The following is a 106,352-nucleotide window of genomic DNA, read 5'->3' as shown; positions in this document are numbered from 1 at the left end:
TCATGCTCTTTGATCGCCTTAATGATCTGTTCTTCGGTGTAACGCTTCTTCATATCGAGATCTCCATCCCTTTAGGTTAAATGGAAATCTCATCGAGGTCATGGTCTAGTTTTTGGGGGAGAGGTCAGTATCAGATAGACCTCGATTATTAAGGTCGCTCGTAGTAAATTTTTCGAATGAAGAAGCCGAAAACACATCTCTGAGCTTTCCGCCCTCTTCATAATAAATACCGTTTCGATAGGTCAGGAAGACCGTCCCAATATTAGAGTCATGAATAACTCTATCAACAGCCTGCCCCAGCTGAGAAAAGCCGAGAGATAACTTTGCATCAAGATTCATATACCAAGCGGCATATTTGAACTGATTAAAGTTAGCAATGTGCAATATACGAAGCGGACCTAATCTCATGAAAACCCAACATTAAGTAAGAGAAAATATTGGTTTAAATGTTACACTAGCCTCTTATATACCTCACGGTAATTGACTCTTTTTTTTTTTGGGGGGGGGACTCGGTTCATGACCGACACTACTACTCTGTCTAAAGCAACATCAATAGTTCTTGGATTTTCTGCAGCTTGGTATCTAGCTACCTACCTCACTCTTAAAGGATCTATATCAGCCGGTCCTATCTTAATCTCATCTTTAATCGCTCTAATAATTTGGCTATTTACTAGAGATAAACACGGTTTCAAGCCACTTTCAAAGAATGAACAACTGTGGGCGTTACTTCTTTTCGGCTTTGGGGCTTGGAGTATTTTCACTGTATGGCTGAGTAGTGGGACGTCAAACTTATACGAAGTACCAGCGAAATTTATTATTGGTTCTCTTATAGCCATACCCTTGATGGCGAAAGGAATTAATTTTAGCTGGATCAAAGCGGGTGTAATTGGTGGGTGTCTAAGCCTTGCTTATTTGATCATCTCAAGTTACGACGGCGGCGGAAGATTTAGCCCAGTAATGAATGCAACCAAATGGGGCAATGCAGTAGCTTTCCAAACACTGCTGACCATTTGCATGGCTGTAATAGAAAAAAACCGTATCCAAAAAATTATGTTTTTCATACTTGGGATAGCAGGTATTTACGCAACTTTAATCACGGGGACTCGTGGCGCAATGCTGCCGCTGCTAATTGCTCCAGCAGCATTCGCGTTCGTTTACAGGAAATCATTAAACCTTAAATACATTGCAGGTGTTTTAGGTTCTCTTGTTATTGTTTTCACTCTAGCCAGTCAACTAACTATTGTTCAAAACAGATTGAACAATACCTTCTCCGATTTCAAACAAATGGAAAATGACAATCACTACACGTCAATCGGTATTCGTTTAACCATGTGGAGAGCAGGCCTACAAGCTACAATGCACTCACCACTCACAGGACACGGCTACGATTTTAATAGTGTGTTTACAAATTATGAGGCACCAACCCCTGGTTTAGCTGAGGCAGCTAAAAGAATTGGGCATGATTTCCGTTTGTTTCACAGTGCTTACATAGACACCCTGGTAAAAACCGGCTTAATAGGATTTTTCTTATTCCTAGGCCTACTAGCAACAGGGTTTTGGAGTCGAAGCAAACATAAAATGCTAATCTGCATGGCTCCAACAGTTGGACTTGCAGCCGCAGGATTAACCGATTCAGCTCTAGCGCTAGGCATTACCTCAACCTATCTGATTGTGGCTGGTACCATATTAAAAGCGACAAAATTGGATTGATAAGCAGCGATTATCAGACACAAAAAAGCGCCTAATTTTAAGCGCTTAGTCACTTGGAATAATGCTCAGAGAAGACGTTCTTTTAGAAACTCGGGGGCAAAGTCAGCACCGTTGGGCCAAACAACAGTCTCTAGCTCAGGATCTACTGAAACGCGTGAAAAGTAATTTTCATCACGCAGTGGTTCAAACATCATGCCTTTTAAGGCACTAGATAGATCAACTTGACCCTCAGTACCATCGTCAAAAGAGACCCAAAGACGATGATTTTTTAAGTATTTGGCAGACTTTACATGCAACATAACTATTCCAGTGGCGCAATATAATCTAAAGATACACCCTGCTGAGCCTTATTCCAATTAGACTCTAGCTCATCCTGATGAAGCGAAATCCAGTCTTTAACCATGATCGAAGCGCGATTTGGCAATTCACCTTCGATCAGGTTTCCGGAGAAGTCATACAAAGCTTCAAAACCAGCATATTTAGCGTGCAAATGTGGAGGATTATGGTCCATAAAATACATGGCTATCATAATTCCATAAAAGCGGCTAATAACTGGCATTTTATGCCCCAACTCTCGCTTTACGATTACGCACCGCCGAGCGAATAAGAACAAACATAACACCAACCATGCCGCCAAGCACCAGCGCTAGTGCAACAATTAAAGAGCGCTTACTCTTACTTTCTATATCAGTAGCGTAGACATCAAACTCCGCAGCAATAAATGGTTCTGCAGATTTAATAGGCGTAGATTCTAAAAGGGCTTTAGCTCGCTCTAGAGTTCGATCTTGCTCAAGGGAACGCTTCTCCTGTTCAAGCTTTAATAACCCATCGACAAACGCGCTGACTTCCTCACGCGACTCAATCAACTCAATCTCTTTTTCAATGGCTTCATAACCACGTAGGTAGAATGGTGTATCTGACTTAACATTAGCGACAACACCGGTATTCGCCACAAAGGTTTGCGCTTCCAACGTGTTTTTAGCAACACCTAATTTTCGAGCAATTGCTGCTTGCTCCCGTAAAAAAGCCAAACGATCAGAAGTTTTTCGAGTGTAATCTGCTGTGGCATTAGAAATAGCAATATCTAAGTCTTCTAACTTAAAACGCTTAGACTGCTCAGCAACAGTAAGTGCCGTATCAAATCGTTCGATGAGGTTTTGCTGAACACTATTGGTAGCAGCATCAGTAACATCACGCAAAATAGCCAACCACTTCTTAGAGTCATTCCCTTCATAACTAATCGTCCAGTAACGACGAGAATCACCTTTGGCCGCACCATCTTCATTGACAGGAGGAAGTAGCTCAATCGCAGCAGCTAACTCAATAACTGCATTTTCGTAATCTTGATCAGATTCATAGTTCGAACGTTCAAGCAGTTCATGTTTTCGAATTGCAGTCTCGAAAAGTGAGCGCTCATCTAAATACTCTATAAATGAGTTAAGAAGTGAATCGCGTGTCACATTGAAAAACCCTAAAGCATTTGAAGGACTATAGAGTTGTGCATTAACCGAAGTTATAGGCTTTATCTCGGTATTAGCCACGAAAACAGAAGGCTTCAAAAATGCAAAAGCCCCACCAAAAGCAACAGCGATAGCGGCAAAAGCTGCGATCAACCACTTACCATCCCAAATAGTTTGGAGAAGCTCGACAAGATCAATCTCATCATCTTGGTAAGTAGGCTTTAACTCTTCTGACATCCTGACGTTCCTTATGGGAGGCTCTTAAATTTAAGGGTATAGATATGGTTCGTAGTGTAACAACTCTAACCAAGCTTTATGACATTATTTGTCTGCTTCGCTTGGCTATTTTGAAGTAAGTCCACGTTTGAGCTGGAAGGAGCAAAGTCCTTCACTATATCAATCAATAGCTGGCGAGCAGTTTGACTGTCGTTGGTCTCAATCGCTTTGCGAATGCCGGTCAGAACTCGATCCAGCTCTTCACGCGAAGCAAACTCTTCATCTGCGGTCAAAATCTTAGGGTGCTCTGTGCCTGAGGCATTATTACCGATCAGCAACTCTTCATAGAGCTTTTCACCGGGACGCAAACCGGAGAAAACCACTTCGATATCACCCGTTGGATTTGAGGTACCTCTAATTGTGCGACCACTCAAGCGAATCATCTGCTTCGCTAAATCAGCGATCTTAACCGGCTCGCCCATGTCCAACACAAAGACATCGCCACCTCTTGCCATACTGCCAGCCTGAATTACCAATGAGGCAGCTTCAGGTATAGTCATAAAGAAACGATTAATCTCTGGGTGTGTCACCGTTATAGGGCCACCCTGTTCTATCTGCTTTTTAAATAGCGGAACTACAGAGCCCGACGAGCCCAGCACGTTACCAAAACGAACCATCGAGAAAATAGTATTAGTATGATTTTCGGCTGCTAATCGCTGAACCACGATCTCAGCTAAACGTTTAGTTGCGCCCATGACATTGGTAGGCCTAACTGCTTTATCGGTAGAGATAAGAATAAAACGCTCGATGTTTAACTTTTTAGCAACCGAAGCCACAACTGCTGTACCCAAGGAGTTATTCTGCACGCCTTGAAGAACATTATGCTCAACCAAGGGCACATGCTTATAGGCTGCAGCATGATAAACCGTTTGAACGCTATATCGCTGCAGCACTTGAGTAACACGGTCTTCGTCCAGAACTGAGCCAAGAATCGGAAGTAACTGACACTCTGTATTCACATTACGAATCAGTAATGAAAGCTCAGCCTCAATTGCATAAAGCGCATACTCGGATTGCTCATAAAGAACGACTTTAGCAGCACCATAAGTCACTGCTTGGCGAGCAAGTTCCGAACCGATAGAACCACCCGCACCCGTAATACAAACGGACTTACCTTCAATACTTCTAGCGATCAGTGTCTGATCTGGCGCCACCTGGTCACGACCTAATAGATCTTCGATCTCAATCTCACGCAAATCATCTACGGCTTTACCGGAGATCAACTCACCCATGGTCGGCATAGTAAGTATGTGAACGGATAGCTTAGAAAGCCTTTCCAAAATCAAACGACGCTGCGCTGCCGTTACATTGAGCATCGCCAGCATGATGCTATCGACACCATGACGTTCAACCAGCTTCTCTAATTCGCTTGGCGAATGAACTCGCAACCCACAGACAATGTTTTTTTGTAATTTACGGTCATCATCAATAAAGGCAATCGGCTTAACCTCGCCCCCTGCTTGCAAAGAGAGCGCCAGCTGCGCCCCCGCACTCCCAGCACCGTAAATGATGGCAACATGACGACTAGAGACTTTGCCAGACAACCAATGGTAGTAACTTCGCAGAATAAGGCGACTACCACCTAAGTAGAGCCACGCCGCAAGACCAAAAATAATAGGAACTGAGCGCGGAACCCTCCATATATCAAAAACAACAGCAGAAGAATAAAGCACCAATACAAGTAAGAAGACGCCAAGCGCGACAGACTGAAGCAACTTAACGTTCATGTAACGCAACACAGCGCGGTACATGCCCAGCTTCATGAAGATAAGCACACCAAGAACAGGCGTAACCAAGAACAGCGTCCAAGCATCAGCTAAATACGACGCAGGCCACCATTCAGAAATACGCAGAGCAAAAGCAGACCATAGAGCAAAGAGCAGAGCCAGAGCATCAGCCACAACCAGAATCACCCGCTTAACCGAACGGGGCATATTCAGAAACTTTTGATGTAAGCCAGAGCTTTTAAGATGCATAAAACGACCAACCAAAACACTAGTCTCCAATTATAGATGAGATTGACGGATACACAAAGAGCTCATATCAAAAGTACTAATTACCACCATGGTATATAGAGTATCAGGCTTATTTTGCAATATGCACTTTTTGCATATTGCTCCACAAGATTCAGCACAAACTCAAATTAAATTATCTGAAGTCAAATCTTAAGTTTTACAATTGTAAAACAAAATCAAGAGTTTTATCATAGTATAACTAAAGAGGAGAAAAGCTTAATGACTTCAGTAGCAGTTCGACAGTCAGGAGGGGCTAATATTATTAGCATCCCCAAAGCAATTGTAAAAACACTCGGATTACACGTTGGATCAAAACTTGAGCTTTCTATTGTCGAGCAAAACATTGTGCTAACACCGATTGAAGAGGAGCTCACCTTAGAAGAATTGCTTGCCAATAGCCCACAGGAGACGTTTTCACCATTAGATGAAGATAGAGAGTGGCTGGACATGAAACCCTCTGGTAAGGAATTCTGATGTACGTTCCAGAAAAAGGCGACATCGTACTACTGAGCTTTGACCCAAGTTCGGGAAAAGAGATCATTAAAAGAAGGCCAGCCTTAGTGATTTCCCGAAGAGCGTTCAATAAACATACTGGATTCGTAATTGTCGCACCGATCACCAGTACTGTTAGAGGCAATGCCTTAGAAGTTGAACTGGAAGATACATCCACTAAAGGCGTCATCCTTGTACATCAGTTACGTTCACTCGATGGTAAAAGTCGAGATATCAAGTTCATAGAAAAAGCATCAAAATCGGTTACCGCAAAGGTCACAAAAATTGCCTCCACCATTATAAGCTAAATAGCTGTACCACTTAACAAACCCCTGATCTCTAGATCTCAATTGTGTTCTATAACTGCATCTTATCGCACCCTACCCCACCGCACCGGTGTCCGGCTTCAGCCTGACACCGGCCTCCGAAGAGTTTTCACGAACCGTAAAAAGGGAGTTTTCTTACTCGATAAAAACGAGTTTTCCGACTTGGTAAAATGCAAGGTTAAATGGTGTCTGGCCTTCAGCCTGACATCCGCTTTTGTTGCGTTTTCGGAAACCGTAAAAATAGGAAAAAAAGAGCTACCCCATAACTCAAAACATGAAATCTAGCCAAAGGCGCAGCGAAAATAGAAAGCTGAATTGATGACAGATCTAAAACAGATAATACTCTGTTTAGATATATATTATAAAAGGAGCATTTCATGTTCAGCTCAAAAGATATACACACCATTACCGAGTTTAGTCGCAGACCTGCAGAGCATCTAAAGAGACTCACTAACTCGAAGCGACCTGAAATGTACACACATAATGGCAAACCTAATGTTGTGATTCAGGATGCTGAGTCATATGAACGCATGGCAGAACTAGCAGACTATGCAGATAGCATATTAAAAATAAGAAAAGCCTTATCCGAAAATGGACGATCCCTAGACAGCTTCACTGCGGAGTTTGAGACGCAGATGGGTATTAGCGATTGAAAACCTACGAGATCAACATACGTCCAACAGCAGAGCTGGATACTCGGAACCGTTACGTACAAATCTATTCGGAATCGCCTGAAAATGCGAAACACTGGTATAGGGAACTTATCAGCGCGATAAGAACTCTTGAGCATCTGGCATTACGCTGTCCCATTGCAGAGGAAGATGCAGAGTTTAAGTTGGGGATACGGCATTTGGTTGCTGGACGGTACAGGGTAATCTATCTAACAACAGATGATTCTGTGGAAGTTTTGGATATTCGCCACAGCAGACACACCAGAAGACTATAATTATCTAGCACTCAGCGAAGGGGCCAGCCAACTGCGAAACGATAATTGCTGAAACGATCTTAATAAAAGCGCAAGGGATTGAAAAAGATACCTGTTCAACTTAATGTACAAGTAAATCGATAGCCTATATATTTGCACCATTGAATGCACATGAAGAGGCCTTTTATGAGAATTGTATCTTTTACAGAAGCAAGAAATGGCTTAAAAGCCGTTTTGGACAGCGTAGTCAACGATGCTGATACAACCGTTATTACACGCCGAGACTCAGAAGACGCAGTCGTTATGTCTTTAGATTACTACAACAGCCTCATGGAAACGGTCCATTTACTTCGATCACCAAACAATGCAGCGCACTTAAACCGCTCAATTGCACAGTACCGTGCTGGTAAGGCCACAGCACGAGAAGTCATTGATGAGTAGTCGCCTGCTTTCGTGGACTGATGAAGCATGGAGCGACTATCTGCATTGGCAAACCCACGACAGAAAAACACTCAAACGCATTAATAAACTCATCAATGATGTAAAGCGCTCTCCATTTGAGGGGATAGGCAAACCAGAGCCCTTAAAGGAAAATTTATCGGACCTTTGGTCCCGTCGAATTGATGATACGAATAGGCTTGTTTACGCAATTGATGACGATGCCGTAACAATCATCTCGTGTCGTTACCACTACTGAGTTAATTTTTTCAAAACCCCTAATGCTACGAAAACACCCGATCTAAAGTAAGAGCCAGCCAAAGGCGAAGCGATTTTTGTAGGAGCTAATTCCAGCTTTGCTGGAAACAGCGACCTCACTTCAAATGCAACATAACGCCTGGATTCACTAAAGGATCTCCAAGAAACTCCACACCCGCTTCCTCAAAGGTACTTTTTATAGCCTGTAACGTTTTGACGTTTGCATTAGGTATACCACAACCCATTTCATAACGACGAAGTGTAGTAGCGCCCACACCACTTTTCTCCGCCAAATCGGCTGCGCTCCACCCAAGAATCGCTCTTGCAGATTTTATTTGACAAACGCTTAACAATTATTATCCTTATGTGGAATATTTTATTCCATTTATAGGTGATTAATCATGATCGATAAAATACTAGCATCATTCGACGGAGCTTTCGCGGAAAATACTATCCGCGCCTACCGAGCCGACTTCAACCACTACGAAAAGTGGTGCAAAACACACAACTTCGACCCCATCCCTGCAAAAGCCAACAACCTAGCACTATACGTAGAGGAAATGTCCGAGAGCTACAAAAGCGCCACAATTCGTCGACGCTTAAACTCACTAAGTTCAATCTTCCACTTATCGCGAAATCCAAACCCAACTAGAGATCCAGAAGTACTATTAGCCCTAAAACGTATGCACCGTAAAATCGGACGTGCACAAAAACAGGCTTCACCACTTACACGTGAATACTTAGATCAAATGATGAAAAAGTGCGACAACTCAGTAATCGGACTTCGCAACAAAGTACTACTCCAACTCGGCTACGAAAGCATGCGTAGAAGAAGCGAGATTTGCCAGTTCCGATTCGAAGACCTTAAGAAAATGCCTAACAACAAATACGCTTTACTTCTACGCCAATCAAAAACAGATCAACTGGGTAATGGGCGATTGATACCCATATCAGAAAAGTTGGCCAATCTAATTACAAAATGGCAAAAGCGAATCGAAATTAACACGGGAGTGATTTTAAGAAGCATCCGAAAAAACGGAGCCGTTAATGGCCCACTCTCACCTGCTGCAATGACGAACATCCTAGTCGACTTGCAATACAGATCTCGACTTCGCCACTTACCTCACTTCAGTGGACACTCCTTCAGAGTGGGCTCCGCATTGGATCTTCTAGATAGAGGCGTACCATTAGAAAAGATTATGTTACGAGGTGGGTGGAGTTCCAAATCAACTGCACTGAAGTATTTAGCTAGTTGGGTAGGAAGCGATTTAGATGTATTCGAGGAAGTTTGCTAGATACAAACTTCCTTTATTACATTGCAAGTTAAATCAATCTCTTTCTGAGTCAACGTCGGATGGCAGAGAAACATCAAACTCGTCTCCCCTAACTCCTTAGCAACAGGGAGGCGGTGTTCAGGGCGGAAGCCCGTACCATCAAATGCTTTCTCTAAATACACTTCAGAACATGAACCCGAAAAGCACGGCACACCGCGTGCATTGATTTCGGTCATGTACTGATCGCGCTTTCCGTTCTCCACAAATACATAACACTTGTAGGCAGCGTGGGTGCAGCCAACTGACGCATCACAATTATCGCATCCCAAACACCTTAATTCTGGCGCTCTCAGAACCGCTGTTTTTCTCGCAGCATCCCATATCTGCTCGGCATACCGCAGGCGCGTTTCAGACCACTCAGGCATTCGCTTCAGTTGAATACGCCCGATCGCCGCCTGCATCTCCATCATTCGCCAGTTAGTACCGAACGACTCATGCAGCCATCTAAAACCGGGAGGGTGCTCGCGATTGTAAATCGCATCCCAGCTCTTTCCATGATCCTTAAATGACCACATTTTCGACCACAGTACGCGATCATTGGTAGTAACCATGCCGCCTTCACCACCTGTGGTCATGATTTTATCCTGACAAAATGACCAAGCGGCTACATGGCCAATCGAACCAACAGATCGACCTTTATAGCGTGCTCCGTGAGCCTGAGCGCAATCTTCTATCACATAGAGATTATGCTCGGCTGCCAAAGCCATAATCGGATCCATATCACACGGCCAGCCTGCTAAGTGAACACAAACAATCGCTTTGCTACGGGGTGTGAGAACAACCTTAATCGTCTCAACTGAAATATTTTGAGTATCAGGATCGACATCGGCAAAAACCGGTTTCGCACCTGCGTTCACAATACTGGACACCGACGCAAGAAAAGTACGTGATGTAACAATTACTTCATCGCCAGCACCCAAACCAAGCGCATTGAAAGCGAGATCAAGCGCTACCGTTCCATTTGCAACTGCAATGGCGTACTCGGTTTCAGAAAAACGAGCGAACTCCCGCTCAAATCCTCGGCACTCTTGACCCGTCCAATAGTTAACTTTGTTAGACAGTAATACATTCTGAACGGCAGAGGCCTCCTCTTCAGAAAAGGATGGCCAAGGAGAAAACGGTCCGTTTAACATTTACAAAAAAACCTTGAGACAATTAAGAAATAGATTTTGCAGGAACACCAGCAACGCGTATCCCATCAGGAAGGTTCGATAAAACAACTGAGCCAGCACCGACTAAGACATCGGAGCCAATAGAGATACATTGAATGATAGTGGCGCCTATCCCAATCCAACTTAGCCGGCCTATGCTGACTCCACCGGCAACATTAGCGCCCGGAGAGACGTGAACACCCTCTGCCAAAGTACAGTCATGATCAATGGTACTTCCAGTGTTCAAAATACAGGCACTGGAAATGGTGGTATCTGCATTAACAACAGAGCCCGCCATAACAACCGTTCCGTCGCCCAACGATGAGAATTGACTTATTACAGATTTAGGATGCACCAGGGATGGCAAGGTAGCGCCATGTGAACGGAAAAATTCGAACTTTTCTAGCCTCACACGGTTGTTGCCGATGGCAACATGGATTCCATCGAATTCTCGAATCTGCTCAACAAGTGCTGCAGTATCACCAACCACTTCGAACGGGCCATTACGAGATAGTGTCGGCCAAGCATCGTCAAAAAATGCAACATCGCTCCACCCACAATCAAGAGCGATTTCGGCTACCACTATACCGTGTCCGCTAGCTCCAAGTATCGCAAGTTTCTTCAAAACTATTTTTCCTATTCTATGGTTCGAATTACCATAAAGGCTTCTGCCGCATCCACTCCTATAGTGGCACCTCGAAAGGCCGATAGGGCTTTAATACCGTCAATCGAACGCGGGTTGGGGAAGTCCTTCAGTTGAGACGCGAAAAAATTCATAGCCGAGAGCTTGGATTCAACATAGGTACCGCTGATATCTACAAACTTGTTAGGCACGAACGCCATTTCCGGCGTAGGATGCCCCCACTCGGTTTCACTTAACGTTTCATACGCAAAGATATGCCTGACAACTTGTCCAGGTAAAGGTCTCGCAGCGACTAAAGCGGCGTTGTAGATTGCACCGTGGTCCAGATGCAAGTCACCTTTGTGTGGGATGTAAAGATGTGTGGGTTGCACCGTCTTGATCAACTGACTGATCACGGTAGCGATCTTGTACTGCGGATATTGCTCCAACTGAGGTGCAGGCAGCTCTTCAAAGAAGGTTTCCTTGACTCCCATCTGAAGATGCGCCCCTCGGCACTCTTCCCGCAACGCTTGGATAAAGTCAGGACTGAACAGCTCGGGCGCTCCTTCAGAAGCATTGGTCATTACTGCCACATAGACGTTGTCGCCCTGGCGGATATGTTTGGCCATTGTCCCACCACAGCCGAGGATCTCGTCGTCTGCGTGAGGTGCCAGCACCAGAATATTTGCCATAACTTATTCCATCCCCAAATGTTGTTTGACAGCCTCAAGCTGTTGATAAAGGTTGTGTATTTCCATCTGTGGCAAATAGCCCAAACGCTCACCCACGCGCACCTTGGCTTGGCCTTGCGCCGGCTTGAGCCAGATCAGGCCCGCACCGGTTTGCACCAACAACTGTTCACCTTCGACTTTGAGAACCCGGCCCACACAACCTTGAATGTTGAGTTCGGTTTCCACCCGGCTGCCCAGCACCCAAAACGTCCTGTGTTTGTGGTAAGTGAAAGCGCCCGGATGTGGCGGAGCGGCTGCTTTGATCAGACGGTCAACCATATCGGCATCAGCAGCAAAATCCAACAGGCCGTCATCAGGCTTGCGCACCCCGTACTCAGTGGCCTGGCTGTGATCTTGTTCAACCGGATCCCACTTTCCCGCTTTAAGCTCCGGCAACCAGCGATCAAGCGCTACCACCATAGCGTCAAGCAGCTTGGCTTCAACACTGGCAGCGTCATCTTCAGCGGTAACCACAAAGCGTTCTTTGACAAAAATCGGCCCTGAGTCGGCAATTTCATTTATCACAAAAAAGTTGGCCGCACCGGTTTCACGGTTGGCGACCAGCCAGGCGATGGGGGCACGGCCTCGACCTTTGGGCAAATCCGTCGGGTGAAAGCCTACCACGCCGATTTTGGGGGCTTTGATGATGTCATCAGATACCAGTTGTGAAAGGCCCACCACAAACAACACATCCAAGTCCGCATCACGGACATCCGCGACGTGGTCATTGATCTTCTTGAAGCCTTGGTAAGGCAAGTTGTGCTTGTGACTAAGCGCCGACAAATCGCTGTGACCGCTGACATTGGTGGCATCTTGTGGTTCAAAACCCATCACTAAGGCGATGTCGAATTGATGTTTGATTAGTGCTTCGAGGGTCACCCGGGTGCTGTTGACAGCGCCGATAAGTCCAACTTTCATGATTTGCGGCCTTTCTTGCCCCACTGCTCACCCAAAACCACAATCAACACGGTTCTGAGTATAATTTTGATGTCCAGCATCAGAGAGACATTTTCCACGTATTCACGGTCAAGCGCCCAGCGCTCGGGCCAGTCGAGGAAGATATTGCCATTGACCTGGGCCAGACCGGTAAGACCCGGACGCACCAGCAAGCGCTTGTGACCGTCTTCATTAAAATCTAACTTGGTCGCTTCCATACAGGGGCGCGGGCCAACTAATGACATATCTCCTACCAGCACATTGAGCAATTGCGGCAGCTCGTCGATTTTGAGACGGCGAATGATGTTGCCAATCCAGGTGATCTCAGCGGTGTTCTGGTGAACTTGCTCCAACGCGTCACGTTTGGCGTCGGTCATTGAGCGGAATTTATAGAGTTTGAACACATTGCCGTTGAATCCCAATCGCTCCTGGGTAAAGAGCAAAGGCCCTTTGGAACCGAGCTTGATAAGCAAGGCAACCACAATGAACATTGGCATCAACAGCAGCAATAACAAAACGCTGGCAAAGATGTCCATCAATCGCTTGATAAAAGGATACATGTCGGCCTCCGTTAGCCTTGTTTGACGTTGATGGTGCTCTCATCAGCCGCGCTGCCTTCGAGCCACTGTACGAATTGACCCGCCAGCAACTGGCGGTCAAATTCTCGCTCGGCCAACGCACGGCCATTTTTGCCCATCTGTGGCAGTTGCCGAGGCAGTCATATCGAAAAGGCGTTTAATCACTTTCAACCTCACAGAGCAGCATCAACCTATCAACAAAGGTCGATATCTCAAGCCGCTTAAGCAGCGCAGAATTAGCTCTAAATGTTTGCACATCTAACCGCTCGATGTAACGAAAGCATTGCACTAGCTTTTCATTTTCGGGCTCGCAGGTGATGCCTAAATTTTCCTGAGCGACCCAACGCGCAACGCTGGTATCACTACTACAGATGGCCATTATTCCGCAACCAGACAACACATAAGAGGAAGACTTACTAGGGAAGGCATACTGCGTCACCTCATCGTCAATTGGAAGTAGCGCCCACCGGTGCTGTTTGACAATAGCTGCGGCCTCGGCAGCTGGGAGGTAACCAAGATACTCAACGTTATCGTATGCCTGTGCCAATTCCACAATCTGAGGTAAATAAAGTCCACCGCCGACAAAAGTAAAACGTAGCTTCCCTCCTTGCTGAGAGTAGGCGCGTATCGCCGTCATCAACAACGGTATGCGCTGTAAACGCCCTGCATTACCGCAGAAAACAATGTCGCCTGTTTTAACATCGTTACCAGCCGAGTCGACATAAAGAGCAGCGTTATCCAGCAGATGGATAGGTGCCTTAGTACCGCTTCGCTGTAAGATAAAGTCACGCATGTCTGTTGATAGTGTAATAAGGGCAGTAGCGTTGCGTATAGTAATATTGTCCATCCACCGCAGTACTCTCAAAACTTGCCTGTTAAGTGGAATTACAATATTCGCTGTTTCCGGATGAATATCCTGCAGATGATAGTAATAATCAGCTCGAAAAGTCTTGCAATAGAGGAAAGCAATAAAAGGCACCAATACGGGTGGATCTGTAGCCACATACACTTTCCGGGGACGCTCACGTAATAAACTGAACAAAACCCAGACCATAAAATACAGAGACTCTAAAGCACGCTGGATAAAACCGCTAGCCGAGTCGGTGCGTGCTCGACAGGCGCGCATCCTTACATTTCCGCCACGCCCTGAATTTTTCCCAATCTGTTTCAGATTTTCTCGCGACTGAGTAATTACGCATACCTTATGCGTCTGCGCAACTTTTTCTGCAAATTGCAGCAAAGCTTCACCAATCATCTGATTGTCCGGCCAAAACGTGCGGTTTACGATAGCAAGATCCGTCTTTCCTACCGCCATTAATACTGCCTCCAAACCGTCCGCATCACGTAATCACGGTAACTGTGTACGATGCGCAACACTTTGTCCGCCACATTCGGCATACTGTAGTCGAACACAAGCCTTAGGCTGCGGTCACCACCTCGACTTTGCGATTCCAGAATAGCCAGGCCCTGCAGTACTCGCTCCGCTTCTAACCCGACCATCATAGCAGCAGCTTCTTCCATGCCTTCAGGGCGCTCGTGGGCTTCGCGCAGGTTCAACGCTGGGAAATTAAGGATTGATGACTCCTCATTGATGGTGCCGCTGTCCGACAACACCGCACGGGCGCAGAGCTGAAGCTTGTTGTAATCCTTGAAGCCCAGAGGTTTGAGTAGTTGCACATTACCATGAAACTTAACCCCTAGTGCATCTACGCGCTTTTGTGTGCGTGGATGGGTCGATACAATTACAGGGAGGTTGTACTGATCGGCCACCGTATTCAACACATCCACCAACTTGAGAAAGTTCTTGTCGGAATCGACATTTTCTTCACGGTGAGCGCTGACTACAAAGAACTGATGCGCTGTTAGCCCCAGTCTATCCAACACGTTCGACGCTTCAATACCTTCGCGGTAATGATTAAGCACCTCAAACATGGGGCTACCGGTTTTTATCACTCGATCAGGAGGCAGTCCTTCTGCAAGAAGATAGTCGCGCGCAATAGTACTGTATGTCAGGTTGATATCCGCTGTGTGGTCAACGATACGACGGTTAATCTCTTCCGGTACGCGCATATCGAAGCAGCGGTTACCAGCTTCCATATGAAAGGTCGGGATCTTACGGCGTTTGGCAGGCAGCACGGCCATACAGCTGTTGGTGTCTCCCAGTACAAGTACCACTTCCGGTTGAACTTCGGCCAGCACACGATCAACAGCAATGATCACATTACCGATGGTTTCGGCCCCGCTGGCACCTGCAGCACTAAGGAAATAGTCCGGCTGGCGAATGCCCAAGTCACTAAAGAAAATTTCATTTAATTCGTAATCGTAATTCTGGCCGGTGTGGACCAGCACATGCTCACAGTACTCATCTAGTTTGGCCATCACTCGTGACAGGCGAATAATCTCGGGGCGAGTCCCGACCACGGTCATAACCGTAAGTTTTTTCATAATAATCCTTGAATAGGGTCTTTATGTAGCAATTTTCAGGCTTCGGTGATCAGTACTCTTAACAAATTGGACAGGCAAAGGTATCCGGCTTGTCGCGATCAAAAATCTCATTGGCCCAGAGCAGACAGATCAACTCATCATCACCCACGTTGGTCACATCATGGGTCCAGCCCGGCACGGTTTCAACAATTTTAGACTGCTCACCTGACGTGTGCAGCTCGTAAAACTCTCCGGTCAACATATGACGGAAACGGAAGCAGGCAGTCCCCTTGATCACCAGAAACTTCTCGGTTTTGGAATGATGGTAGTGCCCGCCACGGGTAATACCGGGGTGTGCGGTGAAAAACGAAAACTGTCCGGCATCCGGAGTTTTTAGCATCTCGACAAAGACACCACGGGAATCGCCGTGCTGTTGCACCGGGTAGGTAAAGCGCTCCGGCGGCAAATAGCTGACATAGGTGGAATACAAGGCGCGTACCAGCCCCTTGCCCACGGGCTCAGTAATAAGATTATCCCGTGTCGTCTTGAAGCGGTTAAGCTGATCAGCCAACTCACCAACGCTGATCCTGTATTCGGGGGCGACTTCTACATAGGCGTTATCAATACGGGGGCTGATTAATTCACTACCGGCCAATAGTGCCATGAAGTTATCAACCACATCATCGATATACACCAAGCGAATAACCGCAGATGGATCGTTGATCTGGATCGGCAGATCGCATGCGACATTATGGCAAAAGGTCGCCACTGCAGAGTTGTAATTCGGCCGTGCCCACTTTCCAAACACATTAGGCAAACGGTAGATAAACACCGGGTTGCCGGTATCCTGCTGCAGTGCGAGTAAAGCGTCCTCGGCGGCTCGCTTGCTGCTGCCGTAGTCGTTATCACGCTCAGCCTGAATGGACGAGGTATATACTACCGGCACCTCTCTGCCGCAGGCCTTGATCGCAGTGCAAAGCTGTTCGGTCAGACCGTAGTTACCGGTCACAAACTCCTCCGAGTTTTGCGGGCGGTTGATGCCTGCCAAATGAAAAACCCAATCGACGCCGTCTAGCAGAGTGGACAGGTCATCGACGCTATGTTCTCGGGTGAAGGGAACGACTTCAACACCTCCTTTCTCTTGGAAGTGCAGAAGCAGGTTTTTGCCAATAAACCCGTTGGCTCCGGTTACGAGTACCCGCACGGGTTAGTCCTCCGGGTTAATGTACTCACCCCGTTCCAGGGCACGAATAAAGTCCAGCTTGCGCAGCAATGCTTGCATGCCGGCCACATCCAGTCGCTCGGTGTTGTGAGAGTTGTAATCTTCGGTATGGGTGATTTTCTCTTCGCCCTGCTCGACAAACTTGCTGTAATTCAAATCCCGTAGATCCGGCGGTACACGGTAATAGCCACCCAGGTCTTGCGCGCAAGCCATCTCTTCACGGCTGAGCAGCGCTTCAAACAGCTTTTCACCATGGCGGGTACCAATCACATTGATCGGGTGAGCCGGCTTGCCCATAAGGCCCGTCAGCGCTTTGGCCAGTGTTTCAACCGTGGCCGCCGGGGCTTTCTGCACGAACATATCACCGTTACTGCCATGCTCGAAGGCATACAACACCAAGTCTACTGCATCACCCAGAGTCATCATGAACCGGGTCATTTTAGGGTCGGTGATCGTCAGCGCCTTGCCAGCACGAATCTGATCCACAAACAACGGAATCACGGAACCACGTGAAGCCATGACGTTACCGTAGCGCGTGCCGCATATCACGGTTCTCTCGGGATTTACGTTGCGTGACTTGGCGACCATCACCTTTTCCATCATCGCCTTGGAGATGCCCATGGCATTGATGGGGTACACCGCCTTATCGGTGCTCAAACAGACAACTCGTTTGACCTCGTTCTGAATGGCGGCTTCCAGCACATTTTCGGTGCCGAGTACGTTGGTTTTCACCGCTTCCATCGGATGGAACTCACAAGACGGCACCTGCTTGAGCGCCGCCGCATGAAATATGTAATCAACCCCACGGGAAGCGTTAAGGACGCTGTTATAGTCACGAACATCCCCGATGTAGAACTTGAGTTTGGGGTTGCAGAAACGCTTGCGCATATCGTCCTGCTTCTTCTCGTCACGACTAAAAATGCGGATCTCTGAAATTGGTGACTCAAGGAATAGCTTAAGAACGGCGTTACCAAAGGAACCAGTACCCCCAGTAATCAGCAAAGAACCTTTCATTGGATTTCCTCAAAAATTGACACGAAAGATAGGAACTGTTGATCAACAGTGGCGATACTCCAACTCAGTTGATGAGCACCAAAAGACAACTGCCGAAGCAACGCGTCATCTCCTATAACGTGCTGGAGCTTTTGGGCGAGAAATTCAGCAGAAGCATCAGTCAGATACAAACCGGTTTTATAATCAATTACAAGGTCTAGCTCAGTACCATCTGCGGGACCGGATACCACCGGTAGACCATGGTGCATCGCAGTGTTAATTGCCAAACCACCGCGCCCTGGAAGTATGCACAATCTCGAATTTAATAGCGCAGTTGATAAATTTTGACCACGTAGATCGCCCGTAAAACAAACGCTGCCGGAGAAAACATCGCCATAGCCCTCAACAACATCATGAAGACTTCCAGCCTGTGGGCCAGTTCCAATAATCTTTAATACATAGCCATACCTGAAAAGCCCGGACAAATAAAATGCGTGAATTAACATGCCAACATTTTTGGCCTCAGCTAGTTGCCCGACATAAATCAAATGTTTTTCCCTTGAAAGAATACAAGGTACAGAATCAAAACTTGAATATGACTTTAATGAGTCCGTATCGATTGCGTTTTGAGCACGACGAATTTTTTTCTGCGAAATACCAAGACTTCGAAAATAAGACTCTGCATGGCTACTATAACAAGCGACATACTCTGAATTACTGGCATAAAAGTAATTTAACGCGTCCCCGAATTGACTTCTCGCTGTCCTCTTTCGGTGCGGTACGGAACCCAGCGACCATAAAACCAAACGAAAACCAATAAAAATACGAGAAAGAACAAGACATATACTAAAAGGAAAAGAGCTGTTACCGTCAAAGACAACAACATCTGGCTTTGATTTCTGAAGAAAGCTCAAAATTTTGAAATATCCCATAAAAGATCTTGATGTAGAAATTTTCGAAAATAAGAACCTATCAGTGTCCCGGTCAAAGGTATTGGACAGAATGGTAAATTTGTATTCGCTTGCAAGACGCTCGAAAAGCCTAGCATTATATATCGCGCATTTATTTTGAATAAAAAAAACTTTCATAGAATAGTACGCAGCATAGCCCAAGTAACCTTTGTGGTAAGACAGCGATCATAAATATCACTAGAGATTGACGTTACATCAAAGGTACCATGTAAAAAATTGCTTTGATCTAAACATGTAGCGTCATAGCTGCTCAGGCATTGCTTGAACTGATCTAACGAAATAGTCTTTTTTGGCATGTAAGAAACGTCTCCTAAATACGCATCTGCACAAGACGAAAACAAATAAATATTTGTAAAAGGGAAAACGCCTCTAAACCGAATTAAATCAATAGTAAACGTCAACACGTTTAATTTGACTAACTCCAAGACGGAAGTTCCCATAGCGAAACCAACATATAATCCAGTTTTTAAATAATCATCCAGTGCTGCACCAGAAAGTGTACCGGGATAACGCATTTCAACACCTTCAAAGCTTTGTTTTTTAAGCCGCGACAAACTGTCACCTTCACCAATAACGTGCAATACTAAATCACGACCAAAATGGTCCGCTAAAAACGACAATGTATTGCCTACATGCAAGATCGAACGATATTTGTCTTTATCAATCCGTCCTAACCAAACAAATTCAATCGGGCCACATCTAGAGAAGTTTTCACCACTACAAGGCTGGTTCAACTCAATCCCTATTGGGATGATCGGCATGGCAAAATCACATGTAAAAAAAGATGACATCGAGGATGAATTAGCGGCGTCCATGGAAATAAGACCACCGTTAATGGTCAGCGAACCTATCATCTCGCGCAATTGCCGAAAACGAAAAAATTCTAAAACTCTTGCGATACCACCGGAAAATCTAACGGGGAACTTTGTATATACTGACCTGTACCTAAAAAAGGATAGAAAACCACTCGGGTGTATCGCCCAAGTCAATATCTTTATACTTGAAGGCAAAAAATCATAATTAAAGTTAGACAGTTCACTTAGAGGTGTAAGAAAAACACAGTCACCATCAATTCTTAATTGAGATAATTCGTCATATTCAAAGAAATCGAACTCAATTGAATTTTCTTCGAGAACTGATTTGACATAGCCATCAACAAAATCGCAAACAATTAGCTGAACCGGAAAACTTCGGGCAAGCTGAGTAGATACGCGTGCGATCAAATTCTGTGCACCACCAGTATGCCTGACAGGGTAACAAACAAGAATTCTCAAAACCCGCTCCGCTTAAAAACATATCTTGCAAGAAACAGATCACCCCCAAAACGCCGAAAAGTTCGTGATTTTTGAGCTGTCGATTCTAGCAACAACATGCTCCGTGAAGAAAATGGTACAAGAAACTCATCACATTCATGAAAGAAAATAGGGGTTATCATAAATTTGTCAAAAAAGCCAAGTTCTAAAATACCACAATCAACATGAGCCGACAGTAAACTTAACTGAACACATGACCGTTTCGTAGAAACAGCAAGGGGAACTCTATCAATTACGACAATATCAGGATCAATATCCGCCATTAACTGTTCTAACAGGTCAACTGCGTTTTCTAAGTACTGAAAACAACTGTCAGAGAACAGAATAACAAGATCCGAACTACGTGTAACTGGTTTGAACCTCACATCAAAACAGCACCAATTGATTGAATCACCTGAACAAATAAACGAAGTATCCGCTGAAGCTGAAGAGTCAACCATATTCTTAGTTTCAAATACAGTATAATTCAACTGATAAGAGCTAGGAAAATATTTACGAAATCTTAAATACCCCTTTCCGACTCCCCCGCCAAAATCATAAATAGTTACTCTCCTTTCTTTACCCTCATACTCATTTAAAAAATCAGTTATAAAGACATCTCGAGGGGGCTCACCAGATACTTCGAATCTAGTAGCACTAAATCTATTATCAGAAATTACTTTCGATCGGTAGGAGCTTAAACTCAGAAGCCTTCTTTCAATATTAAAATATGGAATAAAAAGATAGATGTAAAAAATACTTCGAATAAAAAAATTATATAATATCCGCATTTAATACCCTCTCATAGTCACCAACGAGTTTTGCTACGACGGCATTACAGCAGTATTTCTCATCAAACAAGCGCGCAGCGGAAGCCCTCATATCGACGATTTCGATATCAGACAAATCACATGACTTATTAATGATATGCTTCAAATCAAAGCTAGACCTTGAAACAAAACCTGCCTTATACTCTTCTAGAAACGGAAGATCGACCTTTTCATTAACTATCGCAGGCAAGCCAACTGAAATTGCCTCTACTGAGGCTAATGAAGTCTCTTCATAAATGTTAGAGTTTATAATATAAAAATCATTATTAGCATATAAACCATAGCGAGACTCGTCATAAATAGGATCAATTACGCAAATTAACTCTTCAATTTGATACTTTTGAATTAAAGAAAGAATTAAAGCTTTGTCATCGCCATCGCCTACAATCGTAAGGAACCAGTCTTTTCTTGTTTTTGATATTTCCCCAAAACACTTGACCAACTCAGGAACACCTTTGCTTCTGTGGAGTCGACCTAAATAAAGGAACCTAGTACACCCCTCCACATTCCTTCCACCGAGAAAGCGATTGAAACTTGAACCTTGTGTTGTGAGTAGCCCCAAAGAAACATCTTTACATCCGTAAGACTTCAAGAGTTCTAGCTCATGATTAGTTTGACCAAAACCTAGATTACAACGCCGTACAAAGGGCTTCGTAACGAAAAAGTCATAGATTTTATTTAAAAGCCGATCCTGATTTGGGAGTGATCCAAAGGGACTAAAGACCAGCCTTACCCCGGGGAAAAACGAAAAAAACAATGCTAGCAAATTAAATATAGAACGAGACTGCGACAGATGAATTACTAAATATTTTGAAGCTGTATAGACCTTATATATTTTTCGGAAAGACCGGAATAATGAGATACCATAATAAAAGCTCGAAAGTATGCCCGAATTGCGGAAATAAAAAACATTTTTGTTCGGTAGAAATTTTTCGTCTTGTTTCTCATACGAAGCCAAAACATAAATTCCCATAGAATCCAAACTACTAATGTGATCAAAATAAGTCTTCATTATCCGCGGCGGACCACCGTGCCGCCAATGAGGCGCAAAAGCATAAGAAAGAAAAATGACATTTGTTTTCTCTGGAATCATTAACTAAGATTTCCGAACCAGTTGAGTTATGAACGAAAACAAGAAGATAGACTCAGTCCATATTAAGCCTGAAAATATCAACATGCAAAAAGAATATATATAAAGAACAGAAGTAAGTCGCATTTTAGATCTTACTGAAGTGTAGAATGCATAAAGGACTAATAAGGAAAAAAACAGTCCAAATATATATCCAAAATTAATTATAAGTTGTTGAAAAAGGCCGTGGGGAACAGCACCAAAATTTTCCAAATTACCAATACCCAATCCCATAAGAGGAAATGAATCCAACCAACCAAATAGGATAGAGTTAACTGAAATTCGACCATTCAACAACAAATCGAGATTGTAATTCTCAAAGAATCTTATAAAAATACTTAAAATTCTCATTATACCGTAGGAATCAAGACTTATATAAATTAAAAAAGAAACAATACTAGCCACAAGCAGAATCAACCTTATCGGCAAGTAGAGCAATATAAAAATTGACAATACAAACAGCGGGCCTCGCGCGCCTGTCCCAAGAAGAGGTAGTATCAATAGCAAGGATAATGTAGCATGTAAATATCCGCACCTTTCGGCATTTAAAAATAAGTAGTAATTTAAAATAATGATCAAAAGAATAAAATAACCCGATTCTTGATAATTTCCTGCCCCTACTGTAGTTAACGATTCCTTACTTTGCAGGAAGAATATTATTATTATAAAAAAAGACGTCAACATGATAAGTGGCGATATGTAATAAATACTTTCGTATTTATCGCGCCAGATAATGGCTAGAAGTACACCGGGCATGCCTATCAAAATAAACTTAAACAACTCATAGATAACATTAGAACCACCATGATACATGTAGATTATCAACGCATAAAAATAAGAGGCTGACAATAGAAATCCAAACAAAATTGATTTAGATCCAGCTGTATCCCGAAATAGTAAGTAGGCAAAAGCACATACGAATAAAATGAAAGACAGTGCGTAGAACATACCGAGTTCAACAGCCGAATCCGGGAATAAAATAAAATAAATCGGGCGCTGCATCAAACAAACAACAAACAACAAAGAGGGAATCATGTAAACATATCCCTGCCATAGAATAACGCCGCTATGCACAACATCACTACCATATAAAAAAGCGACCCGAAAACATAGGGAAGACCGAGGGCCAAAACAACGTCCCAGCTAACAAAATTTAAATATAGTATTCCAAAAACTACTAAGGCCGCAAATTCAGAGACAATATATATTTTCCACTTTCCCTTCACCAATATATAATAAGTAATACACAGACCTATTGAGCGAAAAAAATCACCAATAATGTAATAACCAATTATGCTTTCTATAAATTGAAAGGACTCACCTAATATCAGTTTGACAAAAAAGTATTTTAGCGAATACAGAATGGTGCCACCAATTAGAAAACATAAACCCATAAATGATATTGAATAAATCATCTCATTTAAGAAATTTTCCTTAGTTCGAACTCTAGAAAATCTTGGCATGAAATACACACTTAATATGGAGGCAGCTATCGCGGTATATAAAACAGATATGCGAACCATTGCCTCTTGATAACCGGCATATTCCACCCCGAAATTGTCTGAAACATATAATCTTATGTAGATATTAAACAACGGCAAAAGTGTTATTGAAAATAGTCCAATTAGCACATAATTCTTGTAATTTAACATCCAACTCAAAGTTGGCAGCCTCGGCAGTTGCAATAAGTATCTTCTCTCATCTACTCCCAATTGAAGATAATTAACAACTAGATACATAGCACTTGAGAAGCTAAAGCCGATCATGGCGCCATCCTTTCCATACATAATTGCTCCAAACGACACCGAAACTAATATTGACAAGCTGTTTACCAAGCTCATTCTATAGACTGTTTTAGAATGACCTAGACCGGTAACAAGTGAATTTAAAACCATCGCAAGCGCATATGTTAATGACATTGCTGCACACCAATATAGCGTGACTAAACCCTCATTCTCAAGTGATGACATTTCAAGGAACACATCTGAAATTGAAATCCCAATACATATGATCAAGAAGAAAAACAACATAATCGTGTAAGCTTGTGAAATATGACGCTCTATATTGTCTTTATTCTGTAATGCTACTTCGTGCACAGTAAAGTTTTGTAGGCCTAAAACTGAAAGCCCATTTACAATTTGGGATATATATATGTACACGCCATATAAGAGAATACCGGCGGCCCCTAAATATTGGGCTACTATTTTAAGGGTCAGCAACGCAGCCAGGGATTTTATTACGAATATTATTGACGGATATGCTAAGATATTATAATAGTCTTTTATTTTGTCACTTGATATCAAAATTGTCTCTTCTAAAAATTATTACATACTTCTATTATTTTTTCTACTTCATATTCCTTCAGGGCTGGTCCAATCGGTAGGCTAAGTACCTGATCGTGTATCTTTTCAGTTATCGGATATTTCAATTCATTAAAATCTTCGTATGCAATTTGTTTATGAGGGGGAACTGGATAATGTATTACAGTCTGGATACCCCGCGATGTTAAGTATTCTTGAAATGCATATCTGTTCTCAGTTCGTATTACATATAAATGAAAGACATGCCTGCTTGAATAATTTATAATCGCTTTTTTATCTACTGGTAGAATCAAATTTTTATTATTTATTTCTGATGTATATCTTGCAGCTATTGATTTACGTATTATTGTTTCATCATCGAGATATTTAAGCTTTACATTTAACATTGAGGCCTGTATTTCATCTAGGCGACTATTAACACCCTGATAAAGGTTTTCGTATTTTTTGTGGCTACCGTAATTTGCTAAGGCGCGGATAGTGGTTGCTAATTCATCATTATTCGTCGTAACGGCACCTGCGTCGCCCAGCGCACCGAGGTTTTTGCCAGGGTAGAAACTAAAACCCGATGCGTGACCCCAACTGCCAGCTTTTGTACCGTTGATCGCCGCACCATGCGCCTGAGCAGAATCTTCTAACACCAACAAACCATGCGCTTCAGCTAATGCCATTAGCTCAGGCATTGGTGCTAACTGGCCATATAAGTGAACAGCAAGAATAGCTTTGGTGTTAGAGGTAATGGCAGCCGCTGTTTTAGTCGGGCAAAGGTTGTAGGTCCACTCGTCTGGTTCAACTAAAACCGGCTTCAGTCGATTTTCGGTGATGGCAAGTACGCTGGCAATGTAGGTATTGGCTGGAACAATGACCTCATCACCTTCCTTCAATTTGCCGAGTTCTTTCCAGGCCCGTAATGTGAGTGTCAATGCGTCCAGGCCGTTTGCAACACCGATACAGTGCCGAGTACCGCAGTAGGCCGAAAACCCTGACTCAAACCTCTTGAGCTCTGCTCCTTGAATGTACCAACCGGAATCGATTACACGGGTACAAGCCTGCACTATCTCATCACGGTACTTTGAATTTATTTCTCTCAAATCTAAAAATTTAATCATTGTCAACTATTATTAAATTACAAAAAGTTAGTTTTAGTAATATCATATAAAATCAAGTCGGGACTATACTCTTTTAAACGTTCCTCTGACATGAAACCACTAAGAACAGCGCAGGTCTTGATACCTATTCTTTTACCCGCTATAACATCATGTCCAGTATCACCGAACATCCAGTCATCCTCACTAAATAATATATTACTTTTTTGAAGCAGTTCGGCTTTGGTATGTTTTTGTTCGGTTACCAAGACATCTTGAAAAAAGCTTAAAACTGACAACTGAGCTAACTGCTTTTTAACTTGATATTTCGATTGCCTTGCGGTACATATAAATAGAGAGTGTTCCTTACTGCTTTTCTCCAAAAAACCTGAAACACCACTTATCAAAGTATCCATACTTAAGTAGTGATCACTTTCAATCAAATTCATCCACTCGTATACAAATTTTTGTACAATCGGCTCAGCAAAACCAAATTGTTCTTTTAGGATATATTGATTGCTTTTTCCGCTAAACTTTAAGGCCCAATAGTCGGAGTAGGATATGTTTTTTATTCTACTAAGATCACAGAAAAGCTCATAAAGTCTTCTCTTTGAACAAATCAGAGTACCGTCAAGATCAAATACTAGATTCATATTTTTCTTTCATATATTGATATTCAATCTTGAGACCTTTAATCAATTCAGTTTCTTTATCTAGAAGAGTAGATAGCAATAAGCCGTTATCAAATACTAAATCTCGCTTTTGATGACTCGAATTCCTTCGGTTGATTTTTACTTTTTTTCCGCTTATTTCAATCGCTTTTTCTAAGATATCTTTTATTGAAACAGCAACGCCAGAAACAATATTTATATCTATATTCCTAACGCATGAATTTAGGGAGTTGGCTACCGCTTGAACTACATCTTGAATAAAAATATAACTACGTAGCTCGCAACCGTCACCCCAAAGCTCTAGCGGCTTATTTTCTAATAAATTTTGAATAGCATTAGGCAGAACCTTTTTATATTTCTCTTCACCTGGCCCATAAACGTGACCAATACGTAGATTCAAAAAATCTAAATCTCTCTGCCTAGAAAAGGATTTTATCATTGATTCACAATATAGTTTAGAAGACCCATATAAACTTACTGGATCAATTTTAGATTGCTCAGATAAAGACTTAGTTGTAACAGCATAAATATCTATGGTACTTAAATTTATAACTTTCTCTAAATTTATAAAATCATAGGAAAGAAGTTCGGTTGTGAAACCTATATTGCCAAAACATTTTTCTATATCGTTTGCTTGGCTTGCATCTTTTGGTATAAAAGCACCAGCATGAATGATATGAGTGATATCATCGAACCGACCTTTATCTAGCCCAAAGTTTATTTCATTATCATAAGTAATACTGTTTATACTGGGAATTTTATTCGAGGTTAAAGCCACAACTGAATCATGACCCAATTTTTTAAGAAGATACATCAGAAGATGAGTCCCTATAAAACCCGATGCACCTGTCAGTAAGACCTTCATTCAAAACTGACCTCTTGGTCTATTCTCTCATTTATTAAGAGCCTCGGTTCAGTGTCCATACCTCTCACCCACATCAATCCATTTTGTAAAGGGTTTACAGTGCCTATTTTAATACCCGCACTCTTACCCAAAGCTAAATTTTTAAATATTTCAGGGAAGTTAACTCCTGCTTCTGTAAAGAATCTTACTGTCGTAAAAAATCGAGAAATATTAATTTCCGTTGGATTAGGAATTCCGTTTACATCGTAAGCCATATCTACCCCAAAAATGCCATGAGGCTTTGCGCTCACTGCTTTAACAGAATTGATTGCAACCTTACTTACCTGTTCGTTAGAAACGGTTATACCCACCTTTGTAACACCAGTGACGCCCGAAATAGCTCTATTGCCGTGCGTCCACCCTTCCCTTGCCCGGGTCTGCGCAACAACTAATTCTCCGTGATGCCATATAGAAAGCCATGTTACTGTCCTGGCTGTTAACATTTCTGCTGCAATAAAATCACCCCAACCTTTGTAATGATCTATCCATGCTTTTGCTAAACTGTAGTCGCCGGTTGGTAGCGCACCTTTACCGCCACCTCCAATACCACTATTCCTTAACCAGATCCTCCCTTGAGAATCGCCTAAATCTTTAAATGCTCTTTTAAGGTCATCTTCAGTATCTATAGTGACGTTAACTGGTACAGTAACACCCGCATTTCTAAAAGCTTGGTAAGACTTGTCTTTGTGCACACACGTATCAATTACTGAGTGCTCTGGCATAAATATCTTAGTCCCAGTCGCCTCTATATCTTCTCTAATCAAGGATGCGTGAAAAATCTCTAGATCGTTTTGAAAATGCACAAGATCTGGCTTTTCTTTCCTTAATATTTCTAACAATCTTTCGTTATATCCGGGAGTATTTGCATATGGAACGTAGTACTTCTTATGTGACCGAGAAAGGATAAGGTCTGTTGGCTCTGAACCAATTCCAATTATATAATTATTTGGATTTTTTAATAATGAATAGATGACGCCCTCTGACGGAGCCCCTCCTGCACCCGCTATTATAATTTTATTCATGCTGTCTCAATCACATTTTGGCAAACTATAAATATTTCAGCACAATGATCTGGGAATTGCTTACCTAAGCTGTAGAATGCATCCATCATTTCATCCGTCCAATTTTTCTCAATTTGTCCATTTGATAATGGCTTAAAAAATACCCCTCCCTTATATTTAACGTCCATACCAGCTGACACAATATCATAAACAAATGATTCCATCGTATATACACGCTGATGACCTAGCTTATGATCCCGATCGTTTAGCTGAGTTTTAGATTCAAGCAATCCCATTTCTACTGCAGCTAAGCGATGAATGGAGTCACCATTTGGAACTCCAGCTATGATAACTCCTTCCGGCGACAGCCATTTTTTTGCCCTTTTCAGCAGCGCTACAGGGTCATCAACATGTTCGAGAATATGCTCCATTATAATTGTGTCAAACTTTTCATTTGGCTCGTAATTTTCAAAATATGAACATATTTTTTTTAGGTTCGGGATTTCAGGAATTTCATTTATTAAGTCCTGTGATCCATCCACAGCCACGACACTTTTGAAATCTTTTACCAGTAATCTAGTCATGACTCCCTCAGCAGGACCCAATTCAAGTAAATTACCGCCTTTGAACCAGTTTTTAATTGATCGATAACGATATTCAATAAGCCTACGGTCAAAATCTAATTGTTCATTTAAGTACCAAGTGCCCTTCATAGCATTCCTTTCGATATTTAAATTTAATTACTTATATTTTTGCTAATTCATGTTTAAAGTCTTCGTAATCAAGTATGTAGTCTGCTTCGTCATAGTGCTCGCTGGCTAGGACAAGCAACACACAATCAGCTGTTAAGTCGTGCATAGTTCCCCAAACCAAAGCGTCTTGCAGTAAACCGATATTGGGCCGATTCAACTCATACGTAATTTTCTGTTTGCCGTCATCCAGCGTGACTTTACAGGATCCATTCACTGCAATTAGATATTGTTGAGTTCGATGATGGGAATGCTTACCACGTGGTATATCTGGCTGGGTTCCATAGATGTAAAAAACCCGTTTCACGTCAAATGGAACATCTTTCTGGCCTTCAATGGCAACCAACTTTCCACGGTGGTCACCCAATATACGATGTTCGGTAATACTCATACCTGCTCGCCCGCCAGCCTAAGTAGATATTGACCATAACCATTTTTGCTTAATGCCTGCCCCTGTTCTTTCAGCGCTTCTTTACTAAGCCAGCCGTTGTTGTATGCTATCTCCTCCAGAGCAGCCACTTTCAAACCTTGGCGATGCTCAATAGTCTGCACGAAGCTACTCGCTTCGAGTAGGCTTTCATGGGTGCCAGTATCCAGCCATGCGAAACCACGCCCTAGCAGTTCTACGTTAAGATCACCGCGCTCGAGGTAAGCTTGGTTCACACTTGTAATTTCCAGCTCGCCACGGTGCGAGGGTTTCACTTGCTTAGCGATCTCCACCACCTCGTTGTCGTAGAAGTAGAGTCCGGTCACGGCGTAGTTGGACTTGGGCTGGTCGGGCTTTTCTTCAATGGAGATAGCTTTATTGTTCTCGTCAAAGGCAACCACACCGAAGCGTTCTGGATCTTTTACTTGATAGCCGAACACGGTTGCACCAGAGGTGAGGGCAGCGGCCTTTTTCAGTTTGGGCGAGAAGCCCTGGCCGTAGAAAATATTATCTCCCAGCACCAGACAAACACTATCAGACCCAATAAATTCCTCACCTATAATGAAGGCCTGCGCCAGGCCATCCGGGCTAGGCTGTGCAGAGTAACTGAGCTGAATGCCGAAATTGCTGCCATTGCCTAATAGCTTTGAAAAGTTAGGTAAGTCTTCAGGGGTGGAAATGATCAAAATTTCACTGATACCAGCCAGCATTAGCACCGAAAGTGGGTAGTAGATCATTGGCTTGTCATAGATGGGTATAAGCTGCTTGGAAACACCTTTCGTAATCGGATACAAACGCGTTCCGGTACCACCGGCGAGGATAATTCCTTTCATTTAATACTTCCTTAAATGGACTTGAGCCGCATCTGTATTTTCACCGATACGTGTTAAACGGTAATTTCCATCCAAGACTCGTTGCCACCAGCCACGGTTCTCGAGGAACCAAAGCACAGTTTTCCTTAGACCGGACTCGAAAGTCTCCTGTGGCTTCCAGCCAAGTTCACGCTCAATCTTGCTTGCATCAATGGCGTAACGCAAATCATGTCCTGGACGATCTTTGACGAAGGTGATGAGATCTTTGTAGTTCGCAATACCCGCTGGTTTCTCGTGGTGAAGCTCTTCCAGCAACTCGCAAAGGGTGTACACAACTTCAATGTTCTGTTTCTCGTTATGACCACCGATGTTGTAAGTCTCACCTACCGCAGCAGTAGTTGCAACCAAGACTAGTGCACGCGCATGGTCTTCGACGAACAGCCAATCGCGGATCTGATTACCATTGCCATAGACAGGCAGATCCTTGCCCGCCAGAGCGTTAAGAATCATGTGCGGAATCAGCTTCTCTGGGAAGTGATACGGACCATAATTGTTGGAACAGTTGGTGAGCACTACTGGGAGCCCAAAGGTACGGTGCCACGCACGGACCAAATGGTCTGAGCTAGCTTTGGAGGCAGAATATGGAGAACTTGGCGCGTAAGGCGTGGTCTCGCTAAACAGATCGTCAGTCCCTTCAAGATCGCCATACACCTCATCGGTTGAGATATGATGGAAACGGAATCTCACTTTTTTGTCAGTTGAAAGCTGCGACCAGTATGCACGAGCAGCTTCCAGCAACTGGTAGGTGCCGACGATATTGGTCTCGATAAAGTCAGCCGGTCCCTCAATCGAACGATCTACGTGGCTCTCAGCGGCGAGGTGCATAATGATATCGGGCTGAAACTCTGAAAAAACAGCATCTAGGGCTGCCCGATCACAGATATCTGTGTGGCTGAATTGGTAACGCTCAGAATAAGAGACCGGTGCTAATGACTCTATATTGCCCGCGTAGGTAAGCTTATCGAGGTTTAAAACCTGATGATCAGTATCGTTTATCAGATGACGCACAACGGCCGAACCTATAAAGCCGGCGCCACCCGTTACAAGAATTCTCATTTCGACCATATCCCTTTAGTGTCTATAACAATTGAGCTTCCGCGTGGTGACACATTTTTGAACTCTTTATGATCAACGAGCAGCACTACGATATCAGCCTCATCCAGCCCTTTTTCGATCGGTACCAGTTCTAATTTTTTAGAAACAGGTAACACTTTGATATTTGGCTCCACTGCTAGCACTTTTCCGTGATGCAGTTTTGCGATGCTTGAAGCTATACTCATAGCGGGACTTTCCCGCAAATCATCAATATCGGCCTTAAAAGCTAACCCAAAGCAGGCTATGGTAATCTCTTTAGAAGTTTTGTTAGGGTTTTTTTGAAGAATATTAAAGATAGCGTCTTTTACCTTATTTACTACCCAGTTCGGCTTTGAATCGTTTACGGTTCTAGCAGTGTGAATTAACTTTGAGAGCTCAGGAGTTTTACTCACTATAAACCAGGGATCTACAGCAATACAGTGGCCACCGACACCCGGGCCAGGCTGCAGGATATTGATACGCGGATGCCTGTTGGCAAGTGAGATAAGCTCCCACACATCTATTTGCAGCTCATCACAAATTAGCGATAACTCGTTAGCGAAGGCAATCTGAACGTCTCTGCATGAGTTCTCTGTAAGCTTAGCCATCTCAGCCGTGCGAGCATTCGTTTTTACACACACACCTTCAACAAAAGTTTTGTAGAGTTCAATCGCTCGATCGGAGCATCTATTAGACATACCTCCAATCACACGATCATTCTGAACTAATTCACGAACAACGTGTCCTGGAAGTACTCTTTCAGGACAGTGTGCGACTGAAATATCTGCACTTTCGCCAATCTGTTGCGGAAAACTCAAATCAGGGCGAGCAGTAGCTAACCACACAGCCAGTTGCTCAGTGGCACCGACCGGTGACGTGGATTCAAGAATCACCAAGTCGCCTTTTTTTAGAACCGGAGCTATCGCCTTCGATGCTTTCTCTATGTACCCAAGATCCGGTTCTGGGATTTCTGAGCAATTCAATTTGAAGGGTGTAGGAACAGCAATAAGAAATGCATCAGCTGGCTCCGGAACTGTAACTGCCTTTAGATACCCATCTTTAACAACAGAGCGAACAATGATGTCTAATTCTGGCTCAACAATGTGAATTTCGCCGCGGTTAATCGTATCGACTGCTCTCTGGTTGACGTCTACACCAATTACCTTTTTCTTTCTCGAGGCAAACATAGCCGCTGTTGGCAGACCAATATAGCCTAGACCAATAACGGAGATCGTTTCAAAGTTCATTTACCTTCCCTACATAGTCATAAAATCTAAGATACGCTTACAAGCCTGGCCGTCACCATAAGGGTTGTGGGCGCGAGACATGGTTGCGTATGCGCTTTCGCTCAACAACAGGTTTCTAACTTCACTCACGATAAGTTCTACATCAGTACCGACCAGTTTTACCGTGCCGGCATCCAAAGCCTCGGGGCGCTCAGTTGTGTCGCGCATGACAAGAACCGGCTTACCCAGCGAGGGAGCCTCCTCCTGTATTCCACCGGAGTCCGTCAATATCATGTAGGACTGCGTCATAAGATAAACAAATGGCAAATAGTCTTGCGGGGGTATCAGATGAACGTTACTGCAATCCGCAAGAAGGCGATTCACTGGCTCCTGCACATTCGGATTGAGATGCACCGGGTAGACTATCTGGCAGCTAGGGTGCTCATTCGAGATTTTGCGTAGAGCTTTGCAAATACGAACAAACCCACCGCCAAAACTTTCTCGCCGATGGCCGGTTACGAGGATCAACTTTTTGAACGAATTTAGCATCGGAAACAGTGAAGCCAACTCTTCACGCAACTGACTATCGTTGTCTAATTTATCCTTTACCCACAGAAGCGCGTCGATGACCGTATTGCCTGTAACCGAAATGTCGGAGGGTAGCACGTTCTCGTTCAGCAAATTCTGTTTCGAAGTGTCAGTTGGCGCAAAATGGTAACGCGTCAGTACGCCCGTCAGTTTTCTATTACCTTCTTCCGGCCATGGCGAGTAGATATTCCCAGTGCGCAGACCAGCTTCAACATGGCCCACGGGTATCTGCTTGTAGTAGGCCGCCAGAGCTGTCGCGAAGGTCGTTGCAGTATCGCCATGAACAAGGACTATATCTGGCTTGAACTCATTCAGAACAGTCTCTAAGCCCTTCAAAATACCGGATGTGATATCACTTAGGCTTTGACCTTGCTTCATCAAGTTCAAATCGTACTCGGGGGTAATTTCAAACAAACCGAGCACTTGATCTAACATTTCACGGTGTTGTGCGGTTACGCACACCCGCGACTCGAATCGCTGATCTGCATCCAGCGCATGAACAAGAGGAGCCATTTTGATAGCTTCAGGACGGGTACCAAAAACCACAAGTACTTTCTTCACTTTTTTATTTAGCAACCACGTATGTCCTATCTCAAAAGACTTACTTTGTCTGTTTGCTCCCATGGGAAGGCAGTAAAGGTGTCGTTATCGACTGTCATCTCAAACGGGTTGCGGCCGAAATGACCGTATGCCGCTGTCTGGCGGTACATTGGGTGCAGAAGGTCTAGCATATTGGTGATCGCGTATGGGCGAAGATCGAAGTTGTCGCGAACAAGCTGGATGATCTTCTCATCAGAGATCTTGCCCGTACCGAAGGTGTTGATTGATACCGAAGTAGGTTCCGCCACACCGATTGCGTAAGAGACCTGAATCTCACAACGATCCGCAAGACCCGCTGCAACAATGTTCTTAGCTACGTAACGACCAGCGTATGCAGCAGAACGGTCCACTTTTGATGGATCTTTACCCGAGAACGCACCACCACCGTGACGAGCCATGCCACCGTATGTATCTACAATGATTTTACGGCCCGTTAGGCCACAGTCACCTACAGGGCCGCCTATGACGAACTTTCCAGTCGGGTTGATATGATACTGAGTACCTTTGTGAAGTAGTTCAGGTGGCAATACATGCTTGATTATGAGTTCATGCACGGCTTCTTGCAGGTCGCTTTGAGAGATCTCAGGGTTGTGCTGAGTTGATAGAACAACTGCATCTATAGCTACTGGCTTACCGTTTTCGTAACGGCAAGTAACCTGAGACTTAGCATCTGGACGCAACCAGCCAAGCAGGCCAGATTTGCGCGCTTCAGCCTGACGCTCTACAAGACGGTGCGCGAAGGTGATTGGGGCAGGCATTAGCACGTCAGTTTCGTTTGATGCGTAACCGAACATCAATCCCTGGTCGCCTGCGCCTTGATCTTCAGGACGTGAACGGTCAACACCCTGAGCGATATCAACAGATTGTTTACCGATGATGTTGATCACGCCACAAGTATTACCGTCGTAACCTACGTCAGAAGAGGTGTAGCCGATATCGTTGATAACGTTACGTACTAGATCTTCAAGATCGATCCAAGATGACGTGGTAATCTCACCAGAGACAATAGCAACACCCGTCTTAACCATCGTTTCACACGCAACACGTGCGTATTTATCTTCAGCAATTATTGCATCAAGAATTGCATCTGAAATTTGATCAGCAATCTTATCTGGATGCCCTTCTGAAACCGATTCAGAGGTAAAGATCGAATACTCACTCATTTTTAATATAACCTATTGATATTAATGATGATTTATAAAATTTTAACTTTTTCTAGTTGCAACACCCTTAGTGTAACCTTAGGGTGATTTTAGGGTTGATCGAAAAACTAAATCCTTCTATTTCAATCTACTTTAGATAGCGATAAGGGCCACGTATCGCGCACTCATTAGGGGCTTAGCGACAAAACTTTTCAACCAATCGGTTAAAACTATCTAACACTAGGTCGCCAATAATCTCTTTGACCATGTCGCACATGGAGAACGTAAACCTTGGAATTTATAACAGTAAAAAGAACTCTCCAACGGCTTGCTTTTCCATACAGTAATTGTCGGATTTCTTCTTCGAACTCGGAGTTTTCAGGCGCCAAAGGATGCGATTCAGGAAATATCTCCAGGCTTAGAATTTTTTCCTCAAGGCCACTTTTCCATTTCGCGGCATAAACAGGATTTTCAAGCTGATACCACCTGAAAGCCTCAAGAATGTTTTCCCCAGCAAATGGCGTAATAACGACAGCGTAATGCTTCATTTTAACGTCGCAAAAAAGTCACTCGCCTCAAGTCCGTCACCATCTAGGGCTTGAGATAGGCCTTTACGAATTCCTGCCACACTTTGCGCGTATTCAAGTTGATCCTGTGCTTCTTGCCAAGCATCTGCATCCATAACCACAAGGGCAGGCTTTCCATTCACGGTTAAGATGGAAGGTCGACCGCTATCTTTTAAATGACTTACAAAGTTAGCCGTATCTCGCTTAAATTCAGTTAGCGGTCGAATATCTTTAGTTATATCCATAATAGACACCATATAAACACTTAATATGCGTCATTATAGATGCGAAAGCGATGTTTTGTCGAATGTGCATCTCATGGTTTTGCCCAGGGAAAAACCACTCTAAAGCAACACCTCGTACCCAATTTTGATTTTTAGTTCTCAACACTCACTCTTCGATTCTTGATTGAATGTCCGCTATTTCAGCCTTTAAACGCTCGTACTCTTCCACCTTCCGTTTTAAGAATCGCGCAGTAATAACCCCTTTATCTGAAATGCCTTTGGGAGTCAGAAGGTACAAGTAACCGGATTTGTTATTTGAACGCTTGAAGTTTTCCGCTTTAACCAGGCCACGCTCTATTAGTGCAGACAATACGTAGTTGGTTTTACCCACACTCACCCCCAGCTGCGAAGCCAGTTCGCGCTGTGAAATATCTGGGCGCTCTTCTATTAACTGAAGAACCCGGTAATCGTATTCAAGGGTATCGCTGTTTTGGGTCATTTAGGCACGCTACCGCCCCTGCTTGCCACAGTGCGGTTACATTTAAAACGTTAGTTCAATCTATGAACATAGACTAACATTGTTGCAATACCTTTACAAAGCATTGTTAGTTATATCGATCTAATATGCAGACTTTAATAAGGCACTCAGGAACCGAATTACCTATAAGATGTTACAAACAATTAGCGGAATCTCGCTCTAACTTTTTCAATTTTTGCCATAGCACAGCTCTAGGGAGATCGATACTCATTGCCTCCATACATTGATCGAGTCGTTTCGGTGTTTCAGTTAGGTAGGTAAGTGACTTTTTCAAATCTTGCATAATTGAGGATCCATAGGCTGTTTCAGCTTTGGAGATGGCCTGACCAAGCTCTTTCTTTGATAGTCCCAACATCGATAAATCAATAATATCCCTAGAATAAACCGCGCGATCCGCCCAACGATCTGAATTAGCAAGTAATTTTGTAGTCGCCATATCAAGCCTACTCAATATGGATACTCCACATATCCTCGAGACTACACCAGGCTTTTGAATCTCTACTCTACCCTCATTCACTATTTCAAATTTAATCAATGCACTTTCGTTAATACTCACCACCATACGTATTCCATACTGATCCATACGCATTCGATCTATAGCTAACCCTTCTTGGTGCTCTTTAAACAGACCCAATCCCACTTGGTGTCCTTTCGCTACCTCTCGCAATGCGCGATAACCTTCCTTGCTAGAGACCACAAAATCTATATCAATAGATTCTCGGTATTCCCCATAAGCAAGGGCGATTGCCGTTCCTCCACCAAAAAAGCACTCACTCATATCAAAGAGATCTGTATTAATCGCCTCAAGCACCTTAGCAATAAGTTGATGGTGGGGTCTTTTAAAATTGTAATCGCAAGTCTTCATGAAAACGCTCTATTTAAATTTGCCATCAATAACTTTTCTGATTCTGCCATTTCATTTTCATCAAAGTGACGGGAGTTCCTTTCGTAAATGGCATGTGCTTCGAAAGGTTTTAGGTAGTCTCTACCCGTTATATGCCAAGAGAGCTTTTTAAGTTCTGGATAGTCTTTAAGTCGAATGATGACAGGGATAAAGTCATCTGGATTGAGCTGGCGAGACCCCTCTTTTACTTTCTCGGCTAACGTTAGCTCAAGATTTAACGCATCGACTACAGCGAGATAGCTATTCAAGCTTGATGCTCCCTCACCTTTCTCAATTCGATGCAATGTAACTCTTGAAATACCCGAAGCACCTGACAATGCTTCAGCGGTTACGTTCAAGCGTTTTCGTTCTTGCTTTATTGCTATCCCAATATTTTCAGCGTCCACTTAAAACACCATTTTTGTTTCATATTTTTTACAATATAGTGTTTTTGATAAATTTTTGATACATTTTTATCTATGAACTTTTTAAAACAGTATCCACACTTTGCGTCTACACTTAAAACATCACGATACAGGGAGGTAAGTGATGGACGTAAAACAATTTTTAGATGATTTGATGGCACAACTCGATGGTGCCTTTGCTGAAAACACCCTCAAAGCGTATCGCAGTGACTTTAAGCACTTTGCTAACTGGGCAATATCCAATGGTTTAGATCCTCTACCCCCTAAAGCTTCAGATCTAGCAGCCTACATCGCCGATATGTCCGAACGTCAGAAGAGTGCAACGATTCGACGCCGTATAGACACGTTGGGATCCATCTGCTTTTTCTCTGGCTTTGGTAGTCCTACCAAAACACCAGAAGTTAAAATTGCTCTGAAAAAGATGCATCGAAAAATCGGTAGGCAGCAGAAACAGGCGCACCCGCTGACACTCGATCTTTTAGAGCAACTTTTAAAAAAATGTGACTCCTCTCTAGCCGGTCGGCGCAATGAACTTCTGCTTAGAATCGGTTATGAGACCATGCGCCGCTCCTCAGAGATCTGTTCATTCTGTTTCGAGGACTTAAAGACACTTCCAAACGGTCACTTTGCGTTAAACCTTAAACGCTCTAAAACCGATCAGTTGGGCGATGGCAAACTCATCCCTATAAGCGATCTACTAGCAACCAAGATAAATAAATGGAAGCGTCGAATCGGTGCTACAGAGGGGCGTATTCTGCGATCCATCCGCAAAGACAACAAAACCTTGGGTGACAAACTCAACCCGGCATCCATTAATATTATTCTGGTCGATCTGCAATATAGGGCTAGGCGTAGAGATCTGCCACACTTAAGCGGCCACTCGTTTCGAGTAGGCGCTGCTCTGGATATGTTGAATGCAGGCGTGCCGTTAGAGAAGATTATGCTGCGTGGCGGATGGCGAAAAGAGACAACGACATTAAGGTATCTGCAGAGTTGGGTCGATAACGTAAACCCAGCCGAACTTCAAATTGAGGAGTGTACGCCGGTTTGGGAAGTGACCCGCTCGAAAAATTAAGAAGCCTGATTTAGCCTCAGCATCAGCACCAATGGATCGGCTGGTGACTCTTTAAAACCATAATACTCGTAAAAGCGTTTAGCAGATTCGCTCAACGCATGCACAAGCAAAGCACGGACACCTGTATTCTCAGCAACATTAATAGCTCTATTAAATGCATCTTGAAGAAGCGAACCGCCAAGTTTGATACCTTGAGCGCGACGATCAACGGCAAGCCTTCCTAGCACCAACACTGGCACTGGATCTGGCATATTTCTTCTTATGTTACCAGTTGCTAGTTGATGTGATACGGCGCCAGCGGCCATCGCATAATAACCCCATACACGCTGATCACTTTCAGTAGCAACAAATGTACGGCTGGCCCCACTTGCCTGATTAACCAACGCTTTTCGTTTTAACCAGTCATCAAGGATACGCTCAACACAGCAAAAATCTGCATAGGTGTGATGGGATGCCAACGGCTGGGGAGCAAGCAGATCAAGCTTCACTTGTGTTCCACACGGGATCTAAAGCCAACAAACGCTTCAGGCCCGCATTGGGTTTAGGAGGTGTATCCAGAAGATCTGTAAACTGTTTAAATTTTTCCGCATCCAAGGAGAAATGAACCTGGTCCAGAAGAACGGACTGTGCACGCTCACAAGCAGCTTCAAGCATAAAGTCAGACCGGTTTTTACCCAACATATTGGCAGCATGATCAATCAAGTCGCGCTGCTCAGGCAGTGCACGAAGATTTATAGCGGCAGCACGCATAACAAGACCTCTTTGTATGTACAAACGATACACAAAGAATAAATACCTCGTATATCGATTGTCAACACGAATGATTTGGCAGAATTATCCAAATTAACTACTTTTTGAAAATCCAAACCTCCAAAAAGCGAAATTAGAAATGATGAATTTTATTTAAGTACTGACAGCTCTACGGACATCTTCTGCCAACGCCCCAATAACTCGAGCAAGACAAACGCTCTTTGTTCACCGTCGTATTCTAAAAACACTGCTTGCAGGTCTTTGAATGGCCCATCATTGATAGAAACCTTATCGTCTTTGGTGAACTGCTTTTCAGAATCGATGTGCCTTAACTGAGCTCGAATGGCATTGACGGCAGCTGTTGGCACGATAGCCGGTTCATTTCCAAAGCTAATCAGCTTAGCCACTCGGCGTGTTGATCGAATAGGGCGCCAATTACTCTCTTCTTTGGAGAGGTAAATGAATAGATAACCTGGAAAAAGCGGTGTCTCTATTTCAGTTCGCTTTCCTTGTTTGATTTGCTCAGTTTTAAGCAGCGGCAGGTAGGTTTCAAAACCTTGCTGTTCAAGCTCAAATTGGGCTTTAAACAGTTGACCAGGCTTTGATTGAATAACGAACCAGTTATACATGACTTTGTCTCAAAAACTAATCTTAAAAGCATTATAAACAAAAAAGAACGCGCCTTGAGAAATTCCATCTTCTCGCGGCGCGTAAGATTTTTGGCATTTGCCTGAGATCCCTCTCATCACTTCAATCCTTTGAAGTGTTTGTAAAGCTCACAACAATCCATTGCAGTTCACTTTACTGGGATCACTCCCATGTGAGCCATTCCTTTGGCTCCTTTAGCTACCTAGGTAACTAAATCAAAAATAGGGTGCGCTTTGAAAAATTCCCTCTTCTCGCCACGCATCGGATATTAGTCGAAACTTGAGATCCCTCTCCAAACCTCACTCCGTTGAGGTTTGCGTGTAATGCATCATTGCCATCCTTAGCCGATCACATCACTGGACATTAAACGACAGACTCAATCGAAGGGACTCATTCCTGTAAAACTGTAGTGCCTGCTAGGGAACACTACAGAGTCAGAGTCTATCGTTCAGGGATCCCTCCCTGCTGTGCCCATCCTGCGGCACCCTTAACCGCCCTCATAACACGGTTAAATTTATGGTTGATGCGCATTGAAAAACTCCCTCTTTTCGCGGCGCATCAGATTTTGGCAATTGCCGAAGATCCCTCTCCAAACCCAAATCCCTTTGGGTATTTGCATGCATCGGATCATCCTTGATCGATCAACATGTCGATTTCAATCAGCTCTCAGGAGCGAAGGGGGAGCTCACTAACTAATCCACTATGCTGGATGGATTGGTTAGGTGGAAAACCGATTCGAGATCTCTCTCGTTATCCCCATTCCGTCGGGGATGTATATAGGTATAGAACAAGATTTAAATTTTTGCGTAATAAAAAATGAAAAAAAGTTTAAAAAAGTTCGATTTTTTAACAAAAACCCAGAGCAACATCTCTCTCAAACCCCTATGGATATTGACTTTCAGGTAGATTTTAAAAAACTAAAAAAATTTGTCGTTTTTTTCTAAAAAATGATGGCCATCGCAAATCTAAGACTAACTAGTGGAATAAAAAACAAAAAAATTACGCACATTTTCAAATCCTCTGCTAAACCTTAATGAGGTGTCCACGGAGGGATAGTTATTGTGAATCCATTTGAATCAGCCATATACAGCATTACGACATTAGCCAAGCTTAGACATAAAGCTTGTGATACAGAGCAGTTGCGCCATCAATGGCAAACATCCAAATCCACACTGACAGAAACGGATTTCATAAGAGCGCTAAACTCACTTAACCTAAAAGCAGGGATAAGAAACTGTAAAATCAGTGACTTACACAATGAATTTATGCCCGTTGCAGCACCTATGTCCGATGGGCAATACCTCACCCTTCTTCGCGTTAATCAAAATGGACAGGATTGGTTCTGCTTAGTCATCAAGCCCGGCGAGACCACACCCAGAAAACTCAATTTGGCAGAGTTTGATCAGCTCTGGGATAACAGAATTATTTTCATTAAAGAGCGAGAAACCCTAGGTTCTGATCGCCGATTTGATCTGAAATGGTTTATCCCTTCCCTGATTAAACACAAAGGGATTTTTACCGAAGTCATCATAATTTCTGTATTCCTTCAGCTATTTGCCCTAGCCACGCCCTTTTTCTTTCAAATCGTTATGGACAAAGTGCTGGTGCATAGAGGCTTCACTACGCTGGATATTCTGGCCATCGGATTTGCTGCACTGCTGATGTTTGAATTGGTGATGGGCATCGTTCGCAACTACCTGATGGTTCATACCACCAGCAGAATTGACGTGGAGCTTGGCGCTAAGCTTTTTAACCATGTCATGCGCTTACCTGCAGCCTATTTCGATTCACGCCAAGTAGGGCATACCGTGGCGAGAATCAAAGAGCTAGACACACTAAGGGAGTTCATCACTGGGGGTGCATTGACCCTGATGATTGATCTTAGCTTTCTTCTGCTCTTCATCGCTGTGCTTTGGATGTTTAGCCCTACGCTCACGTGGATCGTTCTTGGGTCACTTCCGTGCTACTTGCTGTTATCTATACTCATCACACCCACTTTGCGCCATCGCTTAAATGAGAGTTTCAAACGCAGTGCCGAAAACCAAGCGTTTCTGGTTGAATCGATCACGGGCATCGATACCGTTAAATCAATGGCGCTTGAGCCAAAGATGCAGCAACGCTGGGAAAAGCAGATTGCCCAAGCGACCAGCATCGGCTTCAAAGCTAAAAACCTCGGTAATATCGCGACTCAAATTGCTCAGTTTATTAGCAAGTTCACCACGGTGTTAATTATCTGGTTTGGTGCCCTTCTGGTCATGGACAATCAGTTAACCATCGGTGAATTGATCGCATTTAATATGATCGCGGGTCGAGTCAGTGCACCCATTTTGAAACTGGTTCAACTCTGGCAAGACGTCCAACAAGCGGGTATATCCTTGAAACGTCTCGGCGATATACTCAATACGCCCTCTGAGTCTGACGCTCAGACAAGCCAAGCGTCTCTCCCTAGCTTGCAAGGCTCCATTGCCTTTCAACACGTCAGTTTTCGCTACAGTCTGAATAGCCCCACGGTTCTGAATAGGATCAACCTTGAGATCAACGCCGGAGAATCGATCGGTATTGTCGGCGCTTCAGGCTCTGGCAAAAGCACACTGACCAAGCTGATTCAACGGACTTACCTACCCAACTTAGGAAAGGTGCTCATTGATGGTGTTGATTTAGCACAGGTCAACACTGATTGGCTTAGATCCAATATCAGCGTCGTTCCACAAGAGAGCTTTTTATTCAATAAAAGTGTGCGCGACAACATTGCGATACGCACACCCGGTGAATCGCTAGAAACCATTGTCAAAGCCGCCAAACTGGCCGGTGCGCACGAGTTTATCACTGAGCTTCCAGCTGCTTATGACACCTTGGCGGGTGAGCGTGGCAGCAACCTCTCAGGGGGGCAGCGCCAGCGAATCGCGATAGCGAGAGCCCTGATCAGCAATCCAAAAATTCTGATTTTTGACGAAGCAACGAGCGCGCTCGATTACATTTCAGAAGAGAAAATCCGTCAGCAGATGCACTTGATCTGCAAAGGGCGCACCGTCATCACCGTCGCTCACCGCCTCAACACAGTAAGACACTGCGATCGAATTCTTGTACTTGATCAAGGCGAGTTAGCTGAGTCTGGCACCCATCAAGAGCTGATGACATTAAACGGCCGCTACGCCGAAATGATTCGTCTTCAATCGGCCGATCAACCATCAGAATTTAAGGAGGCCATCGCATGAGGCTGACATCAAAAGAGCTGCACGATTTTTTACCTGGTGCGCTACTGATTCAAGAGCGACCACCCAAGAAATGGCCGAGGGTAACTGCCTACTTAATCGCCCTGCTGATGATGTCAGGCCTCACCTGGGCGTCTATTGGTGAGGTAGACATTGTGGCAAGGGCATCTGGAAAAGTCATACCAACCGGACAAACAAAACGAGTTCAATCGTCTATCACAGGGAAAATCGATTCGATCAACATCACCAATGGTGATGCGGTTCATGCCGGTGAAACCCTAATTGAACTGGATGCCACAGAACCTTTTAATCAACTCCAGCAGAAACTGGAGCAACAGAAGTTTAAGCAACATGAGATAGAGCGAACCCGGCTCTTTGCTGAGTATTTAGAGAAAGGCAACGTCAAGCTGCTGTCATCCTCTAACCCTCAACAGGCGCTCTTTTCAGAACAGATAGAGAGCTATAACAAGAAACTTGAACAGTTAAACGCGCAACTGCGCAGCTCAGAATTGAGTCATTCACAGGCTAAAACGCAACTTGATTCAATGTCACAGCTCTACTCAATTGTAGAGGCAGAGACAGAAGCGATTGAGTCATTGGTTAACAACGGTGCTGCATCAAAGAGTGCTCTTCTTACCCAACGCCAACGGCTTATTGAAGTGGAGGGTAGCCTAAGGGCTTTACAACTGGACGTAGCTTCAACCTTGAGCCAGGCCGTTTCAATTCAAAAGCAGATCCAAGCATTTAAAGCAGAGAGCAAAGCGCAGACGTTGAACGAGCTGCTTCGACTGCAAGAGGCAGCCAGAGTTCTTAACGGCGATATCACCCAATTAGAGTGGTTTATTGAGCAGCATAACATTCGCGCACCGATTGACGGGATAGTCAGTGATCTCAACGCATTTACAGTTGGCGCTATCGCTACCAGCGCTGAGACCCTAATGAATCTTGTGCCACTGAATCAATCATTAAGAGTCGAAGCCTGGTTGCAAAACAGCGATGTAGGTTTTGTACAAACAGGCCAACGCGCCGAAATTAAAGTGGATGCATTCTCGTTCACAAAATACGGCGTAATCGATGCTGAGATCGTTCACCTTGGCGCCGATGCACAACAAAATGAACAAGGCGTTTTACTCTTTCCTGCAGAACTTAAACTCTTCTCAGAAACCTTAGAAATCGACGGCAATTCCCACCCCCTGCAACCCGGGATGAGCGTCAGCGCGGAATTAAAAACAGGCAAAAGGAGGATCATCGAATATCTACTTTCACCGTTACTAAGAATGAAAACAGACTCAATAGAGGAGCGATAGATGAAAAAATTGTTATCCATTCTGAAATGGACCACCTCAATCATTATGGGTTTTCTGATCTTATTAGTATTCATAAGACCCGATAACTTCAACCTCTACGCTGCCGCAACAGCATCTGCTGTCGGATTGTGTAGCTACATCAAATATAAAAAAATCAAAGTAGGACGATGGGTGGATTTCGCCAATCCATTTTTCATTGGCCTGTTGATACCTGTATTGATGGTGCGTGTTTTGAAGGTGATGGTATGAATACAGAAAACATAACGGTTAAAGATGTTGTGATATGGAAGCTAACGTTTGTCATAACCCTTATATCTATGTTTTTTGTACCTCCAGAGCACAATACAAAGGTGTTTTTTATGACCCTTTTTGTGATGCTGATATCTATCTACTTAACTAAGTGGAAGGTAATTGGAATCAATACTTTAGGGAAAATTCTTTTCTTCTTACTACAAATCTTAGTGGCTACCTGGGTATTTCTAGTAGTACACAATTTATAAAAAACTAAACAAAGTAAAAAAGGACTTTTACTATGAGCAATCTTCGCGAGGAACTACTGGATGTTTTTGAGCTAGCTAAATCAATTAAAAGTTTTGATGATGCTATAGGTATTTTTGAGAGCAAGGACAGTACACCGCTACAAGCTGCTGCGGCTGGTATAGCCCTTATCGGCGCAACGATAGATACAATTCCAGACAACAACAAATCCACCCTTCTTAAGGTTATACAACACCATTTCGCCAGCTTAACTTTTGCATCTTCCATAGCGGATACATTAGATAAACACAAAGAAGGAACAGCAAATTTATCAGACTATATATCTACACTTGGCTCAATACTGTATGCAATCCCTACTCCACAGACGCGTCTTTTGGGTTCTATTTTAACCAGTTACCCATTAGCTACTGATTTAGGAGAGCACTTAGCTGAACAAGGGGCTCTTGATCCTATCTTTGACATGATTTTGCATCAGCCTGATGTGGAACTCACCTGGAACGATTGGGAGTTTTCAGCGAACGATCAATATGTTGAGGCACCCAGTTTCGCTAACGCAGAATCGATCACCTCACCGCTCGTTTTAGATCTGGACGGTGACGGCATAGAAACTATTGGCATTGATCAAGGCGTCTATTTCGATCACGCTGGCGATGGTTTTGCCGAAAAAACAGGATGGGTATCACCGGATGATGGGGTTTTGGCCATCGACCTGAATAATAATGGCAAAATCGATGACGGCTCCGAGCTGTTTGGTAATAACACCCAGCTATCTAACGGCGACAAGGCCGCCAATGGGTTTGAGGCTCTAAAAGAGTACGACTCCAATTCCGATGAGGTGATCGATGAGTTCGATCGAGATTTCCAAGCGCTTAAAGTCTGGCAAGACCTCAATTTAGATGGAAAAACGCAAGAACTTGAGCTTAAAACTCTAGAAGAGCTCGGAATCACATCGATCAACCTGGACTACTCTGAAGATTCACAGCAACAACAAGGCAACCACTTCATTCAAACGGGCTCGTTTGCAGATGTAGATAGCCCTTCCAATGAGCTGGTCGATGTCTGGTTTCAAACTGATGAAACGCAATCCATCTATCAAGATTCCACTCAAACAGCTGATGACCTAATCAACTACCCTGATATTAAAGGCTGGGGTTATGTGGCCAACCTACAACAGGTGATGGCACACAATACAGAGCTCAAATCGATGGTTGACCAGTTCATTCAAGAGTCCGACCCTGCTGCACGATCTGCGTTGGTTAATGAGATCATCTACCAGTGGACGGGGGTAGCCGACGTCGACCCCTACAGTCGCGACCCAAGCCGCATTTATGGGCACGTCATGGATGCTCGACAGCTTGAGGCGTTAGAAGAGTTAACGGCTAAAGACTATGTCGGTACCTGGTGCTGGGGCGAACATGACCCAAACCCACATGGCCGCGCGGCACCGGTTCTGATCGCACAATTCAAAGCGTTTAGCGACTATGTCGAAGGGCAGCTCAACGCCCAAACCCACTATGCTGAGGTTTTTGATTTGATTGGGGTTAAATTTGATTCAAGCACCGGTCAGTTCGCTCCAGATACCGCGGATTTCGAGGCCCATCTGCAAAGCCTTATCGATCAAAACGACCTGTCACAAGCCAATCTACTCTTCAAAACAGTGCAGCAGCTATCGAGCCTGTCACCGGCTTATGACGATGTAATGGATGATCTGAAAGAGAACCCAGCTCTTGCCCCGTGGCTTATTGATTCACAGATCACAGGTACAGATGCTTCTGAGACACTGACAGGCTCAAATGATGATGATCTGATCACCGGTGGTTTAGGCGACGACCAACTCTTTGGCGGCGTGGGTAATGATATTTACCACTACAGCATTGGAGACGGCTCTGATCAAATCTATGACAGCCAAGGAAACGATGTACTTCTATTTGGCGAGGGTATTTCAGTCAGCAACCTTCTGTTTGAGCGAGGCATCAGTCACATCGATATTCATCTGCTGAATGAAGATGGCGCAAAAAGTGGCGCTGCTATTCGGTTAGAAAACGTATTTGACTTTGATGGCAGCCTTCAGGAGGGCACCATTGAAACCCTACGTTTTTATGATGGCAAAGCTCTTAATCTATCAGAAGTGATCACTCACTTTTCGACGAAAGGCGGCAACAGCGACGATTATTTATTCGGTTCCGATCTGGCGGATACACTTCAAGGCAATCAAGGTAATGACACAGTTTACGGTGGTTCCGGGGATGATCTTTACCTATTTACTCAAGGGGATGGGCAAGACACCTACATTGAACATTCCGGCAGAGACACAATTCGCATCGTTGGAATAGAGCAATCTGATCAGCTAACTCTTCGACGCATTGGAACTTCTGGAGAGGATCTACTGATCCAATTCTCAGACCAAAACGGTCAATTGACGGGAGATCAGATCACCATCAAACAGGTCTATGACAAAGGTATTATCACACCCAATCTGATTGAAACAATTGAACTAGTGAATGCGGAGGGGGTTTCAACACAGCACTCTATTTTTGAGCTTAACAGCCTCTACCAATCACTCGACTCCAATAGGCTCTATGGACTTGAGGGGGATGATAGGTTGCAGGGAGCCGATGCCAATGAATACCTAGAGGGCGCCGGTGGTGACGACCATTTAATAGGTAACCGTGGAGATGATCACTTATCTGGAGGTGAAGGAGGTGACCTGTTAGTAGGTGGTGAAGGGGCTGACGTTTTGCAAGGAGGTAAAGGCAAAGACACCTACCTCTTTAGCCGAGGTCACGGTCAAGATGTGATCAACAACCGCGACCGTGACTCCATCGATAGGGTGTTGTTTGATTCCACTATTAGCAAAAAGCAAGTTGATATCAGCCGGATCAACGATGATCTCTTAATCGAAACAGGGCAGCCGGGGGATCTAATTACCGTCAAATCCTTCTTTAATGGCGATCTTATATCACTCGACACCATCAAATTGATTGAGTTCAGTAACGGTGAACAGATGAATCTATCGGACATTGCCCAGCAGACGCTTGCGACCAGCAACGGCGATGATCATATCCAAGGCTTAGCCTCTGCTGATGTCATCAGTGGTCATGGTGGTGACGATACTATATCCGGAGGTGGCGGTGATGATCTTATCCACGGAGATCAGAACAACGATCTCATCTATGGCGATTCCGGCGATGACGAACTCTTTGGTGATCAGGGAGAAGATCGTCTGCATGGCGGTAGCGGTTCGGACCACCTGTTTGGCGGCAACGAGTCGGATCAACTTTATGGTGGATCCGGAAACGATAAGCTATCAGGCGACAACGGCACGGATCATCTCTTTGGGGGCAGTGGCCAAGACAGGCTTATGGGCGGCAATGGCGATGACCAGTTAACCGGCGGTAAAGGGGATGACCTGCTGGAGGGCGGAAAAGGCGATGATACTTACATTATTCGAGCGAATGATGGATCTGACCAAATAGTGGATAGCAGTGGGAGTGATACGATTGTATTGGAAGGCATCAATTGGGAGCGTCTTCAGTTGGAGATGCTGAATGATTCGCTACTGATAAAAGACCGTGATTCCAGCACCGAGGTGACTATTCAATCGGCTAATAAAGATGGCATTGAGAGGATAGAAACTGAAGATGGCTGGGCTGACATGGCTGATATCTACGCCATCATTCATGCAATTGCCCAGTTTGATGCACTCGATGAAGAGGAGGTGACTCTGGAGGATAGAAACACTCTCAACAACGTCTTAGCAACTGCCTGGCATAGTGAGTGATATTGATACTCGATAAGGGGGTCAGACCGAAAGGTCAGCCCCCTTAAGTTACCCCTGAGATGAATTCCATTTAGATAAAGTGATACAATTGTATCACTTAAAACTCAGGGGTTATCTATGAAAACAGAGTTAGTAACCAACCTTAAAAGGCACGCGACTAAAATTCTTAGTGAGTTGCACGTCAACAAGGAGCCTATCTTGATTACAGAACATGGACAGCCTTCGGCCTACCTAGTAGACGTAGAAGATTACGAGTACATGCAAAACCGATTGGCTTTGCTTGAAGCGATTGCGCTTGGTGAAAAAGACGTTGCTGAAGGCAAAGTTCATACTCAAGCTGAAGTAGAAGCCAAGTTGGACAAATGGCTAAGCTAATCTGGACAGAAAAAGCGATCGATGACCTTTCAGAATTAGCAGAGTATGTTGCTATTAGTGACAGAGCCGCAGCAAAGCAGTTAGTGCAGAGAATACTGTCTAGCGTCAGGCGACTGGAACAATATCCTGAATCAGGTCGCCGCTTACCTGAGCTTCCATTACAAAACTACAGGGAAGTGATCATCCCACCCTCACGCATCGTCTACAGAATCGAGAAAGAAAATGTCTTCGTAATTAGGGTGATACGACAAGAACGCGATTTAAGGCGGTTAATGCTAGGGCTTAACACTCATAACCGATAAGTCATTCAAATAAAATCGCGGCCTTAATAAGACCGCTCCAACTTATCGAGTAGCTTCTGCGCGTGCAGCAGCGGCGCCAGCTGCATCCCCTGCCTGTTCGCGAATCAATGCCAGTTCACGCCAGAGTTTGCGCTGATAATCGGGAAGTCCCGTTGCAACGGCAACACCTCTTAGCGCAACCTGCTCTGCCTGAATCAGATTCAACTGGCGGCGTTTAATAGACGCTAAATGCAAATAGACCTGTGGATCGCGCGGTGAGATACGCAGTGCGCGTTCAACTTGGGATTCAGCAGCTGCCAGATCACCTCTATCCGCAGCCTGTTTTGCTTCAGCGAGCAACGACACTGTTGCTGAGTTGGAACTTTCATCAATCGCGAGCGGCTCAGAGGGAGCAATTTGAGCGGGTTGTTGTGAAGGTTGAGTTGGTGCGAAGTTCGGCACATCGTAGATGGGGGCAACATTCACATCACCGCGGGGTTCCACCGGAACAACCGCGCCGGGTGCAACCTTTGCATTGCGTGGCGACACATCACGCTCCTCTACCGGAGTGAGGTAAGGGCTTGGGCCTGCACAACCGACCAGCAAGGTCAGCACAGCTGAAGTGGATAAAGATTGGTACAGATTCATGAACCGACTCGATGTTCTCAAGATTAAGACGCACTAAGAATAATCAGTTGATTGCAGAAAATCTAATTAAACCAACCTTTGAACCAGTCTAATGGCGATTTAATCGCCTCCCCAGGTTTGCGTTTGCCACCACAGCTGACTCGCTGTACAGGTTCTGTGCCTTGAATGTAGGGAACTGAACGAGCCCCCTCACACTGCTGTTCGGTTTGAACATTTTGCGCTGCATCGACCCAAACATACTCCACCTCTCTCGGTTTTAAAGCTAAATAGGGTTCGGGCTGCTCTCTCTTCATCAGATCCGTCCACACCTTTAATGCGCCGCCTGATCCAGTAAAAGGTAAGGTCGCATTATCATCACGGCCAACCCAAACAACGGCTAAACGGCTGCCGGTAAATCCTGCAAACCAACTATCTCGCTGCTGATCGGATGTCCCTGTTTTACCCGCCACATTTAAGTTGGCGGGCAAGGTTCTGTAGAGCGATCTAGCCGTACCCTCACGAGCCACTGATTGCATTGCGTAATGAATCAAGTGAACCTGTTTAGGATCAACGACTTGATTGAGCTTAAAGGGGTAGCGAGAGAGCTCTTGCCCATAGGCATCGGTCACTCGACGAATGGCGCGAAGCGGCATTCTAAACCCATTCGCGGCTAGCGTTTGATAGACCTGCGCTACTTCAATAGGTGCCAAGTTGAGCGCTCCCAATAGCAGCGATGGGTAGGGTTTGATCTCTGAATCAACGCCTAGTCGCTTCAACATATCGATGACCGAATCGACTCCTATATCCAGACCTAAACGTGCTGAGGAGAGATTGTAGGAGCGCGAAATGGCCTCATACAGGGGCACCATACCCTTCTCTTTGCCGTCAAAGTTCTCAGGTGACCAGACCGACCCGTCCGGCTGCTGCATCTGAAAGGCGCTGTCTTCGATCAGTGTCGTTAGGGTGTACCCCTTCTCTAACGCGGCCAAGAAGGTGGCCGGTTTAACTAAGGAACCAATCGGGCGGCGAGCATCCAAGGCCCGGTTAAATCCAGCAAATCGGGCATTACGTCCACCAATAACCGCTAACAACTCTCCTGTTTGCGGATCGGTAACCACCGTTGCGCCCTGCAGAGGCTGTGCTTTTTTGCCGTACTGTTTTTCTAACAACGCGATACATTCACTTAACGCAGAAGCCGCATTCTGCTGCACTAAAGGATCCAGTGCTGTAAAAATACGAATCCCCTCAGAATTCAAATCCTCTTCGCGATACTCCTGTCGAAGCTGACGTTTAACCACATCGAGGTAGGCTGGGTAAGCCCCTTTTAAACGGGTGCCTCGTTTAATGACATCAAGCGGTTGTTGTATCGCACGTTGATACTGATTGGAGCTGATCATCGCTTGATCCAACAGCAGTTTCAGTACCAGATCACGGCGTTTTAGAGCTCTCTCTGGGTGACGCCGAGGATCATAATAAGAAGGCCCTTTAACCAACCCAGCTAGCAATGCAATGTGATGCAGCTCGAGTTCAGCGGCGGGACGGCCGAAGTAGAAGAGGCTACCTTGACCAAAACCGTGGATCGCACGCGCGCCATCCTGTCCCAGATAGACCTCATTAAGATAGGCCTCAAGAATCTCATCTTTCTCGTAGTGAAGATCCAACAGAACCGCCATCGGCAGTTCAAGCAATTTACGCGAGAGGGTTCTCTCAGAGGTCAGGTAGAAGTTCTTGATCAACTGCTGAGTGAGGGTACTCCCCCCCTGAACAAATCGACCCGCACGAAGATTGACCCACATCGCACGGGCAATGCCTTTCAAAGAGATGCCGAAATGATCGTAAAAGGCCCGATCTTCAACGGCAACTAGGGCCTGGGGCAGTAGACTGGGCACATCTTGAATACGCACCAGTTCACGATCTTCATTATCACCGGGGTAGATCCCCCCTATCAGCACTGGCTCTAAACGCGCCAGCGTCATGGAGCGATTATTAGCATCCATCAGGCGGGCTATCTGGCCTTGCTGAAAGCTAAGGGTGACGCGTTTTGATCGTTCAGCGCCCTCAGGAAAATCAAAGCCACGAGTGTAGATGTCGGCTCGATTGGCACTGACTCGCGCTGTGCCAGGGCGATTGACCTGATTACCAATACTGTAACCCAGCGCTTTTAGTTCAAGCTGCAAAGCAGCAGAGTCCAAGCGTTGGCCTGGGTAGAGTTCTAATGGGCGTGCATAGACCTTAGCCGGCAGTGACCAGCGTTTGCCTTCAAACTTTTCACGCACCTGCGCATCGAGGTAGACCAGACCCACCGCAGCAACAACGGTAGCGACCAAGCCCAGTTTAAAAAGAAACCAAAACAGCGATTTAGCCCAATTGCGGCTCGATTTTGCTTTGGTTTGCTTAGATTGATGTCTCTTTTTTGTCATCTTCTCAGTATAATCTTCGACCCGCTGGCGCGTATCTCGTTAGGCCAGCTTATGTTTAGTAAGGGCAGTTTAGTCGAACTATGGAATCCACGCTGGTAAACAATCTACTCAATCCAGCTTGCTACCCGCATGAGGTGAGCGAGTTTGAAGTGATTGAGACGCACATCGCGTGGCTTATCAGAACCGGCGAGTTCGTCTACAAAATCAAAAAGCCGGTCAACTTTGGATTTTTAGATTTTACTACACTTGAGAAGCGAAAGTACTTTTGTGAGGAGGAACTTCGCCTCAATCAACGTCTTTCTGAAAATACCTATATTGAAGTTGTGGCTATCGGCGGTACTGAGAGCGATCCAGTGATTGGAGCGACAGGTGAGCCGATCGAATACGCCGTCAAAATGCGTGAGTTTGCTTCAGGGCTACTGCTCTCCGAGCTACTAAACGTCTACAAATTCGACCCCAACTGGATCGATAAACTGGCTGATAAAATTGCTGACTTCCATCAGCGCGCACCCATTGTTGCCCCCGGAAGTCCATGGGGTGAACCCGATAGCATTGCCGCCATTTCCGAAGATAACTACAGGGACATCGATCGTTCGCTTATTCCCGAAGAGGATGCCAAAGAGCTCGACCGTCTTTGGCAGCACATTAAAGATCGTTACCAACTGCTTGAACCCTTAATGCGTCGTCGCAAGCTCGATGGCTCGATTCGTGAGTGTCACGGTGATCTTCACCTGGGCAACATCACCTTAGATGGTGATTCACTCCTCGTGTTTGACTGCATTGAGTTCAACCTAGAGTTCCGTTGGATCGATAAGATGTCGGACCTTGGCTTCCTGTTGATGGACCTAGAGGCTAACGGCCACCCTCGTTGGGCGAACCGTTGTCTTAACCGCTATATGGAGATCACCGGCGATTACGAAGGGTTAATTCTACTGCCCTACTACAAAGCGCACCGCGCGATGGTACGAGCGAAAGTCGCCATGTTGGGCGAGAAACCCAATCTTGCTGAGTTCCAACACTACCTTAAACTGACCGCCGAATACGCGGCTGCGCCACTACCGATGTTGGTGATGATGCAGGGGATTAGCGGCTCCGGTAAATCACATATCTCTAGCAAATTAGCCGAGCTGATCTCCGGTGTTCGTGTACGATCAAGTGCTGAGCGTAAAAAGATCTATCGCAAAGCGTCTCGCGAAGGTGAAAGCCTTGAGATGTACGGTGCAGACATGAATATGCGCACTTTCCTAGAGATGAAGCGCGTCTCTGGCATTCTGTTAGAAGCGGGCCAGACTCTGATTCTGGATGCCGCATACATTCGCCAACGTTCACGTCGACAGTTTCTGCAACTGGCCGAAGAGCTGGGCTGCCCAGCACGAATCATCGCTTGTGAACCCCCAGAAAAGGTCATCGAGGCGCGCCTGGCTAAACGATCTGAAGAGCGTGAAGACCCAACAGATGCAACTATAGAAGTGATGCAAGCGCAAAAACGCGTCGCTGAGCCATTAAGTGAAGAGGAAGAGAAGATCGCCCTTCACATCGATACCAGCGAAGAGAATGCGCACCTTAAGATCATTCAATACTTGATTGATCAGAAGCTGCTACCAGAGACGGTAAACTGCGGATAACCCTCCTCAGTGGGCTCTGCACTCTCGACTTCCACCTCGAACAGTTGCCTTAAGTGAGCGACCGTTAGAACAGAGTGGTCACCCTCGACAACAGAGTCTTGGGTGCCAAGTAAGTAAAAGTAATCCCCCATTCGTGAAGCCAAACTCGCCTCTTGAAGGGTCACAACAACCGCATAGCCCTCCTCTTTAAATGATCTAAGCAGCTCCACTGTCCGGCGTTTAAACTCCGCATCCATGGCAGTGCAAGGCTCTTCAATTAATATTAGGCTGGGCTCATTGGGGCGACTCACCAAATCACAGGCCAGCTGCACACGCTGCCTCTCGCCTCTCGAGAGCGTTTTAAAGGGGCGCTGCAATATTGATTCGAGTAACAACTGAGTTTTTACCCTTTCACTGCGCGATTCGAATAAGACTTCATCAGCACCCGAAGAGTGACCGGCCTGCAGAAGCAGAGACGAAACATTCATATCAGGATCAAGATTAAACTTTGAGAGAGACTGGCTTAACTCAGAAAAATGGCCAAACAGATCCACGTCATAGGCCTGTAAAATGACACTGACTTTGTGACGTTTAAAGGGATGAACAGGCATACCGTTTCTCTCTGTAAAGCATTAAAATTTGGAAAAATTTTAGGTGTAACCCATGATTCTCTGCAGTGTATCGGATTTAGTCGACGGTGAAAGCCGTGGTTTTGAACGGGAGGGCCTATCCCTTTTTGTTGTAAAACAGGGCGACCAAATCTCAATTTTCAAAAACAGCTGCCCCCATCGCGGTATTCGCCTAGAGTGGCAACCAGACACTTTCTTGGATGTCGAAAAGCAGTTCATCCAATGCGCCACGCACGGCGCGCTATTCACGATAAACGAGGGCGAGTGCATCGCGGGCCCTTGCCCAGGTGAACGGTTAGAGGCGATCCCCTTTGAAATTATCGATGGGAATATTAGGTTAACGATCTAACACCTAGTGTCGCTGACAAACTGTTCAATTCGGTTAAGTGCTTCATCAATATTTGCCAACGAAGTAGTGTAAGCGAAGCGAACAAATTTGTGCGCCTGATACTCACCAAAATCGGCACCAGGCGTCGCGACCACGCCCGCCCTCTCTAGTAACTCCCAGCACCAACTAAAACTGTCATCACACAGATCAGAAGCATCGGCATAAATATAGAAGGCACCTTCTGGCGTTCTAGGGACTTTAAAACCAATTCGCTTGAGCCCTTCTAACAGGCGATCACGTCGCTGCTGCAACTCCTCTCTTCGCAACTCGAACAGTTCAATCGCATCAGGTTCGAATGCTCTGAGCGCAGCATACTGAGACAAGGTCGTGGGAGAGATGTAGAGATTTTGTGCCATCTTCTCCATTTCAGCCACCGCTGATGCATCCGCTACCAACCAACCCAAGCGCCAGCCCGTCATGCCGAAATATTTTGAAAACGAGTTGATCACGATGCAGTTTGTATCGATGCTAAAGGCACTGGGAGTCTCTGCACCGTAGGTTAGGCCGTGGTAGATCTCATCAACAACCAAGGTGCCACCTAAACGAGAGACCGTTGCTGCAATATTGGCAAGCTCTTGTGGATCGATGACCGCTCCGGTTGGGTTAGCTGGCGAGGCAATAAGAACGCCTGCAGTCTGTTCATCCCAATGCTGCTCAACCAATTCAGCGGTTAATTGGTAGTTCTGTTCATGATCCACGGGAATAGAGACCGCTTGGGCCTCCACTATGCGCAAAAATTGACGATTACAGGGGTAGCCTGGATCGGCCATCAATATCTTTTGATCACGATTGGCTAACAGGGCAAAGGTCAATTGCAGTGCAGCTGAAGCACCTGCTGTGACTAACACATTGTCTGCGGCGATCTTCTGCCCGTAACGCTGTTGGTGAAAGGCTGCAATTTTTTCACGAAGAGCCGAAATACCTGCTGCCGGTGTGTAGGTCATAGGGGTAGTGTCCAGCAGACGTTTTGCCTCCTCGATCACCTGGGGTGCCGCACCAAAATCGGGTTCGCCCGCCCCTAAATGGATGATAGAGCGCCCCTGATCGGCTAACGCATGAGCGTGTTTAAGCAGATCCATCACTTTAAAGGATTCAATTAACTGCGAACGCTGACTCCAACTCTTAGACATATCACCTCCCGATCGAATCGACACAGTATACTTGTTACACCAACAGAGACTAGCCATCTTTATACTGTTCTGGTAACTTCGCTGACTTACTAAAAAACGGACTCTCTCGATCCAACGTATTACCCAATAATCGAGAGCAATAATACAATCACAGGGTACGAGGCAGACACTATGCCAAGCAGTAATACTGAATCTTTTACTCACATTGCGCCATACGACATCAAAGACTCAGAAGAGTACATGAACGATGCGCAGAAGGATCACTTCCGACTTATTCTTAAAGAGTGGAAGCGCGAACTGATGGAAGAGGTCGATATGACCATCAACCACCTTAAGGAAGAGGCTAGCAACTTTGCTGACCCTGCCGATCGTGCCAGCCAGGAAGAGGAGTTCAGCCTTGAACTTCGCACACGAGATCGTGAGCGCAAGCTGATTCGCAAGATCGATAAAGCACTCGAGTCAATCGATGAAGACGATTTCGGCTATTGTGAAGCCTGCGGTGTAGAGATCGGTATTCGCCGACTCGAAGCTCGACCAACGGCAACTCTCTGTATCGACTGCAAGACGCTTGCAGAGATAAAAGAAAAGCAGACAGGCAAATAATAGAAGCGCGGTTTGTACCGCGCTTTTTTATGTCCTTTATATTCATACAATGAACTACATTGGTCGATTCGCCCCCTCTCCAACAGGCCCTCTTCACGAAGGCTCACTGCTAACCGCGCTGGCCAGTTACCTAGAAGCTAAAAAGCATCATGGACTTTGGCTAGTCCGAATAGAGGATCTTGATCAACCACGCTGTCAGCAGGCGCATGAAAAGGCGATTCTTGAAGCGCTAGAAGCCTACGGTCTCCATTGGGATAAAACGGTCATGCGTCAAACTGACCGAATCGATCGCTACACTGATCTCTTTCAGTCGCTCATCGCTCAAGGGCAGGCATATCGCTGTGGTTGTAGCCGAACGGACTTAAAGAGTCGGCACGCCTTACCGCATTACGATCGGTACTGTTTGCTGCACCCTGCCAATAAAGAGCCAACCGCAGTCCGATTTAAAGTGGAGCAATGTTCAGGGTTTGATGACCTCCTTCAAGGCTCTCAGCCGACTCCTTCAGAAGGGGTTGGTGATTTCATTCTCTACCGTCGTGATGGCATTGTTGCTTATCAGCTTGCAGTCGTACTGGATGACTATGAACAGGGAGTGACTGACATTGTTAGAGGGTCAGATCTGCTTGATGAAACGCATAAACAGCGAGCACTGCAGCTCACACAGGACTACCCTCTGCTGAAATATGCTCATTTGCCGTTGGTGTTAGCCGCTGATGGACAAAAACTATCGAAACAGACCTTTGCGTGCGCCTTGCCAACAGAACCATTGGAAATCATTAAACAACTTAAAAAGGCGATGGTTAGGCTTGGGCAGATTGATGAAAAGTGCGATATACCGAGCGATGTAGAGACTTTTATTCAGTTCGCACTAGACGTTTGGGATATACAAAAAGTTCCAAAAGTTATTAAAAACAGCTAGTTATTTAGACTTTGGTATGAAGTGTTAAATTTTTTTCACTTTAGGGTTGAATAGAGCTAATGGATTACCTATAGTCGCTCCACAACAACAAGAAAGGACGGCGCAATACTTAGCTCAAATAAAAATAACAAGAGCAAAAGGTGCCGACGAAATACCTGCTCCGAATAAAAATAAAAATGGAGCATTACTCGATCGTGAGGACTGTCACCGCAAGGGACAATAAAAATAACACCAAATTATTGGTGGCAGCCTCACGCTCGAACCCCCAAACGCAAATCCTACCCCTCTAAAATTCATTTTATATAAGACATTTTCAGACCGGTTATTAATTCTTACTAACTACTGGTAGACTAGCGCCTTTGTATTAGACTCGAACTGTTTTTAAATGACCTCTCAAATTGTTCTATTCCTTCTAGGCATTGCCGCTATTGCTGGCCTCTACTTTGCGCTTCGTACTAAAGCGGCACCGATCACTGAAGCCAATATTGAAAACACCCAAGCGGATGATCTAGTCACAGCCATTCTGCCAGAAGGTGAACGTCGCGTTGTTCCCGAGTCGATCCATAACATTCCTCGCCACGCTCTGGATGACAATGCCATGCGTGTCGTCTACCGTTTGCTTGATAACGGCTACGATGGCTATCTAGTCGGCGGCTGTGTACGCGATCTTTTGGTCGGAAAAAACCCTAAAGATTTTGACGTTGCTACCTCCGCAACGCCTGAACAAGCAGAACCCCTATTCAACCGTGCTCGACTCATTGGTCGCCGCTTCAAGATCGTCCACGTCCGTTTTGGCCGCGAAGTTATCGAAGTCACCACCTTCCGTGCCGGACACGACAGCGTTTCAACCTCTAAGGATCAGTCACGACAGGCCGCCTCTGGCATGCTGCTTCGTGATAATGTCTACGGCACCATCGAAGAGGATGCAAAGCGCCGCGACTTCTCGATTAACGCGCTCTACTACAACGTTGAAGATAACTCCGTTTATGACTTCGCTAATGGCTACCCAGATCTTCTTGAGAAGCGTATTCGCATCATCGGCGATGCAGAGGAGCGCTACCGCGAAGATCCCGTTCGTATGTTACGTGCAGCTCGCTTTGCCGCAAAACTGAGTTTTGATATCGACTCCGACACCGCCCAACCGATTCATAAACTGGGTGGTTTGATCAGCAAAGTCGCTCCTGCTCGCATGTTTGATGAGGTACTTAAGCTACTCCAGACCGGTTACGGCGAAGCCTGCCTTCGCCAACTGCTCCGTTTTGACCTATTTAAGTACCTTCTACCGGCCACTGATCGCATGTTAGGTAGCGATGAGTACCCAGTCGAGCAGCTCGTTAACAATGCGTTACGAAATACTGATCGCCGTCTTGCTCAGGATAAGAGCGTCAACCCCGCTTTTCTATTTGCAGCGATGCTTTGGTACCCGCTGGTGGATCGCATGCGTGATCTTGAAGGACACAAAGACCTACCGCCTCTACAGCGACTTCACGAGGCCGCTAATCAGATCCTAGGTGAACAGGTCCGAGCGACTGCCATTCCAAGACGTTTCTCCACGACGATTCGTGAAATCTGGGAGATGCAGCACCGTCTAATGCGCCGCGATCGTGCCGATCAACTAATGGAGCACCCTCGCTTCCGTGCTGGCTACGATCTATTAGTGTTGCGTGAAGAGAGTGGTGAAGATCTTAACGGAATCAGTGGTTGGTGGACCGAATACCAGAACAGCCAACCCAATGCTCGTCCTCAGATACCCGCTGAAGAGCGCCGCAAACGCTCGCGCCGTCGCCGTCCTAATCGTAAGCCAAAAGAGCAGTCATAAGATGATTCGCGCCTACGTCGGTTTGGGCAGCAATTTAGAGAATCCTCTACAGCAGGTGACTGACGCTCTGCGAGAACTGCAGGCGATTCCCAACTCTAAGCTAGTAGAGCACTCCAGACTCTATCGCTCCGACCCAGTGGGCCCACCTGGACAACCCGACTACATCAATGCGGTTGCTTGCCTTGAGACAAGCCTAGAAGCCGAACAACTATTGGATGAACTGCAAGCGATAGAGCAGTCCCATGATCGTGTTCGAGTGCAACACTGGGGGCCGAGAACCTTAGATCTGGATATTTTACTCTTTGGTGATCAAGCCATTAACACCGAGCGACTCACCGTCCCTCATGCATTTATGTGTGAGAGAAGCTTTGTCCTCTACCCTCTCGCTGAAATTGAACCCAATTTAGTGCTACCAAATGGTGATCACCTAAGCGAAATTTTGCTGGAATGTCCTATGGGCACACTGGAACCAATCGCACTATAATAGTGCGCATCTTATCGAATAGAGAGACTGATTAAATGAGCACACCAAGCCTGCACCGTTTAATTGAGAAAAAACAGGCGGGAGAGAAGTTTGCGGTTCTAACTGCTTACGATGCAACCTTCGCCCATGTCGCCAGCAGTGCTGGCGTAGACCTGATACTGGTCGGTGATTCATTGGGCATGGTTCTGCAAGGTGAATCCAGCACACTGCCGGTAACGGTTGACGATATGGCCTACCACACTCGCGCGGTGGCTATGGGCAACCAAGGGTCGCTGATCGTGTCTGACCTGCCCTTTATGAGCTACTCAAACACTCAGCAAGCGGAAGAGAGTGCCGCAAAACTGATGCGCGCTGGTGCCCACATAGTCAAACTGGAAGGCGGCGCTTGGTTAACTGACACCATTTCAGCACTCAGCCGCCAAGGCGTACCTGTCTGCGCACACCTAGGTTTAACACCACAATCGGTCAATAAATTGGGTGGATACAAGGTACAGGGACGCGACAATCATGCTGCGACGTTGATGCTTGAGGACGCTCAGCGCTTACAGGACGCAGGCGCAGATATGCTGGTGTTAGAGTGTGTGCCAACCCTACTGGCCTGTGAAATCACTAAAAACCTCGACATCCCAGTGATTGGCATCGGTGCAGGTAATCTTACCGATGCTCAAGTGCTTGTAATGCATGATCTGCTAGGTATTACACCTGGACGGCGTCCCAAATTCGTTAAAAACTTTATGGAAGGTGCTGGCTCGATCCAAGAGGCGATTGAACAGTACGTTGCCGACGTTAAAAGCGGCACATTCCCTGGCCCAGAGCACAGTTTCGAATAATCTATGAAAACCGTTACGACCATTGCCGAGCTTCGAGCTGCGGTCACTGCAGCACGTGCTGCAGGTAAAAAGATCGGCTTCGTGCCGACCATGGGCAACCTTCATCAAGGTCACTTAAATCTTTTGATTCGGGCTCGCGAGCTTTCAGACTTTGTTGTCTCATCGATCTTCGTTAACCCGTTACAGTTTAATAACGCTGACGACTTGGAACGATACCCTCGAACCCTTGAAGAGGATCAGGCGAGTCTGAAGGAGTTTGGTTGCGATCTGCTGTTTGCGCCAGCTGAGGCAGAGGTCTACCCCAAGGGTCGTGATTCACAGACCTTTGTTGAAGTACCAGAAGTCTCTAATCTTTACTGCGGTGCTAGCCGCCCCGGACACTTCCGCGGTGTCACGACCATCGTCAACAAACTGTTTAATTTGGTCCAACCTGACCTAGCGGTATTTGGACGAAAAGACTTTCAACAGCTGCACGTAATTCGCCGTATGGTCGATGATCTATCGATGCCCATTGAGATTGTTGGGGAAGAGACAGCCCGTGCTGACTCAGGTTTAGCACTCAGCTCTCGTAACGGTTATCTGACCGACAGCGAACTGGCTGCAGCGCCAGCGCTCTACCAACAACTGAGCCAAATCCGTGATCAGGTTCAAGCGGGTAGCAACGAGTTTGCAGTGCTACAGGTCAAAGCGAGTGAAGCATTAGAAGAGGCGGGGTTCCGTCGTGATTATGTGCATATCGTTAATCGCAATACGCTTCAGCCGGCGACACCGGATGACACTCAACTGGTGATCTTAGCGGCCGCCTATTTAGGTCACGCTCGTCTAATTGATAATCTTGAGTTCGATCGCTAAGCCGTTGCGATCGAACCCTTACCAATTCCCTCAAACGCACGCACTTCAATCTGTTTGCCAGGTAGGGTTGCAGCAATGGTTTGTGCCAGATGATTGGCGATCAACTCAACGGTAGATTCAGTGTCGATCATGTAGACCACTGAGGTAGGAAGCGTCAGGCTGAATGCCCCCTGGGGTGCTTGGTAGGCAAAATTGACAGACTGTTCGGTACGACTGACGACATGATCTTCTGTCCCTATGTAGATATCTTCAAAGCGCTTTGCCCACTGCGCTTCAAGTGCTAGATCACGCTCACCATCAACTAGAATGTGGATTCTTGAGCGGTGTCCATGAGCGATACGTTGGCAGTTACCGTCATGCTTCTGTAGACCGTGTGTGTAATGGTAGTAGGCACCATCAATCACTTCCGGGTATAGGGTCACTTTGATACCACTGACCGTTGGGAAGATCGCAGCCAACTCCTGTTCACACCAACGAGCGACGGGTTCAGGCTCTATCGCATCCACGGGAAGGATCTCAAACGCTTGATGTGGCGCGCTGCAACGAAGGGGCTCACCCGATGGGTAGTGCCACTCCACAGTCGTGTTCTGTTCTGCTGTAGTCACCTTTAGGTTAGGTGTCTTATCGGCAATCACTAACGAGTGATCTAAGCCAGCATCAAACCACTGTTTCACGCGCTTTTTAACGATGCCAAAATCGACAATCATCCCCTCATCGTTTAATTGGCCGTCCAGCTCTAAACGGACAGCCCAGGATTCACCCACAAGACCGCGTTGCGCGTCCAGATAGGTAAAATCAACATGGGTAAGATCATCAACAAATAGCTTCACACACGACTCCTAACAGTTTGTGCTGCTATTTTAGCGAATCGAGATAAGAAATCACCTGATTGTTCGCAGCCACTGGCTGCTCCGGTATAATGCAAAAATCTTAATTCAGGTGAACCCTTCCTATGCGACTCGATAAGTACCTTGCTCAATCCACCGGTTTCTCTCGTAAAGAGGTGAAGCGTATGCTGCACGCCGAAGAGGTACGAGTGAATGGCGAACTTGAAAAGAACCCCGCACGCAAAGTGGCTGATGAGGATGAAGTCATTCTGGACGGCTACGAAATTGAAGCCCCGCGTGATCGCTACATCATGCTTAATAAGCCCCTGGGTTATGTCTGCTCACACGATGAGGGTGATCATGCGTCCGTGCTGGGCCTTATCGAACTTCCACGTGTCGATAACCTCACGATTGCCGGTCGGTTAGATGTTGATACAACAGGGTTAGTACTGCTCAGTGATAACGGGCAGTGGTGTCACCGTATCACCTCGCCACGTCATAAGCTGGGTAAGATCTATGAAGCGACCTTGGCAGACCCGATTGATGAGAGCTACATCGAGAAATTCGAGCGCGGTATTCAGCTTAATGGTGAGAAAGAGCTCACTAAACCGGCAAAATTAGAGATTCTCTCTGAGCAGGTAGCCAGAGTGGAGCTGTTCGAAGGACGCTACCACCAAGTAAAGCGCATGTTCGCAGCACTGGGTAACAAAGTAGAAGAGCTGCATCGCGAATCGATTGGACCGATCGCACTGGATGATGATCTCTATGAGGGTGAGTGGCGAGAGCTCACTGACGACGAGGTAGCCAGCATCTTTAATGGCTAACTTCGAATCGCTCATCAATCAGGAGGTTCAGGCTAGTCCAAACGGACTTCTGATTGTTGATGAAAACCTCAACCCCAAATCACTTCAAGCCGCCTCCGGTTGGCAGGCTCTGACCAATCGCTTTGATCAGCAGCAAGCACTTTGCGCTCAAGGCTGGCAATGCAGGCTCTCTGACTTTGAGTGGCCTACAGACTTAACCACTGATTTTATTCTGTTTCGCATTAGCAAAGAGAAGGCGGTTGTTAATCATCTCATCAATTTGGCGGCAGAGCAGTTAAAGCCCGGTGCTCGCCTTATCTTATTAGGTGATAAATCCGAGGGGATCAAAAGCTACGCCAAAAATGGCCAAAAATGCCTAAACGGTGATCGCTCTGAGGTTAAATTGGGCGGCGATAGCTGGAGGGTCGAACTCACAGTAGGCCAGGCAACAGGCACACCGTTAGATGATCAAGACTATCATCAAGTCCGAGAGGTTATAAAAGTAAGTGAATACTCACTACTATCAAAGCCCGGTGTATATGGTTGGAAAAAAATCGACCAAGGTAGCCAGCAGCTGATTGAGCGCCTACCTTATATCCTCAATCGTCCGCTACCGATTGGAGCCGATCGTGTGTTAGACCTGGGCTGTGGATCAGGTTATCTTACTCTCGCTTCCTGTAGCCAAGCATCTTTCATCACAGCGACTGACAATAACGCAGCAGCAATCAAAGCGACGCAAGCAACCTTGGCAGCAGCGAACTTTCAGGCTGAAGTTTGCTTAACCAATGCCGGTGAAGAGTTGGCCTCTGAGTACGATCTGATACTATGTAACCCGCCCTTTCATAGTGGTTTTGGGATCGATTACGATTTAACTGACCGCTTTTCGAGAAATGCCGCTAGACTGTTAGCAGCAGAGGGGAAAGCCTGTTTCGTCGTGAACCAGCATGTACCACTGAAACGTATCGCATCAAGCTACTTCGAGTCTGTCGAGCTTGACCAAGATACAGGACATTTTTGCACCTATTTACTGACTAAGCCTAAGCGCTAGAGTTTTATGACTAAAGATTATCTACAACAATCGTTTTTCTTCTTCCGTTCCAACTTCAGTGCTCTATTGAGCATTCAACTGCCGTTTCTGATCATTCTGATGATCATCCAGATGAGCACTATTTCCGGAGTGGATGAGTCGAGCAACATGCAGGCACAGCTGATTCTGCTAACCGGTATGGACATGCTGTTTGTTCCTATCTACCTAGCGGCGACCATCTTCTATATGCAAGCCGTCATCGATGGAGGTTCGATCACAACCACGCAAAGCTGGTTTATGGCATTCCGCTGCTGGGGCAGACTATTTTTAACCTTCGTGCTTTCGGCATTGGTAACAGCACTGGGACTCATGTTGCTGATCGCCCCCGGTATCTATATAGCCGTTCGCTTAGCCCTGGCTAACGCCATCTGTGTCATTGAAGGTAAAGGGCCAATCGACTCGATGAAAGAGAGCTGGGAAGGCACTGACGGCCTGTTCTGGACCATGTTCAAAGGTCTGGCTCTGATCTTTGGTGGCCTGTTCATTCTAGAGGTGATCCTATCGCCGATGGTCGATCCAAGCAGCATGATCTCGATGCTGATCTCCGTCACCCTAGACTTCCTAAATGTCCTAGGCACCATCTACGCCTATCGCGTCTACCGCGCATGGCGTGACAAAGAACCGGTTGAGGATGAACCTTCGGTTCTTTAATGGTGTTGGAGCATCTTTTCGCGGTTTGCCCTTCGGGGCAATTCGCTCCTACAGTAGGACTCCGTTGCGGGCTTATCGCGAAGTCCTATTGTAGGAGGGAATTCAGCTCTGCTGAAACCCCGATCGATTTCAACAGCGGGTAACAGGCTGAAGGCCAGTCACCATACTTCGTAGGAAGATCAGCGCTCCAGTGACTGGCTTTAGCCTGTCATCTGCTTTCTTAGCGTTTTCCAGAAAAGGAGTAAAGCCTACCTGCGGATGACAGGCTGAAGGCCAGTCACCGCAAAGATCGCCACATCTTCGATATGGAACCAACAAAAAACCGCCATAAAGGCGGTTTTTTTAGTGCGAATCAGCAGTGATTAGTTCTCTGCAGTTTCGTCCTCTTCAAGATCTTTCATTGAAAGCTTGATACGGCCGCGGTTATCGACGTCCAGTACCTTAACTTTAATGACGTCATCCATGTTGATGTAGTCAGTTACTGCGTTCACGCGCTCTTTAGCGATCTGTGAAATGTGTACTAGACCATCTTTACCAGGAAGAATGTTAACGAATGCGCCGAACTCTTCGATGCGAACAACCTTACCTTCGTAGATCTTGCCGATCTCTGCTTCTGCAGTGATCGCAACAACACGGTCAACAGCTGCTTGTGAAGCTGCTTTGTTGTCTGCGTAGATACGAACAGTACCGTCGTCATCTAGATCGATTGAAGCGCCTGTCTCTTCAGTAATAGAGCGGATAGTTGCACCACCTTTACCGATAACGTCGCGGATCTTCTCTGGGTTCACTTTAAGCTGAGTCATGGCAGGAGCGTGGTCAGCCAGTTCTGGACGAGCGTAACCGATCACTTTCGCCATCTCACGTAGGATGTGAACACGAGCGTCCAGTGCCTGTTCTAGAGCGATCTCCATGATCTCTTCAGTGATACCCGTGATCTTGATATCCATCTGCAGTGCTGTAACACCGGCTTCGGTACCTGCTACTTTAAAGTCCATATCACCTAGGTGGTCTTCGTCACCCAGAATATCGGTTAGGACAGCGAAACGATCGCCCTCTTTAACCAGACCCATTGCGATACCGGCAACTGCTGAACTGACTGGTACACCCGCATCCATCATGGCAAGTGAAGAGCCACAGACAGAGGCCATTGATGATGAACCGTTTGATTCAGTGATCTCAGAAACAAGACGCATGGTGTATGGGAAGGCTTCCTGAGTTGGAAGTACCGCAGAGACACCACGACGAGCCAGACGACCGTGACCGATTTCACGACGACCTGCACCACCCATACGGCCAGCTTCACCAACAGAGTATGGAGGGAAGTTGTACTGAAGCATGAATGGATCACGACGCTCGCCTTCAAGCGCATCGATGATCTGTACGTCACGGCTTGTACCCAGTGTACAAGTAACGATTGCCTGAGTTTCACCACGAGTGAACAGAGCTGAACCGTGTACGTTTTTAAGAACACCCACTTCCACTTCGATTGGACGAACGGTTTTACCGTCACGACCGTCAATACGTGGCTGACCGCTAAGGATACGTTCACGTACAGTTGCTTTCTCGATAGACGCGAATACTTTAGAGACTTCACCAGCGCCTGGTGCGCCCTCTTCACCTGTTGCAAACTGCTCTACAGCGGCATCGCGAAGTGCTTTAAGCGTGTCTTGACGCTCCATCTTGTCTGCTACTTGGAAGGCTGCTTCAACCTGTGCACCGAATGCAGCAGTAATCGCATCAGTCAGCGCTTCGTTTTTAGCAGCTGGCTGCCAATCCCACTTAGGTTTAGCGGCTTCAGCGGCAAATTCGTTAACGGCGTTGATAACCACTTGCATCTCTTGGTGAGCAAATAGAACCGCACCTAGCATCTCATCTTCGCTAAGCTCTTTCGCTTCTGACTCAACCATCAGTACCGCTTCGTTGGTACCCGCTACGACCATGTCTAGTTCAGAGTTTGCTAGCGCTTCGTAGGTTGGGTTAAGGATATAACCTTCATCTTCCGTGAAGCCCACACGTGCTGCACCGATTGGGCCAACAAATGGGATACCAGAGATGGTGAGTGCTGCAGAGGTACCGATCATTGCAGCGATATCTGGATCAACATTCTTATCAGAAGAGACCACAGTACACACCACCTGAACTTCGTTCATGAACCCTTTAGGGAACAGTGGACGAATTGGGCGGTCGATTAGACGAGACGTTAGTGTCTCTTTCTCAGTTGGACGGCCTTCACGTTTGAAGAAGCCACCAGGGATACGGCCAACTGCGTAGTATTTCTCTTGGTAGTGCACTGAAAGTGGGAAGAAGTCTTGTCCCTCTTTCGCTGTTTTTGCGCCAACGACAGTACACAGAACCTGTGTCTTTTCATTAACAGTAACCATAACTGCACCAGTCGCCTGACGAGCGACCTTACCAGTTTCGATCGTTACGGTGTCATTACCGAACTGGAACGTTTTAGTAACCGTGTTAAACATCGATTAACTCCTAGTAATTAACTATGTTCCGCGTCCCCTGATCTTCACTCTTTTAAAGCCAGTACTCAGTTGAATTCAGTAAACTCAAGTGAGTACAGGCTGTCAGATCATTTGGTTTTGCGGAGGGTTTAAAGTAGAAAGGGCCATACTAAGTATGGCCCTAACTGGGTATCTAGCTCTTAGCGACGAAGACCTAGACGACCGATCAACTCAACGTAGCGAGTAGCATCTTTCTTCTTAAGGTAGTCCAGCAGCTTACGACGCTGGTTAACCATACGAATTAGACCACGACGTGAGTGGTGATCCTGCTTGTTCGCTTTGAAGTGACCCTGAAGGCCTTCAATGTTTGCAGTTAGAAGGGCAACTTGAACTTCTGGTGAACCAGTATCGTTCTGACCACGACCGTACGCTGCAACGATTTCAGCTTTCTTTTCAACAGACAATGCCATTGTTTTATCTCCTATTAGCAATATGCACACAGCCTAGGCTGCGGGTTAAGTCGCGCAACACCGAGCATATTTTCAGTGAAGCGTCATACCCTTGAGGGTAAATCAGTTTTCAGAGGTATCGAGTAGTCGACGAGCGCGTAATCGCCCCTCATCATCCACTTCAGCCATACCTAAGAATCGCTCTTCAGCAAAGAGTCTGACGAGGCCGCGCTCTGAGAATAACTCCCCTAAACGTTGCCCCTGCAGAAGACGATTTGCTAAATCTGCGGGTAATTCGATTGAAGGCAATGACTCCACTGCACTCCAGGGCGGCAATAATAGCGCATCTAAACGCATTTGTATGCACTCTAACGACTGATCTGACTCACGATGTTGTGCAATCTCATTCAACTGTTCGAGTGTCAGCATTGCGCTTCGATCGTAGGTAGCCACGGCAAGCCGTCGCAACATACTGACATGCGCACCACAGCCAAGTGCCAGACCTAGGTCTTCGACGATGGAGCGAATATAGGTGCCTTTAGAACAGTGCACCTCAAGATCAATCTCATCAGCACGCAGATCCAGCAGTTTGATCTCGTAAATGCATACCTGACGCAGCTTAACTTCGACCTTTTCACCTTTGCGCGCCAGCTTGTAAAGCGGCTGGCCATTGTGCTTTAAGGCCGAGAACATCGATGGAACCTGTTCGATTTCGCCAGAGAATTTGGCTTGAATCAGATCGTTTAACGCGTCTCGATCTAACTCAGGAACAGGCTTAGTTTCGATCACTTCGCCATCAGCATCACTGCTGTCAGTGCGAACCCCTAGCTTTGCCGTTGTGATATAGCGCTTATCAGAATCGAGAAGAAACTGTGAAAACTTAGTCGCTTCACCCAAACAGATGGGCAACATACCGGTAGCTAGAGGGTCTAGTGCGCCTGTGTGACCCGCTTTCGCTGCGTCATACAGACGTTTTACCTTCTGCAGGGCAGCATTCGAGCTGATGCCCTGAGGCTTATCAAGCAAAAAGACGCCGTCAATGCGGCGTCCTTTTTTACGTCGAGCCATGTTAGCCCTCGTTATCTTCGAGACGGCGAGCCTTCTCGATCAAGCTCGTTAGGTGACGACCGCGATGAATGCTCTCGTCATAATGGAAACGTAACGCCGGCATGACTCGCAGTGAGATGCCTTTTGCCAGTTCAGCACGAAGGAAACCTGCAGCCTGCTTAAGCACCTCTAGGCTCTGCTTGGTCGCTTCCGCCTCATCCTGTTCACCCAGTGGGAGAACGGTAATGTAGACATCCGCATAGCCTAAGTCTTTCGCTACTTTGACGTGGTTAATCGTCACCATTCCAATGCGTGGATCTTTAATCTCACGCTGAATAAGGGTCGCCAAATCACGCTGGATCTGGTCCCCTACTCGGTCTGTGCGTTTAAAATCGCGAGCCATACAACCTCTTAGATGGTACGTTGAACTTCAACTGTGTCGTAAACCTCAATCTGGTCGCCGACTTTAACATCGTTGTAGTTCTTCACGCCGATACCACACTCCATATTCTGACGAACTTCGTTGACGTTGTCTTTAAAGCGACGCAGTGACTCAAGCTCACCTTCGTAGATAACAACGTTATCACGTAGGACACGGATGCGTTTGTTACGGAAAATTGTACCTTCGATAACCATACAACCGGCAACTGCACCGATCTTAGGCGCACGGAAGACATCACGAACTTCAGCAATACCAACAATCTCCTCTTTGAACTCAGGAGAGAGTAGACCACTCATCGCCTGTTTCACGTCATCGATGATGTCGTAGATAACACTGTAGTAGCGAAGCTCCATCTCTTCACGCTCAACAATCGCACGCGCCTGAGCGTCTGCACGAACGTTAAAGCCGATTAGGATCGCTGAGGAGGCCAACGCAAGGTTAGCATCGGTTTCACCGATACCACCAACACCGCCAGAGACGATGTTCACTTTTACTTCATCGGTAGAGAGATCTTCTAGTGAGCTAGTCAGCGCCTCTAGAGAGCCTCGAACGTCGGTCTTAAGGACGATGTTAAGCGACTTAACTTCACCCGCTTCCATGTTCGAGAATAGGTTCTCAAGTTTCGCCTGTTGCTGACGCTGCAGTTTAACTTCACGGTATTTACCCTGACGGAATAGAGCGATTTCACGCGCTTTCTTCTCAGTGGATACTACGGTGAAGTCTTCACCTGCATCTGGCGTTCCGTCTAGACCTTGAATCTCAACTGGAATCGCAGGGCCACCCGCTTCTAGCGGCTTGCCGTTTTCATCAAGCATGGCACGTACACGGCCGTAGTGAAGACCAGCTAGTACGATATCACCGCGCTTAAGGGTACCGTTTTGAACCAGTAGCGTAGCAACCGGACCACGACCTTTATCGAGACGTGATTCAACGACAACACCTGTACCTGGCGCATCTGGAACTGCTTCAAGCTCAAGAATTTCTGATTGAAGAAGGATCGCTTCAAGCAGCTCATCAATGCCCTGACCTGTTTTAGCAGAGACTGGACAGAACTGAACATCGCCGCCCCAATCTTCAGGAATAACATCACGTTGAGCCAGCTCGTTCTTAACTCGATCTGGATCCGCTTCCTCTTTATCGATCTTGTTGACCGCAACAACAAGAGGAACACCAGCCGCTTTAGCGTGCTGAACCGCCTCTTCAGTCTGTGGCATCACACCATCATCTGCGGCAACTACTAGAACAACGATATCCGTCAAAGAGGCACCACGGGCACGCATAGCGGTGAACGCGGCGTGTCCAGGAGTATCTAGGAAGGTCACCATGCCGTTGTCAGTCTCAACGTGGTAAGCACCGATGTGCTGGGTAATACCGCCAGACTCGCCAGAAGCTACACGTGTTGAACGGATGTAATCGAGCAGGGATGTTTTACCGTGGTCAACGTGACCCATAACGGTAACGACCGGAGCACGTGTCACAGACTCACCGCTGTGAGCGGCTACCGACTCCATCAACTCATCTTCGATCGCGTTCTCTACCATAGGCACCGCTTTGTGGCCCATCTCTTCTACCACAAGGATCGCAGTATCTTGGTCGATTGGCTGGTTGATGGTTGCCATCGCACCCATCTTGAACATCACCTTGATCACTTCAGCCGCTTTGATCGACATCTTCTTAGCCAGATCAGCAACCGTGATGCTCTCTGGAATAGAGACTTCATGAACAATCGCAGTCGTCGGCTCTTTAAAGCCGTGCTGGTTATCGCCTTGACGCATTGGCTTACCACGACCTGGCTTACCGCCTTTACCCGGACGAGCGTTCAGCGTGCCATTACCACGACCTTTCGACTTACGACGATCGTCGTTATCACGCTGGTTGTTACGGCGCTCATCGCGCTGCTTGTTCTTGTTGCGAGGATTTTCAGTTTTAGGTTCCGCAGCTGGTTTCTTCTCAACCGGCGTTTCAACCACTGGCTCAGGCTTAGGCTCTTCAGCTTTAACCGGTTCAGCGGCCTCTTTAACTTCTGCTTTTGGCGCTTCCACTTTAGGCTCTGCAGCCGTTTCAACCGCCACCTCTGGTGCCGCTTCAACGACCGGTGCTTCAACCTGTGGTTCAGGCGCTGCCACTGGAGTCTCTTCCACTGCTGGAGCTTCTGGAGCCTGTTCAATCTCTGTACGTTTCACGTAGGTACGCTTTTTACGCACTTCAACGTTAACGGTTTTACGACTGCCGGCACCGCCCACTTTCAGCGTAGAGGTTGTCTTACGCTTAAGCGTGATCTTCTTCGGTGCGCCAACGTCATCGGCATCTTCGCCGTGACTGCGTTTCAAATGGGCTAATAGCTGCTGACGCTCTATCTCTGTGACAGTTGAATCGTTGGATTTACCTTCGACTCCCGCTTCCTGCATCTGTGTTAACAAACGCTCAACGGATACACCAACCACATCGGCAAGCTGTTTAATCGTTACTTCTGCCATAAATGGGTTCTCCTTTTCCGTTGTCTAATTACTGCTGATCTTCTGCAAACCAAGGTGCACGCGCTGTCATAATCAACTCACCTGCGCGCTCTTCGGTCATGCCTTCAATGTCTAGCAGCTCTTCAATAGACTGTTCTGCAAGATCTTCCATGGTAACCACACCACGGCTTGCTAATGTGTACGCTAGGGTACGTTCCATACCTTCCATAGTTAGGAGGTCTTCTGCTGGCTCTACATCGCCAAGTTGCTCTTCACCTGCAATTGCAAGGTTAAGCAGTGCATCTTTTGCGCGTTCACGAAGGGCGTCAACGATCTCCTCGTCAAACTCTTCGATCTCAAGCATTTCGTTAGCCGGTACGTAGGCAACTTCCTCAAGCGTGGTGAAGCCCTCAGCAACTAGGATCTCAGCAAGGTCGCTGTCGACATCAAGGTGCTTGATGAACAGATCCACTGTTTTACCCACTTCAGACTCGTGTTTAGACGCCGCTTCCGCTTCGCTCATCACGTTCAGTTCCCAACCAGTCAACTCTGCTGCTAGACGAACGTTCTGACCGGCACGACCGATCGCCATCGCCAAAGCATCTTCATCAACCGCGACGTCCATTGAGTGAGTCTCTTCGTCCATAACGATCGAAGCGACTTCAGCAGGCGCCATTGCATTGATCACAAGCTGCGCAGGGTTGTCGTCCCAAAGGATGATATCGACACGCTCACCACCCAACTCATCAGAGACGGCTTGAACACGCGCACCGCGCATACCAACACAGGCACCTACAGGATCTAGACGACGATCCTGAGTCTTAACAGCGATCTTAGAGCGAGCACCTGGATCACGAGCCGCTGCACGGATCTCAATCATCTGCTCGGCGATCTCTGGCACTTCGATAGAGAAGAGTTCGATCAACATCTCGTTTGAAGTACGGCTAAGGATAAGCTGTGGGCCGCGACCTTCAGAACGAACTTCTTGAAGCACCGCGCGAACACGCTCACCCATACGGAAGATTTCACGAGGTAGTAGGTTTTCACGTGGCAGAAGTGCTTCTGCGTTGTTACCCAGATCAACAATCACATTGTCGCGAGTCACTTTCTTAACAGTACCCGCGATCAATTCGCCCTGGCGATCACGGTAAAGATCAACTACTTTAGCGCGCTCAGCCTCACGGACTTTTTGTACGATAACTTGCTTCGCTGTTTGAGCTGCGATACGACCGAATGCAACCGACTCAACCTGCTCTTCGTGGTAATCACCAGGCTGCAGATTAGTGTCGATCTCTTCTGCCTCTTGCATGGTCAACTCGGTACCCAGTGCAGGAACCGCTTCGTTATCCACAACCAACCAACGGCGGAAGGTGTCATAATCGCCCGTTGCACGGTCGATAACCACTCGGATATCAGCTTCTTCGTCGTAGCGCTTCTTAGTGGCTGTTGCCAGCGCGACTTCAATCGCCTCAAAGATGACCGCTTTCGGGACATCTTTTTCGTTAGAGACGGCTTCAGCAACCAGTAGAATCTCTTTATTCATATCAGTTCTTCGCTCCTAATAGTCAAAGCGGATTAAAATTGCGGCACCACATTGGCCCGATCGATCAGGTCATGCGGTAACAAATATTCGTGATCATCAACGACCAAAAGCACATCTTCGCCTTCGATGCCGTTAAGAATCCCTTTAAACTTGCGACGCCCCTCAAACGGCGAGCGCAGACGCAGTTGAATCGTATGGCCAGCATACGCAGCGAATTGCTCTAGAGTGTAAAGGGGACGATCCATCCCTGGGGATGAGACTTCAAGGGTGTAGTTCTCTGAGATGGGGTCTTCTACATCCATCACAGCACTCACCTGCTGGCTAACGCGCGCACAGTCATCGACCGACACTCCGTTAGGGCCATCTATATAGATACGCAACAGGCTATTTTTACCTGACGCGTTGTACTCCAGCCCCCAAAGCTCCAAATCTAAGCCCTGCACAACTGGATCAATCAACTCTTGTAACAGCTTTAATTTTGCTGACACTGTTCACCTATAAATTTCAAAAACAAAAAATGGGTCATATAGACCCATTTTTGACTTATCTACCACCATGTACGGAAGGCAGATATCACTGTCTTCTGTTTGGACGCGGCCATCAAATAGCTACGAAAAAGCCCCATAAAGGGGCTTACCAAACAAGGATGTAACATCCTAAAAGTGGTAGTAAAAACCCGTCAAAACTAGTCTTCAGGATTTTCACAAATACCCAACGTAAAGTTGGTAGCGGGGGCCAGATTTGAACTGACGACCTTCGGGTTATGAGCCCGACGAGCTACCAGGCTGCTCCACCCCGCATCAAAAACAGGTAAATTTTACGCTTCACCCACTGCGTTTACAACTTGGTGCCCAGAGCCGGACTCGAACCGGCACGTCCTAAGACACTACCCCCTCAAGATAGCGTGTCTACCAATTCCACCACCTGGGCTAAACGTTTAATTGTCTCCTGCTGTTGGAATCTCTGATTCCGACACAACAGGCAGTTCCGTTGTTGACGCTTGCTCAACCTGGGCAGCCGCTTCAATCGTTGCAGCATCAGGGATACCTGCATCACCAACAGACGCGGCTTTCTCTTTCGCGAACACAGCCAAAACGAAGCTGGTTACAAAGATACCCGCAGCAAGAATGGCTGTAACGCGACCTAGGAAGCTACCGCTGCCCTGGCTACCGAAAACAGTTTGAGAGGCACCACCACCAAATGACGCACCCGCTTCTGCACCCTTACCCTGCTGAATAAGAATCAGGCCGATAACCGCTGCTGCAAGCAATACGTGAATGATAAGAACGATGGTTTCCATTCTAGCTTTAAACCTTAATTACGCACCGAAAACAGGGGTGCCATTTAAAAGAGGCGCAAATCTTACCCGAGCACCCGTCAAGATACAAGCGCCTGCAGCTCTTTTTCAACCTGCCCCGCCAGTGTCTCACAGACCTGATCCACCTCATCAAGATCGGAGCCTTCAACCATAACACGGACCACAGGCTCAGTCCCGGAGGGACGTAGCAATACGCGACCACGATCAGCCAAACGCGCCTCGGCTGCTGCAACATGCTCTGCCACGGCTGGCGAAGATGCGATATCTACCTTCTTAGCCAAGCGCACGTTGATCATCTTCTGCGGTAGTTTTTGCATACCGTGCTTCAGCTGATTAATCGTTTTGCCTGACTGCGCGACCGCTTTAAGCACCTGAACAGCGGCAATGGTCGCATCACCCGTCGGTAGAATATTACGACAGACAATGTGACCTGACCCTTCGCCACCCAAATTCCAGTCGTGCTCTGCGAGCTGCTCTAATACATAGCGATCGCCCACTTTAGCTCGCACGAACGGAATATCCATTTTTGCCAGCGCTTGCTCTAAACCAAGATTGGTCATCAGCGTACCAACGACACCGCCCTGCAACTCACCGCTCTGCTGTAACGCCTGGGCAATGATGAAGAGGATCTCATCGCCATCGACGATCTCTCCCTTATGGTCAACAAGAATCAATCGATCGGCATCACCATCTAATGCAATACCCAGATCTGCCTCTGCTTCGAGCACTTTAGCTTGAAGTGCTGCAGGCGCCGTCGCACCACACTGCTCGTTAATATTTAGGCCGTCTGGATCGGTACCAATCTCGATGACTGAAGCGCCTAGCTCAGCAAAGACCTTAGGCGCAATGTGATAACCAGCGCCGTTGGCACAATCAACGACAACCTTAAGGCCCGCTAAATTCAAACAACCCGCGGCAGTCGATTTACAGAACTCTATGTATCGCCCAGCGGCATCATTGACTCGACGAACCTTGCCTAATTCGGCTGAGCTAACCGTAGTCATAGCCAGATCAAGCTGGGCTTCAATGCGCTCTTCGACATCATCTGGCAGCTTAGTGCCCGCCGAGCTGAAGAACTTAATACCATTGTCGTCATAGGGGTTGTGCGATGCACTGATCACAATACCGGCATCAGCGCGGAAGGTACGAGTTAGGTAAGCGATCGCTGGCGTTGGCATAGGGCCTAGCAATAACACATCAACACCGGCGGCAGACAGGCCTGCCTCAAGCGCCGACTCAAACATATAACCGGAGATTCGAGTATCTTTGCCAATCAGGACTTTACTACGTCCTTCACGGGCAAACACACGACCCACAGCCCAACCGAGCTTCAACACAAAATCTGGGGTGATAGGAAAGGTTCCTACCTGTCCACGAATACCATCTGTACCAAAATAACGACGACCCAATTTAGATCCCTTCCTTTAAAACGGCTTCCGTCATACGAACCATATCGACGGTTGCTAAAACATCATGCACACGAATAATTTTTGCACCGCGCTCAACCGCGAGCGCAACGGTTGCAAGACTACCAAAGAGTCGCTGGTCAGCCTCACGATTAAGCACCTGGCCCACCATGGTTTTTCTAGAGGTGCCCGATAACACTGGCACGCCTAAGTCCAATAATTTATCCAAGCGATTGAGTAACTGTAAATTATGTTGCAAGGTTTTGCCAAACCCAAAACCGGGATCTACGATCAATCGCTGTTTCGCAATCCCTGCAGCCACACATCGACTCAACTGCTGATCGAGAAAATCCATCACCTCAGAGACCACATCGGCATACTCTGGCTGTCGCTGCATTGTCGCAGGGCTGCCCTGCATATGCATCAGACAGATTGGCAGATCCGTTTTCGCAGCAGCTTCTAGCGCGGCTTCACGCCCAAGCGCTCTAACATCATTAATGAGACCAGCCCCTAGCTTAGCCGATTCTGAAATCAATTTAGCAGAGCTGGTATCGATAGAGACCACCACATCGATCTCGGCATTGATTCGTTCCAGAACCGGCAATACACGATCCATCTCCTCCTGCTCACTGACTTCAGCGGCACCAGGGCGAGTCGATTCACCGCCGATATCAACAATCGTCGCGCCGTCGTTAACCATCTGCTGGGCATGCTGGAGCGCTTTATCGATAGAGAGCGCAGAGTGTTGATAGAGGTGACCGCCATCCGAAAAGGAGTCAGGCGTCACATTAAGAATACCCATTACCTGCGTTTTAGAGAGATCCAGCACTCGACCGGCACACTGTAGCTGCGTCACATTTCTACCTTTATTCATACACTCTGCAAACAACGAAAAAGCCCTCACGAGTGAGGGCTTTTGTGAATCACGATATTACTGTTTGGGCTCGTCTTTTTGATCATCTTGAGGATCGCCCCAACCCGACTGACCCTCGTTAGATTGAGAAGCTTGATCATCCTGATCTACTTCTGGCACATCAGACTCAGCGACAGACTCAGAACTGTTAGCCGCCTCTTCCTCTTTGACGGCATCAACACGCTCTTGAGAATCGTTCCAACCCTCTGGTGGAGTCACCTCTTGACGCGCCATCAACTGATCAATTTGATCGCTGCTGATCGTCTCGTAGGTCATCAACGCTTCACACATTGAGTCAAGGATATCACGGTTATCCGTCAGAATTTGGTAAGCCTTCTGGTAGCACTCATCGATGATTTTGCGAACTTCGGCATCGATCTTGTTCTGAGTTTCACCCGACATCGGTTTAGATGGCTGCCCCATGCCGCGACCAAATGGATCATCATCTTCATCACCGTAGAGCAGTGGACCCAACTCATCGGTCAGACCCCAACGCGTCACCATGTTGCGCGCAAGCTGAGTCGCACGCTGAATATCGTTTGAGGCACCGGTTGTTACCCCCTCTTTACCCAGTGTCATCTCTTCCGCAATTCGGCCACCGTAAAGCGAACAGATTTGCGAGATAATGCCCTGACGACTGAACGAGTAGCGATCCTCTTCAGGAAGGAACATCGTCACACCCAACGCACGACCACGCGGGATGATAGACACTTTGTAGACAGGATCATGCTCAGGCATCAGACGACCGACAATCGCGTGACCTGCCTCGTGGAATGCCGTATTCAGACGCTCTTTGTAAGACATGACCATAGAGCGGCGCTCAGCACCCATCATGATCTTATCTTTCGCTTTCTCGAACTGCTCCATACCGACAGTGCGACGGCTATCGCGTGCGGCAAACAGGGCTGCTTCGTTAACCAGGTTAGCCAAATCAGCACCCGAGAAGCCCGGCGTACCACGCGCAATCAACTCAGGCTTAACATCATCACCCAGCGGAACTTTGCGCATGTGGACTTTAAGAATTTTTTCACGACCTTGAATATCAGGCAGACCAACGTGCACCTGACGGTCAAAACGACCTGGACGTAGCAGAGCAGGGTCAAGCACATCGGGACGGTTGGTTGCCGCGATCACGATGATACCCTCAGTGCCTTCGAAACCATCCATCTCGACAAGAAGCTGGTTCAACGTCTGCTCACGCTCGTCATTACCACCGCCAAGGCCGACACCACGTGAACGACCAACCGCATCAATCTCATCTATGAAGATAATACAAGGCGCATGTTTCTTAGCTTGATCAAACATGTCACGCACACGTGAAGCACCGACACCGACAAACATCTCAACGAAGTCAGAACCCGAAATACTGAAGAAAGGCACCTTAGCTTCGCCAGCAATCGCCTTAGCAAGCAGCGTCTTACCGGTACCAGGGTTACCTGCCATTAGGACACCACGAGGGATATGGCCACCTAAACGCTGGAATTTACCTGGATCGCGAAGGTAGTCGACCAACTCAGCAACTTCCTCTTTGGCCTCTTCTACACCTGCGACATCTTCGAAGGTTGTTTTGATCTGATCTTCACTCATCATGCGCGCTTTCGATTTACCGAAAGACATAGGGCCGCCTTTACCGCCGGCACCGCCCTGCATTTGACGCATAAAGAACATGAAGATGGCAATGATGATAAGAATCGGGAAGGTCGCGACGAGCAGCTGCTGCCATAGACTCTGCTGCTCAGGCATTTTGCCTTCAACGACGACATTGTGCTCTAGAAGGTCATCAATCAGCTTGGGATCCGAGATCGCTGGGCGAACGGTTTCAAAACGATCGCCATTCTGACGCACACCTTCGATGGTAAAACCATCAACCGTCACACGCTCAATACGGCCTGATTGAACCTCTGCCACAAAGTCAGAGTAGCTCAGGCGGCCGCTCTCGGTCTCGGCGCTAAAATTATTAAAGATGGTTAGCAGTACGGCTGCAATCACTAACCATAGCACCAAATTTCTTGCCATATCGTTCAACTTCTTACCCTCTATAAACTAAAACGAAAGCTCTGTTTAAAAGCTATACGTCTTTAAAACCTTTTCCGAGCAGATAGACCTCACGCGAACGCGCGCGAGATGAATCTGGCTTACGGGTGACCACCGATTTAAAGTTACTGCGCAGTTCTGCCAGGTAGGGATCAAACCCTTCACCCTGAAATACTTTCACCAAAAAGTTGCCGTTCGGTTTCAGTATCTGACGCGCCATATCCAACGCCAACTCCACCAAATACATCGCAGCTGGCTGATCGGAAGATGCATTACCACTCATATTGGGGGCCATATCTGAAATTACAAGGTCTACTGGCTCATCTCCTATCGCAGAGAGGATCTCCTCGAAGACGGAATCTTCCGTAAAGTCGCCCTGAACGAATGTAACACCGCCCAGCGGAGCCATCTCAAGAATGTCCGAAGCCACTACACGGCCGGAGTCACCAACAATTTCGGCCGCCACTTGAGACCAACCACCTGGCGCAGCGCCCAGATCGACAACCGTCATTCCAGGCTTTAACAGATGGTCTTTATCATTCACTTCCATCAACTTATAGCAGGCGCGTGAACGGTACCCATCATCTTTAGAACGCTTTACGTATTGATCGTCAAAATGCTCTTTTAACCAACGACCACTGCTTTTAGATCTTGCCAAGGGATGTTCCTAGAAAGCATCACTCTATGATGCATGCAACAAAGGGGTTAAAATGAAGAAATTGTAACGCCCACCAAATTTAAGGCACTAATTCTAATATGAGCTTAACAACTGATCAAAAAAAGCGTCTTCGCACGCGTGCACACACTTTAAACCCAATCGTTATGGTTGGCGGCAACGGACTGACTGAAAACGTTCAGTTAGAAGTAGACCGAGCGCTGGAAGATCACGAACTGATCAAAGTAAAGTTCGCCGTTGGCGATCGTGACCTAAAGCGCGAACTGATTAAAGAGCTAGTCGCTGTTGTTGAAGCAGAACTGGTGCAAGAGATCGGTAACGTAGCGGTGCTATTCAGAGCGTCGGATGAACCAAATCCAAAACTCTCCAATCTAATGCGTTAATCATTGGTTCATTTATTGATATTACAGGCCTTACAGCTTAATTAAATGTAACCAACCCCCTATTCAAAAATGTGAACAAGGGATTGTTGAACAACCGTATAAAAAATAGTGTTACGCAACGAGTCGCTTTAATAGAAGAAAAACAACTTCTAATATCTAGATCCAACTCAACGAGTTTAATGATTCTTGAGCTAGTATTAACAAGTTAGTCGATGTCTTGTTTAAAACCCCAAGGAGAAAAATAATGATCAAACGTATTATCGCTCAGACTGCCGGTGTTGCAGTTCTTGGCGCTGCTATTGCAGCTTCTGCACAGGCCGCTGAATTTAACCTAAAGATGCACCACTTCCTTCCTGCGAAGGCACCTGCACACGCTAAGTTCTTCCAGCCATGGGCTGATTCTATTGAAGAAGCGTCTGAAGGCCGTATCAAGATCAAGATTTACGGTTCAATGTCTCTGGGTGGTAAACCACCTCAGCTAGTTGACCAAGTTCAAGACGGTTTCGTTGACATCATCTGGACGCTTCCTGGTTACACTCCAGGCCGTTTCCCAGCGATCTCTGCATTTGAAAACCCATTCATGGTAACGGATGCATACGAAACGTCGCAGGCACTTCAGGCTTACTACGAAGCTAACCCAGAAGTTCAGAAAGAGTTTGCTGATATGCACCCTCTAGCATTCTGGACGCATGACCGTGGCGTTGTTTACTCTAAAGGTGACGCAATCGACTCTGTTGCTGACTTCGCTGGCAAAAAGATTCGTAACCCAAGCCGTCCAGTTGCTGCTGCTCTAGATGCTCTAGGCGCTACTCCAGTCGGTATGCCTGTACCAGAGATGCCACAGGCACTGGCCAAAAACGTGATCGACGGCACAGTGATTCCATTTGAAATCGTACCTGCTCTCAAACTTCATGAGCTTGTCGACAACGCGGTTGAAGTTCAAACAGAAGATGGCCGTGGTCTATACACCGCAGTATTCCTTTTGGGCATGAACAAAGCTAAGTACGAATCAATGCCTGCTGATCTTCAACAGATCATGGATGACCACGCTGGCATGTACTTCGCTAAGCTAGGCGGTGAGTTCTTCAAAAATGCTGAAAACTTCGGTCGTAAGCTGATTGACGAGAACGCAACTCGCTCTCAGATGCCTGCTGCAGAAGTGAAGAAAATGCAGGAAGCAACCGCTAACGTACCTGTTGAGTGGGTTAAAGAGATGGACGGCCTAGGTCTACCAGGTCAGAAGCTTCTTGACTCTGCTAACGCTATGCTTGAGAAATACAGCAAATAAACAAAAGGTGTTCAAGTGACAACACTGTTACTGAAAACCCGGTCTCTAGCAGACCTCTACGAGCGAGCCACTTTGTGGCTCGCTCTTTTATCAGGATTCATCCTGACGATCATGGCATTCACTACGGTGACCAGCGTGGCAGGACGATACTTTTTCTCCTCACCCATTAATGGTGATACCGAGATTGTCCAAATGTTTACCGCTGTGGTTGTTGCGTTAGCAATGCCTTACTGCCAAATGCGCTTTGGCAACGTCATTGTAGACGTCTTAACAGCCTCAGCTCCCGCGCCTTTCCGTCTCACTATGGATGTAATCGGCAGCATAATTTTGGCCGTGCTCTTTTACTTCCTGGCGACACAGGCCTATGAGGGTGGCTTAGCTGCCCAGAAATACGGCAATGAGACGATGATGCTGCGGATGAAAGAGTGGTGGTTCTATATGACCATCGCCTTTGGCTTTAGCCTTACCTCTATCGCTGGTGTGCTTAAACCACTGGCAATGATTGCAGAATATAAGGGTGTGAAATGAGTGACGAATTAACGGCAGGCGTCATTATCCTGTTCATGCTAGTCATCATGTTTTTGCGTGTGCCGATCGGCATCGCAATGATGCTTGCCGGTGCGGTCGGTTACTCAATCATCGACGACTTCAGCACCCTAATGTTCTACATGAAGGGCTCATCCTTCGGACAGATGGCAAGCCATTCGCTATCGATCATTCCTCTGTTCCTACTGATGGGTAACCTCGCAACTCGTTCAGGTATTAGCCGTTCACTATTCACCGGTGTTAACGCCTTTATTGGCCACTACCGCGGTGGCCTGGCGTTAGCTGCCGTTGGCGGCTGTGGTGTATTTGGTGCGATCTGTGGTTCATCACTGGCAACAGCAGCGACTATGGGTCAGGTGGCACTTCCAGAGATGAAACGGCACGGCTACCACGGTGCTATGGCAACAGGCGCACTAGCCGCTGGTGGTACTCTAGGCATTCTAATCCCACCATCCATCGTTCTGATCATCTACGCGATCATGACCGAGCAGAACATCGTCAAGCTCTTCATGGCAGCGATGGTACCCGGCATCATGGCGATCATGGGCTACATGCTGGTTATCGCGATTCTGGTGAAGCTGAAGCCTCACTACGCGGACAAGAGCGCGAAAGCGAGCTGGTCTGAACGCGGTAAGGCACTGCTTGAACTGCTACCTGCAAGCTTCCTATTCATTGGTGTATTGGGTGGTATCTACGGCGGTATCTTCACACCTTCTGAAGCAGCCGCTTACGGTGTGGTCGGTACCATCGTCATTGCGCTAATCAACCGCCAACTTACCTGGGATGGATTCATCGACTGTATCAAGCAGACCGCTATCAACAGCGCGATGATCTTTGTCATCCTTCTAGGTGCCGATATCTTCAATGCCTTCCTGAGTCTAAGCGGCATGCCAGAGACACTGGCGGAGTGGATTCTGGATCGCGAATTGTCGCCTATGCTGGTACTGATGTTGATGTTAGCTGTCTACCTAGTGCTGGGCTGTTTGATGGATTCACTCTCGATGATCCTTCTGACAGTACCGATCTTCTTCCCAGCCATCATGGGTTTAGACTTCGGCATGACTGAAGAGCAGACCGCGCTCTGGTTCGGTATCATCTGTTTGATCGTGGTTGAGGTCGGCATGATCACCCCACCGGTAGGGATGAACGTCTTCATCATCAACAAAATCGCAGAGGGCGTTCCGATGCGGGATACCTTTGTGGGTGTTCTACCCTTCTTGGCGTCAGACTTCGTTCGCGTAGCCTTGCTACTGCTATTCCCTGTTCTGACCTGGGGTATTATTCCGGATTAAGCGCGTTAAATCGTACTGCAAAAACCGCCTTTATGGCGGTTTTTTTTGTTGGAGCCATATCGAAGATGTGGCGATCTTTTCGGTGACTGGCCTTCAGCCTGTCATCCGCAGGTAGGCTTTACTCCTTTTCTGGAAAACGCTAGGAAAGCAGATGACAGGCTAAAGCCAGTCACTGGAGCGCTGATCTTCCTACGAAGTGTGGTGACTGGCTTCAGCCTGTCAACCGCTGTCAAATTACGCTAGAGAGTCTGGAAGAGACTGTGAGAGTCGGGTCAGACCAGAGGTCGGACCCCACTCTACGATCGATTTCAAGAGCCTAAAAAAGATCGCGACCTCTTCGAGATCGCTCCAACAGACTAAAGCAGTGTCTCTACATACTCTGGCAGCTCTTGTGCTGGCGGTACCGGCTTGGAGTTACCCTCATCATCCAGTGCGACAAACTTGAAGATTGCTTCGGTCACTTTTTCACGATGACCTATGCGACTGCGGCGCACCCAGCACTCCACTTTGATATCCATTGAGCTACTGCCGACTCTAACCACTTCGGTGTAGACACCCAGTACATCTCCTACACGAACCGGGCGGATAAAGCTCATACCATCCAGTGCAACCGTCACCACTCGACTCTGTGCACGCTGGCCCGCACAGATGCCGGCCGCCATATCCATTTGTGACAATACCCAACCACCGAAGATATCACCTGATGGGTTGGTATCAGCCGGCATCGCGATAGTACGAGTGGTTAGGCGGCCTGTAGGGGTTTCTTGGGACATGGGGAACTCCAAATAATAAAAAACCGCCCGAAGGCGGTTTAATAAGTCAGCTTAGATATGCTTAACTTCTGCAATCTCGTATTCAGTCACACCGGCCGGTGTCTCAACCGCGGCGATGTCGCCCTCCTCTTTGCCGATCAGTGCTCGTGCGATCGGGGAGTTGATAGAGATCTTATTCAGTTTGATGTCTGCTTCGTCGTCACCCACAATCTTGTAGGTCACTTCAGCGTCGGTATCGACGTTGATTAGATCAACCGTCGTACCAAAGATCACTTTACCAGTGTGTGGCAGGCTGGTGACATCGATCACTTGAACCACTGAAAGCTTGCTCTCAATGTCCGCGATACGACCTTCAATAAAGCCCTGCTGTTCACGCGCTGCGTGGTACTCAGCATTCTCTTTAAGGTCGCCATGCTCACGTGCTTCAGCAATTGCTGCAATCACGGTTGGACGATCTTGGGTTTTAAGACGCTCCAGCTCAGCGCGAAGTGCCACTTCGCCCTCAACCGTCATGGGAACACGATTGACACTCATGCAGACGCCTCCGCGTGAATCTCTTGTAGACGACGCACAGTACGCTCTTCACCGTAACGAAGTGCTTCGGTAATCGCCACTGCACCAGCCATTGTCGTTGAGTAAGGCACTTTATGCTGTAGCGCTGCACGACGGATATCGGCTGAGTCAGCTATCGCTTTACGCCCTTCCGTTGTATTCACAACGTAGTTAACTTCACCGTTCTTCAACATGTCAACGATGTTTGGACGACCTTCAGTAACCTTATTCACAACCTTAGCTGTAATGCCGTGAGTCTCCAGTAGTGCTGCTGTACCGCTGGTTGCAACGATATCGAAGCCAAGTTCAACCAACTGTTTAGTCAGTTCACAAGCCGCCTCTTTATCAACGTCACGTACTGAGACAAACGCAGTACCTGGCTTAGGTAGCTTGTCGCCAGCTCCCAAGTGAGCCTTCATGAACGCTTCACCGAAGGTTTCACCGGTACCCATGACTTCACCCGTAGACTTCATCTCTGGGCCAAGGATTGGGTCAACACCTTGGAATTTATTGAACGGGAATACCGCCTCTTTCACGTTGAAGTAGCTTGGTACGATCTCTTTCGTAAAGCCTAGTTCTTCAAGTGATTTACCGGTCATAACCAGTGCAGCGACTTTCGCTAGAGAAACACCGATACACTTAGATACGAAAGGAACTGTACGTGATGCGCGAGGGTTAACCTCGATTACGTAAATCTCGCCATCTTGGTAGGCTAACTGGACGTTCATCAAGCCAACAACACCCAATTCAAGTGCCATCTTGCGCACCATCTCGCGCATCTCGTCCTGGACGTCTGCTGCAAGGTTGTACGGAGGGAATGAACATGCTGAGTCACCTGAGTGAACACCCGCCTGCTCAATGTGCTGCATGATCGCTCCAATCACAACCTGCTTACCGTCACATACCGCATCGATATCCACTTCGATCGCTGCGTTTAGGAAGTGATCAAGCAGGACAGGTGATTCGTTAGAGACCTGAACCGCGGTATTCATGTACTTGCGCAGCTCATCCTCTTTGTAGACGATCTCCATCGCACGACCGCCCAATACGTAAGATGGACGAACAACCAATGGATAGCCAATCTTCTCAGCTTCAATGACCGCCTCTTCAAGGCTACGTACTGTTGAGTTCTCTGGCTGTTTCAGACCAAGACGCTTAAGCATCTGCTGGAACAGTTCACGGTCTTCAGCACGGTCGATCGCTTCAGACGAGGTACCAATGATTGGAACGCCAGCCTGTTCTAGAGCTACGGCTAATTTCAGAGGAGTCTGACCACCGTACTGAACAATCACGCCTTTAGGCTGTTCAACTTCAACGATTGCCAACACATCTTCTAGAGTGATCGGCTCGAAGTAGAGGCGGTCTGATGTGTCATAGTCGGTAGAGACGGTTTCAGGGTTACAGTTAACCATGATGGTCTCGTAGCCATCTTCACGCGCTGCAAGCGCTGCATGAACACAGCAGTAGTCAAATTCGATACCCTGACCGATACGGTTAGGGCCACCACCGATGACCATGATCTTGTCACGATCCGATGGGTTCGCTTCACACTCCTCTTCGTACGTTGAGTACATGTAAGCGGTATCAGTCGCAAATTCTGCGGCACAGGTATCGACACGTTTGTAGACTGGCTTAATACCAGCTGCCTGACGATGCTTGCGGAACTGCTTCTCTGAAACACCCAATAGCTTGGCTAGACGAGCATCTGAGAAACCTTTGCGCTTCAGCATGAACAGATCGGTTGTAGAGAGTTCACTCAGTGCGGTTTCCGATACACGCTGCTCATCTTTGATGATGTCTTCGATCTGAACCAAGAACCAAGGATCAACGCCACTCAGCTTGTAGATCTCATCAACGCTCATACCCATACGGAAGGCGTCGCCGATGTACCAGATGCGCTCAGAACCTGGAGTTGTTAGCTCGTAAACGATCTTATCGCGTGCATCTTCAGCGGTAATATCAACAATCGGATCGAAGCCTTCAGAACCAACCTCTAGACCACGTAGCGCTTTCTGCAAAGACTCTTGCTGAGTACGACCAATCGCCATCACCTCACCCACCGACTTCATCTGAGTCGTTAGGCGATCATTTGCTTGTGGGAATTTTTCAAAGGTGAAACGAGGGATCTTAGTTACTACGTAGTCGATGGCAGGCTCGAAGGACGCTGGTGTTTGACCGCCAGTGATATCGTTCTGAAGCTCATCAAGGGTGTAACCGACCGCCAGTTTTGCCGCCACTTTCGCAATTGGGAAACCTGTTGCTTTTGAAGCCAGTGCTGAAGAGCGCGATACGCGTGGGTTCATTTCGATCACCACAACGCGTCCAGTCTTTGGACAAACACCGAACTGTACGTTCGAACCGCCTGTTTCAACACCGATCTCACGCAGAACTGCAATCGAAGCATTACGCATCAACTGGTACTCTTTATCGGTCAACGTCTGCGCTGGTGCGACTGTGATCGAGTCACCAGTGTGTACGCCCATGGCATCAAAGTTTTCGATCGAACAGATGATGATACAGTTATCGTTCTTGTCGCGGACAACCTCCATCTCGTACTCTTTCCAACCGATCAACGATTCATCAATAAGTAGCTCGTTGGTCGGTGATAGATCCAAACCACGCTCACAGATTTCGATGAACTCTTCACGGTTGTAGGCGATACCACCACCAGAACCACCCATAGTGAATGATGGACGGATGATCGCTGGGAAGCCAACCTGATCCAGTACCTGAAGAGCCTCTTCCATCGAGTGAGCGATAGAGGCGCGTGGACACTCAAGGCCGATGTTCTTCATCGCCTTGTCAAAACGTTCACGGTCTTCCGCTTTATCGATCGCATCTTGAGTAGCACCGATCATCTCAACACCAAACTCAGCGAGAACACCTTCGCGGTCGAGGTCGAGTGCACAGTTCAGTGCAGTCTGGCCACCCATAGTCGGTAGCAGCGCATCTGGACGCTCTTTCTCAATGATCTTAGCAACCGTTTTCCAGTTGATTGGCTCGATGTATGTCGCATCAGCCATCGCTGGATCAGTCATGATCGTCGCTGGGTTTGAGTTAACAAGAATAACTCGGTAACCCTCTTCGCGAAGCGCTTTACACGCTTGTGCGCCAGAATAGTCAAACTCACACGCCTGACCGATAACGATCGGGCCTGCACCTAGGATAAGAATACTTTGTATGTCGGAACGTTTTGGCATCGTAAAACCTGGTCTAAATCTGTTTCTCTAAGTTACCCGTTACAACTCAGCCCTGTTGGCGTGAGCGCATCATCTCAACGAAGCGATCGAAGAGTGGTGCCACATCGTGTGGACCAGGGCTCGCTTCTGGGTGCCCTTGGAAACTGAACGCTGGACGATCAGTACGCTCAATACCCTGTAGTGAGCCATCGAACAGTGATTTGTGTGTTGCACGTAGTGTGCTAGGTAGTGAATCTTCAGCCACCGCGAAACCGTGGTTCTGGCTGGTGATCATCACCTGCTTGCTATCTAGATCCTGAACGGGGTGGTTGGCACCGTGGTGACCAAACTTCATCTTCTCAGTTTTAGCACCTGACGCAAGCGCAAGTAGCTGGTGACCAAGACAGATGCCGAAAACTGGCAGTTCTGTTTTTAGAATGTCAGAGATCGCTTCGATCGCGTAATCACATGGTTCTGGGTCACCAGGACCATTCGACAAGAAAACGCCATCTGGATTCATTGCAAGCACTTCAGATGCTGGAGTCTGTGCAGGCACAACCGTCAAACGGCAGCCGCGCTCAACCAGCATGCGTAGAATATTTTGTTTAACACCGAAATCGTAAGCCACTACGTTGAACGGTTGATCAGCATCGGCTTTCTCTGTGTAGCCAGTACCAAGCTCCCAAGTGGACGTGCGCCAAGCATCAGAACTGTCACGTGTAACGACTTTTGCTAAGTCCATGCCTTTCAGGCCAGGGAAGCCACGAGCAGCATCGAGTGCTTTCGCTTCATCAATGTTATCACCCGCAACGATGCAACCATTCTGGGCACCTTTCTCACGAAGAATACGCGTTAAGCGGCGTGTATCGATGCCGGCAATACCCATGATGTTGCGCTCTTTTAGGTACTCATCTAGCGCCTGCTCAGAACGGAAGTTGCTCGCAAGCAGTGGCAGATCACGAATCACAAGACCTGCAACCCAAGTGCGATCAGATTCTGCATCTTCAGCGTTACAACCCACGTTACCAATGTGTGGGTAGGTGAGTGTCACGATCTGGCGGCAGTAGGATGGATCGGTAAGGATCTCTTGATAACCGGTCATTGAGGTGTTGAATACAACCTCACCTGATGATTCGCCTTCGGCGCCGATCGAAATACCCCTAAAAATAGAACCGTCTTCAAGGGCTAAGATGGCTGGCTGCGTCAAAAGAACCTCCCCGCGCGCTGGCTAGATATGAAAAATTACTGTGGCTTGGCTGCAAAAAAGCGAGGCCAACTTGGGGTCCGCCTCGCTTTCAAAAACATCTCTTCGGTGGGATGCGCCGCTATCGCGGGCAAAACCTGCGGTATTCTAAGGGAATTAGCTGCGCAAGTCCATGCCGAATCGGTCGAATATGGTGAGTAAAAGTCAACTTAAACTGTAGCTAAGTTGCCCTTCTCCTCAAGCCAGCACTTGCGATCGGAAGCCCGCTTCTTCGCCAACAACATATCAAGCACCTGGTGAGTATCATCTCCAGACTCCAGCGTTAACTGAACCAAACGACGGGTATCGGGATCCATCGTTGTTTCACGCAACTGCATCGGGTTCATCTCACCCAATCCCTTGAATCGTTGTACTCCGATGCGCGCGTTATTGCGCTCCGCTTTGATGCGCTCAACGATGCCATTCTTCTCAGACTCATCCAGAGCGTAGAAGACCTCTTTCGCCACATCGATTCGGAACAGCGGCGGCATAGCAACATAGACATGCCCTGCAGCCACTAGGGGTTTGAAGTGCCTTAGAAAGAGTGCACAGATCAGCGTGGCGATGTGCGCACCATCGGAATCGGCATCAGCAAGAATACAGACCTTGCCGTAACGCAAATTACTCAGATCTTCAGCACCTGGATCCACGCCAATGGCCACCGAAATATCGTGAATCTCTTGCGAACCGAGGATCTCTGAAGAGTCGACCTCCCAGGTATTCAAGATCTTTCCGCGCAGCGGCATGATCGCCTGAAAGTCTCGACTACGTGCCTGTTTTGCTGAACCGCCTGCCGAGTCACCCTCGACCAAGAAGAGCTCACTGCGCATAGGATCGGTGCCCGAACAGTCAGCCAGTTTACCCGGCAGAGCAGGCCCTTGCGTTACCTTTTTACGCACCACTTTCTTAGCAGAGCGAAGACGTTTTTGTGCATTGGCGATCACTAACTCAGCAATCGCCTCACCCTCTTCAACGTGCTTATTGAGCCACAACAAGAAGGCATCTTTTACCGCACCCGAGATAAACGCCGCAATTTGACGCGAAGAGAGACGCTCTTTGGTTTGACCAGAGAACTGCGGGTCACGCATCTTGGCTGAAAGAATAAAGCAGCAACGATCCCAGACATCCTCTGGCGACAGTTTCACACCGCGTGGCAGCAGACTGCGGAAGTCACAAAACTCACGCAACGCCTCCAAAAGACCGGTACGAAGGCCATTCACATGGGTTCCGCCTTGCGCGGTCGGGATCAAGTTGACGTAGCTTTCGCAGGTCATCTCGCCACCCTCTTTTAGCCACTGCACGGCCCACTCTACGGCATCCTCTTCACCCTGCAAAGAGCCACAGAATGGCTCTTCAGGAAGAGTCTCATAAACTTGTGTATTACCTTTCAGATACGCAACTAAGCCATCTTCGTAGTACCACTCCTCTTTCTCTTTTTTACCAGTAGAGAGATCGGTAAAGGTCACTTTCAAACCGGGACAGAGAACGGCCTTGGCACGCAGATTATGCTTCAGACGACTGACACTAAACTTAGGCGAATCGAAGTAACTAGGATCGGGCAAAAATCGAACGGTGGTACCGGTATTACGCTGACCACAGGTATCGACCACTTCAAGATCCGATACTTTCTCGCCGTCTGCAAAACCGATGCGATGCACCTGACCGCCACGACGAATTTGCACCTCCAACAGTTTAGAGAGTGCGTTAACAACAGAGACACCTACCCCGTGGAGACCGCCCGAGTAGTTGTAGTTGTCATTGTTAAACTTACCGCCGGCATGCAGCTTGGTCAGAATCAGCTCAACCCCGGGGACACCCTCCTCTGGGTGAATGTCCACCGGCATACCGCGACCATCATCGGACACAGAGAGTGAGTTGTCGGGGTGCAGAATGATATCGATCTGCTTTGCATGGCCCGCCAAAGCTTCATCGACTGAGTTGTCGATCACCTCTTGTGCTAGGTGATTGGGACGATCCGTTTCTGTGTACATTCCCGGGCGACGCTTTACTGGGTCTAGCCCGCTTAGTACCTCGATCGAACCAGCATTATAGTCCTTTGACATATCTCTCTTTTCCTAGCCGTTCTCAGGCTGCCAGCGATTCTCAGCAAAGGCAAAAATCGTCGGCAACATGGATTCAAAATTCTCAAAGCCGTGATGGCCGCCCGGTTGAACAATCTGCGAGGACTCACTGTAATAGCTAACAGCCTCACGATAGTCGAGGGTCTCATCTCCCTCTTGCAGCATCAGCAGTAGACGTTCCGGGTATGTCAGTTGAGGATAATACAACCGCTCTAACTGAGCCATATGTTCAAGCGTCAATTCATACTCTTCGCCAGAGTAGAAATTCTTTTGCGGACCTAGTAACGCACCCAACAGTGTGTGTGGCGCAACCGCCGGGTTAACTAAAATGGCTTTTACATGTGCGTAGCGCTCACTGAGGCAAGTCGCATAAAAACCACCCAAAGAGCTGCCAATCAATAGTAGCTCGTCATGCTGCTGAACAATCGTCTCTAGCTGCTGCATCGCCTCTTCTGGCCAGTGCGACAATGCGGGTACTGATAGCTGCGATGCCCTACCGATCGACTCAAAGTGGCGTATCAACTGCTGACCTTTAAGCGACTCGGGTGAACTGTTAAAACCGTGAATATAGAGAAAATGCATTACTGTCCGCTCACCACCTTCACATCATGACGCACACCCTGAGTCGCACAGTGTCCTAACCACTCCGCAAGATGTTGATTAAGCTGGTATTTTTCATCTGGCTGATGCATCGCATCATTAGGGTAATCGTAACGTCCAGGCAGTTGTGAGCGACGTTTTAAACAGACCACTTCCGCCATCCGTGCATCATGATAGAGACGTATCACAAAAGACTGTGGGTTAAACCATGGGGAAGCTTGCTCAGGCCAGTAAGAGAGTGTCCACGTCGAGGTGTAGGCAAACTCCTCATCGCGTTTAATGGCGACAACATAGGCGTGTTGATGCCACTCGATACGAAACTCAATAGACTCCTGCTGAGCAGGAAGCAGACGCATCAGACGGGCATAGTTGGTCTCAGAGACAACACTCTGTTTTACCAAATCCGGTACGTACTTACGCTTCACATCATGCATCAACAGCACCTTGTAAACTTAATTTATTCAGCGCCAGCCACTGCAAACCTATGATGGCAGGCGAACTATTAATAACACCCTGATTGACTAACTCTATGGCATCATCACTCGAAAGGACGTGAACACGAATATCTTCACCCTCCTCCGGCAAACCATGAATGCCTCTGGCCTGCTCCGAATCCACCTCAGCATAAAGCAGATCGATCCACTCATCACAGCCACCGCCACTGGGCAGATAACGAATAATTCTACGCGGCTCGCCGATCACCAAGCCAGCCTCCTCAATCGACTCACGCTTAGCAACCTGTACAGAGCTTTCACCCTCTTCCACCACACCAGCAACCACCTCAAGCATCCATGGAGAGGGGCCCTGCAGAGACCCAACCCGAAACTGCTCAACCAACACGACAGAGTCCTTCGCAGGATCATACAGCAGCACACAGACCGCATCTCCCCGCTGAAACAGCTCGCGTGTGATCTCAATCGATTGACCTAAAAAAGTCTTATGCTCAAGCGTTAACCGCTTAACCCGAAAATAACCCTGAAAGGCCGTCTCATCGTTGATCAAGCGATAATCTTGTTGCCCAAAGCTGGGAGCCCAAGCCGGTTTGGAGTGCTCAGAACTCATTGCGCAGCCTGTTTCTCGCCAGCAAATTGACGCAACTGCTGAATCTCTTCTGGCCAAATCGTCTCATCAATAGTCTCTAAACAGAGCGGGACACCACGAAAACGATCGTCCTGCATGATGTAACGAAACGCCTCCCAGCCAATTTCACCCTGACCCAATGAGTGGTGACGATCGACGCGACCACCCAGCGCTATTTTAGAGTCGTTAATGTGCATACCGCACAACCTATCAAAGCCGATCAGTCGTTCAAACTCGGCAAAACTCTGCTCACAGGCTTCAAAAGTGCGTAGATCATAACCTGCAGCAAAAATATGGCAGGTATCGATGCAGACACCAATGCGTTCAGGGTATCGGCTTTTGTCGATGATGGCCGCAATCTCTTCAAATCTGTAACCTAAATTGGATCCCTGCCCCGCCGTCGTCTCAATCACGGCGATGACCTGTTCGGTCTCCTGAGTCGCGATATCGATCGATTCAGAGATGGTCGCTAAACAGCTTGTCACATCGATCTTTTTAAGATGACTGCCCGGATGAAAATTCAGATAACAGAGCCCTAACTGCTCGCAACGCTGCATCTCATCAACAAAGGCGTCGCGTGACTTCTCAAGTGGCTCTGCCTCTGGGTGCCCCAAATTAATCAGGTAACTGTCGTGCGGAAGAATTTGCTCTGGCAGAAAGCTATGCTCGGCACAGTTCGCTTTAAACTGCTCGATTGTCTCATCGGCAAGCGGCTTAGCTACCCACTGTCTCTGATTCTTAGTAAACAGCGCAAACGCATTGGCACCGATCGCCGCCGCATTCAATGGCGCATTCTGCACCCCACCCGCTGCGCTAACATGGGCACCAACGTAGTAGGGCTTCAGTGAGTTACTTACAGCTTGCACGCACCACCTGCACAGTCGTCAAAGTCCATCGACTCAAGCTCCATTCGCTCAGAGTGTGCGCTTTTAATCACCTTCAATAGACTACCCTCAGCGGATCCATCTTCAGCGACTCCAGCACGCTCAAATACAGAGACCAAAATACCCAGTTCGTCTGTCGTAAAATCGTTCATTCTCTTCTCCTTATTATCGGGCTAGAGTGGCTTAAGCCACTCCACCATTAGCTGTAAGCTGCGCTGCCCACGAAATTCATTGATATCCAATCGGTAGACGGCACGCACACGATTGATCGACGCATTCGGCCAAATATCAGACTCTACATTAAAGGCGATTGCATCCAGTGCCAAGCCTGTTGTCGGCTCTTGCAGTACCATTTTCAGATGTTTTTGACCGACGATACGCTGCTGCAACAGTCGAAACTCACCATGGAAGCTCGGCTCTGGGAATTGGTGCCCCCAGGGGCCCGCTTCTTGAATCATCTGAGCCAACTCCATGGTGAATTGATTAGGTGCCAACTCACCATCTGTCTCGATCACTCGATCCAGATCCTCTTTGCGTGTCTGACGAGTCACTTCAGCCGCAAAAGCAGTCTCGAAACGGGCTAGATCCGCTTTAGAAATGGTCAAACCGGCTGCCATCGCATGACCACCAAACTTTGAAATTAAGCCAGGATGTTCGGTCGCTATACGATCCAATCCATCGCGTATATGGAACCCCTCAATGGAACGAGCCGATCCTTTAATCTCACCCTCATCACCCGGCGCAAACACGATCACCGGTCGATGCAGTTTCTCTTTAACGCGAGAGGCAAGAATACCAATAACGCCTTGGTGCCACTGCTCGTTAAAGAGCGCTATGCCGGCTGGGCGTTCCGCCTCCAAAAGATCCAACGACTCTAAATGGGCCATCGCTTGAGCCTGCATTTCAGACTCAATAGAGCGTCGCTCGCGGTTTAAGGCATCCAGCTGTTCAGCGTATTCACGGGCACGTTGTGGATCCTCCTCTAGTAGACACTCAATACCCAAGCTGATGTCATCCAAACGACCTGCCGCATTAAGACGTGGTGCAACGGCAAACCCCAAATCAGAGCTACTAATGCGTTGATTATCACGCCCAGCAACCTCTAAAAGCGCAAGGAGGCCCGGACGCGCTCTGCCGGCACGGATACGGGCCAACCCTTGATGCACTAAGGTGCGGTTATTCCGCTCCAGAGGCACTACATCGGCCACCGTACCCAAAGCAATAAGATCAAGATAGTTAGCCAAATTCGGAGCCTTAACTCCGCTCTTCTCAAACCAACCAAGCTGCTGCAGCTGACGACGAAGTGCGATTAAAAGATAGAAGATGACTCCGGCACCACAGGTCGATTTCGCCATGAACTGACAGCCGGCCTGATTGGGATTAATAATTGCCACAGCCTTGGGCAATACCGAGCCCGGCAGGTGGTGATCTGTCACGATCACATCGATCCCTAGCATATTGGCTCGATCAACACCTTCGATACTGGAGATACCATTATCAACGGTAATGATCAGATCGGGCTGCTTCTGCTGAGCAACCTCAACAATTTCCGGAGACAGGCCATAGCCGTATTCGAATCGATTCGGAACGAGATAGTCGACCTGATTAAAACCAAACGCACGCAGAGCCAGTAACGCTGTCGTCGTACTGGTCGCACCATCACAATCGAAGTCGCCAACAATCAGGATCGACTCCTGTTGCCGAAGCGCAGTGACAAGCCTTGCCACCCCGGCATCAATGCCTAACATGGCACCATCGGGGAGCAGGGTCTCCAACCCCTTTTCAAGCTCACTGAGCTCAGACACGCCGCGCCCGGCGTAGATACGCGCAATCACCGGATGCAAAGAGGCAAGTGAGGAAGATACAGCGCCTATTGGGCGCTCAATAATCATCGCTTCGCTCAAGACTCACCTGGCAAAAGCTGATCAGTTTTATCGGTTAGGTAGTAGACAACCAGGCCTATCCATTCGCGCAAACCGGTGTGAAGGTCTCGCATGTTACGCCACAGCCTTGGATCCAACTTAAAGCCTGTTGTAGTCGTCGTGTAGTAATCCACTGGGTAGGGAATGACCTGCCAACCCTGTTTCTCAAAGATACCTACAGAGCGCGGCATATGAAAAGCCGAGGTCACCAACAACCACGGCTTATCAGGCACAGCACCCAACAATTTTGCCGACAATAGCGCATTTTCATAGGTGTTTCGGGACTGGTTCTCCAAAAGGACCCTATCCGCAAGACCTATTTGCCCCAGATAATCGGCCACACCATCCGCCCCTTTGAACGATTGACGGAGAACGGACCCACTGCCACCGGTAAAGATGATTTTCGCTTCAGGAAAACGCTTAGCCAAGGCTGGAATCACCATCACCCGCTCAGCAGCGGCATTGAACTGGGACTGTTGCCAAACCGAAGAGAGCTCAGGGTTTTCACCGCCGCCCAAAATCACGATCCCGGCGGGCTCAATCTGATTCAGATCCGGTTGCTTAAAACGTGACTCCAAAGGGTACAAAACCGCATCTCCCAAGGGCATCAATAAAATCGCCATCAACAGCAGTAGATCAATAGATAGCAGCCAGCTAGCTAAGCGGCGCTTACCTAACCAAAGTAAAAAAAGGCCAAGCAGCATCAACCAGACCAAAAGATGGTCAGGTGCAGCGAGGAACCAGAAAAGCTTTGAGAGCGAGAAGAAACTGTCCATACAAAAAAACGCCCCTCAAAGGAGGGGCGATTCATTTAGCTCTTGTGCGAGTGAGTCGCCACAAACTGTTGTACTGTGGCCAGATCGTTATCCAGCACCGACAGACGCTCTTCTCGTTCAAACAGATCGCTCATATGAGCCGGCAAGCTAGGCGATTCAAGACCTGCTTTCACAACAGGATCTGGGAACTTAACCGGGTGCGCGGTGGCCAGAGTGACCATCGGTACACTCATATCACGACGACATTCGCGTGCTGCTTTAACACCAATCGCTGTGTGCGGATCCAGTAGGTACTCAGTCGACTCGTAGACATCAGCAATAACCTGACAGGTTGTCTCATCATCAACGGCGTAGCTGTTAAACAGCTCGCGAACCTTATCCCACTCACCATCACCAAGATGAACAGACTCTCTCTTAAAGCGCGCCATCAGATCAGCAACGGCTTTACCGTCACGACCATAAACATCAAATAGAAGACGCTCAAAGTTCGACGAGACCATAATATCCATCGATGGCGACAGAGTATGCTCAAGCTGACCTTTAGACATATCGTTACCGCTGATGACGCGGTGAAGAATGTCATTACGGTTAGTCGCTACCACCAACTGATCGATCGGCAGACCCATCTGTTTAGCGAGGTAGCCGGCAAAAATATCACCGAAGTTACCCGTTGGAACCGAGAAAGAGACTGGACGATGAGGGCCACCCAAGGTCAGCGAGGCTGAGAAGTAGTAGACGATCTGAGCCATGATACGAGCCCAGTTGATTGAGTTCACTGCACCCAGCTTCATACCGTTTAGGAAGCTCTGATCAGCAAAACTGTCTTTCACCATCTCCTGACAGTCATCAAAGTTACCTTCCAAGGCGATATTGAAGACATTGTCTTCCAATACGGTCGTCATCTGACGACGCTGTACTTCAGAGACACGGTTGTAAGGGTGAAGAATGAAGATATCCAAGTGATCAGAGTGACGACAGCCTTCGATCGCTGCAGAACCCGTGTCACCTGAGGTAGCACCCATAATCACCAGGCGTTCATTGCGCTGTTTCAGCACATGATCCATCAAACGACCGAGCAACTGCAGTGCGAAGTCTTTGAATGCCAAGGTAGGACCATGGAACAGCTCAAGAACGAACTCGTTGCTATCGATCTGAACCAAAGGTGCTACGGCATCGTGTTTAAAGACAGCGTAGGTCTCATCGATCATCGATTTAAGATCCCCGTCGCTAATGCACTCTTCAACGAACGGCTTGATCACTTTGAAGGCAAGATCCGCATAGCTAAGGCCTGCCCAGCTTGCGATCTCCTCTTTCGAGAAAGTCGGTAGAGTCTCAGGTACATAGAGACCCCCATCAGACGCCAAACCAGCTAATAGCACATCCGCAAAATTGAGTGCGGGCGCATCACCACGAGTCGAAATATAACGCATCGAAAATTCCTCTTAATCAGCCAGTTGTTCAACACGGATGCGGGTCACTTCACCCACAACGTCTGGCAGTGCTTCGATCTCGCGAAGCGCTTCGTTCATTGTCGATTCAACCACTCGTTGAGTCAGCAGAATGACAGGCACCTGTGATTCACGGATCGGTTTCTGAATCACGGCTTCAATATTGATCCCTTTTTCACCGAGGATGCGGGTAATGTGAGCCATCACGCCTGGGCGTTCAACGGCTTGCAAGCGAAGGTAGTAAGCACTCTCAACCTGTTCAACAGGAAGCACTTCAGCATCTGAAAGCTCGCTAGGCTGGAAAGCCAAGTGGGGAACTCGGTTGTCACGATCAGCCGTGAGTGTACGAACCACATCCACCACATCGGCAACCACAGCCGAAGCCGTTGGCTCAGCACCAGCACCCGCACCATAGTAGAGGGTTTGACCAACCGCATCACCATCCACAAGGACGGCGTTCATGACACCATCAACATTGGCCAGTAACGCTTTCTCTGGAATCATCGTTGGGTGAACACGCAGTTCAATGCCCTTCGCTGTGCGGCGGCTAATGCCTAGGTGTTTGATACGATAGCCTAGCTCTTCAGCGTAGTTCACATCCTGTGAAGTGATCTTGCTGATCCCTTCGGTGTAGGCTTTTTCGAACTGCAGTGGGATACCAAACGCGATCGAGGCAAGAATGGTCAGCTTGTGCGCTGCGTCGATGCCTTCGACATCAAAGGTAGGGTCCGCTTCTGCGTAACCCAAGGCTTGGGCTTCCGCCAATACATCTTCAAAGGCACGACCTTTGTCACGCATTTCGGTCAGAATGAAGTTACCGGTACCGTTAATGATGCCAGCCAACCAGTCGATCTTGTTCGCTGATAGACCTTCGCGAATCGCTTTGATGATTGGGATACCACCAGCAACTGAGGCCTCAAACGCGACCATCACATTCTTCTCTTGCGCAGCCGCAAAAATTTCGTTGCCATGCACCGCAATCAACGCCTTGTTCGCAGTGACGACGTGTTTACCGTTTTGAATGGCCGTCATCACGAGATCAAAGGCTGTCTCGTAACCGCCGATCAGCTCAATGACGATATCGATCTCAGGGTTGGTTGCGATCTCGAAAATGTCCGATGTAACGTGGATTCCTGTCGTATCAAACGCAGGGTTAGGGCGACGCATAGCGACCTGTTCAATCTGAATTCGACGACCCGCACGACGTGCAATCTCAGACGCATTGCGATTAAGAACATCGAACGTACCGCCACCGACAGTACCCATTCCACAGATGCCAACTTTTACCGGCTTCACAACCTTACCTCATTCGAAGTGAGCTCGAGCGGTTCACCCGACCCAGAGCGTTAAAAAATGGGGCATATTATAGCTAAAAAAGGGTGTTTGAACTATGGGTATTAGGGAGGTTTTACTGATAAAAAGCGTAATTAGAGGGCGGATGTCAGGCTGAAGCCTGACACCAGTGCTTCAACCTAACTACAGAGAAACGTGACTGGCTTTCAGCCTGTCACGACCCTACCAGCATTTTCCAGAGATTACTTAATCCCCAACACCGGCAGCAGACGCTCGGCTGGCATGTAACCCGGTAATAGATCACCCGTCTCGGTAATCATCGCAGGGGTGCCGGTAACCCCTAGCTTTTGACCCAGCGCCAGCTGTTCAAGCACGGGTGTTTGGCAGCCATCCGCTTTAACAGAGCCACCATCTAGCGCTGACTCCATTGCTGCTAAGCGGTCATCGGCACACCAGATCTGATCCATACGTGACGCAGTAGCACCGCCAGGACCAGAGCGAGGAAAGGCTAAGTAAGCGACTTCGACACCCGCTTCGTTCAGAGCATCCACCTCTTCGTGCAGCTTCTGACAGTAGGGGCAATCGATATCGGTGAAGACATAAAGTCGAGTTCTCTTCTCACCTTTAGCTGGGAAAATAACCATATCGCTATCAGCCACCTGCTGCATGGCATCTAAACGCATCCCACTTAAGCGCTTCTCGGTAAGATTGATCAGACGGTTCTCTTGTGTGATCTGATACGCCTTGCCCGACAGAATAAACTGCGCATCTTCACTGACGTAGAGCACCTCACCAGAACCGAGTAGCACCTCATAAAAACCGGTCATATCGGACGGCTCAATCAGCGTAATAGGAATCGAAGGATCAACCGCTTTCAGCTTCTCTTCAATCAGGGTCTCTGTATTTGCCAGAGCCGGCAAAGTCACAAGGGACAACAACAGTACGAACAAGGTTTTCATCTTAACTCCTTAAAAATTGCGCCCAGTGTGCCAGTTTAACCCCGCGGATGAAACTGCTTGTGCAACTGCTCTAAGCGATGCGTGGCAATTTGCGTATAGATCTGGGTGGTCGATAAATTGGCATGCCCCAATAGCATCTGCACGGCACGAAGATCCGCCCCATGATTCAACAAGTGTGTTGCAAACGCATGTCTAAGCGTATGGGGCGATAGTTCTGATTTAACGCCCGCCTGCTGGGCCCAAAATTTAATACGATGCCAAAAGGTCTGTCGGGTCATCTGCTGTCCTCGACGACTCAAGAAGAGCGCTTCAGGGTTGGTAGCACCCATCAACAGTGGCCGTGCAGCTGATTGATAGCGTTTCAACCAATCAATGGCCGCCTCGCCAACAGGGACCAGTCGCTCTTTATCACCCTTACCGACAACCTGTAATAGCCCAGCCCTCAGGTCAATTTGACCCACCTCAAGCCCAATCAACTCAGAGATACGCAACCCGGATCCGTACAACAGCTCCAACATAGCTCGATCTCGCAACCCCAGTGAATCTTCAACATCCGGCGCCTCAAGCAGCGCATCCACTTCTGCTTCGGAAATGGACTTTGGCAACGCGCGCCCGCGCTTTGGATTGGAGATATTCAACGTAGGGTCAACGTCGATAACACTTTCGCGCAATAGGTAGCGATAAAATCCACGGATACAGGAGAGTTGTCGAGCAGTCGAGCTGGCTTTAAACGCTTCAGACAGGCGCCAGGCAAGATAGTGCTGTAAATCGGACTGCGTAACAGCCATCAGTGATTTACCCTGCTGATTCAACCAACAGGCAAACTGATTCAGATCGCGTCGATAGGAGCTCTGCGTGTTGTCACTTAAGCCACGCTCCATCCACAAGCCTTGAATGAACTCTTTGATTAACGCGGCATCTTTGGAGTCAGGGCTTTGCGCAGTAAAACGTGCATCCGGCACTAACGGTAGACCTCAATAGTTTCTAAAAAGTTACGATCAACAGAGTAGGAAGCATACCCTTGATCGACCCTTCTTAGTAGAACTAACTTATTGTCTGCCACCTCGATCAAACGCCCCTCAATAAAGCGCCCGAAGTGGGTGTAGAGACGAATCTGATACTGTAGATAGTCATCCAGCTCATCAAAGCTAGCAGGATAGAACTGCTTAGAATCCTCAAGCTTTTGCACTTCGCGACTGGAGAGAATCTTCTCCTTGAGCTGCTCAACATTGACCAATCCCTCCTCCTGAGGGGTTAACTGTTCAGCCTGCTCCGCATCTGGCAACAGGGACTCCCAATCCAATCCCGCTAAATCAAGCCCCACCGAGTTGATGCGCAAAGAGGGATTCAAGCGTTCAGCTAAGACGTGGGGGGCGTTCATCAATACGAACAGCTCACTGCCCATACCGCCTGCGGGTGAGATGCCCAAATCAACACTTGAGCCCGGAGCAATAGCCTGCTCATAGGCATTCCAAAGCCGCTCTGGTACCTGCATACCCAACTGTGTAGCCTGAGCTTTTAACAGATCGGCATGCACCAAGCGGTACTCCGCCTCGGTTACATCAGTCTGTTCAGCACAGTAGGTATCGCGGCGAGCATTAAATCCAAGGTCTTGGTAGGCAAACTGAAAACGCTGGACTCGCGGACTGGCCGCCAACAAGGTCTGTGGTGCAAGGTATCCAGGTGTAAAACTAACCTCCAACACCAATCGTTGCGAGGCGATCCCCAACAGCTGAATCTGACTACCCAAGACTAGACGTCCATTATCGTTATCTGGGTCTAAGCGAATGTTAAGATCCGCCTGAATTTCGAGGTATCCCATATCTCGTAACACAGGCAGAGAGAATTCACGCACATCGCCACAACCCAGAGCGGCGATGTTAACTAACCCTTTGCTCGCAGCAGCACTCTGATTCGCAAGGGCCGTCTCCATAAAGTCGGATGCCAGATCCATTCTTAACTTATCGATTTTGATGGCCAAGAAACTGGGCCAGTCAGAAGCACTGCTGACAGGAGAGGGTTGCAAGAAGAAGAGCGGCGCGTCCGCTCGAATACTGATATTGGCCACTTTAATGGCAGACTCATAACCGAAAGGAGCCGCCTGCAGCGACTCAATTCGGACTTCACCGCGTGGATCCAGAACCAACTGCTCATAGTGCACACGATAGCCAGGCAGCAGAACCGTCAACGTATCATCGATATAGGCTTTAGCTTTGTAATAGACATAGGCATAACCGCCCCCACCGACCAGTAGCGTCGCTATCAATAACAGTAGAACGGTTTTAAACCAACGCAAAGGATTCCCCCCAACAGTCATCACTTCATACTAGACCACTATTAGAAATAGGAGAAATTTGAGCAATAAAAAAGGCGACCCATGGTCGCCTTTTTTAATCGAGATCAACTCAGTTAATAAAATTAACTTAGTTAAGCTTCTCTTTGATACGTGCAGACTTACCGCTACGCTCACGTAGGTAGTAAAGTTTCGCCTGACGAACGTCACCACGACGCTTAACTTCGATCGCTTCAACCGCTGGGCTGTAGGTCTGGAAAGTACGCTCTACACCCACACCGTGAGAGATTTTACGTACAGTGAAAGCAGAGTTTAGGCCGCGGTTACGCTTACCTAGAACTACACCTTCGAACGCCTGTAGACGGCTACGGTTGCCCTCTACTACACGTACTTGAACTACTACAGTGTCACCTGGGCCGAAGTTCGGTACTTCTTTACCAGTTTGTTCAGCTTCGATCTGCTGAATGATTAAGTTTTTGCTGCTCATCGCTCGCTCCTAACTTTTCAACTGCGGACTACTTTTTAGTCTCGCCGATGTATTCGTTTAACAACGTTTGCTGTTCTGGGTCCAAATCGATCTTCTCTAGCAGATCAGGGCGACGCTCATAGGTCCTTCCTAACTGCTGTTTTAGGCGCCATTTACGTATCTCTGCGTGATTTCCACTCATCAATACCGACGGTACGCCAACGCCATCTAACTGTTCTGGTCGTGTGTAGTGTGGACAATCAAGCAATCCTTCCGAGAAGGAGTCCTCTTCAGCAGAGGCTTGGTCACCCAGTACACCAGGCACCATTCTTGATATCGCATCGACCATCACCATGGCTGGGAGCTCACCACCACTCAGGACAAAATCACCGAGTGACCACTCTTCATCCACTTCCGCTTCGATCAGGCGTTCATCAACCCCTTCGTAGCGACCGCAGACAAAGATCAAACTCTCTGCCGTGGCCAGTTCTGTCACACCTTGTTGATCTAAGCGTCTGCCTTGTGGCGACAGATAGATCACTTTAGCCTGACTGGGTGCTGCCGCTTTCGCCGCCGCTATCGCATCTCTCAATGGCTGAACCTTCATCAACATCCCAGGACCACCACCAAAGGGGCGATCATCGACGGTGCGATGTTTGTCGTGAGTAAAATCTCTTGGATTCCAACTCTCGACTTGGATCAGTCCGTTTTTAACTGCTCTGCCTGTAACACCAAAACGGCTAACCGCCTCAAGCATTTCAGGGAACAGCGATACGATCCCAAACCACACAACTTAGAACTCTGGGTCCCAATCGACCCGCATTGTTCCAGCGTTTAAATCAATTTGTTTGATCACCTGATCCGGTACATATGGGATCAATCGTGTCTCACGATCAACGCTCTCGTCTGTACCTTTAACAACCAACACATCATTTGCGCCGGTCTCTATTAGGTGATCTACCCGACCCAACAATTCGCCGGATTCGGTATAAACCAATAATGTCTCTAATTGACTCCAGTAGTACTCACCGTCATCCAACACTGGTAGAACCGAGCGTGGTACTGCAATCTCCGCTTCACAATATTGGCGGGCTGCTTCGGGTGAATCTATAGAGTCTAATTTTGCGATTAAACCCTTACCCTGTTTTTTAGCGCTGGTGACCTTAACCGGTACCCATTCGCCTTGCTGTTTTACCAACCAGGGGCGATAGCTTAGGATATTCTCCATCGAATCAGTGTATGAGTAGACTTTAATCCAACCCTGTACACCGAAAGGTGAGTTGAAGCGTCCAAGAACTACGTAGTCCTCTGCTGCAATCTCTGCCACTGCTATCAGGCCTTAATCAATTACTTAGCTTTACGTGCTTCTTTAACCAGTGTGCTAACACGTTCGCTCATTTGAGCGCCCTTGCTAACCCAGTACTCTACGCGCTCTAGATCAAGACGTAGACGCTCTTCCTGGCCGCGAGCAACAGGATTGAAGAAACCAACACGCTCAATAAAGCGGCTGTCACGCGCAAAACGAGAGTCTGCGACATGAATGTGATAGAACGGACGCTTTTTAGCGCCACCACGGGACAAACGAATAGTGACCATTAAGGACCCCTTTATTTCGCGGATGGGTTTTGAGATCGCCCATCATTGTTGTTTCTTCACCAATCCCAGCAAATTGCCCAGACAGATGAAGGCCAAATTAAATAGGGCGCAGATTTTACGTGAATACTGCGCCCATTAAAAGCTATTTTTTGATCAGAGTTTGATCAATTACATACGTGGGAAACCACCAGGACCACCCATACCCGGTGGCATCATCCCTTTCATGCCACGCGCCAGTTTCGCCATACCCGATTTAGAACCAAACTTCTTCATCATCTTAGCCATCTGCTTGTGCTGTTTAAGCAGGCGATTGATCTCTTGGATGTTGGTACCCGAACCAGCCGCAATACGGCGCTTACGCGAGCCGCTGATAATATCTGGGTTGCGACGCTCTTTAGCCGTCATCGAATCGATGATCACGGCAAACTTCTTCATGCCCTGCTCAGCCTGAGCCGTTTGTGCCGCCTGGATCATCTGCCCCATACCCGGCATCTTCTCCATCATCGACATCATGCCGCCCATGTTGTTCATCTGATTGATCTGATCACGGAAGTCTTCTAGATCAAAGCCCTTACCTTTGCTGACCTTCTTCGCCAGCTTTTCCGCTTTATCCTTATCAATCTTGCGCTCAGCTTCCTCAATCAAGGAGAGCACATCACCCATACCCAAGATACGCGAAGCAACACGATCAGGGTGGAAAGGCTCAAGGGCATCGACCTTCTCACCAACACCTAGGAACTTAATAGGCTTGCCAGTAATGTGGCGTACCGACAGAGCCGCACCGCCACGGGCATCACCATCGGTCTTAGTCAGAATCACACCAGTAAGAGGCAAGACTTCATTGAAGGCTTTTGCAGTGTTCGCAGCGTCTTGACCCGTCATAGAGTCAACGACGAACAGCGTCTCGACCGGATTAACCGCTGCATGCAGCTCTTTGATCTCAGCCATCATGGCATCATCAACCGCTAGACGACCCGCGGTATCGACGATGACTACATCATGGTGTTGAATTTTTGCATGCGCCGTCGCGCCATTAACGATATCGATCGGCTTCTGCTCAATTGTGGACGGGAAGAACTCGACATCCACCTCACCGGCCAGCGTCTCTAGCTGACGAATCGCTGCTGGACGGTAGACGTCAGCCGATACGACCAATACCTTCTTCTTTTCACGCTCACGGAGGAAACGCGCCAGCTTTGCAACCGAGGTGGTTTTACCCGCACCCTGCAGACCCGCCATCATCACCACAGCAGGTGGCGTTGCCGCTAGGTTGAGCTGTTCGTTCGCTTCACCCATCACGCGAACCAACTCTTCGTTAACGATCTTAACGAAAACCTGACCAGGACTTAGGCTTTTAGAAACTTCCTGTCCAACAGCACGCTCTTTAACCGCGTTTACAAACTCTTTAACCACCGGCAGAGCAACATCAGCCTCAAGAAGCGCCATACGTACTTCACGCAGCGTATCCTTGATATTGTCTTCGGTCAGTTTCGCGCGTCCTGTAACGGAGCGAAGCGTGCCAGTTAAGCGTTCTTGAAGATTTGCAAACATTCTATTCCTCATTGTGCGGGTCTAATGGGTCGTTTCGATATCGAGATATCCCGCCAAATTTGCGCCGTAGTATAGCGCAGGGACAGGCTGACTGTATATTTCGCATCCCAGCAATTTGTGCCACACTTGTGAAATTAGGTTTACACAGTCCGGAGTTTTGGATGCTATCGCTATTTACCCTTGCCGCCATTGGCCTCTATCTGATTGCCAGCCAGTGGCAAATGAAGCAGTTCGCGACTCAACAAGGCGGTCCACGCAACCGCATACAGGCGTTTGGTTCCATCGCCGTCATTTTTCAGCTGATCGCAACCTTAGAGATCATTTCGGGCGGATTTGGCTTAAACCTCAGCTTCTTTGTTGCTGGCTCGATGATCTCGATCGCCGTGGTCGTTCTTCTGCTGCTG

General features: G+C 47.3%; 111 protein-coding genes and 2 tRNA genes (1 of these 113 cut by a window edge). 31 read left to right on the top strand and 82 right to left on the bottom strand.

The features are described from left to right. Positions 1-105 precede the first annotated feature (105 nt). The gene (locus XMG59_RS08055; RefSeq protein WP_173498517.1) at positions 106-408 is read right to left on the bottom strand and encodes a hypothetical protein; all 303 of its coding nucleotides are present in this window, start codon (positions 406-408) and stop codon (positions 106-108) included. Between the two features lie 108 nt (positions 409-516). Here XMG59_RS08055 and XMG59_RS08050 point away from each other — a divergent pair, with 108 nt between their 5' ends. Continuing rightward, positions 517-1,710, top strand: a complete 1,194-nt coding sequence (locus XMG59_RS08050) for an O-antigen ligase (RefSeq protein ID WP_173498516.1) — start codon at positions 517-519, stop codon at positions 1,708-1,710. A gap of 65 nt (positions 1,711-1,775) precedes the next feature. Here the strand turns inward: XMG59_RS08050 and XMG59_RS08045 are convergent, their stop codons facing one another. The 4 genes from XMG59_RS08045 to XMG59_RS08030 all read right to left on the bottom strand — a co-directional run bounded on the left by XMG59_RS08045 (position 1,776) and on the right by XMG59_RS08030 (position 5,380). Next, positions 1,776-2,009, bottom strand: coding sequence for a DUF2442 domain-containing protein (locus tag XMG59_RS08045; RefSeq protein WP_173498515.1), 234 nt, complete (start codon positions 2,007-2,009; stop codon positions 1,776-1,778). Positions 2,010-2,011: 2 nt separating this feature from the next. After that, a complete protein-coding gene (locus tag XMG59_RS08040; RefSeq protein ID WP_173498514.1) occupies positions 2,012-2,269 on the bottom strand; it encodes a DUF4160 domain-containing protein in 258 nt (85 codons plus the stop codon). 1 nt (position 2,270) lies between these two features. Next, positions 2,271-3,407: a Wzz/FepE/Etk N-terminal domain-containing protein gene (locus XMG59_RS08035; protein WP_173498513.1), complete on the bottom strand. Its 1,137-nt coding sequence runs from the start codon at positions 3,405-3,407 to the stop codon at positions 2,271-2,273. Between the two features lie 65 nt (positions 3,408-3,472). After that, the gene (locus XMG59_RS08030; protein WP_254447081.1) at positions 3,473-5,380 is read right to left on the bottom strand and encodes a nucleoside-diphosphate sugar epimerase/dehydratase; all 1,908 of its coding nucleotides are present in this window, start codon (positions 5,378-5,380) and stop codon (positions 3,473-3,475) included. Between the two features lie 300 nt (positions 5,381-5,680). Here XMG59_RS08030 and XMG59_RS08025 point away from each other — a divergent pair, with 300 nt between their 5' ends. From XMG59_RS08025 to XMG59_RS08000, 6 genes are all read left to right on the top strand, one after another. Continuing rightward, on the top strand, positions 5,681-5,935 hold the full coding sequence (locus XMG59_RS08025; protein WP_173498512.1) for an AbrB/MazE/SpoVT family DNA-binding domain-containing protein: 255 nt from the start codon (positions 5,681-5,683) through the stop codon (positions 5,933-5,935). Continuing rightward, positions 5,935-6,261: a type II toxin-antitoxin system PemK/MazF family toxin gene (locus XMG59_RS08020; protein ID WP_173498511.1), complete on the top strand. Its 327-nt coding sequence runs from the start codon at positions 5,935-5,937 to the stop codon at positions 6,259-6,261. Before XMG59_RS08025 ends, XMG59_RS08020 begins: the two co-directional genes overlap by 1 nt. 395 nt (positions 6,262-6,656) lie before the next feature. Then, entirely contained in the window at positions 6,657-6,932 is a 276-nt protein-coding gene (locus XMG59_RS08015; protein WP_173498510.1) for a type II toxin-antitoxin system Phd/YefM family antitoxin, read from the top strand. Continuing rightward, positions 6,929-7,225: a type II toxin-antitoxin system RelE/ParE family toxin gene (locus tag XMG59_RS12295; protein ID WP_173498509.1), complete on the top strand. Its 297-nt coding sequence runs from the start codon at positions 6,929-6,931 to the stop codon at positions 7,223-7,225. Before XMG59_RS08015 ends, XMG59_RS12295 begins: the two co-directional genes overlap by 4 nt. A gap of 165 nt (positions 7,226-7,390) precedes the next feature. Beyond that, positions 7,391-7,645: a type II toxin-antitoxin system Phd/YefM family antitoxin gene (locus XMG59_RS08005; protein WP_173494785.1), complete on the top strand. Its 255-nt coding sequence runs from the start codon at positions 7,391-7,393 to the stop codon at positions 7,643-7,645. Continuing rightward, positions 7,638-7,901 carry a Txe/YoeB family addiction module toxin gene (locus XMG59_RS08000; RefSeq protein ID WP_173498508.1) on the top strand — a complete coding sequence of 88 codons (264 nt, stop codon included), beginning with the start codon at positions 7,638-7,640 and terminating at the stop codon, positions 7,899-7,901. The genes XMG59_RS08005 and XMG59_RS08000 overlap by 8 nt, the downstream gene beginning before the upstream one ends. Positions 7,902-8,016: 115 nt before the next feature. Here XMG59_RS08000 and XMG59_RS07995 read toward each other — a convergent pair whose 3' ends face one another. Beyond that, positions 8,017-8,253 carry a helix-turn-helix transcriptional regulator gene (locus tag XMG59_RS07995; protein ID WP_173498507.1) on the bottom strand — a complete coding sequence of 79 codons (237 nt, stop codon included), beginning with the start codon at positions 8,251-8,253 and terminating at the stop codon, positions 8,017-8,019. A 48-nt stretch (positions 8,254-8,301) separates the two neighbouring features. On the opposite strand from XMG59_RS07995, the gene XMG59_RS07990 reads away from it, so the two are divergent. Next, a complete protein-coding gene (locus XMG59_RS07990) occupies positions 8,302-9,195 on the top strand; it encodes a tyrosine-type recombinase/integrase (RefSeq protein ID WP_173498506.1) in 894 nt (297 codons plus the stop codon). Here the strand turns inward: XMG59_RS07990 and XMG59_RS07985 are convergent. The 32 genes from XMG59_RS07985 to XMG59_RS07835 form a co-directional block, all read right to left on the bottom strand. Further along, positions 9,192-10,367, bottom strand: coding sequence for a DegT/DnrJ/EryC1/StrS aminotransferase family protein (locus XMG59_RS07985; RefSeq protein ID WP_173498505.1), 1,176 nt, complete (start codon positions 10,365-10,367; stop codon positions 9,192-9,194). The two genes, XMG59_RS07990 and XMG59_RS07985, sit on opposite strands and share 4 nt — an antisense overlap. 22 nt (positions 10,368-10,389) lie before the next feature. Beyond that, a complete protein-coding gene (locus tag XMG59_RS07980) occupies positions 10,390-11,010 on the bottom strand; it encodes an acetyltransferase (protein ID WP_173498504.1) in 621 nt (206 codons plus the stop codon). Positions 11,011-11,021: 11 nt separating this feature from the next. Further along, a complete protein-coding gene (locus XMG59_RS07975) occupies positions 11,022-11,699 on the bottom strand; it encodes a PIG-L deacetylase family protein (protein WP_173498503.1) in 678 nt (225 codons plus the stop codon). A 3-nt stretch (positions 11,700-11,702) separates the two neighbouring features. Beyond that, complete coding sequence (locus XMG59_RS07970) at positions 11,703-12,656, bottom strand: methionyl-tRNA formyltransferase (RefSeq protein WP_173498502.1); 954 nt, start codon at positions 12,654-12,656, stop codon at positions 11,703-11,705. Next, the gene (locus tag XMG59_RS07965; protein WP_173498501.1) at positions 12,653-13,234 is read right to left on the bottom strand and encodes a sugar transferase; all 582 of its coding nucleotides are present in this window, start codon (positions 13,232-13,234) and stop codon (positions 12,653-12,655) included. The genes XMG59_RS07970 and XMG59_RS07965 overlap by 4 nt, the downstream gene beginning before the upstream one ends. 11 nt (positions 13,235-13,245) lie before the next feature. Beyond that, positions 13,246-13,371 carry a hypothetical protein gene (locus XMG59_RS12200; protein ID WP_256429701.1) on the bottom strand — a complete coding sequence of 42 codons (126 nt, stop codon included), beginning with the start codon at positions 13,369-13,371 and terminating at the stop codon, positions 13,246-13,248. A 38-nt stretch (positions 13,372-13,409) separates the two neighbouring features. Then, entirely contained in the window at positions 13,410-14,567 is a 1,158-nt protein-coding gene (locus XMG59_RS07960) for a glycosyltransferase (protein ID WP_173498500.1), read from the bottom strand. Further along, entirely contained in the window at positions 14,567-15,697 is a 1,131-nt protein-coding gene (gene wecB / locus XMG59_RS07955) for a non-hydrolyzing UDP-N-acetylglucosamine 2-epimerase (RefSeq protein ID WP_173498499.1), read from the bottom strand. Before wecB (XMG59_RS07955) ends, XMG59_RS07960 begins: the two co-directional genes overlap by 1 nt. Before the next feature lie 58 nt (positions 15,698-15,755). Continuing rightward, complete coding sequence (locus XMG59_RS07950) at positions 15,756-16,880, bottom strand: NAD-dependent epimerase/dehydratase family protein (protein ID WP_173498498.1); 1,125 nt, start codon at positions 16,878-16,880, stop codon at positions 15,756-15,758. A gap of 3 nt (positions 16,881-16,883) precedes the next feature. After that, positions 16,884-17,912 (bottom strand): polysaccharide biosynthesis protein, encoded by a 1,029-nt coding sequence (locus XMG59_RS07945; RefSeq protein ID WP_173498497.1) that lies wholly within the window; start codon positions 17,910-17,912, stop codon positions 16,884-16,886. Further along, positions 17,909-18,823 (bottom strand): glycosyltransferase family 4 protein, encoded by a 915-nt coding sequence (locus tag XMG59_RS07940; protein WP_173498496.1) that lies wholly within the window; start codon positions 18,821-18,823, stop codon positions 17,909-17,911. The genes XMG59_RS07945 and XMG59_RS07940 overlap by 4 nt, the downstream gene beginning before the upstream one ends. A 152-nt stretch (positions 18,824-18,975) precedes the next feature. Then, positions 18,976-20,136, bottom strand: coding sequence for a hypothetical protein (locus XMG59_RS07935; protein WP_173498495.1), 1,161 nt, complete (start codon positions 20,134-20,136; stop codon positions 18,976-18,978). Next, complete coding sequence (locus XMG59_RS07930; RefSeq protein WP_173498494.1) at positions 20,133-20,945, bottom strand: hypothetical protein; 813 nt, start codon at positions 20,943-20,945, stop codon at positions 20,133-20,135. The genes XMG59_RS07935 and XMG59_RS07930 overlap by 4 nt, the downstream gene beginning before the upstream one ends. Beyond that, positions 20,929-22,077, bottom strand: a complete 1,149-nt coding sequence (locus tag XMG59_RS07925) for a glycosyltransferase (protein ID WP_173498493.1) — start codon at positions 22,075-22,077, stop codon at positions 20,929-20,931. The genes XMG59_RS07930 and XMG59_RS07925 overlap by 17 nt, the downstream gene beginning before the upstream one ends. A gap of 3 nt (positions 22,078-22,080) precedes the next feature. Beyond that, positions 22,081-23,148 (bottom strand): hypothetical protein, encoded by a 1,068-nt coding sequence (locus XMG59_RS07920; RefSeq protein WP_173498492.1) that lies wholly within the window; start codon positions 23,146-23,148, stop codon positions 22,081-22,083. Continuing rightward, positions 23,145-24,416: a hypothetical protein gene (locus XMG59_RS07915; protein ID WP_173498491.1), complete on the bottom strand. Its 1,272-nt coding sequence runs from the start codon at positions 24,414-24,416 to the stop codon at positions 23,145-23,147. Before XMG59_RS07915 ends, XMG59_RS07920 begins: the two co-directional genes overlap by 4 nt. Before the next feature lie 11 nt (positions 24,417-24,427). Next, entirely contained in the window at positions 24,428-25,540 is a 1,113-nt protein-coding gene (locus XMG59_RS07910; RefSeq protein ID WP_173498490.1) for a DegT/DnrJ/EryC1/StrS aminotransferase family protein, read from the bottom strand. Positions 25,541-25,557: 17 nt separating this feature from the next. Then, the gene (locus XMG59_RS07905; protein WP_173498489.1) at positions 25,558-26,169 is read right to left on the bottom strand and encodes an HAD family hydrolase; all 612 of its coding nucleotides are present in this window, start codon (positions 26,167-26,169) and stop codon (positions 25,558-25,560) included. After that, positions 26,153-27,052 carry an NAD(P)-dependent oxidoreductase gene (locus tag XMG59_RS07900; RefSeq protein WP_173498488.1) on the bottom strand — a complete coding sequence of 300 codons (900 nt, stop codon included), beginning with the start codon at positions 27,050-27,052 and terminating at the stop codon, positions 26,153-26,155. Before XMG59_RS07900 ends, XMG59_RS07905 begins: the two co-directional genes overlap by 17 nt. Then, a complete protein-coding gene (locus tag XMG59_RS07895) occupies positions 27,049-28,113 on the bottom strand; it encodes a carboxylate--amine ligase (protein ID WP_173498487.1) in 1,065 nt (354 codons plus the stop codon). Before XMG59_RS07895 ends, XMG59_RS07900 begins: the two co-directional genes overlap by 4 nt. Further along, positions 28,110-28,805 (bottom strand): bifunctional 2-polyprenyl-6-hydroxyphenol methylase/3-demethylubiquinol 3-O-methyltransferase UbiG, encoded by a 696-nt coding sequence (locus XMG59_RS07890; RefSeq protein ID WP_173498486.1) that lies wholly within the window; start codon positions 28,803-28,805, stop codon positions 28,110-28,112. The genes XMG59_RS07895 and XMG59_RS07890 overlap by 4 nt, the downstream gene beginning before the upstream one ends. A gap of 31 nt (positions 28,806-28,836) precedes the next feature. Next, complete coding sequence (locus XMG59_RS07885; RefSeq protein ID WP_173498485.1) at positions 28,837-29,232, bottom strand: FdtA/QdtA family cupin domain-containing protein; 396 nt, start codon at positions 29,230-29,232, stop codon at positions 28,837-28,839. Beyond that, positions 29,229-30,101: a glucose-1-phosphate thymidylyltransferase RfbA gene (gene rfbA / locus XMG59_RS07880; protein WP_173498484.1), complete on the bottom strand. Its 873-nt coding sequence runs from the start codon at positions 30,099-30,101 to the stop codon at positions 29,229-29,231. The genes XMG59_RS07885 and rfbA overlap by 4 nt, the downstream gene beginning before the upstream one ends. Further along, complete coding sequence (gene rfbB, locus XMG59_RS07875; protein ID WP_173498483.1) at positions 30,102-31,196, bottom strand: dTDP-glucose 4,6-dehydratase; 1,095 nt, start codon at positions 31,194-31,196, stop codon at positions 30,102-30,104. Further along, entirely contained in the window at positions 31,193-32,461 is a 1,269-nt protein-coding gene (gene wecC / locus XMG59_RS07870) for a UDP-N-acetyl-D-mannosamine dehydrogenase (protein ID WP_173498482.1), read from the bottom strand. Before wecC ends, rfbB begins: the two co-directional genes overlap by 4 nt. Before the next feature lie 9 nt (positions 32,462-32,470). After that, positions 32,471-33,589 carry a non-hydrolyzing UDP-N-acetylglucosamine 2-epimerase gene (gene wecB, locus XMG59_RS07865; protein WP_371743739.1) on the bottom strand — a complete coding sequence of 373 codons (1,119 nt, stop codon included), beginning with the start codon at positions 33,587-33,589 and terminating at the stop codon, positions 32,471-32,473. 26 nt (positions 33,590-33,615) lie between these two features. After that, positions 33,616-34,791, bottom strand: a complete 1,176-nt coding sequence (gene metK / locus XMG59_RS07860) for a methionine adenosyltransferase (RefSeq protein WP_173498480.1) — start codon at positions 34,789-34,791, stop codon at positions 33,616-33,618. A gap of 209 nt (positions 34,792-35,000) precedes the next feature. Next, complete coding sequence (locus XMG59_RS07855) at positions 35,001-35,318, bottom strand: type II toxin-antitoxin system RelE/ParE family toxin (protein ID WP_173480276.1); 318 nt, start codon at positions 35,316-35,318, stop codon at positions 35,001-35,003. After that, positions 35,315-35,581: a type II toxin-antitoxin system Phd/YefM family antitoxin gene (locus XMG59_RS07850; RefSeq protein WP_173480275.1), complete on the bottom strand. Its 267-nt coding sequence runs from the start codon at positions 35,579-35,581 to the stop codon at positions 35,315-35,317. The genes XMG59_RS07855 and XMG59_RS07850 overlap by 4 nt, the downstream gene beginning before the upstream one ends. Before the next feature lie 145 nt (positions 35,582-35,726). After that, positions 35,727-36,059 carry a MarR family EPS-associated transcriptional regulator gene (locus tag XMG59_RS07845; RefSeq protein WP_173483803.1) on the bottom strand — a complete coding sequence of 111 codons (333 nt, stop codon included), beginning with the start codon at positions 36,057-36,059 and terminating at the stop codon, positions 35,727-35,729. 172 nt (positions 36,060-36,231) lie between these two features. Next, the gene (locus tag XMG59_RS07840; RefSeq protein WP_173480273.1) at positions 36,232-36,963 is read right to left on the bottom strand and encodes a nucleotidyl transferase AbiEii/AbiGii toxin family protein; all 732 of its coding nucleotides are present in this window, start codon (positions 36,961-36,963) and stop codon (positions 36,232-36,234) included. After that, on the bottom strand, positions 36,960-37,388 hold the full coding sequence (locus XMG59_RS07835) for a helix-turn-helix domain-containing protein (protein ID WP_173480272.1): 429 nt from the start codon (positions 37,386-37,388) through the stop codon (positions 36,960-36,962). Before XMG59_RS07835 ends, XMG59_RS07840 begins: the two co-directional genes overlap by 4 nt. A gap of 142 nt (positions 37,389-37,530) precedes the next feature. Between XMG59_RS07835 and XMG59_RS07830 the strand changes: the two genes are divergently transcribed. Further along, on the top strand, positions 37,531-38,481 hold the full coding sequence (locus XMG59_RS07830; protein ID WP_173480271.1) for a tyrosine-type recombinase/integrase: 951 nt from the start codon (positions 37,531-37,533) through the stop codon (positions 38,479-38,481). Here the strand turns inward: XMG59_RS07830 and XMG59_RS07825 are convergent. The 3 genes from XMG59_RS07825 to rfaH all read right to left on the bottom strand — a co-directional run bounded on the left by XMG59_RS07825 (position 38,478) and on the right by rfaH (position 39,860). After that, a complete protein-coding gene (locus XMG59_RS07825) occupies positions 38,478-38,969 on the bottom strand; it encodes a GNAT family N-acetyltransferase (RefSeq protein ID WP_173498479.1) in 492 nt (163 codons plus the stop codon). The two genes, XMG59_RS07830 and XMG59_RS07825, sit on opposite strands and share 4 nt — an antisense overlap. Then, complete coding sequence (locus XMG59_RS07820) at positions 38,959-39,231, bottom strand: DUF1778 domain-containing protein (RefSeq protein WP_173480269.1); 273 nt, start codon at positions 39,229-39,231, stop codon at positions 38,959-38,961. Before XMG59_RS07820 ends, XMG59_RS07825 begins: the two co-directional genes overlap by 11 nt. A gap of 149 nt (positions 39,232-39,380) precedes the next feature. Continuing rightward, complete coding sequence (gene rfaH, locus XMG59_RS07815) at positions 39,381-39,860, bottom strand: transcription/translation regulatory transformer protein RfaH (RefSeq protein ID WP_173483802.1); 480 nt, start codon at positions 39,858-39,860, stop codon at positions 39,381-39,383. Positions 39,861-40,940: 1,080 nt separating this feature from the next. Here rfaH and XMG59_RS07810 point away from each other — a divergent pair. The 6 genes from XMG59_RS07810 (at position 40,941) to XMG59_RS07785 (ending at position 49,354) form a co-directional block, all read left to right on the top strand. Continuing rightward, entirely contained in the window at positions 40,941-43,094 is a 2,154-nt protein-coding gene (locus XMG59_RS07810) for a type I secretion system permease/ATPase (protein ID WP_371731655.1), read from the top strand. Further along, on the top strand, positions 43,091-44,398 hold the full coding sequence (locus tag XMG59_RS07805) for an HlyD family type I secretion periplasmic adaptor subunit (protein ID WP_173498478.1): 1,308 nt from the start codon (positions 43,091-43,093) through the stop codon (positions 44,396-44,398). The genes XMG59_RS07810 and XMG59_RS07805 overlap by 4 nt, the downstream gene beginning before the upstream one ends. Next, positions 44,399-44,647 carry a hypothetical protein gene (locus XMG59_RS07800; RefSeq protein ID WP_173483800.1) on the top strand — a complete coding sequence of 83 codons (249 nt, stop codon included), beginning with the start codon at positions 44,399-44,401 and terminating at the stop codon, positions 44,645-44,647. A 283-nt stretch (positions 44,648-44,930) separates the two neighbouring features. After that, entirely contained in the window at positions 44,931-48,677 is a 3,747-nt protein-coding gene (locus XMG59_RS07795; RefSeq protein WP_173498477.1) for a calcium-binding protein, read from the top strand. A gap of 117 nt (positions 48,678-48,794) precedes the next feature. Continuing rightward, a complete protein-coding gene (locus XMG59_RS07790; protein WP_173480264.1) occupies positions 48,795-49,052 on the top strand; it encodes a type II toxin-antitoxin system Phd/YefM family antitoxin in 258 nt (85 codons plus the stop codon). Next, positions 49,040-49,354: a type II toxin-antitoxin system RelE/ParE family toxin gene (locus XMG59_RS07785; RefSeq protein WP_173498476.1), complete on the top strand. Its 315-nt coding sequence runs from the start codon at positions 49,040-49,042 to the stop codon at positions 49,352-49,354. The genes XMG59_RS07790 and XMG59_RS07785 overlap by 13 nt, the downstream gene beginning before the upstream one ends. A gap of 42 nt (positions 49,355-49,396) precedes the next feature. Here the strand turns inward: XMG59_RS07785 and XMG59_RS07780 are convergent, their stop codons facing one another. Then, positions 49,397-49,981 (bottom strand): type IV pilus biogenesis/stability protein PilW, encoded by a 585-nt coding sequence (locus XMG59_RS07780; RefSeq protein ID WP_173494997.1) that lies wholly within the window; start codon positions 49,979-49,981, stop codon positions 49,397-49,399. Positions 49,982-50,043: 62 nt separating this feature from the next. Next, the gene (mrcB, locus tag XMG59_RS07775) at positions 50,044-52,380 is read right to left on the bottom strand and encodes a penicillin-binding protein 1B (protein WP_173498475.1); all 2,337 of its coding nucleotides are present in this window, start codon (positions 52,378-52,380) and stop codon (positions 50,044-50,046) included. Between the two features lie 80 nt (positions 52,381-52,460). Between mrcB and XMG59_RS07770 the strand changes: the two genes are divergently transcribed. Then, entirely contained in the window at positions 52,461-54,005 is a 1,545-nt protein-coding gene (locus tag XMG59_RS07770) for a bifunctional aminoglycoside phosphotransferase/ATP-binding protein (RefSeq protein ID WP_173483795.1), read from the top strand. Here XMG59_RS07770 and XMG59_RS07765 read toward each other — a convergent pair. Next, on the bottom strand, positions 53,969-54,595 hold the full coding sequence (locus XMG59_RS07765) for a hypothetical protein (RefSeq protein WP_173495129.1): 627 nt from the start codon (positions 54,593-54,595) through the stop codon (positions 53,969-53,971). The genes XMG59_RS07770 and XMG59_RS07765 overlap by 37 nt on opposite strands. A 52-nt stretch (positions 54,596-54,647) precedes the next feature. Here XMG59_RS07765 and XMG59_RS07760 point away from each other — a divergent pair, with 52 nt between their 5' ends. Further along, positions 54,648-54,962 carry a Rieske 2Fe-2S domain-containing protein gene (locus tag XMG59_RS07760; protein WP_173489050.1) on the top strand — a complete coding sequence of 105 codons (315 nt, stop codon included), beginning with the start codon at positions 54,648-54,650 and terminating at the stop codon, positions 54,960-54,962. On the opposite strand, the gene XMG59_RS07755 is transcribed toward XMG59_RS07760, so the two are convergent. Beyond that, a complete protein-coding gene (locus XMG59_RS07755; protein ID WP_173489049.1) occupies positions 54,959-56,131 on the bottom strand; it encodes an aminotransferase class I/II-fold pyridoxal phosphate-dependent enzyme in 1,173 nt (390 codons plus the stop codon). The genes XMG59_RS07760 and XMG59_RS07755 overlap by 4 nt on opposite strands. Positions 56,132-56,302: 171 nt before the next feature. Between XMG59_RS07755 and dksA the strand changes: the two genes are divergently transcribed. The 6 genes from dksA to panC all read left to right on the top strand — a co-directional run bounded on the left by dksA (position 56,303) and on the right by panC (position 61,638). Beyond that, positions 56,303-56,734, top strand: a complete 432-nt coding sequence (dksA, locus tag XMG59_RS07750) for an RNA polymerase-binding protein DksA (RefSeq protein ID WP_173480256.1) — start codon at positions 56,303-56,305, stop codon at positions 56,732-56,734. 49 nt (positions 56,735-56,783) lie between these two features. Continuing rightward, on the top strand, positions 56,784-57,653 hold the full coding sequence (gene gluQRS / locus XMG59_RS07745; RefSeq protein WP_173480255.1) for a tRNA glutamyl-Q(34) synthetase GluQRS: 870 nt from the start codon (positions 56,784-56,786) through the stop codon (positions 57,651-57,653). A 385-nt stretch (positions 57,654-58,038) separates the two neighbouring features. Further along, a complete protein-coding gene (pcnB, locus tag XMG59_RS07740) occupies positions 58,039-59,472 on the top strand; it encodes a polynucleotide adenylyltransferase PcnB (RefSeq protein ID WP_173480254.1) in 1,434 nt (477 codons plus the stop codon). A 1-nt stretch (position 59,473) separates the two neighbouring features. After that, entirely contained in the window at positions 59,474-59,956 is a 483-nt protein-coding gene (gene folK / locus XMG59_RS07735) for a 2-amino-4-hydroxy-6-hydroxymethyldihydropteridine diphosphokinase (RefSeq protein WP_173498474.1), read from the top strand. 35 nt (positions 59,957-59,991) lie between these two features. After that, on the top strand, positions 59,992-60,786 hold the full coding sequence (panB, locus tag XMG59_RS07730) for a 3-methyl-2-oxobutanoate hydroxymethyltransferase (protein ID WP_173482967.1): 795 nt from the start codon (positions 59,992-59,994) through the stop codon (positions 60,784-60,786). A 3-nt stretch (positions 60,787-60,789) separates the two neighbouring features. Then, positions 60,790-61,638 carry a pantoate--beta-alanine ligase gene (gene panC / locus XMG59_RS07725; RefSeq protein WP_173480251.1) on the top strand — a complete coding sequence of 283 codons (849 nt, stop codon included), beginning with the start codon at positions 60,790-60,792 and terminating at the stop codon, positions 61,636-61,638. Here panC and XMG59_RS07720 read toward each other — a convergent pair. Continuing rightward, the gene (locus XMG59_RS07720; RefSeq protein ID WP_173498473.1) at positions 61,635-62,468 is read right to left on the bottom strand and encodes a 6-carboxytetrahydropterin synthase; all 834 of its coding nucleotides are present in this window, start codon (positions 62,466-62,468) and stop codon (positions 61,635-61,637) included. The two genes, panC and XMG59_RS07720, sit on opposite strands and share 4 nt — an antisense overlap. 122 nt (positions 62,469-62,590) lie before the next feature. Between XMG59_RS07720 and rsuA the strand changes: the two genes are divergently transcribed. The 3 genes from rsuA to XMG59_RS07705 are packed head-to-tail and all read left to right on the top strand — an operon-like array spanning position 62,591 to position 65,006. After that, complete coding sequence (gene rsuA / locus XMG59_RS07715; protein ID WP_173482970.1) at positions 62,591-63,289, top strand: 16S rRNA pseudouridine(516) synthase RsuA; 699 nt, start codon at positions 62,591-62,593, stop codon at positions 63,287-63,289. Further along, complete coding sequence (locus XMG59_RS07710; RefSeq protein ID WP_173498472.1) at positions 63,282-64,316, top strand: methyltransferase; 1,035 nt, start codon at positions 63,282-63,284, stop codon at positions 64,314-64,316. The genes rsuA and XMG59_RS07710 overlap by 8 nt, the downstream gene beginning before the upstream one ends. Positions 64,317-64,322: 6 nt before the next feature. Further along, positions 64,323-65,006 carry a YciC family protein gene (locus tag XMG59_RS07705; protein WP_173480247.1) on the top strand — a complete coding sequence of 228 codons (684 nt, stop codon included), beginning with the start codon at positions 64,323-64,325 and terminating at the stop codon, positions 65,004-65,006. A 362-nt stretch (positions 65,007-65,368) separates the two neighbouring features. Here the strand turns inward: XMG59_RS07705 and pnp are convergent, their stop codons facing one another. The 14 genes from pnp to rlmE form a co-directional block, all read right to left on the bottom strand. Next, entirely contained in the window at positions 65,369-67,480 is a 2,112-nt protein-coding gene (gene pnp / locus XMG59_RS07700) for a polyribonucleotide nucleotidyltransferase (protein WP_173482972.1), read from the bottom strand. Positions 67,481-67,659: 179 nt separating this feature from the next. Next, complete coding sequence (gene rpsO / locus XMG59_RS07695; protein WP_173480245.1) at positions 67,660-67,929, bottom strand: 30S ribosomal protein S15; 270 nt, start codon at positions 67,927-67,929, stop codon at positions 67,660-67,662. 102 nt (positions 67,930-68,031) lie between these two features. Then, complete coding sequence (truB, locus tag XMG59_RS07690; protein ID WP_173498471.1) at positions 68,032-68,976, bottom strand: tRNA pseudouridine(55) synthase TruB; 945 nt, start codon at positions 68,974-68,976, stop codon at positions 68,032-68,034. Between the two features lies 1 nt (position 68,977). Beyond that, a complete protein-coding gene (gene rbfA, locus XMG59_RS07685; RefSeq protein ID WP_173480243.1) occupies positions 68,978-69,358 on the bottom strand; it encodes a 30S ribosome-binding factor RbfA in 381 nt (126 codons plus the stop codon). Between the two features lie 8 nt (positions 69,359-69,366). Then, positions 69,367-71,874, bottom strand: a complete 2,508-nt coding sequence (gene infB, locus XMG59_RS07680) for a translation initiation factor IF-2 (protein WP_173480242.1) — start codon at positions 71,872-71,874, stop codon at positions 69,367-69,369. A 28-nt stretch (positions 71,875-71,902) separates the two neighbouring features. Continuing rightward, entirely contained in the window at positions 71,903-73,396 is a 1,494-nt protein-coding gene (gene nusA, locus XMG59_RS07675; RefSeq protein WP_173480241.1) for a transcription termination factor NusA, read from the bottom strand. 32 nt (positions 73,397-73,428) lie between these two features. Then, positions 73,429-73,884 (bottom strand): ribosome maturation factor RimP, encoded by a 456-nt coding sequence (rimP, locus tag XMG59_RS07670; protein ID WP_173480240.1) that lies wholly within the window; start codon positions 73,882-73,884, stop codon positions 73,429-73,431. Positions 73,885-74,119: 235 nt separating this feature from the next. Then, positions 74,120-74,196 (bottom strand) — tRNA-Met (locus XMG59_RS07665). Between the two features lie 45 nt (positions 74,197-74,241). Beyond that, positions 74,242-74,326: transfer RNA gene (locus tag XMG59_RS07660), tRNA-Leu, on the bottom strand. Positions 74,327-74,333: 7 nt separating this feature from the next. Further along, the gene (gene secG / locus XMG59_RS07655) at positions 74,334-74,696 is read right to left on the bottom strand and encodes a preprotein translocase subunit SecG (protein ID WP_173480239.1); all 363 of its coding nucleotides are present in this window, start codon (positions 74,694-74,696) and stop codon (positions 74,334-74,336) included. A gap of 77 nt (positions 74,697-74,773) precedes the next feature. Continuing rightward, complete coding sequence (glmM, locus tag XMG59_RS07650; RefSeq protein ID WP_173482973.1) at positions 74,774-76,123, bottom strand: phosphoglucosamine mutase; 1,350 nt, start codon at positions 76,121-76,123, stop codon at positions 74,774-74,776. Between the two features lies 1 nt (position 76,124). After that, positions 76,125-76,994, bottom strand: a complete 870-nt coding sequence (gene folP / locus XMG59_RS07645; RefSeq protein ID WP_173494991.1) for a dihydropteroate synthase — start codon at positions 76,992-76,994, stop codon at positions 76,125-76,127. 57 nt (positions 76,995-77,051) lie between these two features. After that, on the bottom strand, positions 77,052-79,049 hold the full coding sequence (gene ftsH / locus XMG59_RS07640) for an ATP-dependent zinc metalloprotease FtsH (RefSeq protein ID WP_173489040.1): 1,998 nt from the start codon (positions 79,047-79,049) through the stop codon (positions 77,052-77,054). A gap of 52 nt (positions 79,050-79,101) precedes the next feature. After that, positions 79,102-79,725 carry a 23S rRNA (uridine(2552)-2'-O)-methyltransferase RlmE gene (gene rlmE / locus XMG59_RS07635; protein ID WP_173498470.1) on the bottom strand — a complete coding sequence of 208 codons (624 nt, stop codon included), beginning with the start codon at positions 79,723-79,725 and terminating at the stop codon, positions 79,102-79,104. 98 nt (positions 79,726-79,823) lie between these two features. Here rlmE and yhbY point away from each other — a divergent pair, with 98 nt between their 5' ends. The 4 genes from yhbY (at position 79,824) to XMG59_RS07615 (ending at position 83,252) form a co-directional block, all read left to right on the top strand. After that, complete coding sequence (yhbY, locus tag XMG59_RS07630; RefSeq protein ID WP_173480234.1) at positions 79,824-80,126, top strand: ribosome assembly RNA-binding protein YhbY; 303 nt, start codon at positions 79,824-79,826, stop codon at positions 80,124-80,126. 244 nt (positions 80,127-80,370) lie between these two features. Beyond that, entirely contained in the window at positions 80,371-81,414 is a 1,044-nt protein-coding gene (locus XMG59_RS07625; RefSeq protein WP_217363711.1) for a TRAP transporter substrate-binding protein, read from the top strand. Between the two features lie 15 nt (positions 81,415-81,429). Beyond that, on the top strand, positions 81,430-81,942 hold the full coding sequence (locus XMG59_RS07620; protein WP_173480233.1) for a TRAP transporter small permease: 513 nt from the start codon (positions 81,430-81,432) through the stop codon (positions 81,940-81,942). Beyond that, positions 81,939-83,252 (top strand): TRAP transporter large permease, encoded by a 1,314-nt coding sequence (locus XMG59_RS07615; protein WP_173482976.1) that lies wholly within the window; start codon positions 81,939-81,941, stop codon positions 83,250-83,252. Before XMG59_RS07620 ends, XMG59_RS07615 begins: the two co-directional genes overlap by 4 nt. A gap of 356 nt (positions 83,253-83,608) precedes the next feature. Here the strand turns inward: XMG59_RS07615 and XMG59_RS07610 are convergent, their stop codons facing one another. The 22 genes from XMG59_RS07610 to ffh all read right to left on the bottom strand — a co-directional run bounded on the left by XMG59_RS07610 (position 83,609) and on the right by ffh (position 105,948). Further along, on the bottom strand, positions 83,609-84,025 hold the full coding sequence (locus tag XMG59_RS07610; RefSeq protein WP_173483789.1) for an acyl-CoA thioesterase: 417 nt from the start codon (positions 84,023-84,025) through the stop codon (positions 83,609-83,611). A gap of 51 nt (positions 84,026-84,076) precedes the next feature. Next, the gene (gene greA / locus XMG59_RS07605; protein WP_173480230.1) at positions 84,077-84,559 is read right to left on the bottom strand and encodes a transcription elongation factor GreA; all 483 of its coding nucleotides are present in this window, start codon (positions 84,557-84,559) and stop codon (positions 84,077-84,079) included. After that, entirely contained in the window at positions 84,556-87,777 is a 3,222-nt protein-coding gene (gene carB / locus XMG59_RS07600; RefSeq protein WP_173482978.1) for a carbamoyl-phosphate synthase large subunit, read from the bottom strand. Before carB ends, greA begins: the two co-directional genes overlap by 4 nt. Before the next feature lie 46 nt (positions 87,778-87,823). Next, positions 87,824-88,963 (bottom strand): glutamine-hydrolyzing carbamoyl-phosphate synthase small subunit, encoded by a 1,140-nt coding sequence (gene carA, locus XMG59_RS07595; protein WP_173482979.1) that lies wholly within the window; start codon positions 88,961-88,963, stop codon positions 87,824-87,826. 206 nt (positions 88,964-89,169) lie between these two features. Further along, the gene (gene parE / locus XMG59_RS07590; RefSeq protein ID WP_173489038.1) at positions 89,170-91,062 is read right to left on the bottom strand and encodes a DNA topoisomerase IV subunit B; all 1,893 of its coding nucleotides are present in this window, start codon (positions 91,060-91,062) and stop codon (positions 89,170-89,172) included. 12 nt (positions 91,063-91,074) lie between these two features. Continuing rightward, positions 91,075-91,662, bottom strand: a complete 588-nt coding sequence (locus tag XMG59_RS07585) for a YqiA/YcfP family alpha/beta fold hydrolase (RefSeq protein WP_173483788.1) — start codon at positions 91,660-91,662, stop codon at positions 91,075-91,077. After that, positions 91,662-92,114 (bottom strand): DUF1249 domain-containing protein, encoded by a 453-nt coding sequence (locus tag XMG59_RS07580; protein ID WP_173480225.1) that lies wholly within the window; start codon positions 92,112-92,114, stop codon positions 91,662-91,664. The genes XMG59_RS07585 and XMG59_RS07580 overlap by 1 nt, the downstream gene beginning before the upstream one ends. Continuing rightward, on the bottom strand, positions 92,107-92,742 hold the full coding sequence (locus XMG59_RS07575) for an NUDIX domain-containing protein (protein WP_173480224.1): 636 nt from the start codon (positions 92,740-92,742) through the stop codon (positions 92,107-92,109). Before XMG59_RS07575 ends, XMG59_RS07580 begins: the two co-directional genes overlap by 8 nt. Next, entirely contained in the window at positions 92,739-93,626 is an 888-nt protein-coding gene (gene nfo, locus XMG59_RS07570) for a deoxyribonuclease IV (protein WP_371731420.1), read from the bottom strand. The genes XMG59_RS07575 and nfo overlap by 4 nt, the downstream gene beginning before the upstream one ends. Next, positions 93,614-93,796, bottom strand: coding sequence for a hypothetical protein (locus XMG59_RS07565; RefSeq protein ID WP_173480223.1), 183 nt, complete (start codon positions 93,794-93,796; stop codon positions 93,614-93,616). The genes nfo and XMG59_RS07565 overlap by 13 nt, the downstream gene beginning before the upstream one ends. Before the next feature lie 21 nt (positions 93,797-93,817). After that, positions 93,818-95,548, bottom strand: coding sequence for a single-stranded-DNA-specific exonuclease RecJ (gene recJ, locus XMG59_RS07560; RefSeq protein ID WP_371731421.1), 1,731 nt, complete (start codon positions 95,546-95,548; stop codon positions 93,818-93,820). Beyond that, positions 95,545-96,342, bottom strand: a complete 798-nt coding sequence (locus XMG59_RS07555; protein WP_173498469.1) for a YdcF family protein — start codon at positions 96,340-96,342, stop codon at positions 95,545-95,547. The genes recJ and XMG59_RS07555 overlap by 4 nt, the downstream gene beginning before the upstream one ends. A gap of 35 nt (positions 96,343-96,377) precedes the next feature. Next, positions 96,378-97,772 (bottom strand): threonine synthase, encoded by a 1,395-nt coding sequence (thrC, locus tag XMG59_RS07550; protein ID WP_173480221.1) that lies wholly within the window; start codon positions 97,770-97,772, stop codon positions 96,378-96,380. Between the two features lie 12 nt (positions 97,773-97,784). Then, positions 97,785-99,086 carry a homoserine dehydrogenase gene (locus XMG59_RS07545; protein WP_173480220.1) on the bottom strand — a complete coding sequence of 434 codons (1,302 nt, stop codon included), beginning with the start codon at positions 99,084-99,086 and terminating at the stop codon, positions 97,785-97,787. A gap of 239 nt (positions 99,087-99,325) precedes the next feature. After that, a complete protein-coding gene (locus tag XMG59_RS07540; RefSeq protein ID WP_173480219.1) occupies positions 99,326-100,042 on the bottom strand; it encodes a DsbC family protein in 717 nt (238 codons plus the stop codon). 35 nt (positions 100,043-100,077) lie between these two features. Next, on the bottom strand, positions 100,078-101,004 hold the full coding sequence (xerD, locus tag XMG59_RS07535) for a site-specific tyrosine recombinase XerD (RefSeq protein WP_371731422.1): 927 nt from the start codon (positions 101,002-101,004) through the stop codon (positions 100,078-100,080). Next, positions 101,004-102,338, bottom strand: a complete 1,335-nt coding sequence (locus tag XMG59_RS07530; RefSeq protein WP_173489034.1) for a hypothetical protein — start codon at positions 102,336-102,338, stop codon at positions 101,004-101,006. Before XMG59_RS07530 ends, xerD begins: the two co-directional genes overlap by 1 nt. A 127-nt stretch (positions 102,339-102,465) precedes the next feature. Further along, positions 102,466-102,822, bottom strand: coding sequence for a 50S ribosomal protein L19 (gene rplS, locus XMG59_RS07525; protein ID WP_173480217.1), 357 nt, complete (start codon positions 102,820-102,822; stop codon positions 102,466-102,468). Positions 102,823-102,850: 28 nt separating this feature from the next. Next, positions 102,851-103,591, bottom strand: coding sequence for a tRNA (guanosine(37)-N1)-methyltransferase TrmD (gene trmD, locus XMG59_RS07520; protein ID WP_173480216.1), 741 nt, complete (start codon positions 103,589-103,591; stop codon positions 102,851-102,853). Between the two features lie 3 nt (positions 103,592-103,594). Beyond that, positions 103,595-104,128 (bottom strand): ribosome maturation factor RimM, encoded by a 534-nt coding sequence (rimM, locus tag XMG59_RS07515; RefSeq protein ID WP_173480215.1) that lies wholly within the window; start codon positions 104,126-104,128, stop codon positions 103,595-103,597. Between the two features lie 20 nt (positions 104,129-104,148). Then, positions 104,149-104,397, bottom strand: a complete 249-nt coding sequence (gene rpsP / locus XMG59_RS07510; RefSeq protein WP_173480214.1) for a 30S ribosomal protein S16 — start codon at positions 104,395-104,397, stop codon at positions 104,149-104,151. A gap of 168 nt (positions 104,398-104,565) precedes the next feature. Next, positions 104,566-105,948: a signal recognition particle protein gene (gene ffh / locus XMG59_RS07505; RefSeq protein ID WP_173482986.1), complete on the bottom strand. Its 1,383-nt coding sequence runs from the start codon at positions 105,946-105,948 to the stop codon at positions 104,566-104,568. A gap of 161 nt (positions 105,949-106,109) precedes the next feature. Between ffh and XMG59_RS07500 the strand changes: the two genes are divergently transcribed. Next, positions 106,110-106,352: the 5' portion of an inner membrane protein YpjD gene (locus XMG59_RS07500; RefSeq protein ID WP_173498468.1), read on the top strand. It continues 552 nt past the right edge of the window; the window shows 243 of its 795 coding nt (coding positions 1-243); the start codon lies at positions 106,110-106,112; the stop codon falls past the right edge of the window.

It is taken from the genome of Marinobacterium sp. xm-g-59, from assembly GCF_013283315.1.
GTDB lineage: Bacteria > Pseudomonadota > Gammaproteobacteria > Pseudomonadales > Balneatricaceae > Marinobacterium_E.
This window is presented reverse-complemented; position numbering and strand designations above follow the sequence as displayed.

Coding starts and splice junctions, on each gene's coding strand:
- XMG59_RS07975 (WP_173498503.1), bottom strand. CDS start 11,699: ATGGCAAATATTCTGGTGCTGGCACCTCACGCAGACGACGAGATCCTC.
- XMG59_RS07580 (WP_173480225.1), bottom strand. CDS start 92,114: ATGCATGATGTGAAGCGTAAGTACGTACCGGATTTGGTAAAACAGAGT.
- XMG59_RS07790 (WP_173480264.1), top strand. CDS start 48,795: ATGAAAACAGAGTTAGTAACCAACCTTAAAAGGCACGCGACTAAAATT.
- XMG59_RS08035 (WP_173498513.1), bottom strand. CDS start 3,407: ATGTCAGAAGAGTTAAAGCCTACTTACCAAGATGATGAGATTGATCTT.
- XMG59_RS07555 (WP_173498469.1), bottom strand. CDS start 96,342: ATGGACAGTTTCTTCTCGCTCTCAAAGCTTTTCTGGTTCCTCGCTGCA.
- XMG59_RS07945 (WP_173498497.1), bottom strand. CDS start 17,912: ATGAAAGGTTCTTTGCTGATTACTGGGGGTACTGGTTCCTTTGGTAAC.
- rpsP (WP_173480214.1), bottom strand. CDS start 104,397: ATGGTCACTATTCGTTTGTCCCGTGGTGGCGCTAAAAAGCGTCCGTTC.
- XMG59_RS07760 (WP_173489050.1), top strand. CDS start 54,648: ATGATTCTCTGCAGTGTATCGGATTTAGTCGACGGTGAAAGCCGTGGT.
- XMG59_RS07800 (WP_173483800.1), top strand. CDS start 44,399: ATGAAAAAATTGTTATCCATTCTGAAATGGACCACCTCAATCATTATG.
- rfbA (WP_173498484.1), bottom strand. CDS start 30,101: ATGAAAGGAATTATCCTCGCCGGTGGTACCGGAACGCGTTTGTATCCG.
- XMG59_RS07985 (WP_173498505.1), bottom strand. CDS start 10,367: ATGTTAAACGGACCGTTTTCTCCTTGGCCATCCTTTTCTGAAGAGGAG.
- rplS (WP_173480217.1), bottom strand. CDS start 102,822: ATGAGCAGCAAAAACTTAATCATTCAGCAGATCGAAGCTGAACAAACT.
- XMG59_RS08055 (WP_173498517.1), bottom strand. CDS start 408: ATGAGATTAGGTCCGCTTCGTATATTGCACATTGCTAACTTTAATCAG.
- XMG59_RS07930 (WP_173498494.1), bottom strand. CDS start 20,945: ATGCGGATATTATATAATTTTTTTATTCGAAGTATTTTTTACATCTAT.
- yhbY (WP_173480234.1), top strand. CDS start 79,824: ATGAGCTTAACAACTGATCAAAAAAAGCGTCTTCGCACGCGTGCACAC.
- XMG59_RS07850 (WP_173480275.1), bottom strand. CDS start 35,581: ATGGATATAACTAAAGATATTCGACCGCTAACTGAATTTAAGCGAGAT.
- rfaH (WP_173483802.1), bottom strand. CDS start 39,860: ATGTATAACTGGTTCGTTATTCAATCAAAGCCTGGTCAACTGTTTAAA.
- carB (WP_173482978.1), bottom strand. CDS start 87,777: ATGCCAAAACGTTCCGACATACAAAGTATTCTTATCCTAGGTGCAGGC.
- XMG59_RS08020 (WP_173498511.1), top strand. CDS start 5,935: ATGTACGTTCCAGAAAAAGGCGACATCGTACTACTGAGCTTTGACCCA.
- rpsO (WP_173480245.1), bottom strand. CDS start 67,929: ATGGCATTGTCTGTTGAAAAGAAAGCTGAAATCGTTGCAGCGTACGGT.
- ffh (WP_173482986.1), bottom strand. CDS start 105,948: ATGTTTGCAAATCTTCAAGAACGCTTAACTGGCACGCTTCGCTCCGTT.
- XMG59_RS12200 (WP_256429701.1), bottom strand. CDS start 13,371: ATGGGCAAAAATGGCCGTGCGTTGGCCGAGCGAGAATTTGACCGCCAG.
- folP (WP_173494991.1), bottom strand. CDS start 76,994: ATGAATAAAGGTAGAAATGTGACGCAGCTACAGTGTGCCGGTCGAGTG.
- XMG59_RS07940 (WP_173498496.1), bottom strand. CDS start 18,823: ATGGGATATTTCAAAATTTTGAGCTTTCTTCAGAAATCAAAGCCAGAT.
- XMG59_RS07910 (WP_173498490.1), bottom strand. CDS start 25,540: ATGATTAAATTTTTAGATTTGAGAGAAATAAATTCAAAGTACCGTGAT.
- XMG59_RS08050 (WP_173498516.1), top strand. CDS start 517: ATGACCGACACTACTACTCTGTCTAAAGCAACATCAATAGTTCTTGGA.
- XMG59_RS08000 (WP_173498508.1), top strand. CDS start 7,638: ATGAGTAGTCGCCTGCTTTCGTGGACTGATGAAGCATGGAGCGACTAT.
- folK (WP_173498474.1), top strand. CDS start 59,474: ATGATTCGCGCCTACGTCGGTTTGGGCAGCAATTTAGAGAATCCTCTA.
- dksA (WP_173480256.1), top strand. CDS start 56,303: ATGCCAAGCAGTAATACTGAATCTTTTACTCACATTGCGCCATACGAC.
- XMG59_RS07845 (WP_173483803.1), bottom strand. CDS start 36,059: ATGACCCAAAACAGCGATACCCTTGAATACGATTACCGGGTTCTTCAG.
- XMG59_RS07565 (WP_173480223.1), bottom strand. CDS start 93,796: ATGAACGATTTTACGACAGACGAACTGGGTATTTTGGTCTCTGTATTT.
- rsuA (WP_173482970.1), top strand. CDS start 62,591: ATGCGACTCGATAAGTACCTTGCTCAATCCACCGGTTTCTCTCGTAAA.
- XMG59_RS07755 (WP_173489049.1), bottom strand. CDS start 56,131: ATGTCTAAGAGTTGGAGTCAGCGTTCGCAGTTAATTGAATCCTTTAAA.
- XMG59_RS07705 (WP_173480247.1), top strand. CDS start 64,323: ATGACTAAAGATTATCTACAACAATCGTTTTTCTTCTTCCGTTCCAAC.
- XMG59_RS08040 (WP_173498514.1), bottom strand. CDS start 2,269: ATGCCAGTTATTAGCCGCTTTTATGGAATTATGATAGCCATGTATTTT.
- pcnB (WP_173480254.1), top strand. CDS start 58,039: ATGACCTCTCAAATTGTTCTATTCCTTCTAGGCATTGCCGCTATTGCT.
- metK (WP_173498480.1), bottom strand. CDS start 34,791: ATGAGTGAGTATTCGATCTTTACCTCTGAATCGGTTTCAGAAGGGCAT.
- infB (WP_173480242.1), bottom strand. CDS start 71,874: ATGGCAGAAGTAACGATTAAACAGCTTGCCGATGTGGTTGGTGTATCC.
- XMG59_RS07795 (WP_173498477.1), top strand. CDS start 44,931: ATGAGCAATCTTCGCGAGGAACTACTGGATGTTTTTGAGCTAGCTAAA.
- secG (WP_173480239.1), bottom strand. CDS start 74,696: ATGGAAACCATCGTTCTTATCATTCACGTATTGCTTGCAGCAGCGGTT.
- XMG59_RS07900 (WP_173498488.1), bottom strand. CDS start 27,052: ATGAAGGTCTTACTGACAGGTGCATCGGGTTTTATAGGGACTCATCTT.
- nusA (WP_173480241.1), bottom strand. CDS start 73,396: ATGAATAAAGAGATTCTACTGGTTGCTGAAGCCGTCTCTAACGAAAAA.
- XMG59_RS07625 (WP_217363711.1), top strand. CDS start 80,371: ATGATCAAACGTATTATCGCTCAGACTGCCGGTGTTGCAGTTCTTGGC.
- gluQRS (WP_173480255.1), top strand. CDS start 56,784: ATGAACTACATTGGTCGATTCGCCCCCTCTCCAACAGGCCCTCTTCAC.
- XMG59_RS07885 (WP_173498485.1), bottom strand. CDS start 29,232: ATGAGTATTACCGAACATCGTATATTGGGTGACCACCGTGGAAAGTTG.
- XMG59_RS08045 (WP_173498515.1), bottom strand. CDS start 2,009: ATGTTGCATGTAAAGTCTGCCAAATACTTAAAAAATCATCGTCTTTGG.
- XMG59_RS07925 (WP_173498493.1), bottom strand. CDS start 22,077: ATGATTCCAGAGAAAACAAATGTCATTTTTCTTTCTTATGCTTTTGCG.
- XMG59_RS08025 (WP_173498512.1), top strand. CDS start 5,681: ATGACTTCAGTAGCAGTTCGACAGTCAGGAGGGGCTAATATTATTAGC.
- panB (WP_173482967.1), top strand. CDS start 59,992: ATGAGCACACCAAGCCTGCACCGTTTAATTGAGAAAAAACAGGCGGGA.
- XMG59_RS07970 (WP_173498502.1), bottom strand. CDS start 12,656: ATGAAAGTTGGACTTATCGGCGCTGTCAACAGCACCCGGGTGACCCTC.
- XMG59_RS07710 (WP_173498472.1), top strand. CDS start 63,282: ATGGCTAACTTCGAATCGCTCATCAATCAGGAGGTTCAGGCTAGTCCA.
- XMG59_RS07820 (WP_173480269.1), bottom strand. CDS start 39,231: ATGCGTGCTGCCGCTATAAATCTTCGTGCACTGCCTGAGCAGCGCGAC.
- XMG59_RS07770 (WP_173483795.1), top strand. CDS start 52,461: ATGGAATCCACGCTGGTAAACAATCTACTCAATCCAGCTTGCTACCCG.
- parE (WP_173489038.1), bottom strand. CDS start 91,062: ATGTCAAAGGACTATAATGCTGGTTCGATCGAGGTACTAAGCGGGCTA.
- pnp (WP_173482972.1), bottom strand. CDS start 67,480: ATGTTTAACACGGTTACTAAAACGTTCCAGTTCGGTAATGACACCGTA.
- XMG59_RS07585 (WP_173483788.1), bottom strand. CDS start 91,662: ATGCATTTTCTCTATATTCACGGTTTTAACAGTTCACCCGAGTCGCTT.
- truB (WP_173498471.1), bottom strand. CDS start 68,976: ATGGCTCGACGTAAAAAAGGACGCCGCATTGACGGCGTCTTTTTGCTT.
- XMG59_RS07540 (WP_173480219.1), bottom strand. CDS start 100,042: ATGAAAACCTTGTTCGTACTGTTGTTGTCCCTTGTGACTTTGCCGGCT.
- XMG59_RS07855 (WP_173480276.1), bottom strand. CDS start 35,318: ATGAAGCATTACGCTGTCGTTATTACGCCATTTGCTGGGGAAAACATT.
- XMG59_RS07965 (WP_173498501.1), bottom strand. CDS start 13,234: ATGTATCCTTTTATCAAGCGATTGATGGACATCTTTGCCAGCGTTTTG.
- XMG59_RS07610 (WP_173483789.1), bottom strand. CDS start 84,025: ATGTCCCAAGAAACCCCTACAGGCCGCCTAACCACTCGTACTATCGCG.
- XMG59_RS07920 (WP_173498492.1), bottom strand. CDS start 23,148: ATGATTCCCTCTTTGTTGTTTGTTGTTTGTTTGATGCAGCGCCCGATT.
- thrC (WP_173480221.1), bottom strand. CDS start 97,772: ATGCGTTATATTTCGACTCGTGGTGATGCGCCCGCACTCAATTTTGCG.
- XMG59_RS07830 (WP_173480271.1), top strand. CDS start 37,531: ATGGACGTAAAACAATTTTTAGATGATTTGATGGCACAACTCGATGGT.
- XMG59_RS07765 (WP_173495129.1), bottom strand. CDS start 54,595: ATGCCTGTTCATCCCTTTAAACGTCACAAAGTCAGTGTCATTTTACAG.
- greA (WP_173480230.1), bottom strand. CDS start 84,559: ATGAGTGTCAATCGTGTTCCCATGACGGTTGAGGGCGAAGTGGCACTT.
- XMG59_RS07780 (WP_173494997.1), bottom strand. CDS start 49,981: ATGAATCTGTACCAATCTTTATCCACTTCAGCTGTGCTGACCTTGCTG.
- panC (WP_173480251.1), top strand. CDS start 60,790: ATGAAAACCGTTACGACCATTGCCGAGCTTCGAGCTGCGGTCACTGCA.
- XMG59_RS08015 (WP_173498510.1), top strand. CDS start 6,657: ATGTTCAGCTCAAAAGATATACACACCATTACCGAGTTTAGTCGCAGA.
- XMG59_RS07960 (WP_173498500.1), bottom strand. CDS start 14,567: ATGGCGGTAGGAAAGACGGATCTTGCTATCGTAAACCGCACGTTTTGG.
- rbfA (WP_173480243.1), bottom strand. CDS start 69,358: ATGGCTCGCGATTTTAAACGCACAGACCGAGTAGGGGACCAGATCCAG.
- mrcB (WP_173498475.1), bottom strand. CDS start 52,380: ATGACAAAAAAGAGACATCAATCTAAGCAAACCAAAGCAAAATCGAGC.
- XMG59_RS07615 (WP_173482976.1), top strand. CDS start 81,939: ATGAGTGACGAATTAACGGCAGGCGTCATTATCCTGTTCATGCTAGTC.
- XMG59_RS07575 (WP_173480224.1), bottom strand. CDS start 92,742: ATGAGTTCTGAGCACTCCAAACCGGCTTGGGCTCCCAGCTTTGGGCAA.
- wecC (WP_173498482.1), bottom strand. CDS start 32,461: ATGAACTTTGAAACGATCTCCGTTATTGGTCTAGGCTATATTGGTCTG.
- XMG59_RS07840 (WP_173480273.1), bottom strand. CDS start 36,963: ATGAAGACTTGCGATTACAATTTTAAAAGACCCCACCATCAACTTATT.
- ftsH (WP_173489040.1), bottom strand. CDS start 79,049: ATGGCAAGAAATTTGGTGCTATGGTTAGTGATTGCAGCCGTACTGCTA.
- XMG59_RS07785 (WP_173498476.1), top strand. CDS start 49,040: ATGGCTAAGCTAATCTGGACAGAAAAAGCGATCGATGACCTTTCAGAA.
- XMG59_RS07805 (WP_173498478.1), top strand. CDS start 43,091: ATGAGGCTGACATCAAAAGAGCTGCACGATTTTTTACCTGGTGCGCTA.
- wecB (WP_173498499.1), bottom strand. CDS start 15,697: ATGAAAAAACTTACGGTTATGACCGTGGTCGGGACTCGCCCCGAGATT.
- XMG59_RS08030 (WP_254447081.1), bottom strand. CDS start 5,380: ATGCCCCGTTCGGTTAAGCGGGTGATTCTGGTTGTGGCTGATGCTCTG.
- XMG59_RS07890 (WP_173498486.1), bottom strand. CDS start 28,805: ATGAAGGGCACTTGGTACTTAAATGAACAATTAGATTTTGACCGTAGG.
- XMG59_RS07990 (WP_173498506.1), top strand. CDS start 8,302: ATGATCGATAAAATACTAGCATCATTCGACGGAGCTTTCGCGGAAAAT.
- XMG59_RS07905 (WP_173498489.1), bottom strand. CDS start 26,169: ATGAATCTAGTATTTGATCTTGACGGTACTCTGATTTGTTCAAAGAGA.
- XMG59_RS07895 (WP_173498487.1), bottom strand. CDS start 28,113: ATGAATAAAATTATAATAGCGGGTGCAGGAGGGGCTCCGTCAGAGGGC.
- XMG59_RS08005 (WP_173494785.1), top strand. CDS start 7,391: ATGAGAATTGTATCTTTTACAGAAGCAAGAAATGGCTTAAAAGCCGTT.
- rfbB (WP_173498483.1), bottom strand. CDS start 31,196: ATGAGAATTCTTGTAACGGGTGGCGCCGGCTTTATAGGTTCGGCCGTT.